This window comes from Geobacillus jurassicus NBRC 107829 (genome assembly GCF_001544315.1).
Taxonomy (GTDB): Bacteria; Bacillota; Bacilli; order Bacillales; family Anoxybacillaceae; genus Geobacillus; species Geobacillus jurassicus.
On record NZ_BCQG01000005.1, the window covers coordinates 1 to 89,943 of the forward strand.

Below are 89,943 nucleotides of genomic sequence, written 5' to 3' on the forward strand. Positions count from 1 at the left end.
GGCTAATTTCACGCCACAGACGCCAAAAGCACCGTGGCATTCGCGCTTCGTTTCGTTCAGTTTTCAAGGAACAAGTTTTATTTAACTGCCTTATCTCTCGCAAGCAGCTCTTTTATGTTAGCATAACATCTTTTTCGATGTCAACTGCTTTTTTGCTTCACATCGCTGTCAAACAACCCGTTCGAACAACGACGCTTTTTAATATACCACCTTAACCTCAAAAATGCAATACCTTTTTCAAAAAAATTTCAGGACGCGACTATCCCTCCTCTTTCACTCTTCCCCATTCCCGATCCGTTCTGCATCTATGCGCTGTCCAACCATTGTTGACAACGTGAAACGCGTTTCAGAAGCCCGCTCACGCATCAATGGCTGCCTAAAAGGCTGGTGATTGAACAGGAAATGCGGTTCAACAATGACATTTATCAAATTGAGAAACTTTATAAATGTTGCTCTTCACTCGAGAACCATCGATTTAGGGGAAATGGTTGTTTTTCACCGGCCTTCTAAGCTTTCATAGAAGTGAGCGCACTCGCGCCCAAATCCTCAACGTGTTTCGTTCGCGAGGCCCATTATACGCCGTCCACTACTCCCAGGAGACATCCATGAGCCATTTTTGCCCTCCGTCCAAATTAAAAAAGTGGAATGAACGCCACCGCGCGCGCATACATTTTTTCTATGGCATCGTTGGTTGCTGCAATCTTTTCAAGCAAGGAGGCATTTTCACTTTGATTCGCATGTTATCATCAATCAACTTTGACGTTTCTGATTCGTTTTCGCTTCCGCCTAGCGAACAACGAATCTTAGATGCCCTTGTTTCTTCGCCTAAGTTATATACGTATGCAAATAAACAGCAGCTTCGATTTGAAATCGCCTTGCGCGACCGCATTGTCCGGGCGGCGGTCGACTTGGCGAAAAGCCGGGCGCGGTTTGCCATCTTCCGCTTTTCGCGTTGCAACAGCGACTTTTGGACGCGCGACGAGCGCGGCGGCTTTCGTCTTCGTCCGGACGTCCCCGCTTCAGAAGCGATCAAGGACATTTTTGTCCATAGCGAGCGATACGCTTTTGAATGCGCGACCGCGATTGTCATCGTCTTTTACAAGGCCGTGCTTGACGTAATCGATCCAGCGGCATTCAACCGGCTGTTTGCGGATTTGCTGCTGTATGACTGGCATACCGACCAGGATCTTGGCATTCAGACAAAAAAAGATGAACACTTTCTCCCCGGAGATTGCCTCTATTTTAAAAACCCGGAATTCGATCCGTTGACGCCGCAATGGCAAGGGGAAAATACAATTTACTTAGGCGACGGCTTGTTTTACGGGCATGGCATCGGCATTCAAACACAGGACGGCATCATCGCCGCGCTCAATCGAAAACGAAAACGGGGGGCGACGAAATCTGCTTACCTTCTCCCACATATTACGCAAGTGGATTTCGCTTATTTGTCCCAATTCGCCCGCGGCTTAGATGAATTTCGCCTGCCGATCCGCCGCCCGCCCTTTATCGTCGGAACGCTAGGGTCCGCTACTTTCTTGCACCGTTAGCGGGCCTTTTTCGTTTTTCTCCCACAAATACAGGGCGATTCCTGTTAAAATAAAAATACCGCCGATCCATTGAAACGTACGGATCGGTTCGCCGAACAGCCAGTACGCCAGCGTCGAGGCGCCGACCGGCTCAAATAAAATCGCCATCGACACCGTCGAGGCGCTTACCCATTTCACCGCCCAGTTCATGACCGAATGGCCGAGCAGTGTCGGAACCACGGCAAGAGCGAGAAAACAAAGCCAATCCGTCAACTTATACGCCGTCAACGAAAAGCGAAACAGCATCGCGTACAACCATAACACCGCTGCGCTGATGCCATAGACGATATACGTATAGGCCATCAGCGACAACCGTTGGCGCACTTCTTGGCCGAACAGCCAGTACGCCGTCACCATCGCGCACGCCAATAAGGCCAATACATCTCCGTACAGCGCATCGCCGCTGACTCGGAAGTCTCCCCAGCTGATGAGGATGCTTCCAACAATGGCTAAAACGGCGCTCCCGATCGCGCCGATGGTCAACCGTTCGCGGAAAAACAGCGCTCCACCTGCAAAGGCAAACAGCGGCTGCAGCGTCACAAGCACGACCGAACTGGCGACGGATGTATAGTCGAGCGATTCAAACCAAAGAATAAAATGAAATGCAAGCAACACCCCGGAACAAAGCGAAAACAGCCAATCACGCCGGGAGATGCGCCGGAGCTCATTCATATGCCGGAAAACAAACGGCGTCATGATGACGACAGCAAAAAAGAGCCGATAAAAGGCGATGATCGCGGACGGCGCCTGTGACCATTTGACAAAAATGGCCGATGTCGATACGGCAAGCGCGCCGATGAATAACGCCGCATATGATTTCGCCGTGCTTGGCGGCTTCATGTTTCCATCTCCTTACCAACTCACTTTCTATGAAAAGGCGTGTGCGCCCTGAGCTGCCACTTTCATGCCGAAGGGAGAACCCAAATTGCTCACGAACGTTTTCTTACATTATACCATGAACGAGGTGAGAACAATGATGTTTGATCCGTTCCTCAAATTAGGGATTTCCGCCATCCTTGGGCTGATCATCGGGCTGGAACGGGAATTGAAGCGAAAACCGGTCGGCTTGAAAACGTGTCTCGTGATTTCCATTTCCAGTTGTTTGCTCACGATCGTTTCTATTGAATCAGCGTACGTCTTTCCGCTCAAAGACCATATTACAATGGACCCGCTTCGGCTGGCGGCGCAAATTGTGTCCGGGGTCGGTTTTTTAGGGGCGGGCGTCATTTTGCGCCGCGGCAACGACAGCATCACCGGGCTGACGACCGCCGCGATCATTTGGGGGGCGGCGGGCATTGGGGTGGCGGTCGGCGCAGGTTTCTATTGGGAATCGGCGTTTGGCGTCGCGCTTCTCATTGTGAGCGTAGAACTCATTCCGTTTTTGATCAATTTTTTCGGGCCGAAACAGCTGCGCGAAAAAGAAGTGCTGCTGCAAATCACCGTGGCGGATGCCAAAAACATTACGAAAGTGATCGAGCATTTAAAACAGCAGGATATCAATATTAAAACGATGCGTATTAAAGACGTTGAGGAGAACGAACATTTGCTGAAACTAAGGGCCGTCATTGACCAAAAGCGCTCGACCGCCGACATTTACTACGCCATCCGCTCAATCGCCGACGTCGTCCACGTCGACATTGAAAGCGGCTGATGAAAAAAACGATTGCCAATGTCCTCGCCGTCATATATAATGGAACATGGACAAATGATCCATATTTTGTTTGGGGCATTAGCTCAGTTGGGAGAGCGTCGTGCTGGCAGCGCGAAGGTCACCGGTTCGAGCCCGGTATGCTCCATTCGCAAAACCCTTGCGCAGCAAGGGTTTTCTTTCAAACAAAGTCGGATGCATATCACAATTGTTGATTATCCACTATGCATCAATTTGACTGTGCGCAAGCCTTCCTGCCTTTTCCCTCGAACAAGGACGCCGGTTCTCCAGCTCATCAACACTTCCAAGAAACTCCCACATTTTGTTAATATGATTGGAAAGGATGGAACAATCATGAGTGAGCAGTTGCTCAAACAAATTTTGAATCAGTTTCATCAGCTTAACGAAAAGCTCGTTCAAGGACTTGACCAGCTCAACCAACGGCTCGGCCGCGAGACTCATCAGCTTAACGAAAAGTTTGACCAGCTCAACCAGCGACTTGACCATGAGATCCACCAGCTCAACGGAAAATTTGACCACCTCAACCAACAGCTCGGCCGCGAGATTCATCAGCTTAACGAAAAGTTTGACCAGCTCAACCAGCGACTTGACCATGAGATCCACCAGCTCAACGGAAAATTTGACCACCTCAACCAACAGCTCGACCGCGAGACTCATCAGCTTAACGAAAAGTTTGACCAGCTCAACCAGCGACTTGACCATGAGATCCACCAGCTCAACGGAAAATTTGACCACCTCAACCAACAGCTCGGCCGCGAGATTCATCAGCTTAACGAGAGGTTGGATCAAGTGGAAAACAACATGGCGACAAAAGAAGATGTGGCTGACCTTCCTCTCATCAAGCGGGCTGTTCTGGACGCCTCCGATTCCATCAAACGGTTAGAGGAAATTCAAGAAAACCAGCAGCGCATTATCGATTTGCTGTCCGCCCGCTCCATTCAACACGAAGCTGAACTGAAACGGATCAAGTAGGCCCCGCTTCTCGTTCAGCCCGGCTTAGGTGTTCATGCCATCCTCACGGAGATGCTCCGTCTGGATGGTCTTTGTATTTTTTCAACCTCTCCTCAAGCTCTCGGCGCGCTTGTTCGATGTCAAAATCGTCGTCTTCCGGCTGGCTGTAATCCATCTTCAGCCAATCTGGCACGATCTCGGTGCGGATCGGTTTGCGCATCGTTCTGCCGCCATCGGATGAAGACAGAGATGATCGCTGCTTTAGCCGCTGTTCCCGAAACGCCAACCGTGCGGCGCGCACTTGGTCCACGGTGCGATACCCTTTTTCCGTCCAGTCCCGCAAAATCGTTTCGACGTACACCCACCGTTTTGCGCCGTTTTCCACCGCGATTTTCAATGCTTCCAAGACCAGCTCTTCGGACGTCTCGTCCACCCACACGTTGATCTTTTCCCGCAAATAATCGCCGATCACCCCAAATCCGTTCTCCTCATAGAAGCGAACGATCTCCTTGTATGTGCGCACGCGCGCGTCTTCTTCGTCTTCTTTTTTCATCTCTGACGTCATCTCTGAAGTATTCTCTGGTATGGATGTGGTCAAATTGAGCGGCTCGACTGGCCAGTTTGAACAGCTGGACTGCTCATTTTGAACAGATGGATCGGCGATGCCGCCCGTCGTCTGCTCATGTTGAACCGTCGAAACCCCATCTTGAACCATCAAAGCGCCATCTTGAAGCATCGAAACGTCATCTTGAACGATCGTCTGTTCATCTTGCCCGCCCAGCGTTTCTTGCGTCCATTCAGCCAGTTTGTCATAGTCGATCCGGTACCATTTCGTTTTGTCAATCTTGGAACGGTTAAAATTCGCCGCGACGATGATCCCCATTTTTTCAAGCTTAGTGATGATCCGGCGAATCGTGCTTTCCGACCAGAACGGGAATTGTTCCTGCCAATCTCCGTACGTGTTGTACACCCACTTATAGCCGTCGTGGACGTGTTCGCTTTTCTCAAGCCAGTAATGCAGCTGCTGCACGACGATGCTTTCATTCAACCCGATCGCCATAGCCAGTTTGGGCAAAACGATCAGCGGTTGATCATCCAAAAGCAAGGCGGCCATGCCATCCTCTCCCTCCTCCAACATCCTCTATCGAGGAAATAGTTCCTCATCGTTTCACTTTTTTGATAAACTTTATCGTGAACGAAAGCAAACGGCCTAAGAACGCGATAACCGCCATGTAGGCTTCATTTCGCATGGAAAAACAGCAAAAATCGGCATAAAATGCGCGACGATGCGTTGAAAACCATCATCGCGGCTGCTTCGTTCTTGTTTGAGAGGGACGGTGTGCGAGGACGAAACGCTTTTTCGAGTGGAGGGATCGTTTTTGAAACAAATCGCCATGCTCTTGTTTTGTTTGCTGTTGATGTTCCCAATTTCCGCTTTTGCCCACCCTGGCGAGCTTGATGAGTTGGGCGGGCACTTTCGGAACGGCGACTGCGTGTATTTTCTGCATGAGCCGACCGCGTTGGCGAAGCAGGCGAAAACGAAAGAAGAGCTTGTCCGGCTTATTCAGCAATACAACGGCAACGAGAAGTGCAAACGCAATCTCACCCCAGACCGAATTGACCTGGACGGCCATGCCCTTGGCGGGAAAAACGGCGCTTCACTGCGCCTTGGCCGTACATATCCGGCTGAGCTTGTCGAGTGCATCGACGGCGATACGGCGAAATTCCGCGTCAACGGGCACGTGTATACGACGCGATTTTTGTTTATCGATACGCCGGAGAGCACGATCCAAGTCGAACCGTATGGGAAAGAAGCGAGCCGGTTTACGTGTTCCCGCCTCCATCAAGGGAACATTACGCTTGAGACCGACGGAGACACGTTGTTTGATAAATATCAACGGCTGCTCGCCTGGGTGTGGGTCGGCAAGCGCCTGCTGCAAGAAGACCTCGCCAAAGCCGGGCTTGTTGAGGACTTTTACGATTATGGCACATACAAATACGAATCTCGCGTCCGCAAGGCGTACGAGGAGGCGAAACGAACCGGAGCGGGCATGTATGGCAGGCACGCCGCTAGCGAGAGGGTGGGAGGCGGTTCGGAAACGATGCCAAAGACGACACCGGGAACGAAGCCGCAGACCGGTAAGGAAACGGGTGAGACCGATCACCCGCCGGCCTTTGAGAAAAAAACACCGCCGTCGGAACCATCAGGCCATCCGATTCTTTATACGCTGCTCGGCCTAGCCGCGGCCGCCGCGCTCTATTGGCTCATTCGCCAGTTGAAATGATCAACGGCCGGTGATCTAACGAATATCAGGCTTTGCAGCAGTGTTTTTCAAATTGAGAAACCTTGCAGCACCCCCGTTTCATCCCTTGCGATTTCTCGCAAATCGAGCGAATCAGTCTTCTGGCGAAAAGAAAAAGCCTGTCCCCATCGGGCAGGCCTTTTCTTCACTGTTTCAATCTTGTTTTTTTCCTTTCTCCCTCATTGCCTCGGCAACAGCTCTTCAATGCCATCCGGGCCGCTTTCCATCCGCGCTGGCGCCTCGTCGAGCCGCCGAAACCCGTATTGTTCCAGACGCATGATTTGTTCATCGGTCAAGTCGGTGTACGCGACAACGGATGGCGTGCCGGACGACTTGTAAATCAAATTGCCGGTCACCGGGCATTGAAACGCATCAGCGACAAATCCTTCTCCATCTTGGATCGTAAACAGCCGAATCGGCATGACGTTCATATCCTTCCCTCTTTCCGTTCATCCTCATTCTTATGACTTCCCCGCCTCCCCTCATTCTATACAAGCCGTTTGCCGACAATGACCAAATCGCGTTCCACACCGTCCAGTTCAGCCACGCGCGGGAAATAGCCCCACCGTTCAAATCCGAAGCGGGAAAAGAGCCGCAAACTCGGTTCGTTATGGGCAAAAATAAAGCCGAGCAGCGTCTTGATCCCAAGCGACGGCGCTTGATCGATCGCCCGCTCGAGCAGCTTCGTCCCAAGCCCCCGGCCGCGGTGCGTTTCCGCGATGTAAATGCTTACTTCCGCCGTATGGCGGTACGCCGGGCGGCCGTAAAACGACTGAAAGCTGAGCCAGGCGCAAACCGCGCCGTCATCCTCGACGACCCAAAGCGGGCGATGGTGCGGATTATGGGCGGCAAACCACCCCTGACGGCTTTCGACCGACACCGGCTCCAAGTCCGCCGTCACCATCCGGCTTGGGATCGTTTCATTATAAATGCGGACGATGTGCGGCAAATCCGCCGCGGTTGCATCGCGAATCAAAAACGATTCCATTGTGCATCCCCCCACCTTTATCCATAGGCATTTCGTTTCTATAAGCAGGAAAAGCGGGAGTATAATCATAACGTATGTACAGACAAAGGAAGGGGAAAAGATATGAAACGCCAGCTTGTCGTTTATCTTGTGTCGCTCGCCGCGTTTCTCGGCCCGTTTACGCAAACGATTTACACTCCTATTTTACCAGAAGTGAGAGAGGCGTTTGCGACTTCTTCATTCTTGATTAACTTGACCATTTCCATTTTCACGTTTTTCTTAGCCATGATGCAAATCGTTTACGGGCCGCTCACTGACCGGAAAGGGCGGCGGACCGTGCTGCTTATGGGCATTGGCATCTACATCGCCGCCTCGCTCGGCTGCTTTTTCTCCACCTCCATTTACGCGCTGTTGCTGTTCCGCGCCTTGCAGGCCGTCGGCATCGCGGCCGGGTCGGTCGTCGCCGCTACGGTCATCGGCGACTTGTTCACCGGCAAAGAGCGTGGGCGGGCGATGGGGACGTTTCAAATGATGGTCTCGCTCGGTCCCGTCGTCGGGCCGATGGTCGGCGGATTTTTGGCGGAACATGTTCCATTCCGCGCCGTCTTTTTGGCGCTTGTTGCCGTCGGCAGTTTGGTCGGCCTTGGCAACATGTTATTTTTGCGGGAAACAAAACCGGAGACGGCCTCCTCGGCCCCGTTCGGTCTCGCGGATTTTGCGGCGGTGCTCCGCCATCGCGCCGGGTCGTCGATCGTCCTGCTTGGCTTTATCCAATATTATTCGCTGTATAACTTTCTCGTGTTTTTGCCCGGCATCTTGACGGACCGGTACGGACTATCGGCGCAGGAAAAAGGGACAGTGTATTTGGCGATGTCGTCCATGATCGTCATCGGCAGCTTCCTCGGCGGGCGCATTCAAGGGCGCTGGCCGGAGCGGCGCATTATATTGGCGACATCGTATTTGACAGTGCTGTCGATTTTCTTCTTTCTGCTCGTCGCCCAACGGTCGCTTTCGCTGCTCGTTGTCGCCATCGCCCTGTTCGGATTGTTTTTAGGCCTGTCGCTTCCGGTGCAGACGACCGTGCTGACAAACGTCTTTCAAGCAAACCGCTCGACCGCCATTGGCGTGTACAACTTTTTTCGCTACATGGGAATGGCGTTCGGTCCGATGGCCGGCAGCATGCTGTTTGCCGCCGGCGGCTACCGTCTCGTCTATGCGGTCGATGACTTGCTTTTTCTCGCCTGCGCCTTGTTATTGGCCGTGCGCATCTCCCGGGCGTACAAGCAATCCCCTTCCGCCTGACGGGAAGGGGGCATCGCCTAAAAAAGAAGGTGTCCCCCAAGGATCAGGACACCTTTTCGAATTATCGGATATACGCATAAAATCACTGCCGGGACACGGTTTTGTTATGTTGAACGGAAAACCGCCTTTTGCGACAGCCTCTTTTATCTTCCATTTTGCGCAGACCGCGGTCCAAACATCAGTGGGGTTTCACCGTTGGAACGACGGGCTCGCCTGCCAAAAACCGGTGAATGCACCGGTGTTCGCAGGCATCTCCACCTTCAAATTCCGTTATGGATTCGTTTCATCCCGCTCTTCCGTCAATTCCGAAACCGGCACGTCCCGGCGTTCATTGAGCCGGCCGTCACGCAAATGGACGGTCGCCGTTTGTTTTTCCTCATCATACCCGTCAATCCATACCGACACTCCGTTATAATACACCGGAATATCGGCAGGGGAAGAAATGATTTGTTTGACACGGTTCATGTCCATGATGGCTGTCCCCTTTCTGTTATGTTCCGTTTCCTAGTATGGAAAGGAATAGGAATGTTTATACAAAAACGGCTCACACTAAAAAAGACAAAAGCAAAAGAGGGGTGGACGATGAAACCAATATCGTATTGGCGCTGGCCGCCCGTGCTTCGCCTGTTTGTCTCGGCGAGCGCGTTGATCGTGCTGTTTGGCGCGCTGATGCGCTTCATTGAACCAGAGACGTTCCGCACCGTCTTTGACGGCATTTGGTGGGCGATCGTGACGGCGGCGACGATCGGCTATGGCGACATCGTCCCGAAAACGGTCGCTGGAAAACTCGCTGCCATTGGGCTCATTGCCCTTGGCACCGGCATCCTCACCGCTTATTTCGCTTCCGTCTCCGCCGCGGCCGCCGCCCGGGAAACCGCCTTTACAAGCGGACAACTCCGGTATACAGAGCGCGGCCATGCGGTGATCGTCGGCTGGAACGAGCGGGCGCGTGAAGTGCTGCTCCGCCTGGCGCGGCAAGACGCATCGATGCGCTTCGTCTTGATTGACGCCACCGTTCCTTCTCACCCGCTCTCGGACGTTCCGGTCCACTTTATTAAAGGGTTGGCGAGCGACGATGCGGTGCTCGAGAAGGCCAACATTAGGGAAGCGCGTTTTTTGCTCATCACCGCTGATCCGCATAAAGCGGAAGCGGAAGCCGATAAAGATACAATTGTGACGCTGCTTGCCGCCAAAAGCCTCAACCCGTCGGTGTATGCCATCGTGGAAATTCTGACGAGCCGAAACGTCCAGAACGCCTTCCGCGCCGGGGCGGATGAGGTGATTCAGACGAACTTGCTGGCGAGTTTCGCCATGACCGCCAGCCTTCGCTCGCCGGGCGCCGCCAGCGTGTGGGAGACGGCGCTCCACCGCCTGGACGGACAGACGCTGCGCCTCCTCGAGCCAGACGAACAGCAAATCGGCCAGCCGTTCGCCGCCGTTCAACAACAGCTGCTCAAGCAAAACGTGGCGCTGCTTGGCGTCATCCACGGAGATCACAGAGCGATTTCCGTTGCCCCGGACCGCCCGATTCAACAAAGCGACCGCCTGTTCGTGCTTGCCCCTTAATCGAGCAGGCGGCGCTCCAGCTCTTGGACGAGCGCCTTTCCGACGGAAATGTACCGCTCGGGAACGGTCGCGTCCGGATCTTGCGGCTCGGCAAACTGATTGAATGAAGCGCTGATGTTGCCGACATCGGCAAAATCATCGATGCCCCGTTGGTATTTATGCGCAAGCAAAAACGGCCGTCCAAGCTCCACCGTCGTTCCGTGCGAATCAAGCTGCCCGTCGACCGCCTGAAACGGCACGCGCAAAAACTGGTAGCCCAAATCATCCACAATTTTGTAGTCAAAATAGCCGTGGTCGTAATCCCAGCCGCCGCCGATCGTGTACCCGAGCGGCTTCAGCTGCTCTTCCAAATGATAAAGCTGGAACTGTTTCCCTTCCAATCGGGATGGAATTTCAATCATGGACAATCCCTCCTTTCTTTTTATCGTTTCCCGTTTAGCGGCAATTATTTGCCACGTGACGAGATGGAAAACAAAGCGGTCAAGAAAACATTGACGATCCCCAAATGGTTAAATGATGCGGCAGAGTCAGAAGGAATTAACTTTTCACAACTTCTGCAAATTGCCTTCAAAGAGCGCCTGGGAATGGTGAAAAAAGGTGAACGAGACGCAAAACGTTAAGACGAAAAAGCCTCTTCCTCCGCAAAGGTGGAAGAGGCTTTCTTTTCCCTGTTATTTCAACCGTTTCTCCAGCTCTTCTTTCAACTGTTCGTACCCCGGTTTGCCCAACAGCGCAAACATGTTTTTCTTGTACGCTTCCACGCCCGGCTGATCAAATGGATTCACCCCAAGCAAGCAGCCGCTCATGGCGCATGCTTTTTCAAAGAAGTAGACGAGGTAGCCGAACGTATATTCATCGAGCTTCGGCAACGTGATGACCAAGTTCGGCACGCCGCCGTCCGTATGGGCAAGAAGCGTCCCTTCGAACGCTTTCGTGTTGACGAAATCAACCGTTTTTCCCGCTAAATAGTTCAGTCCGTCAAGGTCGTTTTCTTCGGCTTCAATGATCAGCTCATGACGCGGTTCTTCCAGCTTCAACACCGTTTCAAACAAATCGCGGCGCCCTTCTTGAATGTATTGGCCGAGCGAATGCAAATCGGTCGAGAAATCGGCGGAAGCCGGGTAAATGCCTTTTTGGTCTTTTCCTTCGCTTTCGCCGAACAGCTGCTTCCACCATTCGGCGAAATAGTGCAGCGCCGGTTCGTAGTTGACAAGCAGTTCGATCGTTTTCCCTTTGTTGTACAAAATGTTGCGGATGGCCGCATATTGGTAAGCGGCGTTTTCCTCAAGCTCCGAGGAGCTGAAATCGTCGCGCGCTTTGGCCGCTCCTTCCATCATGGCGTCAATATTCGCGCCGCTTGCGGCAATCGGCAATAGCCCGACCGCCGTCAGCACCGAGTAGCGGCCGCCGATGTCATCCGGAATGACAAACGTCTCGTACCCTTCCTCATCGGCGAGCGTCCGAAGCGCGCCGCGCGCGCGGTCCGTCGTCGCGTAAATGCGGCGGCGCGCTTCCTCTTTGCCGTATTTCTCCTCCAGCAGCTTGCGGAAAATGCGGAAGGCGATCGCCGGCTCGGTGGTCGTCCCCGATTTGGAAATGACGTTGATCGAGAAGTCTTTCCCTTCCAAGAAATCGATGACGTCTTTCATATACGTCGAGCTGATGTTGTTGCCGACAAACACGATTTGCGGCGTTTGTCGCTTTTCTTTTGGCAAGGCGTTGTAAAACGAATGGTGCAGCATCTCGATCGCCGCCCGCGCGCCGAGGTATGAGCCGCCGATGCCGATGACCAGAAGGACGTCTGAGTCCGATTGGATTTTTTTCGCCGCCTCCTTGATGCGCGCGAATTCTTCTTTGTCATAGTCGACCGGCCAGTCAAGCCAGCCTAAAAAGTCGCTCCCCACGCCAGTTTTTTCATGAAGCGAATGGTGCGCGACTTTCACCGCATCGCGCAAGTATGTAAGTTCATGTTCGCCAAAAAAAGCCAGCGCTTTGGAATAGTCAAAACGAATGTGGGTCATCGATGTCCGCCTCCCCTTCAAGAATCATTGCCTTCTTTCACTTTAGCGGAATAAACAAGGGAAATCAAGCAACCCACTTTTTTGGAAACGGATTCATTTTTCGCCATGTTCGCCGCGCCAATTTCCTTGAGTGGCGCCTGGAAAACTGATGATTTCTTGAACAAGGCCTAGAAGACCGGTGATTTAATAGGAAATTCGGTTGAACAGGGGGATTTCTGAATTTGAGAAACCTTATGAAATCGGTCTTTGTCTGAACGAAAAACAGGCAATGCTCAAGGAAATCATTGTTTTTCACCGGACCTCTAGAAAATCGGTGATTGAACAGAACATGCGAAAAGAAGGGTTATCGGCGGATAAAAAATTAACGAAAAAACAAACGATTCGCATTTCTTCTCATGTGAACCACCCTTTGTTATAGGATGGTTTTTTGTTCTTATATATACAATTTATCCCAAAAAGGAGTTGACGTATATATTTTTTTATGATTATTTTGGACTAGTACGTATTAAGGGGGATTATTTTGTTATGCTATTTCAATTTTTGTACTCGCTTGTCATTACGTTTTCTTTGTACGCCCTTATTGAACGAAAAGGAAAACGAGGGGAAAAGATACTATTTTACACATGTATTTTCGTTTCCCTGTTTCTTTTATCCCGATTGTAAAAGTTATGAGTGATGAAAGCCTTCCTGTTAGGAGCGTTTCCGGGGTTATGGTGATTCTTCCCTTGACTCGAAAGATCGACTTTTCACCGGCTTTTTAGGCGAACGCGGAACATGGGAAAAGCGCCGGCTCAAGCGGATTCAGCCGCCAAGCCGGCGCCATCATCAATTCATCAGTGAAACCACCGCATCTCCCCCGTTAAAGGGAAGCGCGCAAAATGGCGAGCACATCATCGCGGTTCAACGTTTTGAAACGGCCGAACTCGCCAAACGCCATCGCTTTATCGGCCATCAGCTCCAAGTTTTCCTCGCCGATGCCATAGTCCGCAAGCCGCGACGGCGCCCCGAGGCTCGACCAGAAGGCGCGCAGCCGCTCAATGCCTTCAAGCGCCACATCGCGCTCCGACTTGCCCGCCGGATCGACGCCAAAAACGCGCACCGCCAATTGTGCGAAACGGCTGACGTTTTCATCGAGCACATGCTTCATCCAGTTTGGGAACAAAATCGCCAAGCCGCCCGCATGCGGAATATCGTACACGGCTGAAACGGCGTGCTCAATATTGTGCGTCGCCCAATCGCCGCGGACGCCCATTTGCAAAAAGCCGTTTAAGGCGATCGTGCCGCAATACATGATCGTCTCGCGCAGCTCGTAGTTTTCTAAATCGTTCACCAGCTTTGGCGCCGCCTCGATCACTGTCGTTAACACCGCTTCGCACATCCGATCTTGCAATGGCGTGTTCGGTATATGGTGGAAATACTGCTCCAACACGTGCGACATCATATCGACAATGCCATAAACCGTGTGATCTTTCGGGACGGTTAGCGTATACGTCGGGTCCAAAATCGAAAATTGCGGGAACGTAAACGGACTGCCCCAGCCGTATTTTTCTTTCGTCTCCCAGTTTGTAATCACCGAGCCGGAATTCATCTCCGAGCCGGTCGCCGCCAGCGTCAGCACCGTTCCAAACGGCAGGGCGCCGGTGACCGTTGCTTTTTTCGTGATAAACTCCCACGGATCGCCGTCAAATTTCGCCCCAGCGGCGATCGCTTTCGTGCAGTCGATGACGCTGCCGCCGCCTACGGCAAGCAAAAACTCGATGCCTTCCCGCTTGCAAATGTCCACTCCTTTTCTTACGGTCGAGACGCGCGGGTTCGGTTCAACCCCCGGCAGTTCGACGACTTCAGCGCCAATATCCCCCAAAATCTTCATCACTTCGTCATACAGCCCGTTTCGTTTGATGCTTCCGCCGCCATACACAAGCAGCACTTTCTTGCCGTAACGCGGCACTTCTTCTTTGAGCTGTTCGAGCTGCCCTTTTCCGAAAATGAGTTTCGTCGGGTTGCGGAATATAAACTCTTGCATATGTATGCCCTCCTTCCCCTATCTATTATGGCGGCGCCCCCCACCGATTGTAAAGCCAACTGCTTTGGCGGCAAACGATGCATATTTTTCAAGGCTGCGATTCATCCTATAAGTGAATAAAAGCGATTTTCCAAAGGAGGCGAACAAGGATGGGAGCATGGCAGCGAATTGCGCTATTGTTGACGATCATCGGTGCCATTAACTGGGGACTAATTGGTTTTTTCCAATTTGATTTAGTGGCCGCTATTTTCGGCGGTCAAGACGCCGTTTGGTCACGCATGATTTACAGTCTTGTCGGCATTGCCGGTTTGATCAACTTGGCTCTGCTGTTCAAACCGGCTGAAGAGCTGGAGCGTGCGGAACCAAAAGCAACGCGCACATGACGAAAAGCAAACGGGACACTCACCGCCTGGCGGTGGGTGTCTTATTTTTTGCAAGCTGCTTCCCGCCCCGAAAGAGGCATGGACTCTCGCCGTTTGGCGGTGAATGCCTTATTTTTTCGGCAAATCTTCTTTCTTTGACTGCTCGATCCATTCGCGCAACTTTTCTTTCAATGGGCGAAACCCCGACTGGAGCGGCATTTTCAGGCGCACGCGGCGCATTTCCTTGTCCTTGGCAGGTTCGAGCGCTTTTAAGGACAAGCTCGCCCGCCTCGCCTTTTGATCGACATGAAGCACCTTGACCATCACTTCGTCACCGACATGGACGTAATCGCGCACATCTTTCACAAATTGATGCGAAATTTCCGAAATATGGATCAGCCCCTGCATGCCGTCGTCAAGCTGGACGAACGCGCCATACGGCTGGATGCCCGTCACCTTCCCTTTCACGATCGATCCTCGTTTTATCGTTGACAAGCGAAACACTCCTATTGGTGAATTTCATCTATGTTTCTGTATTATAACATAGACTGAAGGCAAACCCCAAAAAAAGATGCCCCGCCAAACGGCGGAACATCACTCGTTACAGGCGCGCTAAGAACCGTTTCATTCGTTTAATGGCTTCTTGCAGCTGTTCAAGCGATGAGGCGTATGAACAGCGGATATAGCCTTCCCCGCTTTGGCCGAAGACGTTGCCGGGGACGACCGCCACTTTTTCTTCGATGAGCAGCCGCTCAGCAAACTGCTCCGATGTCAAACCGGTCGGCTTGATAGATGGGAAGGCGTAAAACGCTCCGCCCGGCAAATGGCACGGCAATCCAATTTCATTGAGCGAGGCAACAAAATAGTTGCGCCGCCGCCGGTAGCTGTTGCGCATCTCGACGACATCGCGCTCCCCGTTGCGAAGCGCCTCAAGCGCCCCGTATTGCGCCATCGTCGGCGCGCACATCATGGCATACTGATGGATTTTCAACATCGCCTGCAAAATCTCTTCGGGCGCTGCGGCAAACCCGAGCCGCCATCCGGTCATCGCAAACCCTTTCGAAAAACCGGAAATCAAAATCGTCCGCTCGCGCATGCCGCTAACGGCGGCCATGCTCATGTACACCCCTTCATACGTCAGCTCGGCATAAATTTCATCGGCAACAACGAGCAAATCGTACGCCTCAGCCAGACGGGCGATCGCTTCAAGCTCCGCCGGGCTGAGCACCGTTCCGGTTGGATTGTTCGGTGAACAAATGATGACCGCCTTCGTCCGCTCGGTGATCGCCCGCTCAAGGTGCACCGGATTGAGCTGAAACTTGTCTTCGCCAGACGTGTGAACGGCCACCGGCTTCCCACCCGCGAGCACGACAAGCGGCTCGTAGGCGACAAAACTTGGTTCGACGATGATCACTTCATCGCCCGGGTTGATGATCGCCCTAAGCGCCAAGTCGATGGCCTGGCTCGCCCCAACCGTCACGAAAATTTCCGTTTCCGGACAGTAGTCGACATGAAACTTGCGGCGCAAATAGGCGGCGATTTCTTGGCGGAGCTCCAAGAGCCCGGCGTTGGCCGTATACGACGTATAGCCTTGCTCGAGCGACAAAATGCTCGCCTCGCGAATGCTCCATGACGTGACGAAATCCGGCTCGCCGACGCCGAGCGAAATGACGCCGTCCATGCTGGAAGCAAGGTCAAAAAAGCGGCGGATGCCGGACGGCTTCAAGCCCGCAACCGTCTTGGACACGTACTTTTTTCTCGTTTGCGGCTTCATGGCGACACCACGATGCGGCGATCTTGATCTCCTTGGTCAAATACGATGCCGTCATGTTTGTATTTTTTCAAAATGAAATGAGTTGTCGTCGAAATGACGGAATCGAGCGTTGACAGCTTCTCGGAAACAAATTGAGCGATTTCCGCCATCGATCGCCCTTCGATCACGACCGACAAATCATATGCACCGGACATTAAGTAGACGGATTTCACTTCCGGGAACCGGTAAATGCGCTCCGCTACCTCATCAAAGCCGACGCCGCGCTTCGGAGTCACCTTGACATCGATCATCGCCGTCACCCCTTCGCGGCCGTCCGCCTTCCGCCAGTCAATGAGCGCCGTATATTGGACGATCACTTTCGCCTCTTCCAGCTTTTTGACGAGCACTTCCGTTTCCTCGACCGGCAAATCGACCATCTTCGCCAGCACATCGATCGGCGTTCGCGCGTCTTTTTCCAATATTTCGATAATTTCCAGCTCTTTATCGCTCAGTTTCACACAACATCCCTCCATTTGATCGGTCGGTTTCGCCAAGCCGGCGCCCCCGCTGCCGGGCGTTATGACGGGAGCGGACAGGACGCCGTTTGCTTCAGCTCAAGCAGCCGGCGGGCGAGTTTTAGGCAGTGGGGAAAAGGAATCAGCTCGTCAAAGGCGAATTCATATATGGACTGAATGCGGGCGGCCAACGTGCGGGCGTCTTCCGTATCATACACCGCCTGGAGCACGCTGGCCGCCTCGACGTCGTAGGCGTCTTTTCCAAGGCCAAACGGATCCCAGGCGCCGATCGTCTCAAGAAGAAGCCGATTCAACTGTTGTCCGTCCATGTCGCCGCCATCCACCTTCTTTCTTGATGCTATGATATAACCAATTATAAGCCATCGATTCGAAAAAAAGAAGGGAGAAGATGCAACCATGTTTCCGTTTGACCGCGTCATCGACCGCCGAGGTACGCTCTCAGTGAAATGGGATGATGTCCATCGGGTGTTCGGCTGCGAAGACGTATGGCCGATGTGGGTCGCCGATATGGATTTTCCCGCGCCAAAAGAAGTGCAAGAAGCGCTGCAGATCCGAATCGAACACGGCGTGTTCGGCTACACCGTCATTCCCGATTCACTCAAAGAAGCGGTGTGTCAATGGCTTGAACGCCGTCATGACTGGACGATCGATCCGTCTTGGCTCGTGTTTGCCCACGGCGTTGTGCCGGCGGTCGCCGCCGCCATCGAAGCGTTTTCTGAACCGGGGGACCGCGTCATCGTTTTTTCCCCGGTCTACCGGCCGCTGTTTGATCTCGTCCGCCGCCATGACCGCACGCTCATATTCAGCCCGCTTCGCTTGACGGAAAACAACTACGCCATCGATTGGGACGACTTGGAGGGGAAGCTGCCCGGCGCTAGGCTTCTCATCCTTTGCCATCCGCACAACCCAGGGGGCAAATCATGGACAAAAGAAGAGCTCAAACGGCTTGGGGAACTTTGTTTGAAACACGGCGTCTTCGTCCTTTCCGACGAAATTCACGCCGATTTAACGTTTCCGCCAGCCAAACACACGCCGTTCGCCTCGCTTCATCCGGAGCTGGCCGCGCAAAGCGCGACGTTCCGCGCGCCGACGAAAACGTTCAACCTCGCCGGCTTGCAGGCGGCGGAAGTCATCATTCCCGATGAATCGCGGCGCCGGGCGTTCCGCCGCGTTCAGCAGCGGCACGGTTTTTTTACATTGAATACGTTCGCCATCATCGGAGCGGAAGCGGCCTATCGCCATGGCGAGCCGTGGCTTGACGCCTTGCTCGATTACTTGCGGCAAAACATCGACATGACCATCGCCTATTTGGCGGACAAGCTGCCGCAGCTTCGCCCCGTCCGTCCGCAAGCGACGTATCTCGTCTGGATCGACTGCCGCGGCCTTGGTCTCCCTGGGGCGGAGCTGAAGCGGCTGCTTCTTGAAAAAGGAAAAATCGCCGTCGAGTTCGGCAGCAAATTCGGCGAGGAAGGAAGCGGCTTCATCCGTTTGAATATCGCCTGCCCGCGCCCGACGCTCGAAGAAGGGCTGCGGCGGCTGGCGATGGCATTGCACTAAAATCAAAGAAAGGCCGCACCGGTCGGCCGCTGCGTTGTGCCAAAAACGTGAAACAGGGGCTCTCGCGAGAGCCCCTGTTTCACGACGATTTGATTTCCCCGCAGGCGATCCGTCCGCCCGCATCTCCGGCCGGCTGGGTCATGCCGTCGTCTTTCTTGGCATGAATGACGATCGACGTTCCGTCTTTTGTGAGCAGCGAACCTTTTTCTCCTTCTTTCAGCGTCACGTGGGGCGCTGTCAGCTCTACATGGACCGTGCCGTCATCGTTCACAATAATGTTCGGCAAATCGCCGGCATGCGCCCCTTCCGGATGGAGAAGGCCATGCTTTTTCCCGTCCGGATTGTAATGACCGCCGGCCGACTGGAAATCAGGCGGCTTGCAGCTTCCCTTTTCATGGATGTGAATGGCGTGCTCCCCCGGCGGGAGGCCTTCCAAATCAAGCTTCAGCCGCACCCCTTCCGCTTGCTCCGTCAGCGCGATCGTACCGATCGAGTCGCCGTCCGCATTGATCATCTCCACCGTCCGGCTCGTTCCACCCTCTTGGCTGCAGCCGGACAAGATGAGCACCGCAGCGAAAAGGATTCCATATGTTCCCCGCAACACCGAACTCCCTCCAGCATAACATGTGTTATCCACCAGTATTGCCGGAGGAAGGCTGGTTTATACCCCCGGCGGCTGCCCAGACTCGTCCCTTTTTTCAAGCAGCTGTTCTTCAAGCCGCTTCGCTTCCTTCTCCTGCCGCCGGGAAATGACGATGATGAGCCGCATCGTGAACACCGCCATCAAGAAGAAGACGGCAAACGAAATCGCCGCGGGAATGTATTCGCGTTTGTCTTCCGGGAAGTATAAAAACAAATTCAACACCGATGGCCACATCACGAAAACAACCTTTCTGCCGCAAAATTGTCCATTCCCATTATAGCACAAAAAAGCCGCTGCCAACGCAGCCGGCTATAAAGCGAATTTTTTCCGCAGCTGGGTCAAATCGATCCGTTCCCCGATCGTCGGCGGTTTCGTTTTCGCCAAATATTTTTTATCGTTTTCCACCAGCCGGAAAATCGTATACGCGGTGAACGCATCATCGAGCGCGCAATGGGCTTTTCCAACCGCTTCATTGCCGTACTCTTGCACCGCCTTGCGCAATCCGGTTTGATTTTTGTTGCCGAAAAACCGCTTATACTCCATGGCTAAATCACGGTGCTCGCCAGTGAATGGGAATTCCACTTGCGCCGATTGGCAGTTTTCCCGCAGCACTTTCATATCCATGCTTCCCCACGTAATAACGGTCGTCGGGCGTTCACGGTCATATTGCCGAAGCAAAGAAACCAACTCATAAAAACTCATTCCGCGGTCAATTTGCTCTTGTGTGATATTGAGAAACGACTTGCACCGTTCGGTGAGCTGCGGAAAGCGGAGCGGCTTCACGTAAGAAGAAAATTGACCTATAATCTGATCATCAACGACCGCGACAAGGCCGACTTCAATGATTTCCGGACAAAACCCGTTCGGGCTCGTTTTCGTCTCCGGCATCGTAAATTCAAAGTCGAGAAACAAATATTGCGGACTGTCCATCGTCGCTTCCCTCCTTTCTTCCGTATGACTCCAAACCGTCTTACTATTATTATATCACTCAGAAGAGATTGTTTATTTCTTTTTTCAGAAAATGGCGAAAAAGAGGCGAATGCCGTAGGAGTCGACGGGCGCTCTGACGAAAAAGAAAGGGGTGGATCCCTTCACGGGATGGTTTTCCTCTCTCTTCCTTTTGTGATATGATCAAAACAAGGAGGACGGATGCCGTGAAAAATGTCGTCATTCATCAAATCGTCACGTTCATTTTCACAGAGGACCAGCTGCGGGCGTATTGGGAAAAACAGAGGGGCGCGACGCCGTTTGGCAGGCTGGACGATCGCGAGTACATGAAGCTGGCGGAAGACATGCTTCAACACTCGTCGCACAGCCAGCTCGAACAACATGTGCTCGGCGGCCGCTGGCGCATAAAAGAAGAAGCCGAGGGAAACGTGATCGCCGAAGACGAATCGCGCGGCGACAGGCATGTCGAGATCATTGACACCGACGCTCCAGCCGAACCGAGGCGGCGGATGTTGATCGATCGGATGCGCGAAATCGAGTGTCCGCATTGCACGTTCGCCTTTTACGTGCGACGCGCTGTCGACGGGCGCCGCGATTGGACATGCCCGTCATGTGGGACGCCTTTTCATGATACAACATCGCAGCAGAAATAAGGAGGGGATCGCCAATGGATCATGCCGCATCCGACGTGTCCAACGTGCAGTATGGTTTCGCCATCGCCATGTTCTTGATTACATACGCCATCATCATTTCCGAAAAAATCCACCGCGCGGTCATCGCCTTGCTCGGGGCGGCGCTCATGGTCATCTTCGGCATCGTCGACATCGAAAAAGCGTTCACCCACCATATTGAGTGGGGAACGATCACGCTGCTGATCGGAATGATGATCTTGGTCGGCATTACGAGCAAGTCCGGCTTTTTTCAATACATGGCCATTAAAGCGGCCAAGCTCGCGAAAGGCAGCCCGGTCCGCATTTTGGTGATGCTTTCACTGTTGACCGGGCTGTTGTCGGCGTTTTTGGACAACGTGACCACCGTCCTGCTCATTGTGCCGGTGACATTTTCCATTACGCGCCTGCTTCAAGTCAACCCGGTGCCGTATTTGATTTCGGAAGTGCTCTTGTCGAACATCGGCGGCACGGCGACATTGATCGGCGACCCGCCGAACATTATGATCGGTTCGGCGAACAAGCATCTCGATTTCAACGCCTTCTTGTTCAACCTGACACCGATCGTCATCGTGATCGCCATCGTCACGGTCGCCCTGCTGGCGTTTGTTTACCGCAAGCAGCTGCAAACCGATCCAAAGTTGATTCAAAAGCTGATGGAGCTTCGCGACGCCGATTATATTCAAGATGCGAAGCTGATGCGCAAATCGGTCGCCGTGCTCGGGCTGACGATCGTCGGCTTTATTCTTCATTCCGTCATTCATGTCGATGCGGCTGTCATCGCCATGACCGGGGCGGTCGCGCTCATGCTCATCGCCGTGCCGGAGCACGAAATTGAGGATGTCTTTCATTCGATCGAATGGGGCACGATTTTCTTTTTCGCTGGACTGTTCGTCTTGGTCGGCGGGCTCGTTGACATCGGCCTGATCAAATCATTGGCCGAAAAAACGCTCGAGGTCACCGGCGGCGATATTTCCACGGCCGCCTATTTCATCCTTTGGCTGTCCGGCATCGCTTCGGCGACGATCGACAACATCCCGTTCGTCGCCACGATGATCCCGCTCATTCAAGATATGGCCGTCGGCATGGGCTTATCCCCGGACGCCCCGCAAATCGACGTCCTTTGGTGGGCCTTGTCTCTTGGCGCCTGCCTCGGCGGGAATGGGACGCTCATCGGCGCCTCGGCGAACGTCATCGTCGCCGGCATGGCGTCGCGCGAAGGGCACGGCTTTACATACGTTGATTTTTTGAAAATCGGCGCGCCGCTGACGCTCATCGCCTTGCTTTTGTCGCACGCCTATTTATGGCTGCGCTATTTGTAGCGCCACGCCTGCGCGGACGCAGAAAAAAGGAGCGAAACCGAATGAAGGTTTCGCTCCTTTTTTGATATTCGCACATATCGTATTATCGATTCCATTTTTGTAAAGGAGGCTCAAGCGGCCATGTTCGCTCATTTCCCGCGGATGCCGGCCAGCCCGTATCCCCCGATCGACCCGGCGCTCTTTTCCCAGTCCGCCGCCACGGCGCAGGCGCTGATGAACGATGCCGCCGCCGTTTTGAAAAAACTCGCCGAATCGCGCTCGTTCGCGGCCTCAGTCATGTCGGCCGCCCAAGAAGGAAAAACGGAGGAAGTGAAACGCCTGATCCGCTCGCTCGGCATCCGCTCCAAAACGGACGTGTATTTCAATCCCGACGGCATCCGTCTGACGCTGTCGCCGCCGCCAGGCGCGTTTCCGTGCTGCCAGCTCGTTGTCGGCTTGCGCTGGAACGTGTTTCCGCCTTTTGGCGGGTAGCCTTCGCCATCACGGCGGCGGGCGAAATGGGAGAAAACGGTTCGCAGGAAGCCTTCGCTTTTCGCATTCGCCGCTTTGGCCGCGGCTTGGCGATTGGCGGAAATCCGTTCAAGACGGTCGCGCCCGACGCGGCAACGCCGCTTCCAGACCATGCACGGCGCTGGAGGCGGCGTTGTTTGCGACTTGCCGCGCCAGGCAAAGCAGGCAGACAACCCTTTTCACACACAAACGGTTCTTGATCCGGCCGCCGACCTTAGTAAACCAAAAAAGACGGCGATCGTCTCATCACCGTCCAGCGCCAACGCCCCAACGAACTTGCCGGGCATCGTCGCCCGACAGCCCCTTCCGTTTCCTTTGTGCATCCGATTACGTGCGTCGATAGATGACATCACCGACAATAATCGTGATCAAAGAAATCAACATCGTCAATTTGACCACCTTGTAGTCTAAAAAGCGCAGCACTTGTTCTTCAAACATGTAGACGAAAAAGAAAATGATCATCAGCACGGCAACAAACAAGACAAACTTTTTTTTTCGATTCATGGAAACCGATTCTCCTTCATCAGAATGTATCCAATACATTGCCCGTCGTTTTGATCATATCGTCGGAAATATATACTTTTTTCAGATTGGTGCGCTTGCTGTCACTGTAGACAAAGTGATACGCGTCATATATATATTGATCATAATAATCACTTTGACACTCCACACGGCTAAAGCCGTGGGATTCTTGGGTCGTTCGCATCCTCATCCATTTCTGGTTCAGACAACGCCCAAGTTCAGGGGTGTGTCATCACCCCGTCCCATCGGGTTAAGATGTACCCCAATGGGCGGCGCACCTGTGACCAGTGCGCTAGGTTAGGCGCTCAAACCCGAAATCGCTTTGGCGATGTTGATCGCGCCATTCAAGTCGGCGTGGATGGTGTATCCGCACTTTTGGCATCGGAAGTGGATGCCGTTTCGGTTCGCTTTCTCCCGATGCCCGCATCGGCATGTTTGACTGGTGTAGGTCGGATTCACCCACTCCACCCGAATGCCCGCCATTTCGGCTTTGTAGGCAATCATCGTTTGCAGTTGATGGAACGCCCACGAATGAAGATTTCGTCCTGCTTCTTTGGCCGAAGCGGCTCGTTTCCGAATCCCCGCCAAATCTTCCATCCGAATCACGCCAACACCGTTGGCAAGGGCAAAACGGACGATTTGACGGCTGATTTTATGGTTCATATCCTTCATCCAGCGGGACTCTTTATCGCCGATTTTGCGAATCATATGGAGCTTCTTCGCTTTTCCTAATCTCCTTCGCAAAGCCGCGTATCGTCGGCGTATGAAGGCGCATTGGCTCCCTTTGAAAAACCACGATTTCGTTCCCACGCTGGCAACGGCGATATAGCGAAGCCCAACGTCAACCCCCATCACCTTTGTTTCGTGCCGCGGCTTGGCTTCAAATGCGACCGCGATCGCCAAGCACCATTTCTTTCGCTTTTTGTAGAGCTTGGCCGCCCCTTGTTTGGCGGTTCCATGGATCAGCCGATCCAGCCATGCTTCTTGATAGGGGCGCGTGACGACAGGCACGCCAATTCGCTTCTCCAGTGTGGGGAAGGAAACCGTGTAGAACGCTCCTTTCTTTTCCACCTTTATGTTTTGATTGTTAAAGCAACACCAAAATGTTCGGAACTTCTTTGCCTTTTGTTTTTTCTTTTGGGACTTCACTTCTCGAATCGTTTGATTCGCGATAGCAGAAGGAAACTTTTGTGACGAAAAGTCTTTGAATATCTTGCTCGTCGCTTTGTTTAATTCAGGATGATGCAATAGCCAATTCGCAAATTCTGTGTTCCATTCTGTCATTCGCTCGTACATTTCCTGCTTGGCTTTCGTTGGGTTGTGCAGTTCCAGCCTGAGTGTGATCGTGGGCATGGATTCACCCCCTTTTCTTTTGAGATTCCACATAGCGTTCAGTTGTTTTCGTTCTTCGATATTGTTGTTCTATATATCAATTATATCCGTTTAACGATTATACTGCGACACTTAAAGATAAAAATGGCTGCTCGAAGCGATCCAATTAAGGATTGCCGAGCAACGCCGTCTTTCATCCCACGATTGAAACCGTGGGCTTTCAGACGTTTTTTCTGTAATACCGTATGATTTTTACTGTCGTCCAGTACGGTTTTATATAAGTTGCAATTTTGTTTTACATGGCATTGTTCGCTCTTCTTGTCACCTTGTCAGCTTGTCAGGTGATAAAGACGGGACATGGAGATCGGAAATTCTTTATTGCAACTTATATATAGTTGAGCGCTAGCGCTCAACTAGCAGCACCACGGGTTTAATTTTCATCTTCAAGTGACCGATCAAGGACTGCCGATGGGATACGTGGTGACGGAAGCGTCCTGTCACGATCGAACCGCAGCAGAAACCGTCATGACTCAAATTCCTCATCCCTTTAATTTGGGAGACAAGGGATTTATCAGTAGCGAATTGCAAAAAAAGTTGTATAAAGCGTACCAAATCGCCTTTTGGACTCCATCTCGCAAAAACCAGAAACATCGCCCATCGGCATCATGGGAGAGATGGCTCAAACAAAAACGTAAAGTCATTGAAACGGTGTTCTCTGTCCTCGTTGACCAGTATCGTATCACAGAAATTCGTGCCAATTCGATTGCGGGGTTTGAGGTAGCACTAGATGGCATTTTGTTGGTGTATTCACTTGTAACACTTGGGCTAGTTGAGCGTTAGGGTTCAACTAGCACCACGAGTAAAAGACAATATTTTCTTCATAAAACAATCTCCCTTCACGAATGATATTAGTTGATCACCCATATTCCTTTCGGTTGACAAAGAGGATCAGTCTTACAGATCTCTTCTTGATTGAAGAAAATATGGATTTTTGACACATTCCCGATCAGCCGACATATCGCTTGTCAAGTACAGGTTGCGGTGATGAACCAATATATGAAATACAAATCCCTCCTCCACTTTTATATATTTACAATTATATTTTATCGGAAATTTTAAAAAAAAAAAGAGTCCCTATTACCATTTTTTAAAAGCCCTAGTGTGACCAGCGAGTAAACCAACAAGATGTCGTCGACACCTCAAACTCGGCAATAGAATTCGCCCGAATGCCGTGGTAGGGGGGCACGAGAATCGAAAACACCATCTCAATGACTTTGCGTTTTTTCTGATCCATCCTTCTCATGCCTTGGATGTACTTTTGATTGTGTCAAGATGGTGTCCAAAACGCGGTTGGATGTTTTTCGCACCGCCACCACAACAATGGCCTGTATGAAAGCGGCGACATTCCATACGTGGGGACATTTGCATCCTTTCGATATCAGTGAAAAAGTTTCGTTATGAACGTCTATCATAAACACAACAACTCGAATGTTTCCTCACCCCTTTCCACCCAACACGACGAGCGATGGCCATTTCGCCATCGCCCGTCGTCCGGCCTCTCTTCGACAACCATGTTCCCGTCCATCCGCGCACAATCCTTCACTGCCTTCACGCATTGCCGTTTTCATCCATCGGCTGCCGCTTCCCGATTTCCGCCGGGGTGCGCAAATCGCAGCCGTCGTCGTTTTTGCTCGTATGGATGATGTCTTCGTTCGCCCCCATTTTGCTCGCCCATCTCAGCTCCTCGTCCGGGAGGAACCGCTCCATCGCCATCCTCCTTCCTTTGCGCAGCCGCCCTGGCTGCCCCGTTTTTGTTTAGCATTCCCGAAGGCATATGGCATCATCCATTGAGAGAAAAAGGAATTGACATGATGCCGATTGTTCTATATGATTTTGTTAACGATAAAAAACAAGGGGGTTTACATATGAGCGAACAACGCGCTTCGCTTCGACCGATTGACATGACGCTCGCCGCCATGTTCGTCGCCTTGATGGCGATCGGGGCGAACATTACGTCATGGGCGCCGTTTCTTGTCGTCGGCGGTGTTCCCATTACGCTGCAGACGTTTTTCTGCGTCCTGGCCGGCGCGGTGTTAGGGCGGCGGCTCGGCGCGGTGGCGATGATCGTCTATATGCTCGTCGGCCTCGCGGGCGTTCCAGTGTTTGCGAAGTTCAGCGGCGGATTGTCGATGATTTTCCAACCGACGTTTGGCTTCATCCTTTCGTTTATCGTTGCCGCTTATGCGACCGGATGGATCATCAACCGCGGCTCACAGCCGGCGGCAAAAGCCCGTTTCGTCATCGCCGCACTCGTTGGCATGGTGATCAACTATGTCATCGGAACGAATTGGATGTATATGGCTTACAAATTATGGGCGGAAGCGCCGGCGGGACTTTCGTACGGAATGGTGTGGAGCTGGATGCTCGCGCCATTGCCAAAAGACATTCTCCTGTCGATCGTCGCCGGCTTGATCGCCCCAAGGCTTTGCCGGGCGATCGGACGCTCCTCAGCTGCCGGCCGCTCGGCCGCCTAAACGCAAAAAAAAAGCGCGCCTGTTTTGGACAACAGGTGCGCTTTTTGTCAGAAAAACAAGCGAAGAATTTGGTACACAAATCCGGCAATCAACGCCGAGATCGGCAATGTAATAATCCAGGTGAGCACAATGCGGCGAGCGACACCCCATTTGACTCCTTTCACCCGTTGGGCGGCGCCAACCCCCATGATGGCGGAGGAAATGACGTGCGTCGTGCTGACCGGCAAGTGGAACATCGTCGCCGAAAGAATGACGAGTGCGGACGACAAATCAGCCGCCGCTCCGTTGATCGGGCGGATTTTCATAATTTTTCCACCCACCGTTTTAATGATCTTCCACCCGCCGACGGCCGTTCCCAATCCCATGGCCAAGGCGGCAGAAATGCGCACCCATTCAGGAATGTCGGTCGTCGCGTGGTATCCGCCGGCGATTAATGCCATCGTAATGATCCCCATTGCTTTTTGAGCATCGTTTGTTCCGTGCGTATACGCCTGAAACGCCGCGGTCACAATTTGAAACATCCGAAAGCCCCTCGTCGTGCTGTATAAGTTGGCGTTTTTAAAGATAAAACGAAAAATGCTCATAATGATAAAGCCGACCCCTAACGCCAAAAACGGGGAAAGAATCAGCGATTGTAAAATTTTCAAAAATCCGCCATAATTCAAAATCCCAACCCCAGCCGCGGAAATCGCCGCCCCGGCGACCGAACCGATGATCGCGTGCGAAGAGCTGCTCGGAATGCCGTAATACCACGTGATCAAGTTCCAGGCAATTGCTGATGTCAACGCTGCTAAAATAATGAGCGGCCCATTTTCTAGCGCAAATGGGTCGACAATGTCTTTCGTAATCGTTTTCGCGACGCCGGTAAAGGTGAGCGCGCCGATAAAGTTCATCGTCGCAGCCAAAATAATGGCTTGACGCGGCGTGAGCGCCCTTGTCGACACCGATGTCGCGATGGCGTTGGCCGTATCGTGGAAGCCGTTGATAAAGTCAAACGCCAAAGCGAAAATGACGATGAGAATGGTTAAAATCAGGATCGTATCCATAAAAACAACGTCCCCTTTTATGCGTTGCGCATGATAATCGTCTCTAACGTATTGGCGACATCTTCACAACTGTCGGCAATCTCTTCCAACATTTCGTAAAGCTCTTTGTATTGAATGATTTTAATCGGGTCTTTTTGCGTCACAAACAAGTTTTTGATCGACGCGCGCAAAATTTCGTCGCACTTCGTTTCATAATCCTTAATTTTAATGGCGTGCTGGCGCATATCGAGCAACTTTTTGTTCGAAAGCAACTCGAGGGCATGGACGATTTCAATCGTGCTTTGGTAAATATAATCAAAAAACTTCACCATATGTTCATCGATGTCCGTAAATGAAAACATTTCAAACCGGGCCGAGCATTGTTCAAATCCGTCAAGCACATCGTCCATTTTCATCGCCAGCTGGTGAATGTCTTCCCGCTCGATCGGCGTAATGAACGTTTTGTTCAATTGGACGACCAGTTCATGAATGAATGAGTCGCCTTTTCGTTCGTACTCTTTCATCACGCGGGCAAATTCTTTCAAATCGCTTACGTTGCGAATTTTATACTCAACAAAATATTGGGCCGCTTCCTTCACATTTTCCGAAATCGTAAACAACATGTCGAAGAAAACGTCCTTTTTCGGCGAAAAAATCATATCGGACACCCTCCATTTGCGGAATCAAAATCACCGCTACTTATTGTAACAATTTAAAATCCATTTACAATACAAAAAGAGAAAATTTACAATAGATTTACACTAACTTTACATTTTGTTCGCTTTTCCTGCTATGTACTATAGTAGCGTGCCAAACAAAAGCCGAAGCTATGCACGTCCGCTTCGGCTCGTTCGCTGCCGGCATACCGCCTTCACACTGGGCGCCTCTGCGCCAAGGCAGCGCCTGTCGATCGGCCTGCCGGCGTTCGTTTTATTCAAACCGTTCGACAAACGCGGTGAGCGTGCGCACCATCACGCCCGTCGCCCCAGCCGGGCCAAGGTCGCCGTCTTTCTTTGTGGCGGCCGTTCCGGCGATATCCAAATGCACCCACGGCGTATCTTCCACAAATTCGCCGATGAACGCCCCGCCCATAATGGCATGTCCTTCCCGCCCCGGAGAATTGTTCAAGTCTGCGATTTTGCTGCTGCGCACCCGCTCGCGGTCGTGTTCTGTAATCGGCAGCCGCCAAATGAATTCCCCGGTTTCCATCGACGCTTCAAGCAATTGCTCAAACAGCTCCTCATTGTTCGTCATCGCCCCCGTTTTGTCCGTGCCCAGGGCGACGATCACTCCGCTCGTCAACGTGGCGACATCGATGATGTAATTCGCGCCGCATTGTTTCGCATACGTCACCGCATCGGCCAAAATGAGCCTCCCTTCGGCGTCCGTATTCCGCACTTCAATCGTTTTTCCAGACAAGGACGTGATGACATCGTCCGGCTTGAACGCCTCGCCGCTGATCATATTGTCGGTCGCTGGAATGACGGCGAGCACGTTTTGTTCCGGCCGCAGTTCGCCGATCGCTTCCATCGCCCCAAGCACCGCCGCCGCGCCGGCCATATCGGTTTTCATGTCAATCATGCTGTCGCGCGGCTTCAAGCAATAGCCGCCCGTATCAAACGTCACCCCTTTGCCGACAAGGGCGATCACGTTTTCCCATTGCTCTTTTCCTTGGTATTTTAAGACGATCAGTTTGGGCGGCTGTTTTGAGCCTTGGTTGACGGCCAAAAGCGCTCCCATGCCGAGCCGCTCCATCTCTTCTTTTTCTAAAATTTCATAGTCAAAATCGTACCGGTTCGCGAGCTTCACGGCATAATCAGCCAAATCCGACGCCGTCAACAAATTCCCCGGCGTATTGACGAGCGTGCGCGCCGAATTCGTCGCCTTCCCGTACACCGAGCCGACAAACAAGCTCGCCTCAATTTCCACCGCTTCGGCCGCCGTGTAGACGATGAGCGATTTGAGCTGGTAGTCCGGTTCTGACTTTTTCTGCTTATACCCAGGGAATTCATACGTCGCCAAATAATACGCTTCCGCCAAGGCGTGCGCCGCTTCGTTTCCATCGACAGCCTCGGTCGTAAACGTGTCAAGCGCGACCCCGCTTTCGTCCGCTTTTCCTGCTTCAACGTGCGAAACAGCTTGCCGAACGTCTCGCGCAGCCGCTCAAACGTCAGCTCTTCTTTTTTGCCAAGGCCGACGAAATACAACCGTTTCGCCCCCGTCGGCAAAAATGGATGAACGCTGGCGATGCGCCCCCGCTTCGCTGAAATATCGCCTTCTTTCCGCAGCTCGGACAGCTGCCCGCCAAGACGGGCGTCGTACTCGCCGGCAAGGCCGCTGAAAGGCTTTGCCCCTTCAAACAAGCCGATGACAAGCGCCTCATCCCGTTCCTCAACCGACGGCAATGGTTTTACCGTAAACATCGTCTCATCCCTTTCCATCGTCATTCATTCCCATCTTCAATTATAGCGAAATCAAGCTATTATTTCGATTATCTAATTTTTCTTCTAAAAAGACGTGAAACAAAAAAGGAAAAAACATCGGAAGAGAAGAATGAGTAAATGACGCGTATGCGAACGCTGAGAGGTGGAAGATTGTTGGGAACACCTGCTCCACGGCAGGCGGTGGACCAAGCCATCCCCGTGCGTCCCATAGTTCCGCTTGTCCTCCCTTGCGCCGATCGCGTGGACGCGGGGGCTTCTCGGTTGGAGATGATAAACCCGTTGGAAAGGATGAACGCCGATGAACATTGTCTCCCTTTGCCCAAGCAATACCGAACTGCTCGCCTATCTCGGCCGTCTCGATGATGTCGTCGCCGTCGACGATTCTTCCGACTGGCCGCCGGAAGTGAAGCGGCTGCCGAAAGTCGGACCGGATTTGCGCATTGACATGGATCAAGTCGAAGCGCTCAAGCCTGATCTTGTTGTCGCGTCGTTAAGCGTGCCCGGCATGGAGCGCAACGTTGAGGAGCTTGAACGCCGCCGCCTTCCTCACCTCGTGTTGGCGCCAAATTCGCTCGATGACATTGCCAATGACCTCCTCCGGTTAGGAGAAGCGCTTGGCGAAACGAAAAAAGCGGCTGAACTTGTCCGCCGCTATTATGACGTGCTTGATTGGCATCGCGAGCGGGCAGCATCGGCCGAACCGGCCCGCCTCTATTGGGAATGGTGGCCTCGTCCGCTCTTCACCCCGGGCGGCGCCAACTGGCTGAGCGAATTGAGCGAACTCGCCGGCGGGCGCAACATTTTCGCCGACTTTCCTCAAGCGAGCGTCCAACCGGAATGGGACGACGTTCTCGCCCGCAATCCGTCGCACATATTGCTCGTTTGGGTCGGCGTGCAGACAAAAAAAATGAGCGCAAAAGCCGTCAGGGCGCGCCCGAACGCGGAACAGGCCGAGGCGGTTCGCGCCGGACGCATCCACATTTTGGAGGAAGCGCTTTATTGCCGACCGTCGCCGCGTCTGCTTGTCGGGTTAAAAAAACTGGCGCCGCTTTTGCATCCGGCGCTGTTCCCTCCCGCTGACGACAGCGATCCGCTCCTTTGCGGCTGACGGGCGGGAGCCCTCTCAACTTTTTGATTCCAAATACTGCTGGCGAAACACTTGCATCGTTTCATCTTCGTTCAGCCGCTTCAACTCTTCCTCTGACAGCGTGCCATCGCCTTTTTGCACGATATAGACGTTGACTTTTCGTTTTCCCCAATATTTATATACATCTTCGACGGTTTCATAGTATAAGTCAATGCGATGGCCTTTGATCGCCCCGCCTTTGTCAGCGACGACGCCGAACCCGTAGCCGGGGATGAACAAAATCGTACCGATCGGAAACACGGTTAAATCCGCCGCAATCGTCGAATAAAGATCGCGTTTGACGCGGACGCCGGAGTACGTGATGCCATACTCAGGGTGATCGGGCGTTTTCCCGGTCGATTCAATGCCGGCCGTATAGCCGGTGGCGACCACCTCGACGGACGGATATTTTGACCAGTCAAAATGATCCTCAAGCCGCGGAACAGCGCTTTCACCGGTTTTCGCCCGCCCTTTCACCCCCCAATTTGGCTCATGATCCATCGATAAAGCGCTGGGAAAGGGATGGAGAACCGTTTTCGCGTCAACCCCGGAAACGGACTCGAATGTCGCGAGCAACGCGGCAAGAAACAGCAGCGTCATCGCGGTTCGGCGCACCAACTGCCTGAACCCATTCAATGCTTCTCAACTCCTCTCACATCTCTATTTATCTCCATCCGAAATCGAAATATTCATTGCAAGCAGGACAAAAAAACGAAAAAATCCGTTTGCGGGAAGACGTCTGCGAACGGCCTCCGTGGGAAAACCGCGCGCAAAGCTTGCGCGTTTGGCCGAAAACATCCGCGAACCGACGTTGTGATCCGCTCATCAGCGCTGTTCACAAAAAAACGCCTCTGCCCAAGGCAGAGACGCTTGAAAACATTCGATAATCCTTTCGCGCTTTTTCCATTAGAATGCGTTTTGCATTTCGAAGATGCTTTAAAACATTTGATACCCTTTCGCCCTCAACGTGCGGATCGCCCATCCGGCGCAAAGAGCGCCGGCAAAGCCGCTCGACAAAATCAACAAGTCCGCCGCCGCCAGCGAAGCCACTTTCCGGCCGAGCGCCGCGAACGCATCGGACGGCGCGGTAAAATAGCGGGTAAACGGCACATCGTCGATAATGAAAACCGCAATCAAAGGAAAGCAAATCGCCACAATCCATGTCATGCGCAGCAACATATTCACCAAAAAACTGATGCCAAAAAATAACACAAAAAATAAAACCATCGAAATCAAAACGACCGGCAAACTCATTTGCATCCGCCCTTCACCTCCCATACACCCTTTTTCAGTGTACTGGATTGGGCGGATGACAGTCAATGTTCGTTGTCCTCTTCCTGCTCGCTTCCCGTTCCTTGGCAACCGTAGCACGTTTCCGATCCGCCCAAGAGCAGCTGGACGTATCCGTGGCCCTCGCAGTACGGGCAGGCGTTCACTGTCAGTGTGTTTCTCATCGATGTTCCCCTCCACTTCTTTTTCGTTAATATATCAAAATTTTCTGTAAAAACAAACGCTGATTCTCCCCTGTTTTCGCTTGTGTAAGCGGATACATCAACCATTCGCTTTTATTTTCTCGACTATTCTTTTAATTTTGACGATTCGAAGTAAAGGCGGTATTTCGTGTACCCAAACGGGTCGCCCGGGTTGAGGCCGTCGTGCAAAGAAAGGGAAGCCCACGGCTCGAGCGCCAGCAAATAGCGAAGCAAGCCCGATGTATTTGGGTCGTCACGGAGCTCTGCTTTGCTTAAAAACGCGGCCGCATACAACTCCTCTGTCTGCACAACGATGTCGCGCGAGAGCGGGCGCAAAAGAAAAATGGCCATATTGTCGCTGATCTCCCCGGCGATGACGCCGGTGCGCAAGCCAAGAAACGCGACCGGTTCAGCGTCGATCCCCGTTTCCTCCTTCACTTCCCGAACGGCTGCTTCATCAAGCATTTCCCCAGGCTGGACAAACCCAGCCGGCAGCGACCATTTGCCTTTTAGCCCGCTGTATTTTTTCTTGACGACGAGCCACTCCCCGTTCTCGTTGATGACCAGTCCGGCGGCCGCAATCCAAACGTTTCCTCGCTTGTTGTCCATCGTCCTCATCCTTTTCCCATGTAGTGATGCACCGTTTGTATTTCGACAATCAAGCGGTTGATCCCTGTTTCTTTGCCATGCAAAAAGCTCCCGCCATCACGGGAGCTTTTCCGATCGATTAGAAAAATTTAAATTTGCCTTTTTTCATCACCAGCGACGAACCGCCGATCAAATACAAGGCGCGGTTGTCGATCACTTTTTTCATGAAGCTCGCTTTTGTTCCCCACAGCTTTTTGCCGAACACGACGCCGATCGCATCATCGTGGCCGAGCGAGCAAACCGTCCCTTTAATATCGGGCTTAAACGGCTCGAGCTCCCCTTGCCCGCGGATGAGCACGGCCAAGTTTTTCGCGCACAGCTGGCCTTCTTGCATGGCGATTTGCGCCGTCGGCGGATACGGGCGGTTCGTTTCTTCATCAATCACGAGCGAACAGTCGCCGACGACAAAAATATCTTCATGCCCAGGAACGCGCAAGTACGGATCCACTTTAATGCGCGCCCGCGCCGCCTCAAATCCAGATTCCTCGATGACGCGGCTGCCGCGCACGCCGGCCGCCCAAATGACCGTGCCGGCTTTAATTTCTTCCACATCATCGCCTTTGGCGACAATGATGCCATCCGGCGTGCATTCTTTAATCGCCGTGCCGATTTTAAACTCGACCCCCTTGCGCTCAAGCTGGCTGACCGCGTACTCGACGAGCTCCGGATCAAAGCCCGGCAGCGCGGTCGGCGCCGCTTCCACGCAAATGATGCGCACTTTGTGCGGATCGATGTCATATTCGCGGCACAGCTCAGGCATCCGGTTGGCGAGCTCGCCTAAAAATTCAATGCCGGTAAATCCCGCTCCGCCGACGACGATCGTCAACCGCTCCTCTTTCTTTTCTTCTTCCGCGTTGTATGTCGCGAATTGGTATTCGATATGTTCGCGAATTTGCCGCGCCGCGTCGACATTGGCGATCGAAAACGCGTATTCCTTTAATCCTTTGATGCCGAACGTTTCCGATTCAAACCCGAGGGCGATGACGAGGTAATCGTACGTCAGCTCGCCGTTTTCAAGCAGCACTTTTTTTTCGTTTGGAACAATTTTCGTCACCGTGTCTTGAATAAATTTCACTTTGTTCCGGTCGATGACATCGCTGATCGGATAGCGAACGCGGTCATGGTGCAGCGTGCCGGCCGACGCCTCATGAAGCCATGTCGTCTCATAATGGTAGTCGTGCTTGTTCACTAGCGTAATATTCGCCTCATTCGCCCCGATGAGCTTTTGCAGGCGGACGGTCGTCATCAGCCCGCCATAGCCGGCGCCTAAAATGACAACGTTTGGTTTTCTCACTTGAATCACTTCCATCCTTTTTCATTTTTTTCGCATTCGTTTGTTATAGCTTTTGCGGCCGCCCCCGTTTTTATTGAGCAGAGTTTGTGAAACAATTCACGTTAATCGCCAAAAAAATGTCGAGGGACTGTCACAAAAAATTAACAATCTCTCCACAAACCATATTAGTCCTTTTTCTTCGCCTTTTCAAGCTTTTTTTCGACCGATTCGGCTGAAAAATTCCCATCATAACAGCGCCTGTTTATGGTAAAATAAACGTGTCATGCCATATTGTGCGGGGAGGGATGTCGGTGAAAGAAGATCACACCATCTATGACGTCACGATTATCGGCGGCGGGCCGACCGGGATGTTTGCTGCGTTTTACGGCGGGTTGCGGCAAATGAAGGTGAAAATTATCGAAAGCCTTCCGCAGCTTGGCGGGCAGCTGGCCGCGTTATATCCGGAAAAATACATATACGATGTCGCCGGATTTCCGAAAGTGCGCGCCCAAGAGCTCGTCAATCAGCTGAAGGCGCAGATGGACATGTTTTCACCGACCGTCTGCTTGAACGAGTCGGTCGACACGCTCGAAAAGCAGGAGGACGGAACGTTTAAGCTCGTGACGAATCAACAAATCCATTACTCGAAAACGGTCATCATCACCGCCGGAAACGGCGCTTTTCAGCCGCGCCGGCTCGAAATCGAAAGCGCTTCCCAATACGAAGGAAAAAACTTGCATTACTTCATCAACGACTTGGAGCAGTTTTCCGGAAAGCGCGTGCTCGTCTGCGGCGGCGGCGACTCGGCCGTTGACTGGTCGCTCATGCTTGAACCGATCGCCGCGAGCGTCACGATCGTGCATCGCCGCGACAAATTCCGCGCCCATGAACATAGCGTCGAACAACTGATGAAGTCCAGCGTGCAAGTGAAAACACCGTTTGTGCCCGTCGAACTCGTCGGCGATGAACGCGGCATCCGCCAAGTCGTCCTCGAGCATGTGAAAGAAGGAACGAAAGAAACGGTTGAGGTTGACGCCGTCATCGTCAACTACGGCTTCATTTCTTCACTCGGCCCGATAAAAAACTGGGGGCTTGACATCGAAAAAAATGCGATCAAAGTCAACTCGCGGATGGAGACGAACATTCCCGGCGTGTATGCGGCCGGCGACATTTGCACCTATGACGGAAAAATCAAGCTGATCGCCTGCGGCTTTGGCGAAGCGCCGATCGCCATCAGCAGCGCCAAAACGTACATCGACCCGACAGCGCGGATGCAGCCGGCGCACTCAACATCGCTGTTTTGAGCGTGACATCGTTTCTCTCTGTCCTTTTCGGCCGATCAAGGCGCTGTCTTACCCGCTGTTTTTCTGTCGAGAAAGAAGCTGTCTCAACAGGCCGCTCTTCACCATAGCACATCCAGCAAGTTTTATGCGTATATACGGCAATCAAAAAGAGGGTGTCCCAAAACGATCGGGACACCTTTTCTGATTACGATCAAACAATCGCGAAAAAACGATATGTTGTGTTTTGTTTAAGAAAAAACAACCTTTTCGGTCAACCCCTTCTTTTTCATGCGCCGCGCTCCGGCGAAGCCGTTTCGCCCTGATCGCTTTCAACCTTGGCCGCCCGCTCCTTCTCAAGCAGCTTGACTTGCCGATGCAAACTGAACAAACGCACCCAGCCGAGCATGCCGACAACCAAACCGCCAAGGACGGCCGAACCTAAAATGACGATAATGAGCGGCAAACGAGTTTCCCCGACTAAATAATGGATCGTCACCTGCTCTACATTCGCCACGGCCAACAGCGCGACAATGAGCGCCAACACGAGCGCCAATATGACATTCAGTTGTCCTCTCATCCTTCTTTCCTCCCTTGGCGGCAGCTTCCCTTCAGCGGCCGCTGATCATTGCGACGGCGCGGGCCGTTTGCGTTCGCTGAGCGGATTGGCGGCGATCATCTCATCCGCCCGCTTAACATTGCTCCGGCGTGCCGGCATTGGTCGCCGTGCGGAACGATGAGCCGCAACCGCACGTCGCGATGGCGTTCGGGTTGTTGATCGTAAACCCGCCGCCAAGCAGCGACTGTTTGTAATCGATGACCGTGCCGCGCAAAATCGGCGCGCTGTCGCGGTCAACCAAAATTTTGATGCCGTGTTGCTCAAATTCGATGTCGTCATCGCGCCGCTCATGGTCAAACCCCATGCCGTACGACAGCCCGCTGCAGCCGCCGCCATGGACGCCGACGCGCAAATACGCGCCTTCTTCTTCCTGCTCTTTCATCATATCTTTGATTTGAAACGCTGCTGCTTCTGTCAGCGTAATGACCGCCTCTGCCATCATGACCCCTCCTTTAACGGTTGACACTCGCCGAAAACCTTGGCTGGTTTTCAGCAGGTTCGCCAGCTTTCACCCGACAGTGCGGATGTTGCAAATCCCCCTTCATCTTGTTCCCATCTTACTTATAGTATACCGTCTTTGCCTTTCGATGCTCAACCGTTCCGCCCGCCCCGGTAGTAATAAACGCCGGTGCACACGGTCTCCGCCGGGCCGGTCATAAGCACGCGCCCGTCATGCCCCCAGACGATCGTTAAATCGCCGCCGGACAGATGGACGACCGTTTCTTCCCCGCGCGCCGTTTTGCCGTTGAGCACCGAAGCGACGACCGCCGCGCACGCTCCGGTCCCGCACGCCTGCGTCACGCCGGATCCGCGCTCCCAAACGCGGAAATGGAGCTCATGTTCATTCACGACCTCGACAAACTCGACGTTCACCCCTTCCGGAAAGCGCGGATCCTTTTCCACGAGCGGGCCGAGCGTCGTCACCGGCGCTTTGTTGATGTCATCGACGTAAAAAATGACGTGCGGATTCCCCATGGACACCGCCGTAATTTCATATTCGCCCCCGCCAATGGCAAACGGCTCGGCGACGACCCGCTCCGTTTGCGGTCCCGCCATCGGAATGGCGCTCCGCGCAAGGCGCGGCTCGCCCATATCGACCGTCACGCTCGCCACTTCGCCGCCTTCTACCGCCACGCAGGCTTCCACAAGCCCAGAGAGTGTTTCAATCAAAAAGGAGCGCTCGCGGACGATCCCGTGCTCATACGCGTATTTGGCCACGCAGCGCAAGCCGTTGCCGCAGTTTTTCCCTTCCGAACCATCGCTGTTAAAAATGCGCATTTTGACCGGCGCTTTCTCCGACGGGCAAATGAGAATCAAGCCATCCGAGCCGATGCCTGTGTGGACATCAGCGACGCTGCGGGCGATCGCCGGCAGCTCCTCTTCCGGCAATGTTTCCCGGAACAGATCAACGTATATGTAACTATTACCCAATCCATGCATTTTCGTAAACGAAAACGAACGCACACGGCTCCCTCCTAACCATTTTTTTATTTCATGCGTATATTGAACGCATCAACTGGACACAATGAGAATATCCCCCGTTTTTTCATATACATGGAAGAGGATGCCGCATCGCTGGGCATCCTCCTTTTTTTCGCTAAAACATCGGATTTTCCTCGAGATGCCGGTAAATATTTTCGACGAGCTGCTCGGGCGTTTCACCGCTGACAAACTCGCCGTTGACAAGCGCAAACAACGTTTCCGCGCAACGGGTGCAATAGCTCAAACAGCTATATTCGATGATGTCCAAGTTCGGGTCTTTTTCCAACATTTCCATCGCTTTGTACGACCCGCTCGCTAAGTTGCTGATGCAAAATTCGATGATCGGCAAAATCATGCAATGTTCACCTTCCTGCTTCCCATCGTAGCCGTTTTACGGCGCGGCGTCAACGAACATGCTCGTTCGATCGAGGAAGCGGAAAAATTATTGTTCTTTTGTCACAATTTCGTTATACTTTTCTATGGCATTGTCGGCTTTAGAAACTCGACAAAAGGGGATTTTTCGCTATGAGACAGCTTGTATTGCTTGGCGGAGGATACGGCAACATGCGCATTTTGCAGCGCCTCCTCCCGGATGGAGTGCCAAACGACATTCATATTATCCTCATCGACCGCGTTCCGTACCATTGTTTAAAAACGGAATATTACGCCTTGGCCGCGGGAACGGTCAGCGACCATCACATCCGCGTCCCGTTTCCGGAACATCCGCAACTGACGTACCAATTCGGCGAAGTCGTCTCGATCGATCTCGACCAGCAGCTCGTCCATTTAAAGGATGGAAGCAGCGTCCGCTACGACGATGTCGTGATCGGTTTAGGCTGTGAAGACAAATATCACGGGGTGCCGGGCGCCGAGGCGCATACGTACAGCATCCAATCGATTGATAAAGCGCGCGCCGCCTATGAAGCGCTGAACAACTTGCCGCCGAAAGCGACGGTCGGCATCGTCGGCGCTGGCTTGAGCGGCGTCGAGCTGGCCAGCGAACTGGCGGAGAGCCGCCCGGACTTGCACATTAAACTGTTCGACCGCGGCGAGCGCATTTTGCCGATGTTTCCGAAACGGCTGAGCGATTATGTGGAAGGCTGGTTCGTTGAACACAAGGTGGAAATCGTCCGCAACTCCAACGTCACGAAAGTCGAACCGGGCGTCTTGTACAACCACGACGAACCGGTGGAATGCGACGTCATCGTCTGGACGGCCGGCATCCAGCCCAACCGCGTCGTCCGCGAGCTGAATGTCGAAAAGGACAAGCAAGGCCGCGTCGTGCTGACCAAGCAACACCACATTCCGGGGTATGAAAACGCATACGTCGTCGGCGACTGTGCGAGCCTGCCGCATTCCCCGAGCGCCCAGCTCGCCGAAGCGCAGGCCGAGCAAATCGTCCAAGTGCTGCAAAAGCGGTGGAACGGCGAAGAGCCGCCGAATGAATTCCCGCCGATCAAATTAAAAGGCATTCTCGGTTCGCTCGGCAAAAAGCACGGCTTCGGCCTGCTCGCCGACCGCCCGCTCACCGGCCGCGTGCCGCGTTTGCTGAAATCAGGCATTTTGTGGATGTACAAACACCACCACGGGTACTGAATCAAGACAGCGCAAAACAACCTCAACCTTTTCGATCGAGCGACACTTGCGGAAACATTTCAACATCGGGCAGACGTTGCATACGGATGTTCAATGCACATAAAAAGGCGGAGCTTATTCCGCCTTTTTCCCTTCATGCGCCGATGGTCGATACCCTAATTTTTCCATTTCCGCGCAAATCACCTTCAGCCGCGGGTTGCCTTCAGCGACGACGTTTCCTTCGATCACGACAACTGGATACACCCAATCTTCCTCGACGATCGTCTGCGCGAGCTTCCGCTTCGCCTCATCATCGGCCGGCGGAGCGAAAATATCGACGTACGTCATCGTAAACGGCTGATCGGGATACTTGCGGCGCAGCGCGGCCTCGAGCCATTCGTACGTTTCTTTCGACGACGGCAGCTGCACGCATGACGGGCAAATCACGTCAGCGCCGTATACACAAATTTCAATCGGCTTGAATGTCATCTACGTCACCCTTTGCGAAAGCAAAATTTATCATTAGATTTTTTTTGTTACCATGATTATAATAAAAAGTAAAGAAAGGAGTCGATGGAAATGACGGATCAAGAAATTAAAGAACAAGTGCAAGAAGTTTTAGATAAACTCCGCCCGTTCCTGCTTCGCGACGGCGGCGACTGCGAACTCGTCGATGTGGAGGACGGCGTCGTGAAACTCCGCCTCCTTGGCGCGTGCGGCAGCTGCCCGAGCTCGACGATCACGCTCAAAGCCGGGATTGAGCGCGCCTTGTTTGAAGAAGTGCCGGGCGTCGTCGAAGTGGAGCAAGTGTTTTAATGCCAATAAAAATCCGAACAGCGGTCGGCTGTTCGGATTTTTTTATCATCTCCAACCGAGAGACCCCTACTTCCAGGCGGTCAGCGGGAGTAAGGACAGCGAAACCGTACAGAGGTGGCTTGGTCAACCGCCTGCCATGGGGCAGGTGTTGCCAAGAATCTCCCGCCTCTTGGCGTTTGCGTAGGTGAGAGAGCATTCAAGCTTCAAGCGCCAGCTTATAGACGCGGCTGCCGCGCGGCTCGACGGCGAGCCGGGCGATTTCGCACGCTGGAAAATGCGGGCGCAGCCGCTGCGCAAGCCGCTCTCCTTGACCCGGTTCGGCAAAGACGAGCACCGTCGGCCCCGCTCCGCTTAACGCCGCTCCGATCGCTCCGTATTCCCCAGCCAGCGCCTCGGCTCGCTCGAGTTCCGGAACGAGCGGCTTGCGATACGGCTGGTGAAACAAATCAGCGGACATCATCCGCCCGACGAGCTTCCAATTTTTCGTGAGCAAAGCGGCAACAAGAACGTTGCTGACGGCGCTCGCCTCGACCGCCTGCTGCCTCGTCCATTGCTCCGGCAACTGACCGCGCGCTTTTTTCGTCTCCAACTCGTATTCTGGAATAATGGCGACAAGCTCCACATCCAATTGCGGAATATGGATGACATCTGTGCCCGCCTCGCGGTAGCAGCCGATGACCAACCCGCCGTACAAAGAGGCGCCGACATTGTCCGGATGGCCTTCGTATCGGGTCGCCAACTCCATCTTTTGCTCGCGCGGCAATTCAAGTCCAAGCAACGCGTCAGCGAGCTCTATGCCGGCGACGACCGCCGCCGCGCTGCTTCCCAGCCCGCGCGTAAACGGAATGTCGCTGTACACATCAACCGCACAGCTCGGCAACTGGCCGCCGTATACTTTTGCCGTCTCCTCCGCCACTTGATACACCAAGTTGTCCGTTCCGCGCGGAATGCCGCTTACCTCCGCTGTTCTTGGCGTAAACGACCACGCTGCCGCCAAGCGGACGTCAAGCGTCAAATAACGGGAGACGGCGAGCCCGATCGAGTCAAAACCGGGCCCTAAGTTGGCCGTGCTTCCCGGAACAACGATTTTCAACATCTCATCTTCCTTCATGTGCGGACAACCCCTTGCAAATGCTCAAGGACGATTTGCTCATCGTTCGGCAGCACGATCGGCTCGATCGCCGCTGTCTCCAGCGCGATGGCCGGGTCTTTCAAACCGTTGCCGGTAAGAACCGCAACGACGAGGCTGCCGCGCTCGATTTCGTTCCGTTCGCGCTGTTTGATGACCCCGGCGATGGCGGCGCATGACGCCGGCTCGGCAAAAATGCCTTCCGTCCGGGCAAGCCGCTTGTAGGCGGCCAAAATTTCCGCGTCGCTCACCTCATCGATTTTCCCGCACGACTCGCTCGCCGCCTCGACCGCTTTGTCCCAGCTCGCCGGGTTGCCGATGCGGATCGCCGTCGCCACCGTTTCCGGCTGTTCAATCACTTGATTGCGGACGATCGCCGCCGCCCCTTCGGCTTCAAAGCCGCGCATTTGCGGCAAGCCCGTCCCTTTTGCTTCATGATACTCCTTAAACCCTTTCCAATAGGCGGTGATGTTGCCGGCGTTGCCGACTGGAATGGCGAGCACGTCCGGGGCGCGCCCGAGCTGGTCGCACACTTCAAACGCCGCCGTCTTTTGCCCCTCGATTCGGTACGGATTGACCGAGTTGACGAGCGTAATCGGCGCCGTCTCGCTCAGCCGGCGCACCATCTTCAGCGCCTCGTCAAAGTTGCCGTCAATCGCAAAAATTTCCGCGCCGTACATGGCGGCTTGCGCCAACTTGCCGAGGGCGATTTTCCCATTTGGAACGACGACGAGGCAGCGCATGCCGGCGCGCGCCGCGTAGGCGGCCGCCGAAGCCGACGTATTGCCGGTCGAGGCGCAAATGATTGTATGGCTTCCTTCCTCTTTCGCCTTGGCCACCGCCATCACCATGCCGCGGTCTTTAAACGAACCGGTCGGGTTCGCCCCCTCCACTTTGACGTACAACGTAATCCCAAGCTCTTCCGACAACCGCGGCAGCGGGATGAGCGGCGTATTCCCTTCGCAAAGCGACAACCTCGGCGTCGCCGCGGTCAGCGGCAAAAAATCGCCGTAGGCGTCAAGCAGCCCTTTCCATGCCATTACCGTTTCTCCCCTTCCACGCGATATGAACTTTGCACCCGCTCAACGATTTCCAAATCGCCGAGCTGCTGCAAAATCTCTTCGTAGTCTTGCTGCGAGGCGTCATGGGTGACGATGACGATTTCCGCCAGACCGTCTTCCTTTAACGGCAGCTGCAAAATTTTCTCAAAGCTCACCCCGCGTTGCGAAAACAGCGTTGTAATTTTGGCAAACGCGCCCACTTGGTCTTTCACATGAATGCGCAAAAAGTATTTCGAGAAAATTTCCGCCGGTGTCTTCAACTGTTTTTCATATTGCGGAGACACCGCATAATGGCCGTTTACGCCAAGGCGCATATTTTTCATCACTGCGACCAAGTCGGAGACAACAGCCGTCGCCGTCGGCAAGCTGCCCGCCCCCGGCCCGTAAAACATCGTTTCCCCGACCGCTTCGCCATACACGTAGACCGCGTTGTATTCGTTATGCACGGACGCCAATGGATGCGAATCCGGAAGAAACGTCGGTTGGACGCTCACCTCGACCTTCTGGCCGTCGCGCTGAGCGATGCCGATCAATTTCATCGTGTAGCCGAGCCGCTTCCCATAGTTTAAGTCTTCCTCCGTCACTTGGGTGATGCCTTTCACTTGCACATCGTCCAAGTCGATGTCCATCGAAAAGCCAAGGCGGGCCAAAATGGCCATTTTTCGCGCCGCATCGAGCCCTTCGACGTCCGACGTCGGGTCGGCTTCAGCGAACCCGAGCGCCTGCGCTTCGGCAAGTACAGCCTCGTATGAAGCGCCGTTTTTCGACATTTTCGTTAAAATGTAGTTCGTCGTTCCGTTCACAATGCCCATCAGCTTCGTAATCCGGTCCGACGCCAAGCCGTCGACCAAGCTGCGCAAAATCGGAATGCCGCCGGCGACGCTCGCTTCGTAGAACAAATCGCACCGATATTCCGCCGCCACCCGAAGCAGCTCCGACCCGTAGACGGCCATCAAGTCTTTGTTGGCGGTCACGACATGCTTTCGTTGCCGCAGCGCCCGCAATAGCAGCTCTTTTGTTTCTTCAATGCCGCCCATCACTTCGATGATGACGTCAATGTCCGGATCATCGATCACCTCAGCGGCGCTTGTCGTGAGCAATGCCGGATCGACGGCGACATCGCGCGGTTTATGTACATCACGGACGAGGATTTTTTTCACCTTTACCGGGCAGCCGACTTGATGCATCAACTTTTCTTGGTGGTTCTCAATAATTTTGACGACGCCGCTCCCGACCGTTCCTAATCCTAGCAATCCGACAAAAATTGGCTTTTCCATCTTTCCCGCCCCTTCTGTTTATGTACAGTAGACATTTGTATTTTTATAGTAGACATTATAAAAGACGATCGATCATTTGGCAATGAAAATTTTTACGAGAGCCGGTTCACCGGCGTCAGCGGCGGCCGGCCTTCGAGCACGGCGATGATGTTGTCGCGCGCTAATGTCATCATGGCGCGCCGCGTTTCGTATGTGGCGCTGCCGATATGCGGCAAGGCGACGACGTTCGGAAGCGAGACGAGCGGATGATCGGCAGCGACCGGCTCTTTTTCAAACACATCCAGCCCGGCCGCGGCGATCTCCCCCTTGACAAGCGCCTCATACAACGCCTGTTCGTCCACGACCGCCCCGCGCGCCGCGTTAATGAAAATCGCGGACTTCTTCATTTGCCGGAACGCCTCGCGGTTGAACAAATGGCGCGTCTCAGAGGTGAGCGGCGTCAAGCAGACGACAAAATCGCTCTCAGCCAGCAAGTCGGCAAATGGGCGGTAGATGGCGCCAAGCTCCGCTTCCGCCTCCGGGCGGCGGGAACGATTGTGATACAGGACGGTCATATCAAATCCTTTCGCCCGCTTTGCCACCGCTTGGCCGATGTTCCCCATGCCGACGATGCCGATCGTTTTATGATGGACATCCGCGCCGGCCAGCAAAAACGGGCTCCAGCTTTTCCATTTTCCTTCCTTCAAAAATTCAGCCGCTTCGACAAGGCGGCGGGCGGTGGCCAATAAAAGGGCAAACGTCAAATCGGCCGTCGTATCGGTCAATACATCGGGCGTATTGCAAACGAGAATGCCGCGCTTCGTTGCCGCCGGAACGTCAATATTGTCATAACCTACCCCCATATTGGCGACAACTTTCAACGCCGAACCGGCAGACAGCACGGTTTCATCGATCGGATCGGACACCATCGGCAACATGGCCGTCGCTTTTTTCGCCTCCGCAATCAGCACGTCGCGCGGCACAGGCATATCTTCATGCGGCCACATCCCTACTTCGGCGATGACAGAGAGCGGTGTAATCACTTCCTCCGGCAATTTTCGCGTAATGAATACATACGGCTTCGTCATGATGCAGCCCCCACTTCGTTTTTTCTAAATCTTATCACAACTTTTGCGCAAAAAAAACGAGAAGTTGTCTCCCCATTCATGACACCGGCGGCAGCCACTCGACAGCCGGCAGGCGGATGCGTCCGGCGATGCCGACGATCTCAGCAAACGAAGCCATAAACCGTTCATACTCGTGCGATCGATCGAACAAGCGCCGCAACGCGCCCTCATGCCTCGCTCGTTCGTTCTCATCCGAAGCGGTATAATACGCTTCCACGCATTCAAAATACGGCAGCGGAAATAAAAGCCGAGCGTAAATCAGCCGCCAGGCAAACGGCGACAGCGGCATCGAATGCCCATAATCTTGGAAAAATTGCCGAACCGCTCGTTGACAATGAAGCCCGCGCTGCCGGTACAAATGGCGCACCCATTCAGCCAGATCACGCGCACAATGGTCATACACCCAATCTGTCGGCAGTTTCGCCTCCGTTCCATCCACCCAACCCGCTTCTGGAAGCCGCTCGTGGCAAAACGCCGCATAATCAATGCGCAGCGGTTCTTCGTCAAGCTCGGTGTCGGCCACATATTGCACCGCATTTTCCGCCATCCCTAAATAGTACGGAAACGACTCGATAAACAGCCGATCAAACGGCGACGACGGTCCAGAAGCGAGCTTGCTTGCCCAAAACGACTCCATTTGATCGATCCGCTTCGCCCATAGTTCCCGCCATTGGCCGATGCGCCGGCAGGCGATGATCGGCAGCGGACACGTCCTCCCGCATTCATGCATCACCGCCAGCTCCCGGCCGAGCGAACGAAAGCGGGCCGACGGAAGCGGCGCGCGAATGAGCGCTAACGGCTGCCCGTTATAAGAAGCGATATACGTTCCGGACGTCGTTTTGATCAGCTCCCCGATGCCGTCCACTCCTTTCGCCCGCAAATAGCGGCTCATTTGTTGGCGCTCTTCCATCTCCGCTTCGCTCCGTCCATCGGCGGCAACGATCAGAAAACGTTCCTGTTTATGCCAAAACGCTGTGTACATCCCTCTTCGTTCCAACCGTTCGACGCGCATGCTGTACTGTTCACGCACCCAAGCTTCCATCGCCGCGCCTCCTTCTTTCTTCCCTTTTCTCAAAAAAGCTCCATAAGCAACGTTTGCACTCCACCCGGGCATGAAAATGGCCAATGAAGGCCTGCGCATTTTCACAGAAAGGGGGCTATTTTTTATATATGCCAAGAGGCGAGGAAAAAGCCGATGAGCATTTTTCTTTATATGACGGACGTATTTATGACATGATACATATATATAGAAAACGACTTTTTAAGGGAAATAGGTGACAGACTAATGAGTGAATTCACAATGAACAACTTGGAACAAACGGCTCGGCGCTGGCTGGAAGAACGAGGGGTGACAGTAGAAAAAATCGCGGAACTTGTCTATTATTTGCAAGCGAAATATCATCCGGACTTGACGATGGAGGAGTGCATCGAAAACGTCAACCGCGTCATTTCCAAACGCGAAGTGCAAAACGCGATTTTAACCGGCATTCAATTGGATAAACTTGCCGAGGACGGCCGGCTTGATGAGCCGCTGCAGTCGATTATCCGCCGCGATGAAGGGTTGTATGGCGTCGATGAAATTTTGGCGCTGTCGATCGTCAACGTGTACGGGTCGATCGGATTTACGAACTACGGATATATCGATAAACAAAAGCCTGGCATTTTACAATACTTAAACGACAAATCAACGGGCAAATGCAATACGTTTTTGGACGACATTGTCGGCGCCATCGCCGCGGCGGCATCGAGCCGCTTAGCGCACCGGGCCGCCAATGCGGAGTAAATCGAACGCCGCCGCCAATGGCGTCTGCTCTTAAAGCGTGGAAACGAATGCCGAGCAAATCGAACGCCGCCTGCCACGAAGGCAAGGCGGCGTTTTTACAAGCGGTCGAGCCATTCAAGCAGCGAATCGGCCGTATACGTTGGCTGCCGTTCATAGCGGGCGAGCATCTCTTTCGTCGTGACGCCCGTATGGACTAAAAGCGTATCGATGCCGGCATTCATCCCCGCCATAATATCGGTTTCGTAATAGTCGCCCACCATGAGGACGTTCTCCCGCGGGACACCGAGCACTTTGAGCGCCTGCTCCATAATAATTTTTTCCGGCTTGCCGATAAATGTCGGCTTCACTTGCGTCGATACAGCGATCACCGACGTCAGCGCGCCGTTGCCCGGCAAAAGCCCCCGCTCCGTCGGCAAAGCGATGTCACCGTTCGTTGAGACGAACATCGCTCCGTTGCGGACGGCAAGACACGCGACAGCGAACTTTTCGTACGTAATTTGCCGGTCAATGCCGATGACGACGACATCCGCATCTTCGCCGGCAAAACGGAACCCTTTGTCCGCCAAGGCAGTGCGAATGCCTTCCTCGCCGATCACATACACGGAAGCATCCGGCTTTTGTTCAAAAATGTAATTCGCCGTCGCCTGGCTTGTAGTAAATACATGCTTCTCTTCCGCCGGCACGCCGAATGAACGCAATTTTTCCGCCACTTGCGCCGGCGTGCGCGATGAGTTGTTCGTCACAAACAAATACGGAATGCCGCGGCGGTGAAGCTCATTGACGAACTCACGCGCCTCGGCGATGCATTCCGTGCCGCGGTACATTGTCCCGTCCAAATCGATGAGGTAGCCGTTGTAACGCTTCAATGATTTCGATCCCCTTTCTTGTCATCCGTCAATTGCGAAACGCCGACACCGGGCCGAGCTCACTCTCCAGGTAAGCGCGCACCGCCTTCGGATACGCCTCAAGCGCCGGCAAATGTTCGTTCAGATCGGCAAGCAATTTCTCATGGTCCACGCGCGTATACTCGTGCACAAGCATTTTCCGATGGGCAATAAACGCTTTCAACCGATCGGCATCCGCGGTTGAAATCACTCGTTCATCCGCCAAAATGTCGATGATGTCGTTGTAGCTGCCCGGGTCGCGCATAATAAATCCATCGATCATGGCGTTGCCGACGTCCAACACCGCTTCGATGACGACATGAGCGATCCGCTCGAGCGCCAATCGCTGCAACGGCTCGTCCCAATTGGCTTTCGCCTTGTAGCGAGCGAGCATTTGTTCCATGCAGCTGAGCGTTTCTTCCAGTTTCTTGCGGTCGACAAAATACATCCGTCATCCCTCCTCGTTTCTTTGTGCGATTTGCTGTCTCCCGTTTTCGCCGCCTGTCTGCTATGATGGACATAGACGAAAAAACAGGGAGGCTTGGATCATGGGCGAACGGTTTTATTTATACGACGACACCGTCGAAGCCGCGGTCCGCTTCGTCAGCTTTGTCGGCGAACGGCAGCGGTTTGATTTGGCGCTCGTCGAGACCGACCGTTTTTACGGGAAATGGCTCGTGCTTGATTTGCAAAGCAACCGCTTTGCCATTCTCGGGCGCGATGATTTGGAGGAGCCGGGCTATATTGAGCACGCTTACCAGCTCAATGAGCAAGATGCCAATGATTTGCGCGCCTTTTTGGAGGAGTATCTCTCATAACCTTCCTCGGTTTCGGGCATCTTATGAAACACCAAAGCAGCAAGGAAGGTGAGACGAATGGCGGAACGGGAAACATACGCCGATTTTTCCGTCGTCGAGAAACAGCGCAATTTCTTGACCGCCGAAGAGTTCCCAGAAGGGCCGTACGGCTCGCCGCGCCGCGACGACGCGCCGGTCGAAAACAAAAGCACGCCTTGGAAGGAAGGCCAGCGGCATTACAGCGCCTTCAACTACGAGTTTAAATCGTTCCACCAAAACATTCCGAGGCGCGACCCGGCCGCCCACCCGCCGCATGATGACCCGCGCAACAGTGAACAGTTTCCGTACAATGAAACGGAAGAACAGGCTTGACGTTCAGCGGAACAACGAAAGAAACGGGGCAGCCGCCAGCCTATGGCGGCTGCCGCCTTTGCCGTTTCGCCATGCGGCGGCGATGAGAATGGCGCAGCGTCGTCTTTTTGTCTGTCCGCGAGCCGTCTTCCCGCCTGCGAGCATTTCGCCGCGCAGCGGTTTCTTGCGCCTCCTCTTCTTCCGGCACCGCCGCACCGCAGTCCGCTGGCGCGGTTACCGTTTCACCTTGCGCAACACAAAATACGCACAGCCGAAATTGCAATATTCATACAAATATTCGGACAACGTGCTGATTTTCGTATCGTACGTCGCCTTTTGGTTATGGTCGTCAAAAAACCCGCGCAGCCGGAGCTGGTTGTATCCCCAATCCCCGACAATGTAGTCATACTTCGCCAAAATGTCCGCATATCGGGCGCGAAAGGCTTCTTCATTAAAGGCGTTTTTTACATTTTCCACCAGTTCGTAACAATGATTGTTAATGCAAATCACTGTTCTCACCTCGCCTTTCCACTTCCATCATAAACGATGCATCGCACCCAATCAATTACTGTCATCGAACCATCATCCGTGTGCCACCCTAAAAGCGAAGGGGGTGCTGACGATGAGACGACCATGGTTGGCCGTTGCGTTTGGAACGGCCGTCGCCCTCGCCGGCTGCGCGCAGACGGCCGAGGACGAAAACACCGACATTTACAAGCGGAGCGGCAACACGATCAATGTCGCCGACCGCAACGAGCTGTACAATGAAAACGGGGTGCCCAACGGCGATGACACGCCGATGAACAACTTCGGCTACGTCCGCCATCAAAAAAGCCCGATCCTCGGCGATGCGAACGGCTACAACGACATGCCGTCATTCAACCGCGAGAAAGCGGCTGATTTAATCAGCAAATTGTGCACCCAGCTGCCGGGCGTCAAAGACGTCGCCACGCTCGTCACGGATGAGGAAGTGCTCGTCGTGTATGACGCGGACACGAACAACCGGCAGCAAACGGCCGATCAAGTGAAAAAGACGGCGCTTTCCGTCGTTCCCCGCTACTACCATGTGTATGTCGCCGACAATCCGCAGCTGATGAAGGACATCGAGCGCTTCGGGCGCCTTGATTCGAATACGCGCAACATCGACCAAATTCTCGATGCGACGATTCAGCGGATGTTGAACTATCCGCAAGGGAAAAAACTGAGCGACGGGGAAAATGAAAACGGCGAAATGATCAACGAAACAAACGATGAACTGGACCGCGATTTCCGCGACGGCACGCCGCGGGCGACGAAAGCGGGGCGCTAGGGAAAAGAAACGGTCTGCCTTCTTGATGAAAGGCATGACCGTTTCTTCGCGTTCATCCGGCCGGGATGATGCTTTCAGCCGCTGGAACAACGCTTGCTTTCGCGCCGTTCGTTGGATGTTACGCTTTCAACTGCCGCGCTTTCGCCGCTTCATTCACCTGCTCATCGGCATGGTACGACGAGCGGACGAGCGGGCCGGCTTCACAATGGCTGAACCCTTTGCTCAACGCGATTTCTTTCAGCTCTTGAAACTCATCCGGATGATAATATTTTACGACCTTCAAATGTTTTTTCGTCGGCTGCAAATACTGGCCGATCGTCAAAATGTCGACATGGTTGGCGCGCAAGTCGTCCATCGCTTCAATGATTTCTTCTTTCGTTTCCCCAAGGCCGACCATGATGCTCGATTTCGTCGGAATGTCCGGCTGCAATTCTTTCGCGCGCCGCAAAAACTCAAGCGAACGTTCGTACGTCGCGCGGGCGCGCACCCTTGGAGTCAAGCGGCGCACCGTTTCGATGTTATGGTTTAAAATGTCAGGGCGGGCATCCATCAAAATTTTTAAGTTTTCATACACCCCGCCCATATCCGACGGCAGCACCTCGATCGTCGTAAACGGGTTTTTCCGGCGGATGGCGCGCACCGTTTCGGCGAATACCGCCGCCCCGCCGTCTTTCAAGTCATCGCGGGCGACGGCGGTGACGACGACGTGTTTTAAGTTCATGATGCGGACCGATTCCGCGACGCGTTCCGGCTCCTGCCAATCAAGCTCCGTCGGCAGTCCGGTTTTGACGGCGCAGAAGCGGCAGGCGCGCGTGCAGACGCTGCCTAAAATCATAAACGTCGCCGTCCGCCGTACGGCCCAGCATTCGTGAATGTTTGGGCACTTCGCTTCCTCGCAAACGGTATGTAAACGGTTTTCCCGCATCAGCTTCTTTAAACCGATATAATTCTCGTTCGTGTTCAGCTTGATTTTCAACCAGTCCGGCTTGCGGACGTGTTCTTCTTTCGTCGCCATCGTTCTCACTCCACTTGTCGATGATTGTTCATTCCCCATTATAATGAAAAGAACGGAAAAACACAAAAAAATCGTCCAGCGGATGGTTTCCTTCTTTTAACATTTATGAAATTCCCGTTTCTCCCCAAACTAAACATATGAAACGGGCGGAAAGGGGGAATACGCGTGCATCGATGGCTTGCCGCCATATCGGCGGCAGCGATGCTGTGGATCGCCGCCGGCGCGGCTTCCGCGGCGGAACAGGAAGAGGCGGTGTATGAAAAGCGGATGGAGCTGTACAAAAAGGCGGAAGCCGTCTCGTTGATCCCGTGGTATTACTTTGCGGCCATTGACCAGTATGAGCGAAACGTCCGGCAAGTGCGCCGCGACCTGCCCAAGCCGGCCGGCGTGCTCGGCATTTATATCAAACCGGAAGTATGGGCCGGGCCGCTGAACAAAAATCCACACGATACAGACCCGTTTTCCATCTCCCAGTTCGGCGGCCTTGGCGTGGACGGAGACGGCGACGGCTATGCGCGGGCCGACGACGATGACGATGTGATCATGGCCATGGCCCGCTATTTGCAGACGTACGGCATCGATCACCGCCATATCAAAATCGCGCTTTGGAACTACTACCAACGCGCCAAAACCGTCGATATCATTTTAGGAAAAGTAAAAATTTATAAAAAGTATCAGACGCTGAAGTTGGACGACCATGTCTTTCCGCTTCCGCTGCGGGCCAATTACAGCTACCGCGATACATGGGGCGATGCGCGCGGCTGGGGCGGACGGCGCATCCACGAAGGAACCGACATTTTCGCCGGCTACGGCGTTCCGGTGCGCTCGACGTGCTACGGCATCGTCGAGCTGAAAGGGTGGAACAACTACGGCGGCTGGCGCGTCGGCATCCGCGACATCAACAACACGTACCATTACTTCGCCCATTTGAACGGGTTTGCCGCCGATCTTCGCGAGGGGCAAATCGTCGAGCCGGGGACGATCATCGGTTCGGTCGGCAGCTCCGGCTACGGTCCGCCCGGCACAGCCGGAAAATTTCCGCCCCATCTTCACTACGGCATGTACAAAGACAACGGCTATGCCGAATGGGCGTTTGACCCGTACCCGCACCTAAAAGCATGGGAGCGGGCCGAGCAGCAACAACGGCGCCGCTAGCCGCACGGGCTGAAGCGCCAAAACAAAGAAGGCGGACCAAAAGAGCCGGAATCCCTTCTTTGATTGCCCTATATATGCAGAACACAACTGCGGGAACACGGTTGCTCTATGTTGAACAAAGAACTGCCTTTTAAGACAGCCTCCTGAAAAGGCAAACCGCACATTCACATATCGTTAGCCCGAAAGTGCGCCGCCGATGTTTCCGACCGTTCGTCAACTGCCGGCTGGCTCCGTAAAAAAGCGTAAACGTCAACGTTTCAAAAAAGGATGGCAGCAGAAAGGCTGATCCCCAAAGGTGGATAAACGCCTTCGGGATCAGCCTTTTTAAGCGGCGATGCGGCTGCCCGAATCGGCTTTCCGCAACGTTTCTACCGCGTTTCTTTCCTCAATGGCCGCCCAAATACGCCTGTTTCACTTGTTCGCTCGCCTGCAGCTCGCTCGCCGTTCCCGACAAGACGACGCGCCCCGATTCAAGGACATAGGCGCGATGCGCGATCGAGAGCGCCATATGAGCGTTTTGCTCGACAAGCAAAATCGTCGTCCCCGACTCGTTGATTTCCTGAATGATGCGGAAAATCGTTTTGACGAGCAGCGGCGCGAGCCCCATCGACGGTTCGTCAAGCAAGAGCAGCTTTGGACGGGCCATGAGCGCGCGGCCGATGGCGAGCATTTGCTGCTCGCCGCCCGAAAGCGTTCCAGCCAGCTGCTTGCGCCGCTCTTCAAGGCGCGGGAACAGCTGAAAGACTTTGGCAAAGTCTTGTTGAATGCCTTCTTTGTCTTTGCGCAAAAACGCGCCGAGCTCCAAGTTTTCCTCCACCGTCATATTGGCGAAAACGCGCCGCCCTTCCGGCACGTGGGAAATGCCTTGCTTGACGATCGCCTGCGCCGCCTTGCCGGCGATCGAGGCCCCCTCATACACAATGTCGCCGTTTTTCGGCTTCAACAGCCCGGAAATGGTTTTCAGAAGCGTCGTTTTCCCGGCGCCGTTCGCTCCGATCAGCGTAACGATCTCACCCTTGTTCACCTCAAGCGATACACCTTTCAACGCGTGAATGTTGCCGTAAAATACGTCAATTTGATCAACTTTCAACACGGTCACGACACCTCCTCGCCAAGGTAAGCCTCGATCACTTTCGGGTTGCTGCGCACTTGTTCCGGCGTGCCTTCGGCGATCAGCTGGCCGTGATCCAACACGTAAATGCGCTCGCATATGCCCATGACAAGCGACATGTCATGCTCAATCAATAAAATCGTCAAGGCAAACCGCTCGCGAATAAAGGCAATCAAATTCATCAATTCCTTCGTTTCCTGCGGGTTCATGCCCGCGGCCGGCTCATCTAAGAGCAGCACCTTCGGCTGTGCCGCCAGCGCCCGGGCGATCTCGAGCCGGCGCTGCTGGCCGTACGGCAAGTTTTTCGCCTTCTCATGCATCACTTCGTCCAATTGAAAAATTTTCAAAAACTCGATTGCCTTCTCTTCCATTTCCTGTTCGCCGCGGAAATGGGACGGGAGACGGAGAATGGAGCTCGCCATCGAATGGCGGGCGTGCGCATGGTAGGCGACTTTCACGTTGTCCAAGACCGACAGCTCGCCGAACAGACGAATGTTTTGAAACGTCCGGCTGATCCCTTTGCGTGTAATTTTATACGGAGGCAGGCCGTTTAACGTCTCGCCGTCAAGCACGATCCGCCCTTCCGTCGGCACATACACGCCCGTCAATAAGTTAAACAGCGTCGTTTTCCCGGCGCCGTTCGGACCGATGAGCCCGACAAGCTCTCCTTGATAAAGCTCCATCGTCACACCGGAGAGCGCCTTCAGCCCGCCAAACTGGATGCCAACCTCTTCGGCTTTAAGCAACGGTGTTTTTGCTGCCATGATTCATTCCTCCTTCCGCCGCCTTCCGCCATTTGAAGAGCGAAGACAGTTCTTTCGTCCCCATCAGCCCGGTTGGACGGTACAGCATCACCAAAATCAAGACGATGCTGTAAATGATCATCCGCGTTTCCGGATAGTTTTGCAAGAACGTCGAAACGATCGTCAACAAAATCGCCGCGACCGCCGCGCCGGATAGGCTGCCGAGCCCGCCGAGCACGACGAAAATCAAAATGTCAAACGATTTTAAAAAGCCGAAGTTCGACGGCTGAATGATGTAAAAGTGGTGGGCGTACAGCGCCCCGGCGATGCCGGCGAAAAACGAGCCGATCGCAAACGCCGCCACTTTGTAATACGTCGTGTTGATCCCCATGGCATCGGCGGCGATTTCATCTTCGCGAATCGAGATGCACGCCCGCCCGTGCGTTGAGTTGGTGAAGTTGGAGATCACAAGAATCGTCACAAACAGGCAGGCGAACACCCACGGCCATGTCGTCATATGCGTCACCGTCATGCCGCTCGCCCCGCCGACGTAATCGATGTTCAATAGCGCGATGCGGACAATTTCGCCAAACCCGAGCGTCGCGATCGCCAAGTAATCGCCTTTTAAGCGCAAGCTTGGCACGCCGATGATGAGGCCGGCAAGCATCGCCGCCACTCCGGCCGTCAGCACGCCGACCGCAAACGGCATCTGCAGTTTCATCGTCATAACCGCTGAAGCGTAAGCGCCAACGGCGAAAAAGCCGGCGTGTCCGATCGAAAACTGCCCGGTGATGCCGATGATTAAATGAAGGCTCACAGCCAACATGACGTTGATCGCCATGAAAAAGAGCGTGTTGACGTAAAACACATTTAATGTTCCGCTTGCAATCAGCCACTGTACAACGGCGAAAAAGGCGAAGGCCAGTATGACGGAAACCCAAAATCCACGCGTCCGCTTCCAAGTTGCCATTGTCCCCTACCATCCTTTACACTTTTTCTCGTACGTTCTTGCCAAACAATCCGGCTGGCCGGAAAATGAGGATGAGAATTAAAATGATGAACGCCACCCCGTCGCGCCAGAGCGAATAGCCGAGCCCGCTGACGAGCGATTCGATGACGCCAAGCAAAAGCCCGCCGACCATCGCGCCCGGAATGATGCCGATTCCGCCCAGCACGGCGGCGACAAACGCCTTCAATCCCGGAAGAATGCCCATCAACGGTTCAATCTTCGTATAATAAATGCCGAAAATGACGCCGGCCGCCCCAGCGAGCGCTGAACCGATGGCGAACGTGGCCGAAATCGTATTGTCGACGTTAATTCCCATCAACCGGGCCGCTTCCGCATCATGGGAGACGGCGCGCATCGCTTTCCCGATTTTTGTCCGGTGAACGATGAACTGAAGAAGGACCATCAAAACGAGGGACGTGCCGAGGATGAACAGCGACTGGCTGCTGATGACAACACCAAGCAGCTCCAAATTGCGGTCCGGCAGCAGCGTGCTCGGATACGCCTCCGGCTGGGCTCCGCGCAAATAGATCGTGACGTACTCAATGAGCAGCGAAACGCCGATCGCCGTAATGAGCACAGCGATGCGCGTCGCATTGCGCAGCGGCTTGTACGCAATCCGCTCAATAATCATCCCAAGCACGGCGCAAGCTGCCATCGCCAACAGCAGCGCCGGGAAAAAGCCGACGCCAAGCATCGTGACGGCGTAAAAACCGACGAATGAACCGACCATAAAGACGTCGCCATGGGCGAAATTGATGAGCCGAACGATGCCGTACACCATCGTATATCCGAGGGCGATGAGCGCATAAATGCTGCCTAGAGAAATGCCGTTGACCAGCTGTTGAATGAGTTCCATGTCTGCACGCTCCTTAACGAAAACTCGTTCTTTGGCCAAACGAAAGGCCGGACAGGGGATCGCTCCCCCGCCCATCAGCCTCTGTTTGACCGATCATTACGGATTGACTTTTGTTTTGAACTGTTGCTGCCCGTCTTTGTATTCCAAAATGGCCGCCGATTTGACCGGGTCATGGTTTTCATTGAGCGTCAACGTGCCGGAGACAAGCTGCAAATCTTTCGTTTGCGCCAGGGCGTCTTTAATTTTCACCGGATCAGCGCTGCCAGCCCGTTTAATGGCGTCAGCCAAGAAGTAGGCCGTATCATAGCCAAGGGCGTTAAAGGCGTCCGGCGCTTTGTTGTATTTCGCTTTAAACGCTTTGACAAACTCTTGAATTTTCGGATCCGGGTCGCCGGACGAATAATGGTTTGTGATGTACGTATTGTTCAAAGCATCTTTTCCAGCGATCTCAACAAGCTTCGGCGAATCCCAGCCGTCGCCGCCCATGATCGGCACGTTCAAGCCAAGCTCGCGCGCTTGTTTGACGATGAGGCCGACTTCTTCATAATAGCCCGGCAAGAATAAAAATTCCGGATTGGCTGATTTAATGCGCGTCAGCGTCGCGCGGAAATCGGTGTCTTTCGCGACATACGCTTCTTCCGCGACGATTTTGCCGCCGCCTTGTGTGAACGCCTCTTTAAACGAAGCAGCCAGCCCTTTCGAATAGTCGCTCGAGCTGTCGATCAAGACCGCCGCGTTTTTCACTTTCAAGTCATTCAGCGCAAATTTTGCCGCCACCGTTCCTTGGAACGGGTCGATAAAGCACGTCCGGAACACAAATTCGTTCACTTTTCCATCTTTGTTCGTGATCGTCGGGTTCGTGCCGGTCGGCGTAATGAGCGGCACTTTGTTGTCCTGCGCTACTTGCACTTGGGCAAGCGTATTCGTGCTCGTCGCCGAGCCGATGATGGCGACGACTTTGTCTTGGCTGATCAACTTGATCGCGCCGTTGGTCGCCTCGGCCGCTTCCGATTTGTTGTCGACTTTCACCAACTCAAGCTTTTTGCCGTTGATTCCTTCTTTGTTGATTTCCTCAAGCGCCAAGTCCAGCCCCTCAGCGATCGACTGGCCGTACGAAGCGACCCCGCCGGACAGCTCGAGGTTGGCGCCGATTTTAATCACATCGCCGCCCCCGCCTCCGCCGCCGTTCCCGCCTGAAGAACTGCCGCCTTGCTGGTTGCCGCCGCAGCCGGCCATCAAGCCCGCTGTCAGCATCAACGAGAAAAAGACTCCTGCCATTCTTTTTTTCTTCACTTCTGTTCCCCCCATTGTTCAAAATGTTCTGTCACTAAAGCGCACCGCCTTTCGTCCCAGGCCATACGGACAAGGCCTGCCCGCCTTGTGCGCTCGTCCGCTGCGCTGCTAAAAAGCGCAACGGCGTATAAAACGGGTCAGACTGTGTTTTCTCTTGCTTCCCCTCCTCTCCAATCTCTATGTAAATAATAAAACTATTTTCAATTTAATATAATATTACAAAATTTGATGACATTCGTCTAGCTCTTTTCTTTTTGAATAATAAAAAGCTGTTTCGCTTAAAGGAAAAACAAGCGAAACAGCAGTATGGAAACGGGCAGCTATAACATTTTTTGTATATAATATTTCCATGTTTCTACTAAAAACTCGATTGATTAACGTTTAGGCAGTTCAATCGAGGGGGTAAGCGGCCCTCCGTTTTTGTTGTAAAATTGCGGCACTTCTCCCGGAATGAAGCGCATCACAACTGGAATATCCGTTGTCACATTGGAAATTTTCGATGCAAAAGGAATGACGACTTGGATGTCGACCGATACATGAATGTCAATTTCAATAAAAAAACTGTTAATATCATAGGCTCGAATTTCTTTCGTCACTTCCGAGTCGACATTGCCAACGATCTGAAACTGCACCGGAATGCGCGGGCCGAGATTGGCTAAAAGCGCATTGTTCGTCACTTGCCCGAGCGGAATGTAATAAATGATGCCGCGGCTGTTTCCAGTGCCGGACTCGACTTCGGGAAGCACCATTCGTTCAATCCGTCCTTCTGTCGCCGCCTTTAAACTTTCCATCACATGATCGTCCGTTTCCGATAAGATGCGGTTGATCACTGCGGTGTCAAAATCGACCGACACAATTTTGCCGCTGGCGTCCTTCTGAACCGTGACCAGCTGCCGAAATTCTGGATTGTCTTTTTGAAACTGCTGCTCAATGGCGTTATTGATCACCAAGTTGGCAATCCGCTTCGTTTCCGTTTCGGCGATTTCCATCAGCACCGGCTTAATGCCTTTATTCACAATCCAAAGGCTTGCCGCCGTCGAAACCATAAAAAAAACGAACGTCAATAAAAACACATAGCGGAACGGGAGCGGCCCTCTCCGCACGAATCGGGGGCGCAGCAAAATGAAAATCCCTCCTTTACAAGCTATATGTATGCTTGCAAGGAGGGAGATTTTCACCGCATTTTCAACAGTGCGTCTTTTCCTTTCATTCCCTGTTCAATGCCGAGCTCCAAAGCGGCGACTGTCACCGATTCCAGCGGCGCCTCAAGCAGCTGTTCAATCGTGCGCACCCCGACCGCCCGCCCGGCGATAATGCCGCGATCGCGCAATTTCTCATTCAACAGCGCCACATCGAGCGCCCCGCACATAATGTACCCTTTTTCACTCGCCACCGCCAACAAATTCGTTTTCGGCAGCTGGACAGACACAGCAATAAACGGATGCCCCTCTATGATGATCGGCTTCACTTCGACCATCGCCGCAGCCACACTCCTTTCCATACTCCAATGTATGAAGCATGAAAAAAGAGGTGCCTGCCTATTGGGCCAATTTCCAAGCGAGAAGATCGCGCAAAAACTCGGGCATGTAATACGTTTTCTCCGCCGCCCGCTGAATCTGCGGATAAAAATGGCCGATCGCAAACATATCGATCGTCGCCACCTCATACGTGCGATCCGGATCGAGCAGCTCGCCATTGATCGTAATGCGGCGGATATGCCATTGCCCATCCTCCTCGAGGTCGGCCTCAATGTCCACGCCGTCGTACACCATTTCCCCCATCACTTCGCCGCGGAAGCCAAATCCTTTAAACCGCAAATGCTTCATCCGTTCCGTGTTGGCCTCAAGCATAATCTCTTTGAGCTCCGCACCGCGCAGCTTCACCTTGCACGGGTTGAGCGGATGCGGGCAAATGCGGTGCAAGTCTTTTTTCGTCACGGGACCTTTGGAAAGCGGCGCCAGCAGCACGCCGGCGTTGACCATCCCGATGTCCGCCTGGCACCATTCACGCAAAGCGGAAGCGAGCAAATTCGCGAGCGGCGACGGAGCGAACCAGTCCAGCGGCAAGTCATCATGGAGCACAGCGACTCGTTCCGCTTCGAGCCGCGCCAAGCTTTCCTGCTCAAGGCAAACAAGATGGCGCTCGACCTCTTCGGAACGTGGCAATGGTTCGACATCCACGACCGTCGCGGATGCCCTGGACAGCCGGTTTTGGTTAATCTCCAGCTTGACAACCCCGACATATTTTCCGTATTTCCCCGCCGCGCAAAGCAGCGTTTGATTCAATGTTTTTCCTTCTGGAAAGACATGGTGGGTGTGAGCGCCTAAAACAATATCCACGCCCGGGATCGTCGCAGCGATTTTTTCATCCTCATTCACCCCAAGATGGGACAGCACAACGACGCAATCCGCCTGCCGCTTCACTTCCTCCACCGCCGCCGCCAACATGTCAAACGGCGGGGCGACTTTCCAACCGAGCAGCTCGTAAAATTTCACAAACGGAGCGGTGGCGCCAACAACCCCAACGCGAAACGTCTCCGTCGCCGGGATGACGACATACGGAAGCGCCCAATGCGGACGCGCGCCATCGCGGCGAAACAAATTGGCGACAACGACCGGAAACCGAGCCCGTTCGTACAACGTATCCAGTTCATCATGATCAAGGGTGATCCCTTCGTTGTTGCCAATCGTCACCGCGTCGTACCCAAGCCGATTGAGCAGCTCAACATTCGCCTTTCCCCGCGTCGCCTCGGTAATCGGGTGAACGCGGTCGAGAAAATCGCCGACATCAAATAAAAGCATCGCCTCGTTGCGCGCGCGATGCTCTTGCCGCCGCTCCGATAAGAAGCGGGCGATTTGCGGCCAATGTTCAAAATGGCTGTGCACGTCGTTCGTATGGTAAATATAAATGGTTTGCTTCAATGCGCGCCCCTCCTCCATTACGCCAAACTCCCCCATACAAGCCGCATCCCAAGCAGCACGAGCACGACTCGAAGCACGACGACAAGCGTCCGGCTTGGCATCCGCTTATTGATCCACGCCCCGGTTTTCGCGCCGATCCATACGCCGGGAATAAGGGCAAGGGCAAACGTCCATTGCACATTCCCCATCACGACATGAGTCGTTGAACCGACGATTGATGACAAAAAAATCATCAACATCGACGTGGCGACCGCGACATGAGGCGGAAAGCGAAACAGCACGATCATCGCCGGCACCATGAGCGATCCGCCGCCGATGCCAAACAAACCGCCGAAAAAGCCGACCACAAACGCAATGGCGATCGCCGCCGCCGGATGATAGCCGTAAACCGCCGTCTCTCCGTTCCGATCCATATACGTGCGTGTCACCCGCTGCGCCCACCACTGTTTTTTCAATGTTTCTTCCGCTTCTGTCTCAGGAATGGCTTGCTCCCGTTCATTCTCCGTCGCCGCCGCCGTCTCGTCAGCCGAGCGCTTCGTTTTCTTCTGGCTCAGCGACAAAAACAGCGACATGGCGATTAAAAACAGCCCAAAATACAACGAAAAATGAGCGACGCTCAGCGTATTGTTCACCCAGGCGCCGACAACGGCCCCGGGAACGCTGCCAAGGCAAAAGAGCAAGCCGCTTTGATAGTCGACCATTTTGTCTTTCATATACGACAATGTGGACGATAAGCCATTAAAAATAATGACGACAAGCGACGTGCCGACCGCCACTTGCGGCGTCACAGCCGAGAGCCAGCCGAGCGCGCCGAAAAACAAAAGCGCAGGCACGATGATCACCCCGCCGCCAAGGCCGGCCAAACTGCCGACCGTCCCCGCGATAAAGCCGATCAATAAAAGCAACATATATGCCATTTTGTCTCTCCCCCCGCTTCAAAACAAACCAAGCTGCCGCGGCGCAAGGCCCGTGTACTCAATGCCAAGCAAATCGATCAATTGTTTGGCGTTGTCGGCGGCATCGCCGCCGGAGTTGTTGTTAAACAGCACGTAAATCTGTTTCGTTTTTTTCTTTAATGCCTCTATATGGCTCACCCACTCGCGCAGCTCGCGCTCGTTGTATCGATACAAGTAGCGGACGGCGCGCCAGTTGTCCCCGGCCGTCGCCTTGTTCCACCCATGGACATTCCGTCCGTGCAGGCGGATGAGCGTCTTTTCCCGGTCGGTCGGATGCAAAACGGTCGGCACCGACCCTTCCCCCGCCTGCGGCTCGTCGCAAATCGTGTGGATCCAGCCTTCCTCTTCCATAAAACGGAGCGTTTTTTCATAAAAGCGCGGCGAAAACCACGACTGATGGCGGAATTCCAACGCAACGGGCACGTCCCCCATGCGCGCCTTCACCCAGCGCAAGTACGCCACATGCTCGCGCCGGCAGTCAAACCAAGGCGGGAACTGAAACAGCACCATCGCCAGCTTGCCCGCTTCTTGAAACGGCGCAATCGACTCCAAAAACGCGGCAAACATCGCTTCCTTGCTTTCATAAGGAATCGGGCCGCGCTCATGCCCGGTCATTCCTTGGTACGCTTTGACGATGAACTGAAACGACGGCGGCGTCTCGCGAATCCATTTTTCCACGTTGGAACGCGGCTGAATGGCGTAAAAATACGAGTCTACTTCGACCGTCGGAAAATGGGCCGCGTATTGCAGCAACTTGTCTTTCGCCGCAAGGCCGGGCGGATACAAGCTGTCATGATCCCCCCAGCCGGTCAGTCCGATGTAAATCATCTTGATCACCAATTCGGTCGATTTCCAGCTATTTTAACTATACCATATGCGCCACCGGCGTGAAATAAAAATGACCGCCGCACCACCAAGGGGCAGCGGCGGTTCATAAAGAACAAAAAAGTCAATATTTACAATTCATGAACCATTGCGATATAATGACAGTCATTGAAACATTCTGACAATGGTGGTGACCGTCCATTGATCCATGTGTACCCGTTTCTTCTCTTGTCGATGTTTTTGATTGTGCTGCCCGGCCCCGATACGGCGGTGGTGACAAAAAACACGATTTCCGCCGGGAAGATTGGCGGCTTGAAAACCGCGCTTGGGGTTTGCTGCGCCCTGTTTCTCCACACTGCCGCAGCGTCGCTTGGGCTTTCCGCCATCATTATGCAATCGGCCTTGCTGTTTTCCGCCTTGAAGTATATAGGAGCTGTGTACTTAACGTATTTGGGCGTCAAAGCGTTGTATAGCGTCGTGAAAAACGGCGAAGCCGCCGGCATGGAAACGGGCGTCAACGATGGAGGAAAACAGCCCGCCTGCTTCCAGCAAGGGTTTCTCACCGATTTTTTGAACCCGAAAGTGGCGGCCTTTTTCTTAACCTTTTTGCCTCAATTCGTTGCGCCGGGCACGCACTCCTTTGTTCCGTTTCTCATCATGGGAGCCGTTTATACGGCCATGACGGCTTTATGGTTTTTTCTTTATATTTATTTCATCAATTATATTAGCGATTTCATGAAACGGCCGAAAACGAAGAAATGGATCGAAGGAATCACGGGCGCGGTCATGATCGGGTTTGGCATCAAATTGGCGCTTGAAAAAGTCCACCGTTAAATGGGGGCAGGCCGCAGCCAAACGAAGCTGCCCGACATGCTAAACAAAATGCAGGGGAGCGCCCGAGCAAGAGCGCTCCCCCTAAAAAACATGAATCCCCCGTGAAGGGGTGAAACGACCTGCGACGCGGCAGGCAGCTTATTAGTGGGGGCCTGCCTTAACGCTTCCGGATGTGCGATTCATCCGATCATTGGAAAGAATAAGCACCAGCCGCGCCCCGTTTTGTTCTGTTCCGATATGTTCTCCAAGTTCACCCACAAAGACCATACGGGTGAAACACCCGCTCACAGGTGCTCCACCCTTGATCCATCAAGCTTATCCGATGCTTCCTTCCATCTCGAACTTGATCAAGCGGTTCATCTCGACTGCGTATTCCATCGGCAGCTCTCTTGTGAACGGCTCGATGAAGCCCATGACGATCATTTCCGTCGCTTCCTGCTCGGAAATGCCGCGGCTCATCAAGTAGAACAGCTGCTCTTCCGACACTTTCGACACTTTCGCTTCGTGTTCGAGCGACACGTTGTCGTTTAAAATTTCGTTGTACGGAATTGTATCCGATGTCGACTGGTTGTCGAGAATCAACGTGTCGCATTCGATGTTCGAGCGCGAGCCGGACGCTTTGCGGCCGAAATGAACCATCCCGCGGTAGGTGACTTTGCCGCCTTGTTTTGAAATCGACTTCGAGACGATCGTCGACGATGTATTCGGCGCCAGGTGGATCATTTTCGCCCCGGCGTCTTGGTGCTGGCCTTTGCCGGCGATGGCGATCGACAGCGTCAAGCCGCGCGCCCCTTCGCCTTTTAAGATGACGGCCGGATATTTCATCGTCAGCTTCGAGCCGATGTTGCCGTCGATCCATTCCATTGTCGCGTTTTCTTCGCAGACGGCGCGCTTCGTCACCAAGTTGAAAACGTTGTTCGCCCAGTTTTGGATCGTCGTGTAGCGGCAGTACGCGCCTTTCTTCACGATGATCTCGACGACTGCGCTATGGAGCGAGTTCGTCGTGTAAATCGGCGCTGTACAGCCTTCGACGTAATGGACGTGCGCCCCTTCGTCGACGATGATGAGCGTTCGTTCAAACTGCCCCATGTTTTCCGAGTTGATGCGGAAGTACGCCTGAAGCGGCGTATCGACTTTGACGCCTTTCGGGACGTAGATGAACGAACCGCCCGACCAGACGGCCGAGTTGAGCGCGGCAAATTTGTTGTCCGTCGGCGGCACGACTTTGGCGAAATACTCGCGGAACAAGTCTTCGTTTTCCTTGAGCGCCGAGTCGGTGTCTTTAAAGATCACCCCTAATTTCTCGAGGTCTTCTTTCATGTTATGGTACACAACCTCGGACTCGTACTGCGCGGACACGCCGGCTAAATATTTTTGTTCCGCCTCTGGAATCCCTAATTTATCGAACGTCGCTTTAATCTCCGCCGGCACTTCATCCCACGAGCGGCCCGATTTTTCCGTCGGCTTGACGTAATACGTAATTTCATCGAAATCGAGGCTTGACAAGTCGCCGCCCCATTGCGGCATCGGTTTGCTGTAGAAGATGTCGAGCGCTTTTAAGCGGAACTCGAGCATCCATTGCGGCTCGTTTTTCATCCGCGAAATTTCTTCGACGACTTCGCGCGTCAATCCGCGCTGGGCGCGGAAGACGGAGACGTCTTTATCGACAAAGCCATACTTATATTCGCCGATTTCCGGCGCTTTTTTCGCCATCTCGGTTCACCTTCCTTCATGTTCATGATTGTGCAGCCCTTTTTCGAGCGCTTTCCACGCCAACGTCGCGCATTTGATGCGAGCGGGAAATTTGGAAACGCCCTGAAGCGCCTCGATGTCGCCAAGGTCGACGGAATCGTCGTACTCTTTCCCTTGGATCATGTCGGAAAAAATGTGGGCGAGCCGAAGCGCTTCCTCCACCGTTTTTCCTTTGATCGCCTGCGTCATCATCGACGCCGACGACATCGAAATCGAACAGCCTTCGCCTTCAAACTTGACGTCGGCGACTTTTCCGTCTTCGACTTTCATCGTCAAGTGGATGCGGTCTCCGCACGTCGGGTTGTTCATGTTGACGTCGACGTTCGTTCCTTCAAGCACCCCGCGGTTGCGCGGGTTTTTATAATGGTCCATAATGACTTGGCGGTAAAGCTGATCCAACGGATGGTTAGAAGACATGGCTGAAGTACTCCTTCGCTTTCTGTAATGCCGCGATGAACCGATCGATTTCTTCTCTCGTATTGTACAAGTAAAAGCTTGCTCGGGCGGTCGCCGTCACGCCGAGCCATTTCATGAGCGGCTGGGCGCAATGGTGGCCGGCGCGGATGGCGATTCCTTCGGCGTCAAGGACAGTCGCCACATCGTGCGGATGCACCCCTTCGATGTTAAAGGTGACAAGCCCCGCCCGCTCTTTCGGGCCGTAGACGGTGACGCCTTCGATATCCGCCATTCGTTCAAGCGCATATTGCGCCAGCTCATGCTCATGGGCGGCGATGGCGTCCAAGCCCACTTGTTCAAGGAAATCGATCGCCGCCCCCAGCCCGATCGCCCCGGCGATGATCGGCGTGCCGCCTTCAAATTTCCACGGCAGCTCTTTCCACGTTGAGTCATACAGCTCGACAAAATCGATCATTTCCCCGCCGAACTCGATCGGTTCCATCTTCTCTAACAATTCCCTTTTTCCATATAATACACCGATTCCGGTCGGTCCGCACATTTTATGGCCGGAAAAGGCCAAGAAATCGCAATCCAGTTCTTGCACATCGATCTTCATATGGGGGGCGCTTTGCGCCGCGTCGACGACGATGACCGCCCCGCGCTCATGGGCGATGCGAGCGATCTCCCGCACCGGGTTGACCGTGCCGAGCACGTTGGACACGTGGGCGATGGCGACGATTTTCGCCGCCGGCGTCACCGTCGCTTCCACATCGCGCAAATCGATCGTCCCGTCCGCTTGCAGCGGAATGTATTTCAGCGTGGCACCGGTTTGTTTCGCCAGCTGCTGCCATGGGATTAAGTTGCTGTGATGCTCCATGTACGTGATGACGATCTCGTCGCCTTCTTTGACATTGGCGCGCCCGTAGCTTGCAGCGACCAAGTTGAGCGAAGAAGTCGTGCCGCGCGTAAAGATGATTTCCTGCGCCGATTTGGCGTTAATAAAGCGGCGCACTTTTTCGCGCGCCCCTTCATACGCATCGGTCGCCTTCGTCCCGAGCGTATGCACGCCGCGGTGGACGTTTGAGTTGTATTCGCGGTAATAGCGATCGAGTGTTTCAATGACCGGCAACGGTTTTTGCGATGTCGCCGCGCTGTCAAAATAAATGAGCGGATGGCCGTTGACTTGTTGGTGCAAAATCGGAAACAACGCGCGAATTTCATTGACATTCATGATTGAACTTTCCTTTCAATCACTTCGATTAATTGGTTTTTCACGCCTTCAATCGGAATCGCTTCGACAACCGGCGCCAAAAAGCCGTGGATGATGAGTCGTTCCGCGTCGCGTCTCGGAATGCCGCGGCTCATTAAGTAATACAATTGAATCGGATCGACGCGTCCCACCGATGCCGCGTGACCAGCCATGACGTCGTCTTCATCAATGAGCAAAATCGGGTTCGCATCGCCGCGCGCTTTTTCGCTCAGCATCAAGACGCGCGACTCCTGCTCAGCGTTTGACTTCGACGCGCCGTGCTCAATTTTGCCGATGCCGTTGAAAATCGAGGTCGCGCTGTCGCGGACGACGCCGTGTTTTAAAATGCTTCCTTCTGTATGCTTGCCGTAATGAATAACGCTGGTCGTAAAGTTTTGCACTTGCTCGCCGCGGCTGACCGCGACCGTTTTCGTATCGCCGAACGAGCCGTCGCCGACAAGGCGGGTGATGTTCTCGGAGACCGTGTTGCCGTCATTCATCAGCCCGAGCGCCCATTCGATCCGTCCGTCGCGCCCAGCGATGCCGCGCCGATTGACATACGTCGTTGTGCCTTTTGCCAAATGGTCGACGGCGGCGAAAAAGACGCGCGCATTCGCTTGGGCAAACACCTCGGCGACCACATTGGCGACCGCTTTTCCTTCCCCGCTGGCCGATATATAGTTTTCGACAAACACGACGCGGCTGTTGTCTTCCGCGACGACAATGACATGGTTGAATAGGGCGATGTCGTCTTCGTCTTGAATATAGACCGCCTGAAGCGGCGTTTCAATCTCCACGTTTTTCGGGACATAGACAAACACGCCGCCGTTCAACAACGCCGCATGGAGCGCGGCGAGGCGGTGCTCATCCGGCTTGACCGCCGTCATAAAATAGTTTTTCAGCAAGTCGCCATGCTCGCGCGCTGCTGTGAAGATGTCGGTGAAAATGACGCCTTTTTCTTTTAATTCATCGGACAGCGACACGTACGCCGACGTATGGTTGCGCTGCACGTACAAGTTTTTCGTTCCTTCGCCTGCTTCAATGAGCGCCTTGACCGCTTCCGGCAAATCGTCAAGACCATCATACGGCGCGCTGTCGACCGTGTGGCGGGCGAACTCGGTGAAATTCCATTTGTCGATTTTCGTCTTCTCCGGTTTCGGAAGCGGCAGCCGCTCCGCCAGCTCAAGCGCCTCAAGGCGCCGCGCCGTCAGCCAGTCCGGCTCGCCATGCCCGCTTGAGAACGTGCGGATGTATGTTTCATCGAATGGGATTTTCGTTTCTGTCGCCATAATCCTCCTCCTAACGCTTACGCTTCTTGTCCGACCGTTTCGTCTTCGATGCCAAGCTCTTTTTTGATCCAGTCGTACCCTTCCGCCTCAAGCCGCTGCGCCAGTTCCGGACCGCCGGATTTCACGATGCGTCCTTGCATCATGACGTGCACGTAATCCGGCGTGATGTAGTTCAATAACCGTTGGTAGTGAGTGATGATCAAACAGCCGAATTCGCTGCTGCGCATTTCGTTGACGCCTTTGGCGACAATTTTCAGCGCGTCAATGTCCAATCCGGAGTCGATCTCGTCCAAAATGGCGATTTTCGGCTCGAGCATCATCAATTGCAAAATTTCGTTCCGCTTTTTCTCCCCTCCCGAGAATCCTTCGTTCAAGTAACGGTGCGCCATATCCGGGTTCATTTCGAGAAACGCCATTTTTTCATCGAGCTTGCGGATGAATTTCATGAGCGAAATTTCGTTGCCCTCGCCAAGCCGGGCATTGATCGCAGCGCGCAAAAAGTCGGCGTTCGTCACTCCGCTGATTTCGCTTGGGTATTGCATCGCCAAAAACAGGCCGGCGCGCGCCCGCTCATCGACTTCCATCTCCAAGACGTTTTGGCCGTCAAGCGTAATCTCGCCCTCGGTCACCTCATATTTCGGATGGCCCATAATGGCCGATGCCAGCGTCGATTTCCCCGTCCCGTTCGGACCCATGATGGCGTGGATTTCCCCGCCTTTGACTTCCAAGTCAACTCCTTTTAAAATTTCTTTTCCCTCCACGGATACGTGAAGATTTCGAATCGTCAATACTGCCATGCAGCATACCTCCAATTCCCGCTTGAAAGTAATCGTAGCTCGCTCGTCTTCTAGCGATCGCTCATTCTCATTTTATTCTCATTACAATTTTATAACAGATGAAAAATGTTCGCAACTTTTCCGCTGCCTTTTCCACTATGCGCATGTAAAAAAATCGGAACGTAGGCGGCGTCTTTTATTTATTTTACACGAAAACCTCGAGCTTGTACGAGTTTTTGCAAAAAAAAAAGACTCCATTGCCGGAGTCTAATGGACCGTCCGCAGCTCGCGGAGGCATTCTTGCACGAGCGTCACCGTTTGGCTCATCGCCGCCCCGCCGCCAAACGCGGCCGCCACCGCGCATGCTTCCAAAATTTCTTGTTCGGACGCTCCTTCATCGAGGCAGCCTTTCGTATGATAAATCGTGCAATACTCGTCTTGAGTCGCCACGCTGATGCCAAGGGCGATCAATTGTTTTTCTTTTTTCGACAGCGCCCCTTCGGCAAAGCAGGTGTCGGTGAATGCGTTGAACCGCTCGGCGACCGCCGGCAGCTTTTGCGTAAACGCTCCGATTCCTTCCTTGTAGTGGCGAAGCGCAGATTCGACCGATGCATGTGTTCCGTTGTTCATCTCCATTTTCCTCCTTTGTTCTTTTCCGCTGTTAGTATGCATGGAGGAAAACGAAATTAAACAACGAATTGTATTGGGAAAAGGAGGGGAGACAGCTATGGCCCGTTGGTTTGTCTTTTGGCTGACTGCCGTTGCCGTTTCATTCATCGTTTGGCTGGGCATCGCCGCCATGTGGAACGAGCAAGGAGACGCAGCGCTGAGTCTGGCGGCGGTTATCATGTTGCAAAACTGCGCAATCATCGTGATGCTCGCCGCCGTGTTGGCGCGCTTAGGCAAAAAGAAATAACGGAAGCGAAAAGCTCCCGTTATTGATTGTTTTCCGCCGCTGGAATGACAGCGCCGTGGTATTTTTCTTTGATGAAGTCTTGAATTTCTTTCGATTGCAGCACTTCGACAAGCGTTTTAATTTCTTTCCGGTTTTCATCGCCTTTGCGCACCGCAATAATGTTCACATACGGATTGTTTTTCGGCGACTCAACGGCGATCGGGTCTTTCGCCGGATCCAAACCGGCGTCGAGCGCATAGTTGGCGTTGATCAGCACCGCATCGCCCTCGCCGTTTTTGTAAATTTGCGGCAGAAGCCCGGCGTCGACATCGGCCTTAAATTTCAAATGTTTCGGGTTTTCGATGATGTCATTGACCGTTGCTTTCGTTTTATCGACGCCCGGTTTCAATTTAATGAGCCCTTTTTCTTGCAGCATCGATAAAATGCGGCCATGGTCGGCGACCGAGTTGCTCATGATGATCGTCGCGCCATCCGGCAGTTCTTCGATGCTTTTGTATTTTTTCGAATACAGGCCGATCGGCTCGATATGAATGCCGCCGGCGTTGACGAAATCATAACCGTATTCTTTCTTTTGCGATTCTAAATACGGGATGTGTTGGAAGTAGTTGGCGTCGATTTGTTTATCCGCCAATGCTTTGTTCGGCAAGATGTAATCTTGGAATGTGATGATCTCCAAGTCGATGCCTTTTTTCTTCAAAATCGGTTTCGCTTTTTCCAAAATTTCCGCATGCGGCACGTTCGAAGCGCCGACTTTTAGTTTGACTAAACCGCCGTCTTTGTCCCCGCCGGCCGCGTTGTCATTATTGTTGCCGCCGCATGCCGCCAAGGCCAACACAAGGATGGCAGCGAGCAAAACACCCAACCATTTTTTCATCGGTCGTTCCTCCTTTATCGTTTATCAATTTTCGAAGTGACAAAGTCACCGATAAACTGAATGACAAAGACAATGATAAGCACCAATACGGTAGCGACAAACGTCACATCGTTATGGTTGCGCTGGAACCCTTCCAAATACGCCAAGTTCCCAAGTCCGCCGGCGCCGATGACCCCAGCCATCGCCGTATAGCTGACGAGCGACACCGCGGTGACGGTAATGCCGGAGACGAGCGCCGGCAACGATTCCGGCAGCAGCACTTTCCAAATAATCGTCCACGTTGAGGCGCCCATCGCTTGGGCTGCTTCGATGACGCCTTTATCAATTTCGCGAAGAGCGATTTCGACCATGCGGGCATAAAACGGCGCGGCCCCAATGACGAGCGCCGGCAGCGCCGCATTCGCCCCAAGCATCGTCCCGACGAGCCATTTCGTAAACGGAATGAGCAAAATAATTAAAATAATGAACGGAATGGAGCGAAAAATATTGACGAACGCGGCGATGACCGCATTGGCCGCCCGATTCTCCCATAGGTTGCCCTTTGATGTCAAAAATAAAAGCAATCCGAGAATGATCCCGAGGACGAATGTGGCCGCCACCGCCACCCCGGTCATATACAGCGTCTCGACCGTCGCCGCCCACATCGTCTCCCATTGCACGTTCGGCAGGAGGTTAGCGAGCATCGTGAATCACCTCCACCGCCACTTGCTGGCTTTGAATGAAATCCAGCGCCCGGCCGATTTCATCGGGCGCGCCGTTCATATGCACAAACAGCACGCCATAGGCGCCTTGGTGAGTTTGCGAAATTTTCCCTTGCAAAATATTGACATCTACATCAAACTGGCGCACGACTTGAGCGATGAGCGGCTGGCCGGCGGCCGCGCCGACGAACGTCAACTGCGCAATCACCCCGTTCGGGTATTGGCCAAACAAATGGGAAATCGCTTCTTCCGTCTCCTCGGGCTCGATCAGCTGCTTGACAAACCGTCTCGTAATCGGTTGCTTCGGATGGCGGAAGACGTGCAGCACTTCCCCTTGCTCAACGATTTTGCCGCTTTCCATCACCGCAACGCGGTCGCAAATTTTGCGGATGACGTGCATTTCATGGGTGATAAGCACAATCGTGAGCCCGAGCCGCTTGTTGATGTCGACAAGCAAGTCTAAAATCGCATCGGTCGTCTGCGGGTCCAACGCCGATGTCGCCTCATCGCAAAGCAGCACTTTCGGATTGTTGGCGAGCGCCCGGGCAATGCCGACCCGCTGTTTTTGCCCGCCGCTCAATTGCGACGGGTATGCATCCTCGCGCCCGGAAAGGCCGACGAGCTCGATCAATTCATCCACCCGCTTGTTCCGCTCCTCTTTCGGGACGCCGGCAATTTCCAGCGGAAACGCGATATTTTCCCGTACCGTGCGCGACCAAAGCAAGTTGAAGTGCTGGAAAATCATACCGATTTCTTGGCGCGCTTTGCGCAGCTCCCGTCCTTTCACGCGCGCCATATCGCGCCCGGCGACGATCACTCGGCCGCTCGTCGGCTTCTCGAGCCCGTTTAGCAATCGGATGAGCGTACTTTTCCCCGCGCCGCTGTAGCCGATGATGCCGAAAATTTCCCCTTCGCGAATCTCAAGCGACACGTTGTCGACGGCCGTGACCGAGCCGTTGGCCGCTTGATAAATTTTCGTCACTTGTTCTAATGCAATCATTGTTTCACCTTCCTTTCTCCCAAGGCGGCAGAGCGCAAAAAGAAAACCTTTCTGCCCGCAGAGAACAGAAAGGTATTGTTCACCATTCCGTCTCTTATCTCTCAAAGCAGGCCGCTTTGTGTGAATTGGCACCATTTCAGCGCATGCGCTGACGGTTGCCGGGCTTCATTGGGCACATCCCTCCACCTCTCTTGATAAGAGCGCAACAATCGCCTATTCAATTGATTACGAGTGTGATTGTATCATTGCCTGTCGAATCGTGTCAACATATTTTTTATCCGACGTGCCGATACGGCTTGGCCAAATGGAGGAGCGACTCAAGCAGCAGCATATGGCGGAAGCTCCCTGACACGTACACTTCACGCAGCCGGACGAGCTGCTGCAGCTTCAGTTCGCCGTTTAGCAAGGACGCGAGCGCCTCTTTGGAGCCGCGCACCGTCAATGTTTTCCGTTCATCGTTTTCCGCCTCGACAGCAGCCGACTCCTTGCCGATCATCAACAGAACGGTTTCATCTTCGCTTTCAAACCGAACGCACAGCTGCTCATCCGGCAAAATCGGCAACAAATGGCGCAATACTTGCATCCGTTCCACGAACTGCCCGACCAATTCACGCATTTCCATTGCGCATCCTCCCCCCATCTTCCTTTGTTTCCTTTATTTCCATTCAAAGGGGGGAGAATCCTTTACAAAAATCTCGACAGCCCCTTGGCGAAACAGCGCCGTTTTTGTCATTTCCCAAGAAATATGTCAAACGGCGTCAAAAAAAAGCAAATCGTCAGTGCGGCAAACGGTCTTGAATCACTTCGTACAAATACGGAACGGAATGAAAGGCATACCACTTGCCTGCGATCGTTCCACCCATAAAAAGAAGCAGGCAAGGGACGCTTTCAATTTTCCACTCGGCCGCCTGCTCGGGGATATAGTTAATGTCTGTTTCGTAAAACGGCAGCGCCGGAAACAACTGTTCCACCACCACAAGCATCCGCTTTGCCAGCTGGCATGTGCCGCACAGCGGTGTATACAAATAAAGGGCTAGGAGCGGCTCGTCCCCTACCACTCGTTTAACATCGTTTCGGTCAATCGTTTTCACTCGCCTCTTCCTCTCATGAGCGATTCGATGCGGACGTCGAAATCGGCGCGCAACAGCACTTGCGCCAAATGCCAATGCGGGGCGGTCGCCACTTCACGGTACGCCCGGTCAATGTAAATATGCTCTGCCTCTGGAAACATACGGCGAAACTGCCGGCGCAATTTTTCCCCCGCCTCATCGGCATCGGCCAACACGTATACATCGCATCCTTCCAGCTCATCAGCCAGCTCCTCAAGGCGCGCGTCGCTGATCGTGCCGTTTGTGCAGACGATGACGACCGGTTCGTTCAGCACCGCCGCCACCTTTTGCTTGTCCGATCGCCCTTCCACAATAATCACTTTTTCGATCCGTCGCATGTCCGACCCACCTAACTTCAAAGAGGATACTATATTGTATGCCCCGCGCCGGCCAAATGGTCAACTCCCCCCACTTAAAGCCTCATGGCTTTTGAAGTGGGGGCTTGCAACTCCCCAGAAGTGCAAGCGGCATGGAACCTCCTTCCTTCGAGTGAGATTGCATAAGGGTGGTTGACAGCACCCCGACCATACAATTGAAAAAGAAAAGCAACGGCCATCCACCGTTGCCTTTTTCCCATCATCCCGCTTTCCCGTCACAATCGACATCTTTTGCATCTTTTGATCCGGTTCAACGGTAGCGGTCGCGTCTTTCAACATTTTCATATCTGTTTGTCAACTCGACAGACGCCCCCGAAGCAGAAGGGCTGATCCGTCGCCCAAGCCGAGCGAGCCGCCGGTCAGCTTTTCGGTTCCCAAACGAGCAATATGGATGAACAGCGGTGCGGTGGCATCGTCAGCACGGGCACCGCTGCTCCATTGAACTGCTGTCTTGGTTAACGCCAACGACATTCATCTCCCGCTGATCGCTGCGCTTCGTCCTTCACGCGCTTGCAACGAGAGACTTCTTTCGGAAATCGGCAAAAATTATGTATATCGAAAGCGGCACGAACTTATCCTTCGTTGATCATCGCCTCGTACTGCTCGGCCGTCAACAAATTGTCGATTTCGCTCAAGTCGTTCGGTTTGACAACGATCATCCACGCTTTGTCATACGGCGATTCGTTCACATACTCCGGATTGTCATTTAACGACTCATTCACTTCGACAACCGTACCGCTGATCGGCGCATACAGTTCTGAAACGGTTTTCACCGACTCGACGCTGCCGAACGGCTCGTTCGCCGTAAGCTCCGTTCCGACTTCCGGCAGCTCGACAAAGACGATGTCTCCCAACTCCGATTGGGCAAAATCGGTGATCCCGATCCGCACGTTGTCTCCTTCGACGCGCACCCACTCATGCTCTTTCGAATAACGAAGTTCTTTCGGCGTGTTCATCGAATCCCTCCATTGCGACAAAATGTATTCTTTTTCATCATAACCGATTTTCAGCAAAAACTCACCGAATTCGCCCTATTTTGCAAAAAATTTTTTATGTCGCCGCCGGCGGACGCTGAGCGAAAAACGCCTCATACTCTTGTTCGCGAAATCCGACAACAACCCGCTCGCCATCCGTTAAAATTGGCCGTTTCACCAGCATTCCATCGGAGGCGAGCCAATCAAGCATCTCCTCTTCCGAAGCGCGATCGAGCTTATCTTTCAGACCGAGTTCGCGGTATTTCATCCCGCTCGTGTTAAAAAATTTTTTCAGCGGCAGCCCGCTTTGGCGGTGCAAACGGGCGAGCTCTTCTTTCGTCAGCGGCTCATCAACAAGATGCACCATCCGCACATGGATCCCTCGCTCATCGAGCCATTTTTTCGCTTTCCGGCACGTGCCGCACTTCGGATACCAATAGAGCGTCAACGCCATAGCCACCCCTCCCTTCAAATGATGGATCAACCAACCGCCGCGTGCCGCGCCCCTCTTTGAAATGATGGATCGACGATCGCGGCGCGGCAAGCCTGTCTTGGCGTCTGGCCCGCCCGAATGAAATGCCCATCAAGCAAAAAGTACCAAGCCGCAGCTTGGTACTTCCTATTATCACACAATATACCGTTCTGCTTCAATGAGCGCGGCGGCCGCTTCGCGTTTTTTCGCGATCACATTGATCGGCGTATGGCGCGTCAGCCGGCGGAGAGCGGCGAGCATCATTCGCAGCGTGTCGCCTTGTTCGACGGCGACGAGCGTTTCTTTCGCATGGGCTTCAATTTCATTGAACGCCTCTTGGCAGAAAATTTGCGTATAAAGAAGTTTTTGTTTGTTTTTCTCTTCCCCGCTCGCGTTGATCGCTTTTTCCGTGCGCAACAAGGCCGATTCCATCGCGTAAATGTTCGAGACGATGTCGGCAATGTTGACAAGCACTTCTTGCTCTTCTTCAATGCGCTGGCCGTATTTTTGCGCTGCTAAGCCGGCGACCATCAAGGCGATTTTTTTCGCGTTGCGCACCAAGTATTTCTCTTGTTCCAGCGCACCCGTCCCTGGCTCTTCTGCGGTCATCATCATCAGTTCTTCCTGAAGTTGCTGCGCTTTTTGGAAGAGCGGCAGCTCGCCTTTTAACGCCTTTTTCAAATACATGCCCGGCACGAGAAGGCGGTTGATTTCGTTCGTCCCCTCGAAAATGCGGTTGATGCGCGAATCGCGGTAGGCGCGCTCAATTTCGTATTCCTGCATAAAGCCGTAGCCGCCGTGGATTTGCACGCCTTCATCAACGATGTAATCGAGCACTTCCGTCGCAAAAAACTTGTTCAATGAGCATTCGATCGCATATTCGGCGATCGACTTCGCCACTTCCTTGCCATCTTTCGCTTTTTCCGCATCAAGCAGGCCCATCCGTTCATCGAACAAACCGACCGTGCGGTAAACCGAGCTTTCGGCGGCATACAGGCGCGACGCCATCGTCGCAAATTTTTCTTGTGTCAGCGTAAATTGCGAAATCGGCCGTTTGAATTGCTGGCGCTGATTGGCGTATTTCAACGTGATCTCAAGCGCCCGCTTCGCGCCGCCGACCGCCCCTAATCCAAGTTTATAGCGGCCGATGTTCAAAATGTTGAAGGCGATGACATGGCCTTTGCCGATTTCACCGAGCACGTTTTCTTTCGGCACCGGCACATCTTGCAAAATGAGCGTCCGCGTCGATGAGCTTTTAATCCCCATTTTCTTTTCTTCCGGACCAGTTGAAACGCCCGGGAAGTCGCGTTCCACGATGAACGCGGTGAAATGTTCGCCGTCGACTTTTGCATAGACGACAAACACATCAGCAAAACCGGAGTTGGTGATCCATTGTTTTTCGCCGTTTAAAATGTAATGCGTGCCTTCCGCGTTTAATCTCGCCGTCGTTTTCGCGCCGAGGGCGTCCGAACCCGATCCCGGCTCCGTCAAGGCGTAGGCGGCGATTTTTTCGCCGGTCGCTAAATACGGCAAATATTTTTGTTTTTGTTCTTCCGTGCCGAACAACACGATCGGCAGCGACCCGATGCCGACGTGCGCTCCGTGCGAAATCGCAAAACCGCCGGCGGGCGCCATTTTTTCCGCAATGATGGCCGAGCTGATTTTGTCAAGACCCAAGCCGCCGTATTCTTCCGGAATGTCCGCGCTGAGCAGCCCGAGTTCGCCCGCCTTGCGGAGCAATTTCACCGAACGGTCAAATTCGTGGTTTTCCAAATGCTCGAGCTGCGGAAGCACTTCATTGTTGACGTATTCTTCCGTCGTTTTCGCGATCATCTGATGTTCGTCGGTGAAATCTTCCGGCGTAAAGACGCGCTCTGCCGGAATGTCTTCAATCAAAAAGCTGCCGCCTTTTACGGCATTTTCGATCGTTTTGGCCATGATCATTTTCCTCCCCCGATGTATTTTATCGTGTGAGCGGCAGACGATGCCGCCCACTGGAATCCATCCGCCCTCGCGGATTACAGCAGCTCAAACACGCCAGCCGCGCCCATGCCGCCGCCGATGCACATCGTAACGATGCCGAACTGCACGTTGCGGCGCCGCATTTCGTAAAGCAAAGACAATGTCAGCTTCGCGCCCGTGCAACCGAGCGGGTGGCCCAGAGCAATCGCCCCGCCGTTGACGTTGACAATGTCCTCATCCAACCCAAGTTCCCGGATGACTTGGATCGATTGCGAGGCGAACGCTTCGTTCAGCTCGATCAAGCCGATGTCCGACAGCTCAAGGCCGGCCAGCTTCAACGCTTTCGGCACCGCCGCGACCGGGCCGATTCCCATCACTTCCGGCGGCACGCCGGCAACCGCGAACGACCGAAACTTGCCGAGCGGCTTCAATCCGAGCGACTCCGCTTTTTCGCGGTCCATCACCATGACCGCCGCCGCCCCGTCGCTCATTTGCGACGCGTTGCCGGCGGTGACGGTGCCGTTCACCGCAAACGCCGGGCGCAGTTTCGCGAGCGTCTCCATGTTCGTATCTGGGCGCACGCCTTCGTCTTTAGCAAAGACGATTTTCTCTTCGACGAGTTTGCTTCCTTCCACTTTGCGCACCGTCACTTCAACCGGCACGATTTCTTCATCGAACTTTCCTTCGGCGATCGCCTTGGCGGCGCGCTGATGGCTGCGCACGGCGAACGCGTCTTGGTCTTCGCGGCTGACGCCGTATTTTTTCGCCACTTGCTCGGCGGTGTGCCCCATCGACATGTAGTATTCCGGCGCCTCTTCGGCCAAGCGGGCGTTCGGGCGGACGACATGCCCCATCATCGGCACCATGCTCATCGATTCGACCCCGCCGGCAATGACGGTATCGGAATGGCCAAGCATCACCCGTTCGGCCGCATAGGCGATCGCCTGCAAGCCGGACGAGCAATACCGGTTGATCGTGATCGCCGGCACCGTATACGGCAGCCCGGCGAGCGCGCCGATGTTGCGGGCGATGTTCAGCCCTTGCTCCGCCTCCGGCATGGCGCACCCAATAATGAGATCGTCAATGTTTCCTTCATAGTTCCCCGCGCGCTTGATCGTTTCTTTCACGACGAGCGCTCCTAAATCGTCCGGCCGCACATGGGCGAGCGTCCCTTTTTTCGCCTTTCCGACCGGTGTGCGCGCTCCCGCGACAATAACCGCTTCTCTCACGCCAATCCCCCCTTGATCTCCCCCGCTTTAGTTGCGGAGCGGTTTTCCTTTCACAAGCATATGCTGCATGCGCGCTTGCGTCTTCGGCTCGCCGATCAAGCTCAAAAACGCCTCGCGCTCGAGATCGAGCAAGTATTGCTCGTCGACTTCCGTTCCGTATGGCACCTTGCCGCCGGCTAGAACATACGCCAGCTTTTTCGCGATTTTCAAATCGTGCTCGCTGATGTAGCCGGAATGGAACATCGACTGCGCCCCCAAGAGCATGGCCGCATAGCCGCTTTCGCCGGCGACCGGCACTTTTTTCCGAACCGGCGGCCGGTATCCTTCCTCATACATCGAAAGCACCGCCTGTTTCGCTTCATACAGCAGGTGATCGCCGTTCATCGTGATGCCGTCGCGGTGATTCAAGAAGCCAAGCTCGCGCGCTTCCGCCGCTGACGTCGACACTTTCGCCATGGCGATCGTTTCAAATACGCTGGCCGCGATTTTGACGTAGTCGATGTCCACGCCGCGCGGCAGGCTGTTCAACCGTTTGATGTACAGCTCCTTGTTGCCGCCGCCGCCCGGAATCAAGCCGACGCCGACTTCGACAAGCCCGATGTACGTCTCGGCCGCCGCCTGGATGCGCGAAGCCGCCAGGCTCACTTCCGCCCCGCCGCCCAACGTCATGGCAAACGGCGCAACGACGACCGGCTTCGGGTTGTATTTCATTTTGAGAAGCGCTTGCTGGAACTGGCGAACGGCAAGTTCCAATTCAAAAAAGTTTTCGTCTTGCGCCTCCATGAGCATCATCGCCAAGTTCGCGCCGACGCAGAAGTTTTTCCCTTGGTTGCCGATGACGAGCCCTTTGTAGTTGCGGTTGACTTCCTCAAGCGCCTCGTTGATCATTTGGACAATGTCGGCGCCAATCGCGTTGTTCGGCGAATGGAACTCGAGAAGCGCCACGTCGTCGCCGAGGTCAATGAGGCTGGCGCCGGCGTTTTTCTTGATGACGCCGCGCGCTTCTTTCAGCCGGCGAATGTGGATGACTTTTTCGTTTTCTTCCACTACTTTATAGCCGCCCGGCGCATAATAGAACAGCTGGCCGTTCTCCGTTTTATAGAACGATGCCACTCCATCGGCGAGCATGTCCGTGACCCAAGATGGAATGTCGCGCCCTTCCGCCTGCATTTTGCGCACCGACTTCTCAAGGCCGATCGCATCCCACAGTTCAAACGGACCTTGCTCCCAGCCGAACCCCCACTTCATCGCCTTGTCGATCGCCACGATGTCGTCGGCGATCTCCCCGACAAGGCGGGCGGTGTACAGCAATGTCGGCGCGATGATGTTCCAAAGGAGCGTTCCCGCGCGGTCGCCATCGGCATACACGAGTGTTTGCAGCTTGGCGGCCGTTCCTTTCGCCTGCTTGGCCATCTCCACCGCCGGGGTGACAAGCTTTTTGCGCGGCTCGTATTGCATCGTGACGTAGTTCAGCTCGAGAATGTCTTTTCCTTGTTTGACAAAAAAGCCTTGTCCGGATTTGCTGCCGAGCCAGCCGTTTTCAAGCATCGTTTTCATAAACTCCGGAACGCGGAACGCCTCTTTCTCTTCCCCTTCGACGTTTTCATACACGTTGTTGGCGACGTGGACGAACGTATCCAGCCCGACGACATCGAGCGTGCGGAACGTCGCGCTTTTCGGCCGGCCGATGAGCGGCCCCGTCACCGAATCGACCTCGCCGACGCTGTAGCCGCCTTGCACCATCTCGCGGACGGTGACAAGCAACCCGTACGTGCCGATCCGATTGGCGATGAAATTCGGCGTATCTTTCGCCATGACGACGCCTTTGCCGAGCACGTCTTCACCGAACGTTTTCATGTAAGCGACGACTTCTGGATCCGTATGTTCCGTCGGGATGATTTCAAGCAGCTTCAAATAGCGCGGCGGGTTGAAGAAATGCGTGCCTAAAAAGTGTTTTTTGAAATCATCGGAACGCCCCTCCGCCATCGCGGCGATCGAAATGCCGGATGTGTTCGAGCTGACGATCGTTCCCGGCGTCCGCACCTCGTCAACGCGGGCGAAGACCTCTTTTTTCACTTCCAGCTTTTCAACGACCGCTTCAATGATCCAATCCACTTCAGCGAGCCGATGAAAGTCATCCTCAAAGTTGCCCGTTTCAATCAAGGTGATGTTGTCTTTGGACATGAGCGGCGCCGGTTTTTGCTTGAGCAGCCTTTCCAGCGCCTGATTGGCGAGGCGGTTGCGCACTTGTTTATGCTCGAGCGTCCATCCTTTTGCTTCTTCCTCTTTCGTCAATTCCCGCGGCACGATATCCAACAGCAGCGTCGGAATGCCGACGTTCGCCAAATGGGCGGCAATGCCCGAACCCATGACGCCGGAGCCAAGCACCGCGGCGCGCCGAATGCGTTTTGCCATTCCTGTTCCCCCTCACACCATTGAATGAATGGTCATTCATTTTTTGATGAAAAAAATATCGTTGAAACCGCTCTCTATAACTAAATATATAGTATGTTAGTAATTTTCGCAACATATTTGCCGCACATTTTTCCCGACATCGCGCTCCGATTTTTGCCCATACTAAGGATAGGAGGTGAACCATCGATGGCCCGGTTAAAAAAAAATCCATCTGAGCGAGGCGTCAGCGCGGCAAGCGTCAAAGGAAACACCGGCCCGACGGTCGAAGCCGACGGCGGCGGCAAGCGGACAAGCCAAAATCAGCAATACAAAAAACATAACATGCAAGGGGACTAACGCTCATGGCGTTTTGTCCCCTTTGACCTGCACCAAGGACCGGCCGCGCTTGCCCCAAGGCGATGGCCATCTCGCATCGCTGAACTCCTCTCGCAGCCGCCAGCCTTTTCATTTTTGCACCTACTTGCGGATGATGCCCTTTAAGACGAACGCCACGTTGGCCGGTCGTTCGGCGAGCCGGCGCATAAAGTAGCCGTACCAGTCGGTGCCGTACGGAACGTACACGCGCATCGTATATCCTTCGCGCGCCAGCTGCACTTGGCGCTCCGGGCGGATGCCGTACAACATTTGAAATTCGAACTGGCTGTTTGGGATGTTGTATTCCTTGACGAGCCGCTTCGTATACTCAATGATGGCATCGTCATGCGTCGCCACGGCCGTATAGTTGCCGTTTAGCAAATGCATTTTAATGATCTTCTTAAAGTTCTCATCGACATCTTTTTTATCCGGAAACGCCACCTCGGGCGGTTCTTTGTACGCTCCTTTGACGAGCCGCAAGTTCGGGCGGTACGGCTTTAAGTCTTCAATGTCTTGTTCCGTCCGGTACAAATACGCCTGCAGCACCGTACCGACGTTGTCGTATTCTTTTTTCAGCTGTTTAAAAATATCGAGCGTCTTTTGGCAGCGCGAGTAGTCCTCCATATCGATCGTCACAAACACGCCGCGCTGTTTGGCCGCATCCAAAATGCGGCGCATGTTGCGCATCACAAGATCATCGGAAATATCAAGCCCCATCGATGTCATTTTCAGCGACAGCTGCGAGTTTAACTTCTCTCGGCTGATCGCTTCAATCGCCTCTAGGCAGTGGCTCGCCATTTCATTCGCTTCCTGCTCATTGTCGACAAATTCGCCCAAATAGTCGACCGTGACCGCCAGCCCTTTTTCGTTCAGCTGACGGATGACACGCACCGCTTCATCGATCGTTTCGCCGGCGACAAACCTGGAAGCGCCGAAGCGGAGGCCGTATCGCTTCGCCCATTTTGTCAATGTTTTATTTTTCGATAAGAAGAGGAAAAAATCGCGCATCAACTGCTCCACTGTTGCCAGCCTCCTTGTATGGAAACGCATTCACCATTCCTTATTGTACCACGTTTCCGTTCTATATGAATATGTTTTTTCAGAGTGATTTATTTTTTATTTATGTATAGTTTTCCACTCGTTGGACAATCTACAAGCGAACAACCAACGAAAGGAGCGAACAACGATGCAACAGCAACCGCAAATGAATCCGCAGGCGGCGATGCCCGAGCCGCCGCAAATGGTGTCCATGAAAGACGCCATGTACTTTTCCGATATGATGTCATGGAACTTGCTTGCGGCGAAAAAAGCGCACTTTTTCGCCTCGCAATGCCGAGACCCTGAAGTAGTGCAGGCGATCGAGCGCGCCGGCCAGATGCATCAGCGCCATTACGAAATGATGTTGCGCCATTTGCAAAACCCGCCGCAGCCGCCTGTGATGTGAAAGGAGGAACGCCGCATGAACACAAGACAAGTGCAAAACCCGGAGACGCAAGTGCCGAAAACGCCGCAAATGAATGAGCGTGATTTCTTGAACGATATGCTGGCGACAGAGAAATACATGACCTTGTCCTACAGCGTCTTTTTGCATGAAGCGAGCAACCAACCGTTATATCAAGATATGATGAACATTTTTACCGAAACGCAAAACTGCCAGCGCGACTTGTACAATTTGATGTTCAAAAAAGGATGGTACAAGCTTGAAGCCGCTGACCCGCAAAAGCTTCAGCAAACGTACCAGCAGTTCCAAGGATATACGAATCAGCTTCCTTATCAACGGAATGCGATGCAATAACAAAACGAGGGGATGTCCGGAACGGCAGGCGGACATCCTCTTTCTAAATCCGTTAAGAAGACAGGGCGCATATTCTTTCATGAACAGCCGATTAATACCACCAACCCGGGTACGGCGGATATGGTGGATACGGGTAAAACGGACGCGGAGCCAACGCGCCGCCGAGCAATCCTCCCAAGAAGCCACCGACAAACGGGGCGCCAAACAACAATCCTGGAAATAACATCGTTCCTTCTCCTTTCGTTTTTGAATGGAATGCTTTACTTTATTCATATGCGCCAATAAAAAAAGAGGGTGGGCCGTCTGCCCAACCCTTGCCGGTTTCTCACCACCAAATCGGGCCATACCACCACGGATAGAAAAACGGCGGGAACAATGCGCTCCCAAGCAAGCCGCCTAAAAAGCCGCCGAAAAACGGAGCGCCGAAGAAAAACGGGCGCGGCCGCCAAAATCCCCAGCCCCATGGCCGCCAAATGCGCTCATCCGCCATTTGGAGATGGTTCACCTTGCTCCCCCCTTCCGCCTGCTTTAGTCCCACTGTATGTATGAAAAACGCCCGTTGCCTAGGCCGGTACCCAAGAGGCGGGGAAAAAACTCTTGTGTGCCCAAACCGGCGGCGCCCGATCGGAGAGGAGGGCTGATCTGACAAGATTTCTCCATCTAGAAAAAGTTGGATGATCCGCCTTTTCCGTTGCATCACCGATCTGCCCGAAACGAAAACAGGCGGCTGTCCGCCGCCCGCGTTCACACAAGCTCCATGCGCACCTGTTCATACAAACAGGCGATCGAATCGAACAAAATGCGCACCGCCTCAGCCATTTCGTCTTCGCTCATGGAAAGAACCGGAATGAACGTCAACACCGGACCGAGCGGACGGATGACAAGCCCTCTCCGGCGCGCCTCGAGGATGATCCGGTGCTCCACCATGGCTGCGCGTGGAAACACCTCTTTCGTTTTTCGGTCTTTCACGATTTCAATGCCGCACATCAATCCTTTTTGCCGGATGTCGCCGACAATTGGAATTTCATACAACCGATCCAACCATTCGGCCAGCCGGCGCGCCTTCCGTTGCACGCTGTCAATCAGGCCGCGTTTTTCGATGAGCTCTATGTTTTTCAGCGCAACGGAACAAGTGAGCTGATTCCCTGTGTACGTATGTCCGTGGTAAAACGTTTTGTCTTCGTCCACATCGCCGAGAAACGCCGCATAGATCTCTTCCGTGACAAGAGTAGCCGCGAGCGGCAAATATCCTCCGGTGATCGCTTTTCCAAGGCAGACAAGATCAGGCGCCACCCCTTCCTGTTCGCAGGCGAACATCGTGCCCGTGCGGCCAAAGCCGACGGCGACCTCATCGCAAATGAAGAGCACCCCGTACCGGCGGCAAAGCGTCTCCACTCCTTTTAAAAACCCACGCGGATGGACAATGATCCCCGCCGCTCCTTGCACAAGCGGCTCGATGACAACCGCGGCGATTTGATCGTGCTGTTCCTCAAGCACCCGCTCAAGCTCGCGCAAACAATAGCGGACGATCTCCTGCTCGCTTCCGTATTCCTCCATGCGGTACACGTACGGCGACGGCACTTCGATCCGCTCAAACAAAAGCGGCGCGAAAATGCGGTGGAACACATCCATCCCCCCGACGCTCACCGCCCCGACCGTATCGCCGTGGTACGCTTCCTTCAACGAGACAAACTTGTTCTTCTTCGCATATTTGACCGGGTCGATGTTTTTCCAATACTGATAGGCAATTTTTAGCGCGATTTCCACCGCCGCCGCCCCGGTATCGGAATAAAACACTTTCGACATCCCCGGCCAATAACCAACGAGCGTCTTGGCGAGCAAAATCGACGGTACATTCGCCGAGCCAAGCAGCGTCGAGTGGGCGATTTTCGCAAGCTGTTCAGATAGCGCCGCATTCAACTCCGGATCGTTATGCCCGTGGACATTGACCCACAGCGACGCATAGCCGTCTAAGTACCGGTTGCCGTCAACATCGTACAAATAACTTCCTTGCCCGCGTTCAATGATCAAGGGGCGTTCTTTGGCATACTGCTTCATTTGCGTGAACGGATGCCAGACGTACTGCTTGTCCCACTGTTCCAATTGCTCATAGCTATACGCCAACGCCAAGCACCTCCAGCCATTGGTTCGCCTTTCCTTGGTCGATCCACTGCTCAGCTAGGGCTTCAAGTTCCCGCCTGGCCACCGCGGGAAGGAGCGGCACGACCGCCAGCACCGGCAGCTGAAGCAAGGCGGCGATCGTTTCCACGTTGTTTTGGTGGATGATCTCTTGCTCCTGAAACTGATTGAACACAAGGCCCAACAGGCGAATGCCTTTGGCGTTCGCATACGCCGCCGTCGTCACCGCGTGGTGAATGGCGCCAAGCCCGCAAAGCGAGACGAGAACCGCCGGCAGCTCATAATCGCGGACAAAATCGCTCGTCATATACCATCGTCCGCCGCGCTCGCACCACGGAACGGCCAACCCTCCCGCTCCTTCGACGAGCACCACATCATAGCGCTGCTTCAACCATTCCAACCGTTCGGCAATCCGCTCTGGTTCGATGGACGTGCCGGTCAACTTCGCCGCTAAATGCGGCGACATCGCCGGTTCCATATAGTACATGCCTTCTGATGCGGAAAGCTTCGCCACTCGTTCATACCAATATTGTTCGGCAAACGACACCCCGTCTTCGGCCAGTCCAGTCTGAACCGGTTTAAACACGCTTACGCTCATCCCAAGCCGCTCCAGCGCCAACGCCACGATGGAAGTGACGACCGTTTTGCCGATTTCCGTTCCCGTTCCGGTCATGAAAATCGCATTTCCCATGTTATCCCCCTACCCTTTGAGTCATGATGATCGGTCGGATGCGCGGCCATACGCGCGCCGCGATGACAGAACAAACGACGCAAAGCACAAGATCCCCCGGCACCGGAATTTTGATCAACCCGCCAACAGCCGTCAACGCCGCAAACAGTGCAGCCCAAATAAAGGAACGGATGCGCACGTTTCCCCTCCTCCCCAATATTTGTTTCTATTTTGCCTGATGATCCTGTTATTTGTCAACTTAATTTTTATAAAGGTTTACATATAACAAAAAATACGGAGTCCCCAAAACAGCGGGAACCCCTTTTGACATTGCTAGAGAAAAGCCTATAAGGATTCTGCCTCTTCCCACAACTAAAGTCGCAGGGTTCTTGCGTGCAAAAATCTAACGCTTCTAAAATTTCTTGTTCTGTCATTGCGATTTCCTCCAATTCGCGAACCATTTCTTCATCGCACACAATCTGAATACTAAACGCTGAACGTTCATTGCACAGGTAGTCGGAACTACACACTGCAACCGGCAAAATCGCTTGCGATCGTTCTTCATCAAACAACAAGAAGCCGCACCTTTCCGAAAGCTCCACCTCCACCCACTCACAAGTGGAACGGGTTCATCCGTTCGCCGTCCGTTTTCGGCATCACCGACGATCCGCTCTGTCCCTCTTGTTTTTCCAACAAAAACGACAATAAGCGCACCGCCTCCGCAATATGCCTTCCTTTGTTCAACATGATGCATTGCGCCTGCTTTCCAAGCGAGACGTCCGAGATTTCCGCGCGCGACGGAATTCCCTTTTTCGCCATTTGTTCAAGCACTTGCGTCGCCCAAATGACCGGAATGTGGGCCGCCCGGCATAGCGCCAAAATGTCGTTCTGTGCGGCAGCAAGATGTTCAAACCCGATCTCCAGCGCCAAATCACCGCGCGCAATCATCACGCCAAACGCCGGAAGCTTCAGTCCTTCAAGCAAAATGCGAATGAAGTTATGAAGCGCCGTCCGCGTTTCCATTTTCGCAATCACCGGGAGAGAGCCAGCCCCTTGTTCGGCAAGCAAATGATAAAGCTTTCGCAGGTCATGAGGGGCCTGAACAAACGACAGCCCGACGATATCCGCATGGCTCGCGATGAACGGAATCCATTCAAGGTCGCGGTCAGTGAGCGGTGGAACCGTCAAATGGAGAAACGAATCGGGAAGATGGATGCCTGTTCCTTGCTTAATCGCTTTCCGCTTTCCGCCATCGGCAACGACTTTAGCCTCCACATGCCGCTCGTGCACTTTGACGACCCGCGCTGCAATTTGGCCGTCGTTCAAATAAAGGCGATCTCCCGCCCGCACGTTGCGCCACGCTTTCGCCAACGTCGTCGTCATTTTCACACCGCAGCCATTCTGCGCCTCCGCAAACGCAGCGTCATCGAAATAAATATACAGCGGCGTACCGACGGTGACAAACGCTTTCATTGGAATGGACAAAACAGAAGAAAGGGTGAAAGAAGCCGACCTGCGCCGCAGTTTCATCCCTTTTTGCACATAGGCCGTCCGCGAAAGAAGAACTTTAAAACAAGACGGCGCGATTTGTTCAGTGACCCGCAGCTTTCGGTTTTTTCCGCGCACATCGGTAAACAGCAGTTCATCCCCTTCTTCGACGGTCGCTCCGTTCTCAACCGTCAACTGCCACAAGAATGAAACATTGCGGGGGAGCGGAGACGGCGGCGGGGAAGAAGAGAAGGAAATGATGCCGGCTAGCGGCTCCATTGGCTCTCCATATCGATTTTTCTTCACAGAGAGCTTCGTCGGCCCCGCGTTGACCGCCAAGCGGTCGACCCGGATTTTGGGCCCCGGCAGATCCATGTAAATGCGGCATCGCCTCCCCTGCAGCTGTTGCTCCAACTGCTTCTCGGCTTGACGAATGATGGCCACAAGCGCCTCCCACGTTTCCGGCGAACCGTAGGCGCAATTGATGCGGGCAATGTCCATGCCATAAAGAAGCAGCCGCTCGATCAACCCCGGCTCATCCACCCATGCCTCGTCCATCGTCACCATGATGCGCGTCGGCCGAACAGAACTCAGGCTTCCAAACACCGCATCGGCCCGTTTATGAAGCAACTGTTTCGCTTCCTTTCTTGTCACCTTTCGAAGCTCCCATCCGCCATCAACCGGCGTGCGCAAATAAGCCAACATTCGTTCGACCGCGTCGATGAGATGAGCCTCTTGCCCCTCAAGCCTCCATCCGCTTTCTTCGAGCGCTTCAAGCAAATCCGACGGCATGTGCCCCCTCATATATAAGTAAGCAAGCAACTGATCCCGGCTCTCTTCATGGGACGAAAGAGGGAAATACTTCTGCTTTTGTCCCACCCACTCCGCCATCCCTCGGTAAAAAGCGGCCAAGCGAGCACCCAAATCTTGTTTGTCGTGCATCAGCGGCACCAACCCTTATGAAAAATCCGGTTTTATTTTTATATATTCGCCGCCACCCCAAATGAGGACAGAAAAAAACCGGCGCCATTCGCCGGTTGAATACGACAGAAACAGGAAATCGTTTTTTAGCTATATGATTTTTGAACGACAATTTTCATCCCGCATTGGCAAAGCAATGAATGTTTCAGCCGCCGCAGCGGTTGGCCGCACTGTTCACAAACGATCGTTTTATTCACTCGTTTTCTCCCCTTTGTTGCGTGGTTGGTTTCTATTATACACCTATGATTATTTAAAGTAAATATAAAATGATAATAATTATAAATATCAAGCATATCATTTGGCCTCTGTTTCCATTTATGATAAGGTAATAATAGTGCCAATATTCAAAACAAGGAGGCTGTCACGATGTACGACATCGCCATCATCGGCGCTGGGCCGGCGGGAGCGAGCGCTGCGATCTTCGCCGCCAAAGCGGGGAAAAAAACGGTGTTGTTTGACAACGACAAAGGCATGACAAAACGCGCCTGGGTGGAAAATCATTACGGCGTTCCGGAAATCAGCGGCCCGGACTTGGTTGAAACAGGAAAACGGCAAGCGGCCAAATTCGGCGCGGAATTGGTTGAAACACAAGTGACGGACGTGCAAAAAACGGACAACGGCTTCCGCCTCGAAACGGAAAACGGCTCATTTGAGGCGAAACACGTCATTTTCGCCACCGGCGTCGCCACTGATCTGGCGGAAAAAGTCGGCCTGCGCACCAAACCAGGCACGGAGCCGCGCATTAAAACGGTGATTGACGTCGACGCCAGCGGCAAAACGAACATCGACGGCATTTGGGCGGCAGGGACGGTGGCCGGCGTCAGCGTTCATACGATCATCACGGCGGGCGACGGGGCGAAAGTCGCCATCAACGTCATCAGCGAGCTGAACGGCGAACGGTACGTTGACCATGACGTGCTGAAAAAATGACAAAAAGGTGTCCCAAACGAGACGGGACACCTTTTCTGATTGCCGTATAAACGGCCGGAACACGATATGGCGGGCTATGCTGAACGAAGAACCGCCTTTTGAGACAGCCTCTTTTCCACCCCCACATCGAAATGTCAGCCGACTGCCTCGCCAATCCCGGAGCGCTTACTGTCCGATGCTTCGGTATTGTCCTTCGAAAAACAAAAGCGGGTCGCCCGGTTCCTCTTTCATGAAAATGTCGGTGACTTCGCCAAAATACAACGTATGGTCGCCGGCAACGTACGAGCTATGGACATTGCATAAAATATTCGCCAACGCCTCCGGCAAAATCGGATGGCCGTTCACCCAATCAAACGGAACATGGCGTTCTTCTTTCAACTGGCCGGCAAACAAGCGCGACAACTCCTCTTGATCGCGCCGCAAAATGTTGACGGCAAATTTCCCCGTTTGCTTGACAATGTCATGCATTCGCGCTTTATGGCCGATGGAGACGACGACAAGCTTCGGCTCGAGCGAAACGGACATAAACGCGTTCGCCGTCATTCCTTTCGCTTCCCCTTGATATTCCGTTGTCACGACCGTCACGCCGGTCGCAAATTTCCCCATCGCTCTGCGAAATGTACGATCATCCATACGGTTCTCCCATCCTTCCCTTTTCGTCATCCAGCAGCCCTGCGCCTTCAGCTGGCGTGTAGGCGGCTTTCCTTCTTGATGTTTCCACAAGCCGGGCGATTCACCCGGCATCTTGCCTCTATGACCGAGACCCATTCATGCCGGAATGAGGGGCAAATCTACCCTCATCATAGCAGAAATAGGGGAAAGAAACAACGACGATATACGGCTGG

Annotated in this window: 105 protein-coding genes, 1 tRNA gene, 3 pseudogenes and 1 riboswitch; of the genes and pseudogenes, 30 read left to right on the forward strand and 79 right to left on the reverse strand. The window is 53.7% G+C overall.

The window, feature by feature from the left end; all coding sequences use genetic code 11:
- The first annotated feature begins 728 nt into the window (after positions 1-728).
- Positions 729-1,547 (forward strand): protein-glutamine gamma-glutamyltransferase, encoded by an 819-nt coding sequence (locus GJ1_RS02260; protein ID WP_066228125.1) that lies wholly within the window; start codon positions 729-731, stop codon positions 1,545-1,547.
- Here GJ1_RS02260 and GJ1_RS02265 read toward each other — a convergent pair.
- The gene (locus GJ1_RS02265; protein ID WP_066227875.1) at positions 1,518-2,426 is read right to left on the reverse strand and encodes a DMT family transporter; all 909 of its coding nucleotides are present in this window, start codon (positions 2,424-2,426) and stop codon (positions 1,518-1,520) included. The two genes, GJ1_RS02260 and GJ1_RS02265, sit on opposite strands and share 30 nt — an antisense overlap.
- A gap of 133 nt (positions 2,427-2,559) precedes the next feature.
- Between GJ1_RS02265 and GJ1_RS02270 the strand changes: the two genes are divergently transcribed.
- The 3 genes from GJ1_RS02270 (at position 2,560) to GJ1_RS02280 (ending at position 4,227) form a co-directional block, all read left to right on the forward strand.
- Positions 2,560-3,237, forward strand: a complete 678-nt coding sequence (locus GJ1_RS02270; RefSeq protein WP_066227878.1) for an MgtC/SapB family protein — start codon at positions 2,560-2,562, stop codon at positions 3,235-3,237.
- A gap of 72 nt (positions 3,238-3,309) precedes the next feature.
- Positions 3,310-3,382, forward strand: a tRNA-Ala gene (locus GJ1_RS02275).
- Positions 3,383-3,588: 206 nt separating this feature from the next.
- Positions 3,589-4,227: an Mce/MlaD family protein gene (locus tag GJ1_RS02280; RefSeq protein ID WP_066227881.1), complete on the forward strand. Its 639-nt coding sequence runs from the start codon at positions 3,589-3,591 to the stop codon at positions 4,225-4,227.
- 43 nt (positions 4,228-4,270) lie between these two features.
- On the opposite strand, the gene GJ1_RS02285 is transcribed toward GJ1_RS02280, so the two are convergent.
- Positions 4,271-5,320 carry a DnaD domain-containing protein gene (locus GJ1_RS02285; protein WP_066227884.1) on the reverse strand — a complete coding sequence of 350 codons (1,050 nt, stop codon included), beginning with the start codon at positions 5,318-5,320 and terminating at the stop codon, positions 4,271-4,273.
- 280 nt (positions 5,321-5,600) lie between these two features.
- Here GJ1_RS02285 and GJ1_RS02290 point away from each other — a divergent pair, with 280 nt between their 5' ends.
- Positions 5,601-6,491: a thermonuclease family protein gene (locus tag GJ1_RS02290; protein ID WP_157068349.1), complete on the forward strand. Its 891-nt coding sequence runs from the start codon at positions 5,601-5,603 to the stop codon at positions 6,489-6,491.
- Positions 6,492-6,688: 197 nt separating this feature from the next.
- Here the strand turns inward: GJ1_RS02290 and GJ1_RS02295 are convergent, their stop codons facing one another.
- The gene (locus GJ1_RS02295) at positions 6,689-6,940 is read right to left on the reverse strand and encodes a hypothetical protein (protein ID WP_066227887.1); all 252 of its coding nucleotides are present in this window, start codon (positions 6,938-6,940) and stop codon (positions 6,689-6,691) included.
- Between the two features lie 56 nt (positions 6,941-6,996).
- Entirely contained in the window at positions 6,997-7,497 is a 501-nt protein-coding gene (locus GJ1_RS02300) for a GNAT family N-acetyltransferase (protein ID WP_083509919.1), read from the reverse strand.
- Between the two features lie 102 nt (positions 7,498-7,599).
- On the opposite strand from GJ1_RS02300, the gene GJ1_RS02305 reads away from it, so the two are divergent.
- Positions 7,600-8,778 carry an MFS transporter gene (locus GJ1_RS02305; protein WP_066227893.1) on the forward strand — a complete coding sequence of 393 codons (1,179 nt, stop codon included), beginning with the start codon at positions 7,600-7,602 and terminating at the stop codon, positions 8,776-8,778.
- A gap of 270 nt (positions 8,779-9,048) precedes the next feature.
- Here GJ1_RS02305 and GJ1_RS02310 read toward each other — a convergent pair whose 3' ends face one another.
- On the reverse strand, positions 9,049-9,249 hold the full coding sequence (locus tag GJ1_RS02310; RefSeq protein WP_066227896.1) for an H-type small acid-soluble spore protein: 201 nt from the start codon (positions 9,247-9,249) through the stop codon (positions 9,049-9,051).
- A 111-nt stretch (positions 9,250-9,360) separates the two neighbouring features.
- On the opposite strand from GJ1_RS02310, the gene GJ1_RS02315 reads away from it, so the two are divergent.
- The gene (locus GJ1_RS02315) at positions 9,361-10,344 is read left to right on the forward strand and encodes a potassium channel family protein (RefSeq protein ID WP_066227897.1); all 984 of its coding nucleotides are present in this window, start codon (positions 9,361-9,363) and stop codon (positions 10,342-10,344) included.
- Here GJ1_RS02315 and GJ1_RS02320 read toward each other — a convergent pair.
- Positions 10,341-10,745 (reverse strand): YugN-like family protein, encoded by a 405-nt coding sequence (locus tag GJ1_RS02320; RefSeq protein ID WP_066227899.1) that lies wholly within the window; start codon positions 10,743-10,745, stop codon positions 10,341-10,343. The genes GJ1_RS02315 and GJ1_RS02320 overlap by 4 nt on opposite strands.
- Before the next feature lie 48 nt (positions 10,746-10,793).
- Between GJ1_RS02320 and GJ1_RS18520 the strand changes: the two genes are divergently transcribed.
- Positions 10,794-10,964 carry a hypothetical protein gene (locus GJ1_RS18520; RefSeq protein ID WP_373278011.1) on the forward strand — a complete coding sequence of 57 codons (171 nt, stop codon included), beginning with the start codon at positions 10,794-10,796 and terminating at the stop codon, positions 10,962-10,964.
- A gap of 51 nt (positions 10,965-11,015) precedes the next feature.
- On the opposite strand, the gene GJ1_RS02325 is transcribed toward GJ1_RS18520, so the two are convergent.
- Both GJ1_RS02325 and GJ1_RS02335 read right to left on the reverse strand, forming a co-directional pair.
- Entirely contained in the window at positions 11,016-12,365 is a 1,350-nt protein-coding gene (locus GJ1_RS02325; RefSeq protein ID WP_066227902.1) for a glucose-6-phosphate isomerase, read from the reverse strand.
- A gap of 859 nt (positions 12,366-13,224) precedes the next feature.
- Positions 13,225-14,388, reverse strand: a complete 1,164-nt coding sequence (locus tag GJ1_RS02335) for an iron-containing alcohol dehydrogenase (RefSeq protein ID WP_066227907.1) — start codon at positions 14,386-14,388, stop codon at positions 13,225-13,227.
- Between the two features lie 149 nt (positions 14,389-14,537).
- On the opposite strand from GJ1_RS02335, the gene GJ1_RS02340 reads away from it, so the two are divergent.
- Complete coding sequence (locus GJ1_RS02340) at positions 14,538-14,771, forward strand: DUF378 domain-containing protein (RefSeq protein ID WP_066227909.1); 234 nt, start codon at positions 14,538-14,540, stop codon at positions 14,769-14,771.
- 108 nt (positions 14,772-14,879) lie between these two features.
- Here the strand turns inward: GJ1_RS02340 and yugI are convergent, their stop codons facing one another.
- From yugI to GJ1_RS02360, 4 genes are all read right to left on the reverse strand, one after another.
- Positions 14,880-15,245, reverse strand: coding sequence for a S1 domain-containing post-transcriptional regulator GSP13 (gene yugI, locus GJ1_RS02345; protein WP_066227911.1), 366 nt, complete (start codon positions 15,243-15,245; stop codon positions 14,880-14,882).
- Between the two features lie 106 nt (positions 15,246-15,351).
- Positions 15,352-16,524 carry an aminotransferase gene (locus tag GJ1_RS02350; protein ID WP_066227914.1) on the reverse strand — a complete coding sequence of 391 codons (1,173 nt, stop codon included), beginning with the start codon at positions 16,522-16,524 and terminating at the stop codon, positions 15,352-15,354.
- Positions 16,521-17,021, reverse strand: a complete 501-nt coding sequence (locus GJ1_RS02355) for an Lrp/AsnC family transcriptional regulator (protein ID WP_066227916.1) — start codon at positions 17,019-17,021, stop codon at positions 16,521-16,523. The genes GJ1_RS02350 and GJ1_RS02355 overlap by 4 nt, the downstream gene beginning before the upstream one ends.
- 59 nt (positions 17,022-17,080) lie before the next feature.
- Positions 17,081-17,347, reverse strand: coding sequence for a DUF1871 family protein (locus GJ1_RS02360; protein WP_066227918.1), 267 nt, complete (start codon positions 17,345-17,347; stop codon positions 17,081-17,083).
- 88 nt (positions 17,348-17,435) lie between these two features.
- On the opposite strand from GJ1_RS02360, the gene GJ1_RS02365 reads away from it, so the two are divergent.
- The gene (locus GJ1_RS02365) at positions 17,436-18,596 is read left to right on the forward strand and encodes a MalY/PatB family protein (protein WP_066227921.1); all 1,161 of its coding nucleotides are present in this window, start codon (positions 17,436-17,438) and stop codon (positions 18,594-18,596) included.
- 79 nt (positions 18,597-18,675) lie between these two features.
- On the opposite strand, the gene GJ1_RS02370 is transcribed toward GJ1_RS02365, so the two are convergent.
- The 3 genes from GJ1_RS02370 to kapD all read right to left on the reverse strand — a co-directional run bounded on the left by GJ1_RS02370 (position 18,676) and on the right by kapD (position 20,169).
- Positions 18,676-19,200: a superoxide dismutase family protein gene (locus GJ1_RS02370; RefSeq protein WP_066227925.1), complete on the reverse strand. Its 525-nt coding sequence runs from the start codon at positions 19,198-19,200 to the stop codon at positions 18,676-18,678.
- A gap of 57 nt (positions 19,201-19,257) precedes the next feature.
- Positions 19,258-19,473, reverse strand: coding sequence for a hypothetical protein (locus tag GJ1_RS02375; protein WP_066227928.1), 216 nt, complete (start codon positions 19,471-19,473; stop codon positions 19,258-19,260).
- A gap of 75 nt (positions 19,474-19,548) precedes the next feature.
- The gene (kapD, locus tag GJ1_RS02380; RefSeq protein WP_066227931.1) at positions 19,549-20,169 is read right to left on the reverse strand and encodes a 3'-5' exonuclease KapD; all 621 of its coding nucleotides are present in this window, start codon (positions 20,167-20,169) and stop codon (positions 19,549-19,551) included.
- A gap of 224 nt (positions 20,170-20,393) precedes the next feature.
- Here kapD and GJ1_RS02385 point away from each other — a divergent pair, with 224 nt between their 5' ends.
- From GJ1_RS02385 to GJ1_RS02395, 3 genes are all read left to right on the forward strand, one after another.
- On the forward strand, positions 20,394-20,840 hold the full coding sequence (locus tag GJ1_RS02385; protein WP_066227935.1) for a hypothetical protein: 447 nt from the start codon (positions 20,394-20,396) through the stop codon (positions 20,838-20,840).
- Positions 20,841-20,854: 14 nt separating this feature from the next.
- Entirely contained in the window at positions 20,855-22,177 is a 1,323-nt protein-coding gene (locus tag GJ1_RS02390; protein ID WP_066227937.1) for an ArsB/NhaD family transporter, read from the forward strand.
- Between the two features lie 120 nt (positions 22,178-22,297).
- Positions 22,298-22,648, forward strand: coding sequence for a YuzC family spore coat inner layer protein (locus tag GJ1_RS02395; RefSeq protein ID WP_066227939.1), 351 nt, complete (start codon positions 22,298-22,300; stop codon positions 22,646-22,648).
- A gap of 366 nt (positions 22,649-23,014) precedes the next feature.
- On the opposite strand, the gene GJ1_RS18235 is transcribed toward GJ1_RS02395, so the two are convergent.
- Positions 23,015-23,191, reverse strand: coding sequence for a hypothetical protein (locus GJ1_RS18235; RefSeq protein WP_157068345.1), 177 nt, complete (start codon positions 23,189-23,191; stop codon positions 23,015-23,017).
- A 315-nt stretch (positions 23,192-23,506) separates the two neighbouring features.
- Positions 23,507-24,562 carry an RNA-guided endonuclease TnpB family protein gene (locus GJ1_RS02405; protein WP_066227943.1) on the reverse strand — a complete coding sequence of 352 codons (1,056 nt, stop codon included), beginning with the start codon at positions 24,560-24,562 and terminating at the stop codon, positions 23,507-23,509.
- Between the two features lie 402 nt (positions 24,563-24,964).
- Between GJ1_RS02405 and GJ1_RS02410 the strand changes: the two are divergent.
- Positions 24,965-25,381 (forward strand): annotated as a pseudogene (locus GJ1_RS02410) (IS982 family transposase); the annotation flags it as partial.
- A gap of 275 nt (positions 25,382-25,656) precedes the next feature.
- Here GJ1_RS02410 and GJ1_RS18935 read toward each other — a convergent pair.
- Positions 25,657-25,904, reverse strand: a pseudogene (locus tag GJ1_RS18935) (hypothetical protein); the annotation flags it as partial.
- Between the two features lie 245 nt (positions 25,905-26,149).
- A complete protein-coding gene (locus GJ1_RS18525; protein WP_167346076.1) occupies positions 26,150-26,308 on the reverse strand; it encodes a hypothetical protein in 159 nt (52 codons plus the stop codon).
- A 158-nt stretch (positions 26,309-26,466) separates the two neighbouring features.
- Between GJ1_RS18525 and GJ1_RS02415 the strand changes: the two genes are divergently transcribed.
- Positions 26,467-27,075 carry a biotin transporter BioY gene (locus GJ1_RS02415; protein WP_066228134.1) on the forward strand — a complete coding sequence of 203 codons (609 nt, stop codon included), beginning with the start codon at positions 26,467-26,469 and terminating at the stop codon, positions 27,073-27,075.
- A 47-nt stretch (positions 27,076-27,122) separates the two neighbouring features.
- Here GJ1_RS02415 and GJ1_RS02420 read toward each other — a convergent pair whose 3' ends face one another.
- The 3 genes and pseudogenes from GJ1_RS02420 to GJ1_RS02430 form a co-directional block, all read right to left on the reverse strand.
- Positions 27,123-28,121, reverse strand: a complete 999-nt coding sequence (locus GJ1_RS02420; RefSeq protein WP_066227945.1) for an inorganic phosphate transporter — start codon at positions 28,119-28,121, stop codon at positions 27,123-27,125.
- Positions 28,122-28,138: 17 nt separating this feature from the next.
- Positions 28,139-28,759: a DUF47 domain-containing protein gene (locus GJ1_RS02425; protein ID WP_066227948.1), complete on the reverse strand. Its 621-nt coding sequence runs from the start codon at positions 28,757-28,759 to the stop codon at positions 28,139-28,141.
- Between the two features lie 271 nt (positions 28,760-29,030).
- A pseudogene (locus GJ1_RS02430) lies at positions 29,031-30,523 on the reverse strand (leucyl aminopeptidase).
- Between the two features lie 319 nt (positions 30,524-30,842).
- On the opposite strand from GJ1_RS02430, the gene GJ1_RS02435 reads away from it, so the two are divergent.
- The gene (locus tag GJ1_RS02435) at positions 30,843-31,652 is read left to right on the forward strand and encodes a cobalamin-binding protein (RefSeq protein WP_066227952.1); all 810 of its coding nucleotides are present in this window, start codon (positions 30,843-30,845) and stop codon (positions 31,650-31,652) included.
- Positions 31,653-31,667: 15 nt separating this feature from the next.
- Here the strand turns inward: GJ1_RS02435 and spsC are convergent, their stop codons facing one another.
- The 5 genes from spsC to GJ1_RS02460 all read right to left on the reverse strand — a co-directional run bounded on the left by spsC (position 31,668) and on the right by GJ1_RS02460 (position 35,099).
- The gene (gene spsC / locus GJ1_RS02440; RefSeq protein ID WP_083509921.1) at positions 31,668-32,306 is read right to left on the reverse strand and encodes a stationary phase survival protein SpsC; all 639 of its coding nucleotides are present in this window, start codon (positions 32,304-32,306) and stop codon (positions 31,668-31,670) included.
- A gap of 300 nt (positions 32,307-32,606) precedes the next feature.
- Positions 32,607-32,930 carry a YuiB family protein gene (locus tag GJ1_RS02450; protein ID WP_066227957.1) on the reverse strand — a complete coding sequence of 108 codons (324 nt, stop codon included), beginning with the start codon at positions 32,928-32,930 and terminating at the stop codon, positions 32,607-32,609.
- Between the two features lie 56 nt (positions 32,931-32,986).
- Complete coding sequence (locus GJ1_RS18530) at positions 32,987-33,124, reverse strand: YuiA family protein (RefSeq protein WP_167346077.1); 138 nt, start codon at positions 33,122-33,124, stop codon at positions 32,987-32,989.
- 123 nt (positions 33,125-33,247) lie between these two features.
- Positions 33,248-33,751, reverse strand: a complete 504-nt coding sequence (locus GJ1_RS02455) for an NUDIX hydrolase (RefSeq protein ID WP_066227960.1) — start codon at positions 33,749-33,751, stop codon at positions 33,248-33,250.
- A 118-nt stretch (positions 33,752-33,869) separates the two neighbouring features.
- Positions 33,870-35,099: an NAD(P)/FAD-dependent oxidoreductase gene (locus GJ1_RS02460; RefSeq protein WP_066227963.1), complete on the reverse strand. Its 1,230-nt coding sequence runs from the start codon at positions 35,097-35,099 to the stop codon at positions 33,870-33,872.
- A 269-nt stretch (positions 35,100-35,368) separates the two neighbouring features.
- Between GJ1_RS02460 and GJ1_RS02465 the strand changes: the two genes are divergently transcribed.
- Positions 35,369-36,367 carry an NAD(P)/FAD-dependent oxidoreductase gene (locus GJ1_RS02465; RefSeq protein ID WP_174520092.1) on the forward strand — a complete coding sequence of 333 codons (999 nt, stop codon included), beginning with the start codon at positions 35,369-35,371 and terminating at the stop codon, positions 36,365-36,367.
- Between the two features lie 265 nt (positions 36,368-36,632).
- On the opposite strand, the gene GJ1_RS02470 is transcribed toward GJ1_RS02465, so the two are convergent.
- From GJ1_RS02470 to GJ1_RS02485, 4 genes are all read right to left on the reverse strand, one after another.
- Positions 36,633-36,923: a LapA family protein gene (locus GJ1_RS02470; protein WP_066227967.1), complete on the reverse strand. Its 291-nt coding sequence runs from the start codon at positions 36,921-36,923 to the stop codon at positions 36,633-36,635.
- A gap of 112 nt (positions 36,924-37,035) precedes the next feature.
- Complete coding sequence (locus tag GJ1_RS02475) at positions 37,036-37,401, reverse strand: HesB/IscA family protein (protein WP_013144338.1); 366 nt, start codon at positions 37,399-37,401, stop codon at positions 37,036-37,038.
- Between the two features lie 152 nt (positions 37,402-37,553).
- The gene (gene dapF, locus GJ1_RS02480) at positions 37,554-38,426 is read right to left on the reverse strand and encodes a diaminopimelate epimerase (RefSeq protein WP_083509922.1); all 873 of its coding nucleotides are present in this window, start codon (positions 38,424-38,426) and stop codon (positions 37,554-37,556) included.
- 133 nt (positions 38,427-38,559) lie between these two features.
- Positions 38,560-38,799 (reverse strand): YuzB family protein, encoded by a 240-nt coding sequence (locus GJ1_RS02485; RefSeq protein ID WP_044733304.1) that lies wholly within the window; start codon positions 38,797-38,799, stop codon positions 38,560-38,562.
- A 170-nt stretch (positions 38,800-38,969) separates the two neighbouring features.
- On the opposite strand from GJ1_RS02485, the gene GJ1_RS02490 reads away from it, so the two are divergent.
- Entirely contained in the window at positions 38,970-40,040 is a 1,071-nt protein-coding gene (locus GJ1_RS02490) for an NAD(P)/FAD-dependent oxidoreductase (protein WP_066227970.1), read from the forward strand.
- Between the two features lie 114 nt (positions 40,041-40,154).
- On the opposite strand, the gene GJ1_RS02495 is transcribed toward GJ1_RS02490, so the two are convergent.
- Entirely contained in the window at positions 40,155-40,508 is a 354-nt protein-coding gene (locus GJ1_RS02495) for a YuzD family protein (protein WP_066227973.1), read from the reverse strand.
- A gap of 84 nt (positions 40,509-40,592) precedes the next feature.
- On the opposite strand from GJ1_RS02495, the gene GJ1_RS02500 reads away from it, so the two are divergent.
- Positions 40,593-40,835, forward strand: a complete 243-nt coding sequence (locus GJ1_RS02500) for a NifU family protein (RefSeq protein ID WP_011232431.1) — start codon at positions 40,593-40,595, stop codon at positions 40,833-40,835.
- Positions 40,836-41,031: 196 nt separating this feature from the next.
- On the opposite strand, the gene thrB is transcribed toward GJ1_RS02500, so the two are convergent.
- The 5 genes from thrB to yutH form a co-directional block, all read right to left on the reverse strand.
- Positions 41,032-41,946: a homoserine kinase gene (gene thrB, locus GJ1_RS02505; protein WP_066227976.1), complete on the reverse strand. Its 915-nt coding sequence runs from the start codon at positions 41,944-41,946 to the stop codon at positions 41,032-41,034.
- Positions 41,943-43,004, reverse strand: coding sequence for a threonine synthase (gene thrC / locus GJ1_RS02510; RefSeq protein ID WP_066227979.1), 1,062 nt, complete (start codon positions 43,002-43,004; stop codon positions 41,943-41,945). The genes thrB and thrC overlap by 4 nt, the downstream gene beginning before the upstream one ends.
- The gene (locus GJ1_RS02515) at positions 43,004-44,302 is read right to left on the reverse strand and encodes a homoserine dehydrogenase (RefSeq protein WP_066227982.1); all 1,299 of its coding nucleotides are present in this window, start codon (positions 44,300-44,302) and stop codon (positions 43,004-43,006) included. The genes thrC and GJ1_RS02515 overlap by 1 nt, the downstream gene beginning before the upstream one ends.
- Before the next feature lie 92 nt (positions 44,303-44,394).
- Positions 44,395-45,369: a 2-hydroxyacid dehydrogenase gene (locus tag GJ1_RS02520; protein ID WP_066227985.1), complete on the reverse strand. Its 975-nt coding sequence runs from the start codon at positions 45,367-45,369 to the stop codon at positions 44,395-44,397.
- 76 nt (positions 45,370-45,445) lie between these two features.
- A complete protein-coding gene (gene yutH / locus GJ1_RS02525) occupies positions 45,446-46,450 on the reverse strand; it encodes a spore coat putative kinase YutH (protein ID WP_066227989.1) in 1,005 nt (334 codons plus the stop codon).
- Positions 46,451-46,693: 243 nt separating this feature from the next.
- On the opposite strand from yutH, the gene GJ1_RS02530 reads away from it, so the two are divergent.
- Positions 46,694-47,191, forward strand: a complete 498-nt coding sequence (locus GJ1_RS02530) for a phosphatidylglycerophosphatase A family protein (RefSeq protein WP_066227992.1) — start codon at positions 46,694-46,696, stop codon at positions 47,189-47,191.
- 95 nt (positions 47,192-47,286) lie between these two features.
- Here GJ1_RS02530 and nucF read toward each other — a convergent pair whose 3' ends face one another.
- Both nucF and hepT read right to left on the reverse strand, forming a co-directional pair.
- Positions 47,287-48,057 carry a 5' nucleotidase NucF gene (nucF, locus tag GJ1_RS02535; RefSeq protein WP_066227995.1) on the reverse strand — a complete coding sequence of 257 codons (771 nt, stop codon included), beginning with the start codon at positions 48,055-48,057 and terminating at the stop codon, positions 47,287-47,289.
- 28 nt (positions 48,058-48,085) lie between these two features.
- Positions 48,086-48,523 (reverse strand): type VII toxin-antitoxin system HepT family RNase toxin, encoded by a 438-nt coding sequence (hepT, locus tag GJ1_RS02540; RefSeq protein WP_066227999.1) that lies wholly within the window; start codon positions 48,521-48,523, stop codon positions 48,086-48,088.
- 100 nt (positions 48,524-48,623) lie between these two features.
- On the opposite strand from hepT, the gene GJ1_RS02545 reads away from it, so the two are divergent.
- Together GJ1_RS02545 and GJ1_RS02550 are read left to right on the forward strand one after the other, a co-directional pair.
- Entirely contained in the window at positions 48,624-48,893 is a 270-nt protein-coding gene (locus tag GJ1_RS02545) for a DUF3055 domain-containing protein (RefSeq protein ID WP_066228001.1), read from the forward strand.
- A 57-nt stretch (positions 48,894-48,950) separates the two neighbouring features.
- Positions 48,951-49,244 carry a cytosolic protein gene (locus tag GJ1_RS02550; protein WP_066228004.1) on the forward strand — a complete coding sequence of 98 codons (294 nt, stop codon included), beginning with the start codon at positions 48,951-48,953 and terminating at the stop codon, positions 49,242-49,244.
- Positions 49,245-49,284: 40 nt separating this feature from the next.
- On the opposite strand, the gene GJ1_RS18240 is transcribed toward GJ1_RS02550, so the two are convergent.
- Positions 49,285-49,431, reverse strand: coding sequence for a hypothetical protein (locus GJ1_RS18240; protein WP_157068346.1), 147 nt, complete (start codon positions 49,429-49,431; stop codon positions 49,285-49,287).
- 26 nt (positions 49,432-49,457) lie between these two features.
- The gene (locus GJ1_RS02555; protein WP_013144326.1) at positions 49,458-49,733 is read right to left on the reverse strand and encodes a YutD family protein; all 276 of its coding nucleotides are present in this window, start codon (positions 49,731-49,733) and stop codon (positions 49,458-49,460) included.
- Between the two features lie 112 nt (positions 49,734-49,845).
- Between GJ1_RS02555 and GJ1_RS02560 the strand changes: the two genes are divergently transcribed.
- On the forward strand, positions 49,846-50,532 hold the full coding sequence (locus GJ1_RS02560; protein ID WP_066228006.1) for a YhcN/YlaJ family sporulation lipoprotein: 687 nt from the start codon (positions 49,846-49,848) through the stop codon (positions 50,530-50,532).
- A 118-nt stretch (positions 50,533-50,650) separates the two neighbouring features.
- Here GJ1_RS02560 and lipA read toward each other — a convergent pair whose 3' ends face one another.
- The gene (lipA, locus tag GJ1_RS02565; protein ID WP_066228009.1) at positions 50,651-51,547 is read right to left on the reverse strand and encodes a lipoyl synthase; all 897 of its coding nucleotides are present in this window, start codon (positions 51,545-51,547) and stop codon (positions 50,651-50,653) included.
- 165 nt (positions 51,548-51,712) lie between these two features.
- Here lipA and GJ1_RS02570 point away from each other — a divergent pair, with 165 nt between their 5' ends.
- On the forward strand, positions 51,713-52,702 hold the full coding sequence (locus GJ1_RS02570) for a M23 family metallopeptidase (protein ID WP_066228012.1): 990 nt from the start codon (positions 51,713-51,715) through the stop codon (positions 52,700-52,702).
- Between the two features lie 385 nt (positions 52,703-53,087).
- Here GJ1_RS02570 and GJ1_RS02575 read toward each other — a convergent pair whose 3' ends face one another.
- The 10 genes from GJ1_RS02575 to GJ1_RS02620 all read right to left on the reverse strand — a co-directional run bounded on the left by GJ1_RS02575 (position 53,088) and on the right by GJ1_RS02620 (position 62,419).
- Positions 53,088-53,795: an ABC transporter ATP-binding protein gene (locus GJ1_RS02575; RefSeq protein ID WP_066228015.1), complete on the reverse strand. Its 708-nt coding sequence runs from the start codon at positions 53,793-53,795 to the stop codon at positions 53,088-53,090.
- Positions 53,796-53,797: 2 nt separating this feature from the next.
- Complete coding sequence (locus GJ1_RS02580; protein ID WP_066228018.1) at positions 53,798-54,577, reverse strand: ABC transporter ATP-binding protein; 780 nt, start codon at positions 54,575-54,577, stop codon at positions 53,798-53,800.
- On the reverse strand, positions 54,552-55,526 hold the full coding sequence (locus GJ1_RS02585) for a branched-chain amino acid ABC transporter permease (protein WP_066228023.1): 975 nt from the start codon (positions 55,524-55,526) through the stop codon (positions 54,552-54,554). The genes GJ1_RS02580 and GJ1_RS02585 overlap by 26 nt, the downstream gene beginning before the upstream one ends.
- A gap of 16 nt (positions 55,527-55,542) precedes the next feature.
- Complete coding sequence (locus GJ1_RS02590; protein ID WP_066228025.1) at positions 55,543-56,421, reverse strand: branched-chain amino acid ABC transporter permease; 879 nt, start codon at positions 56,419-56,421, stop codon at positions 55,543-55,545.
- A gap of 96 nt (positions 56,422-56,517) precedes the next feature.
- Positions 56,518-57,714: an ABC transporter substrate-binding protein gene (locus tag GJ1_RS02595; RefSeq protein ID WP_066228028.1), complete on the reverse strand. Its 1,197-nt coding sequence runs from the start codon at positions 57,712-57,714 to the stop codon at positions 56,518-56,520.
- 374 nt (positions 57,715-58,088) lie between these two features.
- Positions 58,089-58,835, reverse strand: coding sequence for a sporulation protein YunB (gene yunB, locus GJ1_RS02600; RefSeq protein ID WP_066228031.1), 747 nt, complete (start codon positions 58,833-58,835; stop codon positions 58,089-58,091).
- A 53-nt stretch (positions 58,836-58,888) separates the two neighbouring features.
- Positions 58,889-59,191 carry a YunC family protein gene (locus GJ1_RS02605; RefSeq protein ID WP_044732526.1) on the reverse strand — a complete coding sequence of 101 codons (303 nt, stop codon included), beginning with the start codon at positions 59,189-59,191 and terminating at the stop codon, positions 58,889-58,891.
- Between the two features lie 61 nt (positions 59,192-59,252).
- On the reverse strand, positions 59,253-60,635 hold the full coding sequence (locus GJ1_RS02610) for a bifunctional metallophosphatase/5'-nucleotidase (protein ID WP_066228144.1): 1,383 nt from the start codon (positions 60,633-60,635) through the stop codon (positions 59,253-59,255).
- Between the two features lie 17 nt (positions 60,636-60,652).
- The gene (locus tag GJ1_RS02615) at positions 60,653-61,552 is read right to left on the reverse strand and encodes a sulfite exporter TauE/SafE family protein (protein WP_066228034.1); all 900 of its coding nucleotides are present in this window, start codon (positions 61,550-61,552) and stop codon (positions 60,653-60,655) included.
- Between the two features lie 18 nt (positions 61,553-61,570).
- A complete protein-coding gene (locus tag GJ1_RS02620; protein ID WP_066228040.1) occupies positions 61,571-62,419 on the reverse strand; it encodes a DUF72 domain-containing protein in 849 nt (282 codons plus the stop codon).
- A 198-nt stretch (positions 62,420-62,617) separates the two neighbouring features.
- Here GJ1_RS02620 and GJ1_RS02625 point away from each other — a divergent pair, with 198 nt between their 5' ends.
- Complete coding sequence (locus tag GJ1_RS02625) at positions 62,618-63,250, forward strand: LysE family translocator (protein WP_066228043.1); 633 nt, start codon at positions 62,618-62,620, stop codon at positions 63,248-63,250.
- Positions 63,251-63,391: 141 nt separating this feature from the next.
- Here the strand turns inward: GJ1_RS02625 and GJ1_RS17525 are convergent, their stop codons facing one another.
- The 7 genes from GJ1_RS17525 to GJ1_RS02655 form a co-directional block, all read right to left on the reverse strand.
- Positions 63,392-63,517: a type II toxin-antitoxin system PemK/MazF family toxin gene (locus GJ1_RS17525; protein WP_157068347.1), complete on the reverse strand. Its 126-nt coding sequence runs from the start codon at positions 63,515-63,517 to the stop codon at positions 63,392-63,394.
- A 48-nt stretch (positions 63,518-63,565) separates the two neighbouring features.
- A complete protein-coding gene (sufB, locus tag GJ1_RS02630; protein ID WP_011232461.1) occupies positions 63,566-64,963 on the reverse strand; it encodes a Fe-S cluster assembly protein SufB in 1,398 nt (465 codons plus the stop codon).
- Positions 64,964-64,969: 6 nt separating this feature from the next.
- Complete coding sequence (sufU, locus tag GJ1_RS02635; RefSeq protein WP_013144310.1) at positions 64,970-65,419, reverse strand: Fe-S cluster assembly sulfur transfer protein SufU; 450 nt, start codon at positions 65,417-65,419, stop codon at positions 64,970-64,972.
- On the reverse strand, positions 65,409-66,629 hold the full coding sequence (locus GJ1_RS02640; protein ID WP_066228047.1) for a cysteine desulfurase: 1,221 nt from the start codon (positions 66,627-66,629) through the stop codon (positions 65,409-65,411). The genes sufU and GJ1_RS02640 overlap by 11 nt, the downstream gene beginning before the upstream one ends.
- Entirely contained in the window at positions 66,626-67,936 is a 1,311-nt protein-coding gene (gene sufD / locus GJ1_RS02645) for a Fe-S cluster assembly protein SufD (protein ID WP_066228050.1), read from the reverse strand. The genes GJ1_RS02640 and sufD overlap by 4 nt, the downstream gene beginning before the upstream one ends.
- Before the next feature lie 17 nt (positions 67,937-67,953).
- A complete protein-coding gene (gene sufC, locus GJ1_RS02650) occupies positions 67,954-68,733 on the reverse strand; it encodes a Fe-S cluster assembly ATPase SufC (protein ID WP_066228053.1) in 780 nt (259 codons plus the stop codon).
- 246 nt (positions 68,734-68,979) lie between these two features.
- Entirely contained in the window at positions 68,980-69,342 is a 363-nt protein-coding gene (locus GJ1_RS02655) for a carboxymuconolactone decarboxylase family protein (RefSeq protein ID WP_066228056.1), read from the reverse strand.
- A gap of 97 nt (positions 69,343-69,439) precedes the next feature.
- On the opposite strand from GJ1_RS02655, the gene GJ1_RS02660 reads away from it, so the two are divergent.
- Positions 69,440-69,628, forward strand: coding sequence for a hypothetical protein (locus tag GJ1_RS02660; protein ID WP_066228059.1), 189 nt, complete (start codon positions 69,440-69,442; stop codon positions 69,626-69,628).
- A 19-nt stretch (positions 69,629-69,647) separates the two neighbouring features.
- Here GJ1_RS02660 and GJ1_RS02665 read toward each other — a convergent pair whose 3' ends face one another.
- The 12 genes from GJ1_RS02665 to GJ1_RS02715 all read right to left on the reverse strand — a co-directional run bounded on the left by GJ1_RS02665 (position 69,648) and on the right by GJ1_RS02715 (position 80,741).
- Entirely contained in the window at positions 69,648-70,502 is an 855-nt protein-coding gene (locus GJ1_RS02665; protein WP_066228062.1) for a MetQ/NlpA family ABC transporter substrate-binding protein, read from the reverse strand.
- Between the two features lie 14 nt (positions 70,503-70,516).
- Positions 70,517-71,185: a methionine ABC transporter permease gene (locus tag GJ1_RS02670; protein ID WP_066228065.1), complete on the reverse strand. Its 669-nt coding sequence runs from the start codon at positions 71,183-71,185 to the stop codon at positions 70,517-70,519.
- Entirely contained in the window at positions 71,175-72,203 is a 1,029-nt protein-coding gene (locus GJ1_RS02675) for a methionine ABC transporter ATP-binding protein (protein WP_066228067.1), read from the reverse strand. Before GJ1_RS02675 ends, GJ1_RS02670 begins: the two co-directional genes overlap by 11 nt.
- A gap of 91 nt (positions 72,204-72,294) precedes the next feature.
- Positions 72,295-72,404, reverse strand: a riboswitch (SAM riboswitch).
- 73 nt (positions 72,405-72,477) lie between these two features.
- The gene (locus GJ1_RS02680; RefSeq protein ID WP_066228070.1) at positions 72,478-72,825 is read right to left on the reverse strand and encodes an SCP2 sterol-binding domain-containing protein; all 348 of its coding nucleotides are present in this window, start codon (positions 72,823-72,825) and stop codon (positions 72,478-72,480) included.
- A 154-nt stretch (positions 72,826-72,979) separates the two neighbouring features.
- Positions 72,980-73,294: a thioredoxin family protein gene (locus GJ1_RS02685; RefSeq protein ID WP_066228073.1), complete on the reverse strand. Its 315-nt coding sequence runs from the start codon at positions 73,292-73,294 to the stop codon at positions 72,980-72,982.
- Positions 73,291-73,650 (reverse strand): ribonuclease M5, encoded by a 360-nt coding sequence (locus tag GJ1_RS02690; protein ID WP_066228076.1) that lies wholly within the window; start codon positions 73,648-73,650, stop codon positions 73,291-73,293. The genes GJ1_RS02685 and GJ1_RS02690 overlap by 4 nt, the downstream gene beginning before the upstream one ends.
- A 333-nt stretch (positions 73,651-73,983) precedes the next feature.
- On the reverse strand, positions 73,984-74,154 hold the full coding sequence (locus GJ1_RS18245; protein WP_157068348.1) for a hypothetical protein: 171 nt from the start codon (positions 74,152-74,154) through the stop codon (positions 73,984-73,986).
- A gap of 107 nt (positions 74,155-74,261) precedes the next feature.
- Complete coding sequence (gcvH, locus tag GJ1_RS02695; protein WP_066228147.1) at positions 74,262-74,645, reverse strand: glycine cleavage system protein GcvH; 384 nt, start codon at positions 74,643-74,645, stop codon at positions 74,262-74,264.
- Positions 74,646-74,739: 94 nt separating this feature from the next.
- Positions 74,740-75,117 carry an arsenate reductase family protein gene (locus tag GJ1_RS02700; protein WP_066228078.1) on the reverse strand — a complete coding sequence of 126 codons (378 nt, stop codon included), beginning with the start codon at positions 75,115-75,117 and terminating at the stop codon, positions 74,740-74,742.
- A 171-nt stretch (positions 75,118-75,288) separates the two neighbouring features.
- Positions 75,289-77,073 carry an acyl-CoA dehydrogenase FadE gene (locus GJ1_RS02705; RefSeq protein ID WP_066228081.1) on the reverse strand — a complete coding sequence of 595 codons (1,785 nt, stop codon included), beginning with the start codon at positions 77,071-77,073 and terminating at the stop codon, positions 75,289-75,291.
- Between the two features lie 80 nt (positions 77,074-77,153).
- On the reverse strand, positions 77,154-78,326 hold the full coding sequence (locus GJ1_RS02710; protein ID WP_066228084.1) for an acetyl-CoA C-acetyltransferase: 1,173 nt from the start codon (positions 78,324-78,326) through the stop codon (positions 77,154-77,156).
- 27 nt (positions 78,327-78,353) lie between these two features.
- A complete protein-coding gene (locus tag GJ1_RS02715; RefSeq protein WP_066228087.1) occupies positions 78,354-80,741 on the reverse strand; it encodes a 3-hydroxyacyl-CoA dehydrogenase/enoyl-CoA hydratase family protein in 2,388 nt (795 codons plus the stop codon).
- A 186-nt stretch (positions 80,742-80,927) separates the two neighbouring features.
- Here GJ1_RS02715 and GJ1_RS17530 point away from each other — a divergent pair, with 186 nt between their 5' ends.
- Positions 80,928-81,077, forward strand: a complete 150-nt coding sequence (locus GJ1_RS17530; RefSeq protein ID WP_083509923.1) for a YuzL family protein — start codon at positions 80,928-80,930, stop codon at positions 81,075-81,077.
- Positions 81,078-81,197: 120 nt separating this feature from the next.
- On the opposite strand, the gene GJ1_RS02720 is transcribed toward GJ1_RS17530, so the two are convergent.
- Complete coding sequence (locus tag GJ1_RS02720) at positions 81,198-82,115, reverse strand: proline dehydrogenase family protein (RefSeq protein ID WP_066228090.1); 918 nt, start codon at positions 82,113-82,115, stop codon at positions 81,198-81,200.
- A 166-nt stretch (positions 82,116-82,281) separates the two neighbouring features.
- On the opposite strand from GJ1_RS02720, the gene GJ1_RS02725 reads away from it, so the two are divergent.
- A complete protein-coding gene (locus GJ1_RS02725; RefSeq protein WP_066228093.1) occupies positions 82,282-82,539 on the forward strand; it encodes a hypothetical protein in 258 nt (85 codons plus the stop codon).
- Positions 82,540-82,554: 15 nt separating this feature from the next.
- Positions 82,555-82,890 carry a spore coat protein gene (locus tag GJ1_RS02730; RefSeq protein ID WP_066228097.1) on the forward strand — a complete coding sequence of 112 codons (336 nt, stop codon included), beginning with the start codon at positions 82,555-82,557 and terminating at the stop codon, positions 82,888-82,890.
- Between the two features lie 91 nt (positions 82,891-82,981).
- Here the strand turns inward: GJ1_RS02730 and ymaG (GJ1_RS19215) are convergent, their stop codons facing one another.
- The 6 genes from ymaG (GJ1_RS19215) to GJ1_RS02755 form a co-directional block, all read right to left on the reverse strand.
- Positions 82,982-83,116, reverse strand: coding sequence for an inner spore coat protein YmaG (gene ymaG / locus GJ1_RS19215; RefSeq protein ID WP_011232483.1), 135 nt, complete (start codon positions 83,114-83,116; stop codon positions 82,982-82,984).
- A 99-nt stretch (positions 83,117-83,215) separates the two neighbouring features.
- On the reverse strand, positions 83,216-83,395 hold the full coding sequence (ymaG, locus tag GJ1_RS02735) for an inner spore coat protein YmaG (RefSeq protein WP_066228100.1): 180 nt from the start codon (positions 83,393-83,395) through the stop codon (positions 83,216-83,218).
- Positions 83,396-83,634: 239 nt separating this feature from the next.
- Positions 83,635-85,014: an adenosylmethionine--8-amino-7-oxononanoate transaminase gene (bioA, locus tag GJ1_RS02740; protein ID WP_066228103.1), complete on the reverse strand. Its 1,380-nt coding sequence runs from the start codon at positions 85,012-85,014 to the stop codon at positions 83,635-83,637.
- Positions 85,004-85,720, reverse strand: coding sequence for a dethiobiotin synthase (gene bioD, locus GJ1_RS02745; RefSeq protein ID WP_066228106.1), 717 nt, complete (start codon positions 85,718-85,720; stop codon positions 85,004-85,006). The genes bioA and bioD overlap by 11 nt, the downstream gene beginning before the upstream one ends.
- 1 nt (position 85,721) lies before the next feature.
- A complete protein-coding gene (locus GJ1_RS17535) occupies positions 85,722-85,898 on the reverse strand; it encodes a hypothetical protein (RefSeq protein ID WP_245629325.1) in 177 nt (58 codons plus the stop codon).
- A gap of 413 nt (positions 85,899-86,311) precedes the next feature.
- Positions 86,312-88,129 carry a pyruvate kinase gene (locus GJ1_RS02755; RefSeq protein ID WP_066228117.1) on the reverse strand — a complete coding sequence of 606 codons (1,818 nt, stop codon included), beginning with the start codon at positions 88,127-88,129 and terminating at the stop codon, positions 86,312-86,314.
- Between the two features lie 405 nt (positions 88,130-88,534).
- Between GJ1_RS02755 and GJ1_RS02760 the strand changes: the two genes are divergently transcribed.
- Complete coding sequence (locus tag GJ1_RS02760) at positions 88,535-89,098, forward strand: FAD-dependent oxidoreductase (RefSeq protein ID WP_066228122.1); 564 nt, start codon at positions 88,535-88,537, stop codon at positions 89,096-89,098.
- A 165-nt stretch (positions 89,099-89,263) separates the two neighbouring features.
- Here the strand turns inward: GJ1_RS02760 and GJ1_RS02765 are convergent, their stop codons facing one another.
- Positions 89,264-89,731 (reverse strand): flavin reductase family protein, encoded by a 468-nt coding sequence (locus GJ1_RS02765; RefSeq protein ID WP_066228152.1) that lies wholly within the window; start codon positions 89,729-89,731, stop codon positions 89,264-89,266.
- Between the last annotated feature and the right edge of the window lie 212 nt (positions 89,732-89,943).

What these genes read in the sequence shown, in the direction of transcription:
- GJ1_RS02405 (WP_066227943.1), bottom strand. Translation starts at nt 24,562, where the DNA reads ATGCCCACGATCACACTCAGGCTGGAACTGCACAACCCAACGAAAGCC.
- GJ1_RS02285 (WP_066227884.1), bottom strand. Translation starts at nt 5,320, where the DNA reads ATGGCCGCCTTGCTTTTGGATGATCAACCGCTGATCGTTTTGCCCAAA.
- bioD (WP_066228106.1), bottom strand. Translation starts at nt 85,720, where the DNA reads ATGGGAAATGCGATTTTCATGACCGGAACGGGAACGGAAATCGGCAAA.
- gcvH (WP_066228147.1), bottom strand. Translation starts at nt 74,645, where the DNA reads ATGAACACGCCGAAAGAACTTCGTTATTCGAAAGAGCATGAGTGGGTG.
- GJ1_RS02580 (WP_066228018.1), bottom strand. Translation starts at nt 54,577, where the DNA reads ATGGCAGCAAAAACACCGTTGCTTAAAGCCGAAGAGGTTGGCATCCAG.
- GJ1_RS02700 (WP_066228078.1), bottom strand. Translation starts at nt 75,117, where the DNA reads ATGGCGTTGACGCTCTATTGGTATCCGAAGTGCGGCACGTGCCGGAAA.
- GJ1_RS02560 (WP_066228006.1), top strand. Translation starts at nt 49,846, where the DNA reads ATGAGACGACCATGGTTGGCCGTTGCGTTTGGAACGGCCGTCGCCCTC.
- GJ1_RS02530 (WP_066227992.1), top strand. Translation starts at nt 46,694, where the DNA reads ATGAGTGAATTCACAATGAACAACTTGGAACAAACGGCTCGGCGCTGG.
- thrB (WP_066227976.1), bottom strand. Translation starts at nt 41,946, where the DNA reads ATGAAGGAAGATGAGATGTTGAAAATCGTTGTTCCGGGAAGCACGGCC.
- GJ1_RS17525 (WP_157068347.1), bottom strand. Translation starts at nt 63,517, where the DNA reads ATGGTCTTTGTGGGTGAACTTGGAGAACATATCGGAACAGAACAAAAC.
- GJ1_RS02395 (WP_066227939.1), top strand. Translation starts at nt 22,298, where the DNA reads ATGTTCGCTCATTTCCCGCGGATGCCGGCCAGCCCGTATCCCCCGATC.
- yutH (WP_066227989.1), bottom strand. Translation starts at nt 46,450, where the DNA reads ATGGAAGCTTGGGTGCGTGAACAGTACAGCATGCGCGTCGAACGGTTG.
- GJ1_RS02765 (WP_066228152.1), bottom strand. Translation starts at nt 89,731, where the DNA reads ATGGATGATCGTACATTTCGCAGAGCGATGGGGAAATTTGCGACCGGC.
- GJ1_RS02475 (WP_013144338.1), bottom strand. Translation starts at nt 37,401, where the DNA reads ATGGCAGAGGCGGTCATTACGCTGACAGAAGCAGCAGCGTTTCAAATC.
- GJ1_RS02325 (WP_066227902.1), bottom strand. Translation starts at nt 12,365, where the DNA reads ATGACCCACATTCGTTTTGACTATTCCAAAGCGCTGGCTTTTTTTGGC.
- GJ1_RS02730 (WP_066228097.1), top strand. Translation starts at nt 82,555, where the DNA reads ATGAACACAAGACAAGTGCAAAACCCGGAGACGCAAGTGCCGAAAACG.
- hepT (WP_066227999.1), bottom strand. Translation starts at nt 48,523, where the DNA reads ATGTATTTTGTCGACCGCAAGAAACTGGAAGAAACGCTCAGCTGCATG.
- GJ1_RS02375 (WP_066227928.1), bottom strand. Translation starts at nt 19,473, where the DNA reads ATGTGGCCATCGGTGTTGAATTTGTTTTTATACTTCCCGGAAGACAAA.
- thrC (WP_066227979.1), bottom strand. Translation starts at nt 43,004, where the DNA reads ATGGCATGGAAAGGGCTGCTTGACGCCTACGGCGATTTTTTGCCGCTG.
- GJ1_RS02425 (WP_066227948.1), bottom strand. Translation starts at nt 28,759, where the DNA reads ATGATTTTTTCGCCGAAAAAGGACGTTTTCTTCGACATGTTGTTTACG.
- GJ1_RS02515 (WP_066227982.1), bottom strand. Translation starts at nt 44,302, where the DNA reads ATGGAAAAGCCAATTTTTGTCGGATTGCTAGGATTAGGAACGGTCGGG.
- GJ1_RS02290 (WP_157068349.1), top strand. Translation starts at nt 5,601, where the DNA reads ATGCTCTTGTTTTGTTTGCTGTTGATGTTCCCAATTTCCGCTTTTGCC.
- sufB (WP_011232461.1), bottom strand. Translation starts at nt 64,963, where the DNA reads ATGGCGAAAAAAGCGCCGGAAATCGGCGAATATAAGTATGGCTTTGTC.
- GJ1_RS02365 (WP_066227921.1), top strand. Translation starts at nt 17,436, where the DNA reads ATGTTTCCGTTTGACCGCGTCATCGACCGCCGAGGTACGCTCTCAGTG.
- GJ1_RS02660 (WP_066228059.1), top strand. Translation starts at nt 69,440, where the DNA reads ATGGCCCGTTGGTTTGTCTTTTGGCTGACTGCCGTTGCCGTTTCATTC.
- GJ1_RS18530 (WP_167346077.1), bottom strand. Translation starts at nt 33,124, where the DNA reads ATGAGAAACACACTGACAGTGAACGCCTGCCCGTACTGCGAGGGCCAC.
- GJ1_RS02690 (WP_066228076.1), bottom strand. Translation starts at nt 73,650, where the DNA reads ATGCGACGGATCGAAAAAGTGATTATTGTGGAAGGGCGATCGGACAAG.
- GJ1_RS02675 (WP_066228067.1), bottom strand. Translation starts at nt 72,203, where the DNA reads ATGATTGCATTAGAACAAGTGACGAAAATTTATCAAGCGGCCAACGGC.
- GJ1_RS02465 (WP_174520092.1), top strand. Translation starts at nt 35,369, where the DNA reads ATGTCGGTGAAAGAAGATCACACCATCTATGACGTCACGATTATCGGC.
- GJ1_RS02420 (WP_066227945.1), bottom strand. Translation starts at nt 28,121, where the DNA reads ATGGATACGATCCTGATTTTAACCATTCTCATCGTCATTTTCGCTTTG.
- GJ1_RS02335 (WP_066227907.1), bottom strand. Translation starts at nt 14,388, where the DNA reads ATGCAAGAGTTTATATTCCGCAACCCGACGAAACTCATTTTCGGAAAA.
- GJ1_RS02310 (WP_066227896.1), bottom strand. Translation starts at nt 9,249, where the DNA reads ATGGACATGAACCGTGTCAAACAAATCATTTCTTCCCCTGCCGATATT.
- GJ1_RS18525 (WP_167346076.1), bottom strand. Translation starts at nt 26,308, where the DNA reads ATGGAGCGGTTCCTCCCGGACGAGGAGCTGAGATGGGCGAGCAAAATG.
- GJ1_RS02545 (WP_066228001.1), top strand. Translation starts at nt 48,624, where the DNA reads ATGGGCGAACGGTTTTATTTATACGACGACACCGTCGAAGCCGCGGTC.
- GJ1_RS02550 (WP_066228004.1), top strand. Translation starts at nt 48,951, where the DNA reads ATGGCGGAACGGGAAACATACGCCGATTTTTCCGTCGTCGAGAAACAG.
- kapD (WP_066227931.1), bottom strand. Translation starts at nt 20,169, where the DNA reads ATGGACAGTCCGCAATATTTGTTTCTCGACTTTGAATTTACGATGCCG.
- GJ1_RS02485 (WP_044733304.1), bottom strand. Translation starts at nt 38,799, where the DNA reads ATGATTTTGCCGATCATCGAATTTTGCATCAGCAACTTAGCGAGCGGG.
- GJ1_RS02500 (WP_011232431.1), top strand. Translation starts at nt 40,593, where the DNA reads ATGGAAATGACGGATCAAGAAATTAAAGAACAAGTGCAAGAAGTTTTA.
- GJ1_RS02470 (WP_066227967.1), bottom strand. Translation starts at nt 36,923, where the DNA reads ATGAGAGGACAACTGAATGTCATATTGGCGCTCGTGTTGGCGCTCATT.
- GJ1_RS02390 (WP_066227937.1), top strand. Translation starts at nt 20,855, where the DNA reads ATGGATCATGCCGCATCCGACGTGTCCAACGTGCAGTATGGTTTCGCC.
- GJ1_RS02300 (WP_083509919.1), bottom strand. Translation starts at nt 7,497, where the DNA reads ATGGAATCGTTTTTGATTCGCGATGCAACCGCGGCGGATTTGCCGCAC.
- GJ1_RS02760 (WP_066228122.1), top strand. Translation starts at nt 88,535, where the DNA reads ATGTACGACATCGCCATCATCGGCGCTGGGCCGGCGGGAGCGAGCGCT.
- GJ1_RS02715 (WP_066228087.1), bottom strand. Translation starts at nt 80,741, where the DNA reads ATGGCAAAACGCATTCGGCGCGCCGCGGTGCTTGGCTCCGGCGTCATG.
- GJ1_RS02350 (WP_066227914.1), bottom strand. Translation starts at nt 16,524, where the DNA reads ATGAAGCCGCAAACGAGAAAAAAGTACGTGTCCAAGACGGTTGCGGGC.
- GJ1_RS02455 (WP_066227960.1), bottom strand. Translation starts at nt 33,751, where the DNA reads ATGGACAACAAGCGAGGAAACGTTTGGATTGCGGCCGCCGGACTGGTC.
- GJ1_RS02620 (WP_066228040.1), bottom strand. Translation starts at nt 62,419, where the DNA reads ATGATTTACATCGGACTGACCGGCTGGGGGGATCATGACAGCTTGTAT.
- GJ1_RS02320 (WP_066227899.1), bottom strand. Translation starts at nt 10,745, where the DNA reads ATGATTGAAATTCCATCCCGATTGGAAGGGAAACAGTTCCAGCTTTAT.
- sufU (WP_013144310.1), bottom strand. Translation starts at nt 65,419, where the DNA reads ATGTCTTCTAACCATCCGTTGGATCAGCTTTACCGCCAAGTCATTATG.
- lipA (WP_066228009.1), bottom strand. Translation starts at nt 51,547, where the DNA reads ATGGCGACGAAAGAAGAACACGTCCGCAAGCCGGACTGGTTGAAAATC.
- GJ1_RS02460 (WP_066227963.1), bottom strand. Translation starts at nt 35,099, where the DNA reads ATGGAAGTGATTCAAGTGAGAAAACCAAACGTTGTCATTTTAGGCGCC.
- GJ1_RS02415 (WP_066228134.1), top strand. Translation starts at nt 26,467, where the DNA reads ATGAGCGAACAACGCGCTTCGCTTCGACCGATTGACATGACGCTCGCC.
- GJ1_RS02270 (WP_066227878.1), top strand. Translation starts at nt 2,560, where the DNA reads ATGATGTTTGATCCGTTCCTCAAATTAGGGATTTCCGCCATCCTTGGG.
- GJ1_RS02665 (WP_066228062.1), bottom strand. Translation starts at nt 70,502, where the DNA reads ATGAAAAAATGGTTGGGTGTTTTGCTCGCTGCCATCCTTGTGTTGGCC.
- GJ1_RS02520 (WP_066227985.1), bottom strand. Translation starts at nt 45,369, where the DNA reads ATGACGAAGCCGTATGTATTCATTACGCGAAAATTGCCGGAGGAAGTG.
- GJ1_RS02450 (WP_066227957.1), bottom strand. Translation starts at nt 32,930, where the DNA reads ATGCAAATGAGTTTGCCGGTCGTTTTGATTTCGATGGTTTTATTTTTT.
- ymaG (WP_011232483.1), bottom strand. Translation starts at nt 83,116, where the DNA reads ATGTTATTTCCAGGATTGTTGTTTGGCGCCCCGTTTGTCGGTGGCTTC.
- GJ1_RS02360 (WP_066227918.1), bottom strand. Translation starts at nt 17,347, where the DNA reads ATGGACGGACAACAGTTGAATCGGCTTCTTCTTGAGACGATCGGCGCC.
- GJ1_RS02640 (WP_066228047.1), bottom strand. Translation starts at nt 66,629, where the DNA reads ATGAATGTCAATGAAATTCGCGCGTTGTTTCCGATTTTGCACCAACAA.
- GJ1_RS02755 (WP_066228117.1), bottom strand. Translation starts at nt 88,129, where the DNA reads ATGCACGACAAACAAGATTTGGGTGCTCGCTTGGCCGCTTTTTACCGA.
- GJ1_RS02615 (WP_066228034.1), bottom strand. Translation starts at nt 61,552, where the DNA reads ATGGCATATATGTTGCTTTTATTGATCGGCTTTATCGCGGGGACGGTC.
- sufC (WP_066228053.1), bottom strand. Translation starts at nt 68,733, where the DNA reads ATGGCAGTATTGACGATTCGAAATCTTCACGTATCCGTGGAGGGAAAA.
- GJ1_RS02295 (WP_066227887.1), bottom strand. Translation starts at nt 6,940, where the DNA reads ATGAACGTCATGCCGATTCGGCTGTTTACGATCCAAGATGGAGAAGGA.
- GJ1_RS02315 (WP_066227897.1), top strand. Translation starts at nt 9,361, where the DNA reads ATGAAACCAATATCGTATTGGCGCTGGCCGCCCGTGCTTCGCCTGTTT.
- GJ1_RS02305 (WP_066227893.1), top strand. Translation starts at nt 7,600, where the DNA reads ATGAAACGCCAGCTTGTCGTTTATCTTGTGTCGCTCGCCGCGTTTCTC.
- GJ1_RS17530 (WP_083509923.1), top strand. Translation starts at nt 80,928, where the DNA reads ATGGCCCGGTTAAAAAAAAATCCATCTGAGCGAGGCGTCAGCGCGGCA.
- GJ1_RS02435 (WP_066227952.1), top strand. Translation starts at nt 30,843, where the DNA reads ATGAACATTGTCTCCCTTTGCCCAAGCAATACCGAACTGCTCGCCTAT.
- GJ1_RS02495 (WP_066227973.1), bottom strand. Translation starts at nt 40,508, where the DNA reads ATGACATTCAAGCCGATTGAAATTTGTGTATACGGCGCTGACGTGATT.
- GJ1_RS18235 (WP_157068345.1), bottom strand. Translation starts at nt 23,191, where the DNA reads ATGAATCGAAAAAAAAAGTTTGTCTTGTTTGTTGCCGTGCTGATGATC.
- GJ1_RS02490 (WP_066227970.1), top strand. Translation starts at nt 38,970, where the DNA reads ATGAGACAGCTTGTATTGCTTGGCGGAGGATACGGCAACATGCGCATT.
- GJ1_RS02655 (WP_066228056.1), bottom strand. Translation starts at nt 69,342, where the DNA reads ATGAACAACGGAACACATGCATCGGTCGAATCTGCGCTTCGCCACTAC.
- GJ1_RS02280 (WP_066227881.1), top strand. Translation starts at nt 3,589, where the DNA reads ATGAGTGAGCAGTTGCTCAAACAAATTTTGAATCAGTTTCATCAGCTT.
- GJ1_RS02670 (WP_066228065.1), bottom strand. Translation starts at nt 71,185, where the DNA reads ATGCTCGCTAACCTCCTGCCGAACGTGCAATGGGAGACGATGTGGGCG.
- GJ1_RS02585 (WP_066228023.1), bottom strand. Translation starts at nt 55,526, where the DNA reads ATGGCAACTTGGAAGCGGACGCGTGGATTTTGGGTTTCCGTCATACTG.
- GJ1_RS02725 (WP_066228093.1), top strand. Translation starts at nt 82,282, where the DNA reads ATGCAACAGCAACCGCAAATGAATCCGCAGGCGGCGATGCCCGAGCCG.
- GJ1_RS02340 (WP_066227909.1), top strand. Translation starts at nt 14,538, where the DNA reads ATGGGAGCATGGCAGCGAATTGCGCTATTGTTGACGATCATCGGTGCC.
- sufD (WP_066228050.1), bottom strand. Translation starts at nt 67,936, where the DNA reads ATGGCGACAGAAACGAAAATCCCATTCGATGAAACATACATCCGCACG.
- GJ1_RS02605 (WP_044732526.1), bottom strand. Translation starts at nt 59,191, where the DNA reads ATGGTCGAAGTGAAGCCGATCATCATAGAGGGGCATCCGTTTATTGCT.
- GJ1_RS02705 (WP_066228081.1), bottom strand. Translation starts at nt 77,073, where the DNA reads ATGGCCAAAACGATCGAAAATGCCGTAAAAGGCGGCAGCTTTTTGATT.
- GJ1_RS02265 (WP_066227875.1), bottom strand. Translation starts at nt 2,426, where the DNA reads ATGAAGCCGCCAAGCACGGCGAAATCATATGCGGCGTTATTCATCGGC.
- GJ1_RS02590 (WP_066228025.1), bottom strand. Translation starts at nt 56,421, where the DNA reads ATGGAACTCATTCAACAGCTGGTCAACGGCATTTCTCTAGGCAGCATT.
- GJ1_RS02680 (WP_066228070.1), bottom strand. Translation starts at nt 72,825, where the DNA reads ATGGAAATGCGTGAATTGGTCGGGCAGTTCGTGGAACGGATGCAAGTA.